The organism is Polaribacter staleyi (genome assembly GCF_038024045.1).
Lineage (GTDB): Bacteria > Bacteroidota > Bacteroidia > Flavobacteriales > Flavobacteriaceae > Polaribacter > Polaribacter butkevichii.
The window spans coordinates 3,740,515-3,855,857 of sequence record NZ_CP150665.1 but is presented as its reverse complement, the minus strand read 5'-3'; the positions used below and the strand labels follow the sequence as shown (position 1 = coordinate 3,855,857).

Annotated in this window: 88 protein-coding genes, 2 tRNA genes and 4 pseudogenes (2 of these 94 only partly in view); 36 read left to right on the top strand and 58 right to left on the bottom strand. The window is 30.5% G+C overall.

Going from position 1 to position 115,343, the window contains the following annotated elements:
- The 3 genes from WHD07_RS16050 to WHD07_RS16040 form a co-directional block, all read right to left on the bottom strand.
- On the bottom strand, positions 1-784 hold the start of the coding sequence (locus WHD07_RS16050; RefSeq protein WP_343329202.1) for a glycosyl hydrolase. It extends 1,355 nt beyond the left edge of the window; the window shows 784 of its 2,139 coding nt (coding positions 1-784); its start codon is at positions 782-784; its stop codon lies off the left edge, out of view.
- Between the two features lie 279 nt (positions 785-1,063).
- A complete protein-coding gene (locus tag WHD07_RS16045; RefSeq protein ID WP_343329201.1) occupies positions 1,064-4,006 on the bottom strand; it encodes an alpha/beta hydrolase fold domain-containing protein in 2,943 nt (980 codons plus the stop codon).
- Positions 4,007-4,128: 122 nt separating this feature from the next.
- Positions 4,129-5,664 carry an arylsulfatase gene (locus tag WHD07_RS16040; protein ID WP_343329200.1) on the bottom strand — a complete coding sequence of 512 codons (1,536 nt, stop codon included), beginning with the start codon at positions 5,662-5,664 and terminating at the stop codon, positions 4,129-4,131.
- A gap of 348 nt (positions 5,665-6,012) precedes the next feature.
- On the opposite strand from WHD07_RS16040, the gene WHD07_RS16035 reads away from it, so the two are divergent.
- From WHD07_RS16035 to WHD07_RS16005, 7 genes are all read left to right on the top strand, one after another.
- Complete coding sequence (locus WHD07_RS16035; RefSeq protein WP_343329199.1) at positions 6,013-9,036, top strand: glycoside hydrolase family 2 TIM barrel-domain containing protein; 3,024 nt, start codon at positions 6,013-6,015, stop codon at positions 9,034-9,036.
- A 211-nt stretch (positions 9,037-9,247) separates the two neighbouring features.
- Positions 9,248-12,328 carry a SusC/RagA family TonB-linked outer membrane protein gene (locus tag WHD07_RS16030; protein ID WP_343329198.1) on the top strand — a complete coding sequence of 1,027 codons (3,081 nt, stop codon included), beginning with the start codon at positions 9,248-9,250 and terminating at the stop codon, positions 12,326-12,328.
- 11 nt (positions 12,329-12,339) lie between these two features.
- Complete coding sequence (locus WHD07_RS16025; protein WP_343329197.1) at positions 12,340-14,259, top strand: RagB/SusD family nutrient uptake outer membrane protein; 1,920 nt, start codon at positions 12,340-12,342, stop codon at positions 14,257-14,259.
- A gap of 47 nt (positions 14,260-14,306) precedes the next feature.
- Positions 14,307-17,102: a SusC/RagA family TonB-linked outer membrane protein gene (locus tag WHD07_RS16020; protein WP_343329196.1), complete on the top strand. Its 2,796-nt coding sequence runs from the start codon at positions 14,307-14,309 to the stop codon at positions 17,100-17,102.
- An 18-nt stretch (positions 17,103-17,120) separates the two neighbouring features.
- Positions 17,121-18,860, top strand: coding sequence for a RagB/SusD family nutrient uptake outer membrane protein (locus tag WHD07_RS16015; RefSeq protein WP_343329195.1), 1,740 nt, complete (start codon positions 17,121-17,123; stop codon positions 18,858-18,860).
- Between the two features lie 17 nt (positions 18,861-18,877).
- Positions 18,878-19,777 carry a DUF1735 domain-containing protein gene (locus tag WHD07_RS16010; protein WP_343329194.1) on the top strand — a complete coding sequence of 300 codons (900 nt, stop codon included), beginning with the start codon at positions 18,878-18,880 and terminating at the stop codon, positions 19,775-19,777.
- A 103-nt stretch (positions 19,778-19,880) separates the two neighbouring features.
- The gene (locus tag WHD07_RS16005; RefSeq protein ID WP_343329193.1) at positions 19,881-21,218 is read left to right on the top strand and encodes a sulfatase family protein; all 1,338 of its coding nucleotides are present in this window, start codon (positions 19,881-19,883) and stop codon (positions 21,216-21,218) included.
- A gap of 513 nt (positions 21,219-21,731) precedes the next feature.
- Here WHD07_RS16005 and WHD07_RS16000 read toward each other — a convergent pair.
- The 5 genes from WHD07_RS16000 to WHD07_RS15980 all read right to left on the bottom strand — a co-directional run bounded on the left by WHD07_RS16000 (position 21,732) and on the right by WHD07_RS15980 (position 29,858).
- On the bottom strand, positions 21,732-24,929 hold the full coding sequence (locus WHD07_RS16000) for a glycoside hydrolase family 2 TIM barrel-domain containing protein (RefSeq protein ID WP_343329192.1): 3,198 nt from the start codon (positions 24,927-24,929) through the stop codon (positions 21,732-21,734).
- Between the two features lie 415 nt (positions 24,930-25,344).
- Positions 25,345-26,151, bottom strand: coding sequence for an aspartate/glutamate racemase family protein (locus tag WHD07_RS15995; protein WP_343329191.1), 807 nt, complete (start codon positions 26,149-26,151; stop codon positions 25,345-25,347).
- A 56-nt stretch (positions 26,152-26,207) separates the two neighbouring features.
- Positions 26,208-27,776: a sulfatase gene (locus WHD07_RS15990; protein ID WP_343329190.1), complete on the bottom strand. Its 1,569-nt coding sequence runs from the start codon at positions 27,774-27,776 to the stop codon at positions 26,208-26,210.
- 38 nt (positions 27,777-27,814) lie between these two features.
- On the bottom strand, positions 27,815-28,705 hold the full coding sequence (locus tag WHD07_RS15985; RefSeq protein WP_343329189.1) for a BPSS1187 family protein: 891 nt from the start codon (positions 28,703-28,705) through the stop codon (positions 27,815-27,817).
- Positions 28,706-28,970: 265 nt separating this feature from the next.
- Positions 28,971-29,858 (bottom strand): LysR family transcriptional regulator, encoded by an 888-nt coding sequence (locus tag WHD07_RS15980; RefSeq protein WP_343329188.1) that lies wholly within the window; start codon positions 29,856-29,858, stop codon positions 28,971-28,973.
- Between the two features lie 78 nt (positions 29,859-29,936).
- Between WHD07_RS15980 and hutH the strand changes: the two genes are divergently transcribed.
- The 4 genes from hutH to hutG are packed head-to-tail and all read left to right on the top strand — an operon-like array spanning position 29,937 to position 35,658.
- Entirely contained in the window at positions 29,937-31,427 is a 1,491-nt protein-coding gene (hutH, locus tag WHD07_RS15975; protein ID WP_343329187.1) for a histidine ammonia-lyase, read from the top strand.
- Positions 31,428-31,434: 7 nt separating this feature from the next.
- Entirely contained in the window at positions 31,435-33,432 is a 1,998-nt protein-coding gene (locus WHD07_RS15970; RefSeq protein WP_343329186.1) for a urocanate hydratase, read from the top strand.
- Entirely contained in the window at positions 33,432-34,673 is a 1,242-nt protein-coding gene (gene hutI, locus WHD07_RS15965) for an imidazolonepropionase (RefSeq protein WP_343329185.1), read from the top strand. The genes WHD07_RS15970 and hutI overlap by 1 nt, the downstream gene beginning before the upstream one ends.
- Positions 34,666-35,658, top strand: a complete 993-nt coding sequence (hutG, locus tag WHD07_RS15960; RefSeq protein ID WP_343329184.1) for a formimidoylglutamase — start codon at positions 34,666-34,668, stop codon at positions 35,656-35,658. Before hutI ends, hutG begins: the two co-directional genes overlap by 8 nt.
- Before the next feature lie 41 nt (positions 35,659-35,699).
- Here the strand turns inward: hutG and WHD07_RS15955 are convergent, their stop codons facing one another.
- Positions 35,700-36,788: a formylglycine-generating enzyme family protein gene (locus WHD07_RS15955; RefSeq protein WP_343329183.1), complete on the bottom strand. Its 1,089-nt coding sequence runs from the start codon at positions 36,786-36,788 to the stop codon at positions 35,700-35,702.
- A gap of 155 nt (positions 36,789-36,943) precedes the next feature.
- On the opposite strand from WHD07_RS15955, the gene WHD07_RS15950 reads away from it, so the two are divergent.
- The 20 genes and pseudogenes from WHD07_RS15950 (at position 36,944) to WHD07_RS15855 (ending at position 54,367) form a co-directional block, all read left to right on the top strand.
- Positions 36,944-37,600, top strand: a complete 657-nt coding sequence (locus WHD07_RS15950; protein WP_343329182.1) for a TetR family transcriptional regulator C-terminal domain-containing protein — start codon at positions 36,944-36,946, stop codon at positions 37,598-37,600.
- Positions 37,601-37,610: 10 nt separating this feature from the next.
- A complete protein-coding gene (locus WHD07_RS15945; protein ID WP_343329181.1) occupies positions 37,611-38,915 on the top strand; it encodes an ABC1 kinase family protein in 1,305 nt (434 codons plus the stop codon).
- Positions 38,915-39,529, top strand: a complete 615-nt coding sequence (locus WHD07_RS15940) for a flavin reductase family protein (RefSeq protein WP_343329180.1) — start codon at positions 38,915-38,917, stop codon at positions 39,527-39,529. The genes WHD07_RS15945 and WHD07_RS15940 overlap by 1 nt, the downstream gene beginning before the upstream one ends.
- A gap of 5 nt (positions 39,530-39,534) precedes the next feature.
- Positions 39,535-40,956, top strand: a complete 1,422-nt coding sequence (locus WHD07_RS15935; protein ID WP_343329179.1) for an SDR family oxidoreductase — start codon at positions 39,535-39,537, stop codon at positions 40,954-40,956.
- A gap of 452 nt (positions 40,957-41,408) precedes the next feature.
- Complete coding sequence (locus WHD07_RS15930; protein WP_105047775.1) at positions 41,409-41,633, top strand: hypothetical protein; 225 nt, start codon at positions 41,409-41,411, stop codon at positions 41,631-41,633.
- Positions 41,634-41,710: 77 nt separating this feature from the next.
- On the top strand, positions 41,711-41,926 hold the full coding sequence (locus WHD07_RS15925) for a hypothetical protein (RefSeq protein ID WP_105047774.1): 216 nt from the start codon (positions 41,711-41,713) through the stop codon (positions 41,924-41,926).
- A 6-nt stretch (positions 41,927-41,932) separates the two neighbouring features.
- On the top strand, positions 41,933-42,616 hold the full coding sequence (locus WHD07_RS15920; protein WP_343329178.1) for an SDR family oxidoreductase: 684 nt from the start codon (positions 41,933-41,935) through the stop codon (positions 42,614-42,616).
- A 15-nt stretch (positions 42,617-42,631) separates the two neighbouring features.
- Positions 42,632-43,105: a glutathione peroxidase gene (locus WHD07_RS15915; RefSeq protein WP_343329177.1), complete on the top strand. Its 474-nt coding sequence runs from the start codon at positions 42,632-42,634 to the stop codon at positions 43,103-43,105.
- A 91-nt stretch (positions 43,106-43,196) separates the two neighbouring features.
- Positions 43,197-43,658 (top strand): TspO/MBR family protein, encoded by a 462-nt coding sequence (locus WHD07_RS15910; protein WP_343329176.1) that lies wholly within the window; start codon positions 43,197-43,199, stop codon positions 43,656-43,658.
- Position 43,659: 1 nt separating this feature from the next.
- Positions 43,660-44,121 (top strand): annotated as a pseudogene (locus WHD07_RS15905) (SRPBCC family protein).
- A 4-nt stretch (positions 44,122-44,125) separates the two neighbouring features.
- On the top strand, positions 44,126-45,433 hold the full coding sequence (locus tag WHD07_RS15900) for a deoxyribodipyrimidine photo-lyase (RefSeq protein WP_343329175.1): 1,308 nt from the start codon (positions 44,126-44,128) through the stop codon (positions 45,431-45,433).
- Between the two features lie 299 nt (positions 45,434-45,732).
- Positions 45,733-45,806, top strand: a tRNA-Thr gene (locus WHD07_RS15895).
- A 216-nt stretch (positions 45,807-46,022) separates the two neighbouring features.
- Positions 46,023-46,628: a uridine kinase gene (udk, locus tag WHD07_RS15890; protein WP_105047768.1), complete on the top strand. Its 606-nt coding sequence runs from the start codon at positions 46,023-46,025 to the stop codon at positions 46,626-46,628.
- An 8-nt stretch (positions 46,629-46,636) separates the two neighbouring features.
- On the top strand, positions 46,637-46,954 hold the full coding sequence (locus tag WHD07_RS15885) for an FtsB family cell division protein (protein ID WP_105047767.1): 318 nt from the start codon (positions 46,637-46,639) through the stop codon (positions 46,952-46,954).
- Entirely contained in the window at positions 46,955-48,310 is a 1,356-nt protein-coding gene (locus WHD07_RS15880; protein ID WP_343329174.1) for a methylmalonyl-CoA mutase subunit beta, read from the top strand.
- A gap of 11 nt (positions 48,311-48,321) precedes the next feature.
- Positions 48,322-48,654, top strand: a complete 333-nt coding sequence (locus WHD07_RS15875) for a hypothetical protein (protein WP_343329173.1) — start codon at positions 48,322-48,324, stop codon at positions 48,652-48,654.
- Positions 48,647-50,164: pseudogene (locus tag WHD07_RS15870) on the top strand (methylmalonyl-CoA mutase family protein); the annotation flags it as partial. The gene WHD07_RS15875 and the pseudogene WHD07_RS15870, both read left to right, overlap by 8 nt.
- 188 nt (positions 50,165-50,352) lie before the next feature.
- The gene (locus tag WHD07_RS15865) at positions 50,353-51,363 is read left to right on the top strand and encodes an endonuclease/exonuclease/phosphatase family protein (protein WP_343329171.1); all 1,011 of its coding nucleotides are present in this window, start codon (positions 50,353-50,355) and stop codon (positions 51,361-51,363) included.
- Between the two features lie 103 nt (positions 51,364-51,466).
- Positions 51,467-52,990: a GH3 family domain-containing protein gene (locus tag WHD07_RS15860; RefSeq protein ID WP_343329170.1), complete on the top strand. Its 1,524-nt coding sequence runs from the start codon at positions 51,467-51,469 to the stop codon at positions 52,988-52,990.
- A gap of 12 nt (positions 52,991-53,002) precedes the next feature.
- Positions 53,003-54,367: an NAD-dependent succinate-semialdehyde dehydrogenase gene (locus tag WHD07_RS15855; RefSeq protein WP_422897643.1), complete on the top strand. Its 1,365-nt coding sequence runs from the start codon at positions 53,003-53,005 to the stop codon at positions 54,365-54,367.
- A gap of 87 nt (positions 54,368-54,454) precedes the next feature.
- Here the strand turns inward: WHD07_RS15855 and WHD07_RS15850 are convergent, their stop codons facing one another.
- A complete protein-coding gene (locus WHD07_RS15850; protein WP_343329169.1) occupies positions 54,455-55,015 on the bottom strand; it encodes a hypothetical protein in 561 nt (186 codons plus the stop codon).
- A 113-nt stretch (positions 55,016-55,128) separates the two neighbouring features.
- Between WHD07_RS15850 and ccsA the strand changes: the two genes are divergently transcribed.
- Together ccsA and WHD07_RS15840 are read left to right on the top strand one after the other, a co-directional pair.
- Entirely contained in the window at positions 55,129-58,275 is a 3,147-nt protein-coding gene (gene ccsA, locus WHD07_RS15845) for a cytochrome c biogenesis protein CcsA (RefSeq protein ID WP_343329168.1), read from the top strand.
- A gap of 61 nt (positions 58,276-58,336) precedes the next feature.
- Positions 58,337-58,852, top strand: a complete 516-nt coding sequence (locus WHD07_RS15840; protein ID WP_105047758.1) for a hypothetical protein — start codon at positions 58,337-58,339, stop codon at positions 58,850-58,852.
- A 243-nt stretch (positions 58,853-59,095) separates the two neighbouring features.
- On the opposite strand, the gene WHD07_RS15835 is transcribed toward WHD07_RS15840, so the two are convergent.
- The 7 genes from WHD07_RS15835 to porU form a co-directional block, all read right to left on the bottom strand.
- A complete protein-coding gene (locus tag WHD07_RS15835; protein WP_343329167.1) occupies positions 59,096-60,703 on the bottom strand; it encodes a LysM peptidoglycan-binding domain-containing protein in 1,608 nt (535 codons plus the stop codon).
- 5 nt (positions 60,704-60,708) lie between these two features.
- The gene (gene guaA / locus WHD07_RS15830) at positions 60,709-62,244 is read right to left on the bottom strand and encodes a glutamine-hydrolyzing GMP synthase (RefSeq protein ID WP_105047756.1); all 1,536 of its coding nucleotides are present in this window, start codon (positions 62,242-62,244) and stop codon (positions 60,709-60,711) included.
- A gap of 206 nt (positions 62,245-62,450) precedes the next feature.
- Positions 62,451-63,515, bottom strand: coding sequence for a 3-oxoacyl-ACP synthase III family protein (locus WHD07_RS15825; protein ID WP_105047755.1), 1,065 nt, complete (start codon positions 63,513-63,515; stop codon positions 62,451-62,453).
- Between the two features lie 144 nt (positions 63,516-63,659).
- The gene (locus tag WHD07_RS15820) at positions 63,660-64,040 is read right to left on the bottom strand and encodes a group III truncated hemoglobin (RefSeq protein ID WP_343329166.1); all 381 of its coding nucleotides are present in this window, start codon (positions 64,038-64,040) and stop codon (positions 63,660-63,662) included.
- 258 nt (positions 64,041-64,298) lie between these two features.
- Complete coding sequence (gene cdd, locus WHD07_RS15815; protein WP_105047753.1) at positions 64,299-64,781, bottom strand: cytidine deaminase; 483 nt, start codon at positions 64,779-64,781, stop codon at positions 64,299-64,301.
- 81 nt (positions 64,782-64,862) lie between these two features.
- Positions 64,863-66,017 carry a type IX secretion system outer membrane channel protein PorV gene (gene porV, locus WHD07_RS15810; protein WP_343329165.1) on the bottom strand — a complete coding sequence of 385 codons (1,155 nt, stop codon included), beginning with the start codon at positions 66,015-66,017 and terminating at the stop codon, positions 64,863-64,865.
- A gap of 43 nt (positions 66,018-66,060) precedes the next feature.
- Positions 66,061-69,453 (bottom strand): type IX secretion system sortase PorU, encoded by a 3,393-nt coding sequence (gene porU / locus WHD07_RS15805; protein WP_343329164.1) that lies wholly within the window; start codon positions 69,451-69,453, stop codon positions 66,061-66,063.
- Between the two features lie 201 nt (positions 69,454-69,654).
- Here porU and gldJ point away from each other — a divergent pair, with 201 nt between their 5' ends.
- Entirely contained in the window at positions 69,655-71,325 is a 1,671-nt protein-coding gene (gene gldJ / locus WHD07_RS15800; RefSeq protein ID WP_343329163.1) for a gliding motility lipoprotein GldJ, read from the top strand.
- Positions 71,326-71,391: 66 nt separating this feature from the next.
- Positions 71,392-72,648: a UDP-N-acetylmuramoyl-tripeptide--D-alanyl-D-alanine ligase gene (locus tag WHD07_RS15795; protein ID WP_343329162.1), complete on the top strand. Its 1,257-nt coding sequence runs from the start codon at positions 71,392-71,394 to the stop codon at positions 72,646-72,648.
- Here WHD07_RS15795 and WHD07_RS15790 read toward each other — a convergent pair.
- A complete protein-coding gene (locus WHD07_RS15790; protein WP_343329161.1) occupies positions 72,641-73,492 on the bottom strand; it encodes an N-acetylglucosamine kinase in 852 nt (283 codons plus the stop codon). The two genes, WHD07_RS15795 and WHD07_RS15790, sit on opposite strands and share 8 nt — an antisense overlap.
- A 155-nt stretch (positions 73,493-73,647) precedes the next feature.
- Between WHD07_RS15790 and WHD07_RS15785 the strand changes: the two genes are divergently transcribed.
- On the top strand, positions 73,648-74,385 hold the full coding sequence (locus WHD07_RS15785; RefSeq protein WP_343329160.1) for a tyrosine-protein phosphatase: 738 nt from the start codon (positions 73,648-73,650) through the stop codon (positions 74,383-74,385).
- A 28-nt stretch (positions 74,386-74,413) separates the two neighbouring features.
- Here WHD07_RS15785 and WHD07_RS15780 read toward each other — a convergent pair whose 3' ends face one another.
- From WHD07_RS15780 to WHD07_RS15585, 40 genes and pseudogenes are all read right to left on the bottom strand, one after another.
- Positions 74,414-76,801: a GumC family protein gene (locus WHD07_RS15780; RefSeq protein ID WP_343329159.1), complete on the bottom strand. Its 2,388-nt coding sequence runs from the start codon at positions 76,799-76,801 to the stop codon at positions 74,414-74,416.
- A 4-nt stretch (positions 76,802-76,805) separates the two neighbouring features.
- On the bottom strand, positions 76,806-77,573 hold the full coding sequence (locus tag WHD07_RS15775; RefSeq protein ID WP_343329158.1) for a polysaccharide biosynthesis/export family protein: 768 nt from the start codon (positions 77,571-77,573) through the stop codon (positions 76,806-76,808).
- Positions 77,574-77,613: 40 nt separating this feature from the next.
- The gene (locus WHD07_RS15770; protein ID WP_343329157.1) at positions 77,614-79,509 is read right to left on the bottom strand and encodes a nucleoside-diphosphate sugar epimerase/dehydratase; all 1,896 of its coding nucleotides are present in this window, start codon (positions 79,507-79,509) and stop codon (positions 77,614-77,616) included.
- A 30-nt stretch (positions 79,510-79,539) separates the two neighbouring features.
- A complete protein-coding gene (locus tag WHD07_RS15765; protein ID WP_343329156.1) occupies positions 79,540-80,667 on the bottom strand; it encodes a DegT/DnrJ/EryC1/StrS family aminotransferase in 1,128 nt (375 codons plus the stop codon).
- Positions 80,660-81,232, bottom strand: a complete 573-nt coding sequence (locus WHD07_RS15760) for a sugar transferase (protein WP_343329155.1) — start codon at positions 81,230-81,232, stop codon at positions 80,660-80,662. The genes WHD07_RS15765 and WHD07_RS15760 overlap by 8 nt, the downstream gene beginning before the upstream one ends.
- A gap of 1 nt (position 81,233) precedes the next feature.
- Positions 81,234-82,079, bottom strand: a complete 846-nt coding sequence (locus WHD07_RS15755; protein ID WP_343329154.1) for a formyltransferase family protein — start codon at positions 82,077-82,079, stop codon at positions 81,234-81,236.
- A 2-nt stretch (positions 82,080-82,081) separates the two neighbouring features.
- Complete coding sequence (locus tag WHD07_RS15750; protein ID WP_343329153.1) at positions 82,082-82,645, bottom strand: sugar transferase; 564 nt, start codon at positions 82,643-82,645, stop codon at positions 82,082-82,084.
- 9 nt (positions 82,646-82,654) lie between these two features.
- Positions 82,655-83,341, bottom strand: coding sequence for a PIG-L deacetylase family protein (locus tag WHD07_RS15745; RefSeq protein ID WP_343329152.1), 687 nt, complete (start codon positions 83,339-83,341; stop codon positions 82,655-82,657).
- 3 nt (positions 83,342-83,344) lie between these two features.
- A complete protein-coding gene (locus WHD07_RS15740) occupies positions 83,345-84,265 on the bottom strand; it encodes an NAD-dependent epimerase/dehydratase family protein (protein ID WP_343329151.1) in 921 nt (306 codons plus the stop codon).
- Between the two features lie 9 nt (positions 84,266-84,274).
- Entirely contained in the window at positions 84,275-85,018 is a 744-nt protein-coding gene (locus tag WHD07_RS15735; RefSeq protein ID WP_343329150.1) for a glycosyltransferase family 2 protein, read from the bottom strand.
- On the bottom strand, positions 85,015-85,785 hold the full coding sequence (locus tag WHD07_RS15730) for a 6-hydroxymethylpterin diphosphokinase MptE-like protein (RefSeq protein WP_343329149.1): 771 nt from the start codon (positions 85,783-85,785) through the stop codon (positions 85,015-85,017). Before WHD07_RS15730 ends, WHD07_RS15735 begins: the two co-directional genes overlap by 4 nt.
- Positions 85,775-87,052, bottom strand: a complete 1,278-nt coding sequence (locus WHD07_RS15725; RefSeq protein WP_343329148.1) for an O-antigen ligase family protein — start codon at positions 87,050-87,052, stop codon at positions 85,775-85,777. Before WHD07_RS15725 ends, WHD07_RS15730 begins: the two co-directional genes overlap by 11 nt.
- 51 nt (positions 87,053-87,103) lie before the next feature.
- Positions 87,104-87,910: a 6-hydroxymethylpterin diphosphokinase MptE-like protein gene (locus tag WHD07_RS15720; protein ID WP_343329147.1), complete on the bottom strand. Its 807-nt coding sequence runs from the start codon at positions 87,908-87,910 to the stop codon at positions 87,104-87,106.
- Positions 87,888-88,799 carry a glycosyltransferase family A protein gene (locus tag WHD07_RS15715; protein ID WP_343329146.1) on the bottom strand — a complete coding sequence of 304 codons (912 nt, stop codon included), beginning with the start codon at positions 88,797-88,799 and terminating at the stop codon, positions 87,888-87,890. Before WHD07_RS15715 ends, WHD07_RS15720 begins: the two co-directional genes overlap by 23 nt.
- Positions 88,796-90,217 carry a hypothetical protein gene (locus WHD07_RS15710; RefSeq protein ID WP_343329145.1) on the bottom strand — a complete coding sequence of 474 codons (1,422 nt, stop codon included), beginning with the start codon at positions 90,215-90,217 and terminating at the stop codon, positions 88,796-88,798. Before WHD07_RS15710 ends, WHD07_RS15715 begins: the two co-directional genes overlap by 4 nt.
- Positions 90,218-91,156, bottom strand: coding sequence for an NAD(P)-dependent oxidoreductase (locus WHD07_RS15705; protein WP_343329144.1), 939 nt, complete (start codon positions 91,154-91,156; stop codon positions 90,218-90,220).
- 5 nt (positions 91,157-91,161) lie between these two features.
- Positions 91,162-92,247, bottom strand: a complete 1,086-nt coding sequence (locus WHD07_RS15700; RefSeq protein ID WP_343329143.1) for a hypothetical protein — start codon at positions 92,245-92,247, stop codon at positions 91,162-91,164.
- Positions 92,240-92,890 (bottom strand): HAD-IA family hydrolase, encoded by a 651-nt coding sequence (locus WHD07_RS15695; RefSeq protein ID WP_343329142.1) that lies wholly within the window; start codon positions 92,888-92,890, stop codon positions 92,240-92,242. The genes WHD07_RS15700 and WHD07_RS15695 overlap by 8 nt, the downstream gene beginning before the upstream one ends.
- A 3-nt stretch (positions 92,891-92,893) precedes the next feature.
- Entirely contained in the window at positions 92,894-93,583 is a 690-nt protein-coding gene (gene pgl, locus WHD07_RS15690; protein ID WP_343329141.1) for a 6-phosphogluconolactonase, read from the bottom strand.
- Positions 93,564-94,463, bottom strand: a complete 900-nt coding sequence (locus tag WHD07_RS15685; RefSeq protein ID WP_343329140.1) for an NAD(P)-dependent oxidoreductase — start codon at positions 94,461-94,463, stop codon at positions 93,564-93,566. Before WHD07_RS15685 ends, pgl begins: the two co-directional genes overlap by 20 nt.
- Entirely contained in the window at positions 94,463-95,248 is a 786-nt protein-coding gene (locus tag WHD07_RS15680) for an HpcH/HpaI aldolase family protein (RefSeq protein ID WP_343329139.1), read from the bottom strand. Before WHD07_RS15680 ends, WHD07_RS15685 begins: the two co-directional genes overlap by 1 nt.
- Entirely contained in the window at positions 95,229-95,690 is a 462-nt protein-coding gene (locus WHD07_RS15675) for a YhcH/YjgK/YiaL family protein (RefSeq protein WP_343329138.1), read from the bottom strand. Before WHD07_RS15675 ends, WHD07_RS15680 begins: the two co-directional genes overlap by 20 nt.
- Positions 95,687-96,355 carry an acylneuraminate cytidylyltransferase family protein gene (locus WHD07_RS15670; protein WP_343329137.1) on the bottom strand — a complete coding sequence of 223 codons (669 nt, stop codon included), beginning with the start codon at positions 96,353-96,355 and terminating at the stop codon, positions 95,687-95,689. The genes WHD07_RS15675 and WHD07_RS15670 overlap by 4 nt, the downstream gene beginning before the upstream one ends.
- A 79-nt stretch (positions 96,356-96,434) precedes the next feature.
- On the bottom strand, positions 96,435-97,565 hold the full coding sequence (gmd, locus tag WHD07_RS15665) for a GDP-mannose 4,6-dehydratase (RefSeq protein WP_343329136.1): 1,131 nt from the start codon (positions 97,563-97,565) through the stop codon (positions 96,435-96,437).
- A 125-nt stretch (positions 97,566-97,690) separates the two neighbouring features.
- Positions 97,691-98,035 (bottom strand): four helix bundle protein, encoded by a 345-nt coding sequence (locus WHD07_RS15660; RefSeq protein WP_343329135.1) that lies wholly within the window; start codon positions 98,033-98,035, stop codon positions 97,691-97,693.
- Between the two features lie 85 nt (positions 98,036-98,120).
- Positions 98,121-99,071, bottom strand: coding sequence for a GDP-L-fucose synthase (locus WHD07_RS15655; RefSeq protein ID WP_343329134.1), 951 nt, complete (start codon positions 99,069-99,071; stop codon positions 98,121-98,123).
- 6 nt (positions 99,072-99,077) lie between these two features.
- Complete coding sequence (locus tag WHD07_RS15650; RefSeq protein ID WP_343329133.1) at positions 99,078-100,400, bottom strand: UDP-glucose/GDP-mannose dehydrogenase family protein; 1,323 nt, start codon at positions 100,398-100,400, stop codon at positions 99,078-99,080.
- 174 nt (positions 100,401-100,574) lie between these two features.
- Positions 100,575-100,997, bottom strand: a complete 423-nt coding sequence (locus WHD07_RS15645) for an adenylyltransferase/cytidyltransferase family protein (RefSeq protein WP_343329132.1) — start codon at positions 100,995-100,997, stop codon at positions 100,575-100,577.
- Between the two features lie 124 nt (positions 100,998-101,121).
- Entirely contained in the window at positions 101,122-101,553 is a 432-nt protein-coding gene (locus WHD07_RS15640; RefSeq protein ID WP_105047729.1) for an adenylyltransferase/cytidyltransferase family protein, read from the bottom strand.
- Positions 101,554-101,905: 352 nt separating this feature from the next.
- Positions 101,906-102,829 (bottom strand): annotated as a pseudogene (locus tag WHD07_RS15635) (nucleotide sugar dehydrogenase); the annotation flags it as partial.
- 45 nt (positions 102,830-102,874) lie between these two features.
- Positions 102,875-103,180, bottom strand: a pseudogene (locus WHD07_RS15630) (UDP-N-acetylglucosamine 2-epimerase); the annotation flags it as partial.
- Between the two features lie 116 nt (positions 103,181-103,296).
- Complete coding sequence (locus tag WHD07_RS15625) at positions 103,297-104,229, bottom strand: Gfo/Idh/MocA family oxidoreductase (RefSeq protein WP_343329131.1); 933 nt, start codon at positions 104,227-104,229, stop codon at positions 103,297-103,299.
- A 4-nt stretch (positions 104,230-104,233) separates the two neighbouring features.
- Positions 104,234-105,517 (bottom strand): nucleotide sugar dehydrogenase, encoded by a 1,284-nt coding sequence (locus tag WHD07_RS15620; RefSeq protein ID WP_343329130.1) that lies wholly within the window; start codon positions 105,515-105,517, stop codon positions 104,234-104,236.
- Positions 105,514-106,500 carry an SDR family oxidoreductase gene (locus WHD07_RS15615; protein ID WP_343329129.1) on the bottom strand — a complete coding sequence of 329 codons (987 nt, stop codon included), beginning with the start codon at positions 106,498-106,500 and terminating at the stop codon, positions 105,514-105,516. Before WHD07_RS15615 ends, WHD07_RS15620 begins: the two co-directional genes overlap by 4 nt.
- 115 nt (positions 106,501-106,615) lie before the next feature.
- A tRNA-Val gene (locus tag WHD07_RS15610) sits at positions 106,616-106,693 on the bottom strand.
- A gap of 344 nt (positions 106,694-107,037) precedes the next feature.
- Positions 107,038-108,615 carry a RagB/SusD family nutrient uptake outer membrane protein gene (locus tag WHD07_RS15605; protein WP_343329128.1) on the bottom strand — a complete coding sequence of 526 codons (1,578 nt, stop codon included), beginning with the start codon at positions 108,613-108,615 and terminating at the stop codon, positions 107,038-107,040.
- Between the two features lie 11 nt (positions 108,616-108,626).
- Positions 108,627-111,686, bottom strand: a complete 3,060-nt coding sequence (locus WHD07_RS15600; RefSeq protein ID WP_343329127.1) for a TonB-dependent receptor — start codon at positions 111,684-111,686, stop codon at positions 108,627-108,629.
- Positions 111,687-112,024: 338 nt separating this feature from the next.
- On the bottom strand, positions 112,025-113,566 hold the full coding sequence (locus WHD07_RS15595) for a glycoside hydrolase (protein ID WP_343329126.1): 1,542 nt from the start codon (positions 113,564-113,566) through the stop codon (positions 112,025-112,027).
- An 81-nt stretch (positions 113,567-113,647) separates the two neighbouring features.
- Positions 113,648-115,096, bottom strand: a complete 1,449-nt coding sequence (locus WHD07_RS15590) for an arylsulfatase (RefSeq protein WP_343329125.1) — start codon at positions 115,094-115,096, stop codon at positions 113,648-113,650.
- Positions 115,097-115,198: 102 nt separating this feature from the next.
- Positions 115,199-115,343, bottom strand: the 3' portion of a protein-coding gene (locus WHD07_RS15585) for an arylsulfatase (protein ID WP_343329124.1). Its footprint extends 1,463 nt past the window's final position; 145 of the gene's 1,608 nt are visible here — the last part of the coding sequence; the start codon falls outside the window, past its right edge; it ends in the stop codon at positions 115,199-115,201.

Sequence of the window (115,343 nt, the reverse complement as noted above, 5' to 3'; positions counted from 1 at the left end):
TAGCAAGTACTGTATTTGCGTTTGTGATTGCTAATTGAAAATCATTAACTGCAGATTGTGGATATTGATTGTATGTATCACCTACAATTGCAGAATTAATTGCCTTTTGAGATGCTTCAATAGCATTAGACAATGCTATTCTAGCTTCATTAGCTTCTACAACAGTTAAATTATCTAGCAAAACTGTTCCAGAATTACTGTACATATACAGTAGTTTTGTATCAACTTTAGCAAAATTAGTAGTTGGCTCTAAAAATGGAATATCCTCTAATGTTAACACTCCATCATTATAAAAATCTACTGTCTGGTTCTCAAAATCAACATACATCGATAGAGAATAATTCTTATTCTTAGCAAACTTAGCGGCTCCTATAACTCCAGCAATATAAGTACCCGGTATTGCACTTACCATTTCAGTTGCATATTTTATATCTGTTGTTGCCTTACCCAAGGCAATACTAGCAATATACTTTCCGTCAGAAGAGACTAAATCTAGCTGAAAATTCATAGTAGTACGACTTCCTTGAACATCAAAAGAACAAGAACTATTATTTGAAACTGCTGTAAAAGTTCGATATGCTGAAGGGGTGTCATTTTTTAGATTAAACTTTAACTGGCCATCCACAACGGTAACTTTTCCAGAAGTGTTGTATTCTGTCCAATCCCCTGATATAGCTCCCGGAGTATCAAATGTATCCTCTACTACTTTACCGCAAGTATTCCCTTGCGAAAAAGTATTCATGGTAAAAAATAGCACAATTATGAAAAGTAATTTAATTTTCATTTTTTTTAGTTTTAGGTTAATTGTTTGTCGTTTATAATCTTGATTAAATTTGATATCATTTTCTCCTTTTATCACATAGTACTTACAAGTAAGTTCTCCAATGCATAAACATTCCAAAACGATCATTTGTAAACCAAACAAGGCGCTTCGTTTTCACCTTTTCTATTTCGTCCCATATTTTATTTTGCTGTGTATTCGGACTTTAATAGGCTATACCTAATATGGATAGAATTAAACTGTTTATTGATGATAAACAGTTTAATAATGGTTGTTTCTTAACTATTGGATTACAAATTTTAACGTTTTAGGACGTTGTTGCTGTACTGTTTTTAAAATGTAAACTCCTTTTTTTAGATTCTTAGTACCAATTTTAATAGTGTTTGCATCTCGGTTTGGATACAGAGTTTTCTGGATAACTATTTGACCTAAATAATTGATGATTTGAGTTTCTAATTTATCTGCAGTAAATTTTGAATTTAATTGTAACGTAAGTGTATCTCCTTTTTTTACAGGGTTTGGATACACCATTATTTGATCATCAATATTAACCTCTGAAACACTTAAACTTTGTTTATTAAGTACGCCATTTATAAAGTTGACCATTTCAATTAAAACATCTTCATACGCAGGTTTTCCTGGATTAAAAAAGGCATGTACTTCTCCTGGGTATATTACTGCTTCTGCTTCTCCTCCCGCAGCATTTATAGCATCAGCAAAACGAGTACTTTGTGTATGTGATTTTGTGGTATCTGCATCACCATGCATCATAATAGTTGCTGGTGGTGGAGTTGCCAGATTAAAAATTGGAGAATTTGCAGTTTCACTAGGTACATTCTGCTTATACCAATTTCCGACACCAAAATCTCCTGCATCATTTACAAAATCATAAATTCCGTTGAAACCTATAAAACCAATTACTCCAGCATATTTTTGTGATGCTAAGGCTGCTAATGGAGTACCCGCAGAACCTCCACTAAAAAATACTTTGGTCATATCAAAATTGTAGGTATCTGCATTGTCTACAGCCCACTGATAAGCAGCAGCAAGATCTTCCATTGCTAACGAAAACGTTCCGCTAGAACCAGAACATCTATACCCAACTCCTAAAGTTGCTATTCCTAAATTTTCTGCTAAATACTCTCCATGAGGAGAATAAGATCCTGCAGATGCAGCTGCAGTTCCTCCAGACCAACCACCACCATGTATCCAAAAATGTACTGGCACTTTGTGTTCTCTATTGGTTGGTAAATTCATTTTTAAGCCTAAAGTATGTCCTACTTGAGGAAAATCTACCGTAGCAATTGATGTGAATTCGATGTTTTCTGAAGCTCCAAAATTTTCATCTGTTTCTACAATAAAATTGTATTTAGTTGCTTTAGACATATCCACAGAAACTTCATCTGTAGATTTTAAACCTTCATCTATTTCTACAGTTACCAATGCCTTATATGGCCAATTTGAACTTGGTGTAAACGTAAGTGTGTTAGCTGGTGATAAAACCCAATTACCATCTGCTGCTGTTTCGCTTTTATTGATGTAAATTTTTGGAAAAATAGATGTTGGTTCTATCGGTTGATCACATGTTACTGTAATACTAGATGTAACTGGTAAGTTTGTACGTACAGCAGGTAATACTTCTGTCACAGAAAATTCGCCTTTTACTAATTCTGGATATTCTGTAGTTAATCTTGTAAATTCATTTTGAAAATCAGTTGTACTAAGTGTTTCATCATACAAAGAGACTTCTACAACCTCTGTATGGTCGTATGTTTTTGGTCCATCAATATCATTAAAAAGATTTAATTGAAAATTTGAACTGTTTTGTAAGATTTTAACACTTAATGTGCCTTCTTTAACCTCTGGAGAACTACTATCAAAATATGTATAATTCCCTGATACATCCATAGAAAAACCAATAAAGAAATAATCATCACTAGGAATAGACCCTAATGTTACAATTTTTAATCCAGGAGTACCATATTGTAAATTGATAGTACCGTCTATTAACTTTACAATCCTTACTCCAGATATTTTATTCCAAGCACCATCAATCTCATAATTTCCTATTAAAGAAGATGCTCTGTTTACAGGGTTTGCTTTACCTACATAAGAAAAACTAAATGTATTGTCTGATACCGCTGTATTTGTACCTTCTAACTCTAGGAATGATCCGTCTTTATTAAAGCCAACAGTTACTTTTCCTGGATATGTTTCTTGTAATTGCTCACCTCCAAGAGCACTAATGCTTTGAGTTGCATCACCGAATCCTTCTACTTGGTTTTCCCAACGAATAACTGATCCTAAATTATCTTCTATAATACCTGTATCATTTCTTAACGCCAATACCAAACCGTTTACTCTTGCAGCAGTAAATGCTTCTTGAGCAGCTTGAAGGTTGGTAACAGCATCATCTATAATATTAGCTGCTGAATCACAATTATCAAGTACGCTATTTGCATTGTCAATTGCTTGTTGAAAAGCATCTACAGCTGCTTGTGGATATTGATCATAATTAGTACCAATAGAAGCAGTATTGATTAATGTGCTTGCAGCAACGGTATTATTTGTTAAAAGCAACCGATTTGCATCGCCACTTATCAATGAAAAATTATCAAAATAAAATTGACCATTATTGGCATACATATAAATTAATTGGATATCAATTTTAGCAATATCCTCTGCTGCTTCTAGAAAAGGAATATCAGCCGCCATTAATTCTCCATTACCATAAAAAGCAACTTTTTTTGTAGCAAAATCAACTTGAGCAGAAACAGTATACACCGTATTCGTCTTTAAACTTACCTTAGGTTCGCCATCAGTAAAATCAGTTGGAACACCTCCAGAAGATATTGAAGTTGCATATTTTATGGATGCTGTTTTTACACCTACTGCAATACTAGACAAATACTTGCCTGTAGATGACACCAAGTGTATTTGACAATTTACAGAACTTCGTGATGCAGAAACATCAAAAGAAAAATTAGAATTGCTTGTAACAGGACTAAACGTATGGTACACCGATGGTTTTGTTGTATTGTGATTAAACTTAAGTTTACCAGCTGCAACAGTTACTCTACCAGATGTATTATACTCTGTCCACCCTTCTGGTAAAGCTCCATCGGTATCAAATGTATTGTTTACTATCGTGCCACAAGGTGTGTCTTGTGCATAATTATGAATAGCAAAAAATAATGCTATTAGAAATAACAGTTTCGTTTTCATTAGTTCTGATTTTATATGTGTTCTTATTTCCTTTTTTGCCTTTTTAATGCAACTACTCTTCTTGTTAAGGGAAACTCTAAATGTATTGTTCTAGCTATTTTGTAACAGCTAGAACATTTTATCTATTTTTTTAATTTTTCAAAAACCTTAATCAGTTCTTTTAATTTCGCTGGATTTTCTTTTGCCAAATTAGTTTGTTGACCAACATCTTTTTTAATATTGTAAAGTTTATATTCTAAAGAAACGCCTGTTTCTGTACCTACTTTTTTATTCATAGCCCCACCTTTGTAAGGCGGAATCATAATCCACTCTCCGCTTCTTAATGCTGTATTAGATTTTGCTTCTAAAATTAAATGATCACGACCTGTTGCAGATTCGCCTAAAAAAGAAAGTAATAAATCTTTACTATCTGTTGTATTCTCTTCAATACCAACTAAGTTTCCTAAAGAAGCCATCAAATCTATTTGACACACAATAGCATCTGAAACACCTGGCTTTATATGGTTTTTCCAATAAGTAATAAAAGGCACACGAGTTCCAGCTTCAAACAGACTATACTTTCCTCCTCTTAATCCTCCTTTGGGGTCATGATTTCCTAATTTCTCTACAGCATCATCATAATAACCATCATTTAAAACAGGGCCATTATCACTAGAAAAAACAATTAATGTGTTTTCTAAAACCCCTTCTTCTTCTAACGTTTTTATAAACTCACCAATACACCAATCTGCTTCTAAAATAACATCTCCTCTTGGTCCCATACCAGATTTACCTGCAAATCTAGGATGTGGCGTTCTTGGTACATGAGGTTGCTGCATAGCATAGTAAAGAAAAAATGGATTTTCTTTATGTGTTTTGATATAATTTTGTGCTTTTCCTAAAAAATGATCTGCCATATCAATATCGCTCCATTTTGCAGCTTCACCACCTTTCATATATCCAATTCTTGGTATACCATTTACAATACTATTGTTATGCCCATGATGCCATTTCATTGTAGTCATCTCTGGATTTGATTTTGCGGTAGGCTCTCCTTTAAAATTCTTTTTATAATTAACTTCTATAGGATCGTTTTTATCTAGATTTACAACATTTCCATTTTCTATATATACGGTAGGCACTCTATCTTGTGTTGCTGCCAAAATATAAGACTCATCAAAACCAACTTCATTTGGACTTGGTTTTATGGTTTCATTCCAATTTACATTACCAGATCCCAAACCTAAATGCCATTTACCAATAATAGCCGTTTGATAACCAACTTTAGAAAGCATTTTTGGTAATGTTTGTTGTTTTGTGCTAATTAATAGAGGTGCATCTCCTGGTAAAATTTTAGCATCTTTATTTCTCCAAGGATAAACTCCCGTTAACAATGCATACCTACTAGGTGTACATGTTGCAGAAGTAGCATATCCATTTGTAAACTTTATACCTCCTTTTGCCAACGCATCTATATTTGGGGTTTTTAATTCTGTGGCACCGTAAGAACTTAAATCTCCATACCCTAAATCATCAAGATATATAATAACAATATTTGGTTTTTTGTTTTCTACAGCATTCTTTTTTAAAGAATTTTGGTTTTTACTTTTACAACTGACATTAAAAAACAACATGAATACAATTGCTAAAAGTGATACTGAATATTTTAATTTTATCATTTCCTTTTAATTGAAGATTATTTTACTTTTTATACATTATTACCCACAGAAACATTACAATTTTCTGCTTGACACAAACTTAAGTTGATTTTTTGTTACAAACTTCTCAATAAAGGGTATAGAATGTTACGATACACACTCTATTTTACTTAAAAAAATAAAAAAACTACATATATTACCATTTTTAGAAAATAATTGCTCTTTTGCAACATATGTGGGTAAATTTTGAAATGCAACAAACTTATGTAATGGGTATTTTTGTCTCTTTATAATAGAAACTACCTAAAAAGATAACAAACAATGAGCCTCAAAAATCTCACATCACTTTTTTTCCTCTGCTTCCTTACTTTGGGATATGCGAATAAAAACAACCCTAATAAAAATATCGTAGAAAGGCTTTCTTTTGATACTGATTGGAAATTTATACAACAAGATATTACCGGAGCAGAGCAAATTAATTTTAACGATGCTTCTTGGAGAACTTTAAACTTACCTCATGATTGGAGTATTGAGGGTGAGTACGATGAAAGCAACCCAATGGGTGCACAATGCGGATATTTACCTGCTGGTTTTGGATGGTATCGAAAAACCATTACTGTACCAAAAGATTGGAAAGGAAAGCAAGTAGAAATTGCTTTTGATGGTGTATTTATGAATAGTACTGTTTGGGCTAACGGTAAAAAACTAGGAACCAGACCTTACGGATGGGTTTCTTTTGCTTATGATATTACAGAAGCTGTTGCAACATCAAAAACCATTACGTTTGCAGTGCGTGTTGATAATGACAAGCAACCCTCTGCACGTTGGTATACAGGTAGCGGAATTTACGCACATACTTGGATTGACATCAAAAACAATACACAAATTGACAGAGATGGTATCTTTGTTAGAACCGAAGGTGGTAAAGTTTTGGTAGAAACAGCATTATCTAACAAAGACGATAGTTGTGAAAAGGTTAAAGTGATTACTTCTATTGTTGATAAAAATGGAAAGGTAGTTGCTACAACCAAAGACAAAGTTAAACTAGACAAGAAAGCACTTCTTAAAACCGATTTAGAAATTCAGAATCCAAACCTTTGGTCTACAGAATCGCCATATCTATATACTTTAAAAACAGAATTATTAATTGGTAAAAACACAGTAGATGTTGTAGAAACTAAATTTGGTGTACGAGATATTGTTTGGAAAACTGAAACAGGAATGTGGATTAACGGTAAAAACGTTAAACTACAAGGTGTTTGTAATCACCAAGATGCCGGAGCTTTAGGTGCCGCAGTGCCTTATAAAATTTTAAAATTTAGAATTCAGCAGTTAAAAAATATGGGCGTAAATGCTATTAGAACAGCGCACAACCCACAAACACCAGAATTTTATGACATCTGTGATGAATTAGGAATGCTAGTGATGGATGAAATTTTTGATGGATGGATGAAAAAAGCCAAAAACGATTATGGAGCGCATCATTTTGACAAATGGTGGAAAAAAGATTTAACCGATTGGATTAAAAGAGATAGAAACCACCCATCTATTGTTATTTATAGTGTTGGTAACGAAACTCGTGGAGCAATTGCTAAAGATTTGGTAGCAGAATGCAATCTTTTAGATCCTACTCGCCCTGTAACTTCTGGACATTCTGGTTCGGACGAAATGAATGTTTTAGGTGTAAATGGAGGAAGTGAAAAGAAAGGTTTCTTAGAGAACTTAGAAAAAAATCAGAAAGGAAAAGTTTTTATCGGTACAGAAAACACGCATACATGGCAAGTAAGAGGATATTATAGAACAAAAACGTGGTTTAGAGATGGTTTTCCTAACAAAAACCAAAGACCTTATGCCATTGCAGATTTAACAAAAGAAGAAGTGTTTACGCATGATTGGGTAGACCAAGCAGATAGAAAAAACAGAAAACAAATTTTTAACTCTAGTTACGACAATGCTACTGTAAGAGTATCGTCTCGTTTAAATATTGCTCAGTTAAGAGATATACCTGCGTATGCAGGTTCTTTCCGTTGGACGGGTCACGATTATATTGGAGAAGCAGGATACGTACACGGTGGTTGGCCATTTAGAGCTTTTATGGGAGGCGCCATTGATTTAGCCAATTTTGAAAAAGATTTGTATTACTTATACCAAAGTCAGTGGACTACCAAACCAATGGTACACATATTACCACATTGGACACATCCAAAAATTGCGTTAGGTACAGAAATTCCGGTTTGGGTATATTCTAATTGCGATGAAGTAGAGTTGTTTTTTGACGGAAAATCATTAGGAAAACAACAACCAGGTACTGAATGGGAAAAAATGCAAACGCAATGGTTGGTAAAATGGAAACCAGGAACTTTAAAAGCAGTTGGATATAAAAACGGAAAAGTAGTTTCTGAAGAAATTATAAAAACAGCAAATCAACCTTCTAAAATTGCACTTTCTGTAGATGGTGAAACATTAGATACTATTAAAGATGATATTGTTCAGGTTCGTGTAACTACAACAGATAACAACGGAGCTTTTTATCCATACGGAGAAAACAGAACCTTTTTTAATGTCTTTGGATCAGGTAGCATTAAAGCTTTAGACAACGGAAGTCCTGTTGATGTAGAGCAGCATGTAGGACCTAATCACAGAAAAGCATTTTACGGGTTAACACGTGCTTACATCACAAGCACAAATTCTTCAGGAAACATCAACTTATTAGCAAGTAGTATTTTAGGAGAAAAGAAACTAATTACTTCAAACAAAGTTAGTATAGATTCTAAAATCATCAATTTAAGAGGTGATAAAATCAACCCAAAAATAGCTATTTACTACACTACAGACGGAACAACACCTACAGAAAAATCTACCTTGTATAATAGTAGTTTTAACATTCAATTAGAAACTACGGTAAAAGCATTGGTAGTAGTTGATGGTAAACCAACGCAAATTTTAGAAGAAAAATTTGGAAAATCCGAAGGCTTTACTTGGAATGAAACAGCAAAGGATGATGGAAAAATAGGAGAACAAGCAGAAGAAGCTACATTAAACAAAGCAAGTATTTCATCAAAAGGAAAAGATTTTAAAGGAAAAGGCTTTGTTATTATGGCTAAAAAAGGCGCTTCTATTTCTTGGTATCAAGAAAATGATGGAGGTGCGGGTAATGCAGATTTACACATTAGATATAGCTCTAAAACAGACAACGCACCAGGTAATTTTATAAAAGTTACCGTAAACGGAAAAGTGGTAAAAAACAAACTTCTTTTACCAAATACAGGTGCTATTGATAGATCTTGGAAAAGCGTAAAAGTTTCTATTAAAATAGATCGTGGAGCTAATACTATCAAATTAGAAGCTCTAAATAACCATATAATTTCTATCGATGAGATTACAATTAACTAAATAATTATTAACCTCTAAAAATATCCCCCTAAAAAACACAAAAAACACAACTCACTTTAATACAACTAATTAAGGTAATCTGTTAACATTTCTGTAACATTTGACCCCCTTAATTGAGAAAAAAAGAACATATAAAGAGGTTAATTTTGTACACATGATATTTTATGCAAACATTATACTCAAAATGAATAAACTAAAAACTAATTAAATTATGAAATTAAAGATAATTACACTTTTACTGTGCTGTTTTAGTCTGGTTTCAATTTGGTCGCAATCCAAAATTTCAGGAACAGTGACAGATGAAACACAAATGCCACTCCCTGGTGTTAGTATTATGATTAAGGGCACAACCATTGGAGTTGTTACTGATTTTGATGGAAATTATAAAATTGCAGCAAAAAAAGGAGATGTACTTAGATTTTTATATTTAGGGTACAAGGAAGAAGATGTTGTTGTAGACTCTCAAAAAACCATAAATATAGTAATGAAAGAAAATGCAGCTCAATTAGACGAAATTGTGGTTGTAGGTTATGGCTCTCAAAAGAAAGAAAGTGTCTTAGGAGCAATTAGCCAAGTAAAAGGTACAGAAATAGTACAATCTGGTGCTGCAAACATTACCAACGCTTTAAGTGGTCTTTCTGCCGGTCTTAACATTGTACAAAGCTCAGGACAACCTGGTGAAGATGATGGTGAAATCTATATTCGTGGTAACGCAAATCCATTAATATTAGTAGATGGAGTTGAAGTAGTTGGGGGATTCTCTAATATAGACCCAAGAGATGTAGAAAGTATAAGTACACTAAAAGATGGTGCTGCAACTGCTGTTTATGGTATTAGAGGTGCTAATGGTGTTATTATTATTACCACTAAAAGAGGTAAAATAGGAAAACCTGTTGTAAGTATTACTAGTGAAGTTGCTGTAAAATTATATCCAGACTCTTATGATTCTTTAGATGCTTTTACTGCACAAAGCGCTCGTAATGTTGGTATTTATAATGATGCTGCTTTTGACAGTGGTTTTACTTCTCAATCAGATTTAAATCACTACAGAGATGGTGATTTACCATACATATTTCCAAACACAGATTGGGTAGATTATACTACAAAAGATTTTGTAACTAGTTTTAATCAATCCATTTCTGTAAGAGGTGGTACAGAATCTGTAAAATACTACGCTTCTGCAGGGTATTTACAAGAAGGAGATATTACAAGATCAGAGAAATTTTTTAATTTCGACCCTGAATATAAATTTGAAAGATATTCTTTTAGAGGTAACTTAGATTTTACTTTATCTAAAACTACTAGATTAAAAACTAGTGTAAGTAGCCGTATAGAAGACCAAAATAAAACAAAAGGTAACAACAGCTTCTTAGGATTATTTACAATTGCTCCTGGTAGTGGTGTACCTTACTATCCTGCAGAGGTTATGGAACAATACCCAGACCCAAATTATCCGGGATTAGCAGAGGTAAGATTTCCGATAAGTACTACAATAGGAACCAACACAGTTGGATCTACAAATAACTTAAAAACTATTTTCTCTATTGATTTTCAGTTAGAACAAGACTTAGATTTTATTACTGAAGGTTTAACATTTACAGGAAAATATAATTATATAAGTAATTACCAAACTTCTAGTAGTATTTCATTTGACTCTAGTTTAGAAACAAGATTCGATAAATATGATTTATTACCTGACGGAACTTGGGATTCTTTTGAGGGACCTGATTATGAACGTCCTTTTGACTATAATTTAGGAAACGAAAGTATTAGTAGTACTCAAGAAATTTCTTATAAAAAAGCACAATTAGATTATAAGCGTTCTTTTGGTAAGCATAGTGTAACTGGTTTAGCTGCTTTTAGCCGTAACAAAAGAATTAACAATACAACATTCCCTTATTTTGAAGAGGTTTGGGTTGGTATTGCTCGTTACAACTACGATTCTAAATATTTTATAGAATTTAACGGCTCTTATAATGGAGATGAAACGTTTTATACGGGGCAAAAATTTAAATTTTTCCCTTCGTATTCTGTAGGTATTAATCTTGCTAAAGAAAAATGGGTAAAAGAAACCATACCAGCTCTTAATAATTTTAAACTTAGATACTCTAATGGTAAAACAGGTAGTAAAGCAGGTTTAAAAATTGCTAATACAAATCCTACAGAATATCAACGTTGGCAATATTTAAGTTTTTACGACACCGCAAACCCAAGAGAAACTTATAGATATTACTTTGGTGAAGGTGATACTAGTCGTTTATCAGTAGTTAAAGAAACGCAACTAGGTAACGAATTGTTAACATGGTCTACAGTTACAACACAAAATTTAGGTCTTGAATTTGGATTATTCCAAAACAAAATATCAGGAGAAATCGAAGTCTTTAAACAAGAAAGAACAGACCTTATTAGCAGACCATCTGCAACAGTACCAGCATATCTCGGTTCTAGTGTAGCATTACCTTTTGCTAACTTAGGTGCTTCTGAAAGCCATGGTTTTGAAGCATCATTAACTTATAAAAATAAAACACAAGGTGGATTTAAATATTCTGCAACTGCTATTTATTCGTTTTATGAAAACCGTGTTTTAGTAAGTGCTGCAGATGGTCCAGGAACCCCAGAATATACTAAAATAGCTGGTAAACCATCTGGTGCCTCATCATTATTACAAACAGATGGATATTTTCAAAATATAGATGAATTAGTAAATTATCCTATTTACGCAGGAAACCCTGGTTTAGGAGATTATAGATATATCGATTATAACGCAAATGGTACAGTAGTAGGTACAAACTTAGAAGATCAAATAAGATTCGATTTACCTAAAGCACCGCAACATAGTTATAGTATAAAATTAAACGGATCTTACAAAAACTGGTCTCTTAGCGCCTTAATTAACGGTATTGAAGGACATAAAGGTCTTGAGAATGCTAGTTTAGCATATGCATTGCCTAGTGGAAATGCAGCAGGTCGTCTAGAACATTTAGATTATTGGACTCCTACAAATACAGATGCTAGATACCCTGCATTACATGCAAATTCTGTAGACCCTAATTTAGTTGCAGGTACAACTGCTAGAATTATTAGTTTAGACTATATTAAATTACGAAGTGTAAACCTTGGTTATAACTTTAATATGGACAACAATGAAAGCATAAAATCTTTTAAACTATACCTTAGTGGTACCAATCTTCTTACTTTTTCTGACATGAAATATGCAGATCCAGAAGGAAACTCTCCTGGTTCTTACCCATTATTAAAAAGAATTAACCTAGGTCTAAATATTAGCTTTTAAAAATAAAAAATATGAAAACAACAAAATATACATTTATTTTAATCTTAGCGACTCTTTTATTTAGCTGCGAGGATTATTTAGAAAAAGAACAAGATTTCGAAGGGTTAGACCAAAACGATGTTTTTAGTGATATTCGTTTGGCTAGAAATTTTTTGAATGGAGCTTACACAAACTTAATAACAGAAGTAAGTGCTAAATCTAATAACCCAGATATTCTTCCGGCAATGACAATGTCTGGAGAAGCATATCCTGCAAGACATAACAACAATGTACCTCAAAGATATTTTTCTTATGCAACATCAGATTATTTAAGTTTAATGAATCTTAATGGTGCAGTTGGTCAAGGTCAAACACCTAACTTTGTTTCTAGATATTATGAATCTTGGAAAGGAATTAATACTGTAAATAGCTTTTTAGCAAATAGCGCCAAAATAGCAAATTCTGATGAAGAAACCATTAATGGCTTAAAAGGAGAAGCTTATTTTTTAAGAGCTTATTTTTATCATTTATTAACTAAGCGTCATGGTGGGCTTATTTATTTAAAAGAAAACTTAAACCTTAATAACCCTTTTGATCAAGAAAGAGAAACGTATGAAAGTAATTTAGCAAATATGCTAGAAGACTTAGAAACAGCCATAAACTTACTTCCAATTCATAGAACATCAGAAGATTTAGGAAGACCTACACGAGGTGCTGCTATGGCATTAAAATCTAGAGTAACCTTATTTGCTGCAAGTCCGTTAATTAACACAACAAATGATCAGCAACCTTGGATAGATGCCGCTACTGCTGCTGCTGACTTAATTAATTTTGCTAACAATAATGGTTTATACACTCTTGCAAGTGCTCCTAATGCAAATAGCATAGATGTTAGTCATAATGGTACAGATCTTTTTAACCCAGAACCAGAAGAATTACAACCTTACAGAAGTCTGTTTGTAGGACCCGGAAAATCTAAAACACTTCCTCAAGAGGTAATATTTATGGAAGTAAATGACTTTACAGCTGGTGGTGGTGGTACTTTAGTTCCGTTACCTAGAACTTATTTAACAGTTGGTTTTGATATTGTAAAAGGTAATAATAGCCCGATGGGTATTGGAGCCTTAGCTAATTTTGCTGAAAAATTTGAAACTAAAAATGGTTTACCTATAAAAGACGATCCTTCTTACAATGAGCAAGAACCATTTATAAACAGAGATCCTAGATTTTACAATGCTATTTTATTTGATGGTGTGCCTTGGACGGTTACAACATCTGCACCAACAAACAAAACAGGTGTTACAGATTTAGCAATTATAAATGAAGAAGGTAAACTAGGTTTTGATTTTCGTGACCCAAACACTCCTACTAATAGAGAATGGCAAGTTAAAAACAAAACTGGTTTAAAAATTAGAAAGTGGCTTCCTAATGGATACTTTTTAACACAAGGTTGGAAAGGTTCTTTAGATTTTTATGTAAATAATAGTGTTTTTAGAATGGCAGAAATCTATTTAAACTATGCAGAAGCTGCCAATGAGGCTTATGGTCCGGGTGGTACCGCGCCAGGTGCAAGTTTAACAGCACTAGATGCCGTAAATAAAATTAGAAACAGAGTAGGAATGCCAAATGTAAATGCAGCATATTCTGGCTCTAAAGACGGTTTAAGAGATCGTATTAGAAATGAACGTGCTATAGAACTTTGTTTTGAAGGTTTTAGATACGATGATATGAGAAGATGGAAAACAGCTCACTTAGAAGAAAACTTAAAAGTTGAATTCTTAGAAATGCGTTGGCAAGGTGGAGCATCATCAATTTATCCTACCGGATTTAGTTTCGAAAATGTAGAACAAACTGATTTGAAAAAAACATTTACAGACAGAAACTACTGGTGGCCAATTCCTAGTTCAGAAATTGAGGCAGTACCTACATTTAGACAAACAGATGGTTGGTAATACGTACTTATTTAAATACAATACTTTAAAAAATTAAAATAAAACAAATGAAAATAACCATAAAAGAACTAAAATGTTTTGTTTTCTGCGTACTTAATGTTCTTGCTATAAATATTGGGGTAGCTCAAACTACAACGTTAAATAATTTAGCAACACAAGATTCGCTTCAAACAAAAAACAATGATGAAATGTTAAAAACACCATTTGGCGTTTTTAACATAAGCCAAACAACGGGTACTATATTTAGAGTTTCTGGTGATGAATTAAGAAAATCTGGTGGAGATAATTTAATAAACTCTTTAAAAGGAAGAGTACCTGGTTTAAGAATTGCTAGAACAAATAATACTCCTGGATCAGGTGGCTATTCTTACACATTAAATGGTGGAACACCCAATGTATTAATTGATGGACAACCAAGAGGATTGCAAGTAGACTTAAGGGATGTAGAAGAAGTTATTGTACTTAGTGATGCTACTTTTAATGCTTTATTAGGTAACTTAGGTGATAATGGTCTTATTTATGTTATTACTAAAGGTAATAAAATTTCTAAACCGGTCATAGAAGTAAACTATCAAACATCATATAATACACCTACAAATTTACCTAGTTTATTATCTGCCTCAGAGTATGCAACAGTAATAAACAAGGCTTCTAATAATGATGGTTTAGGTGATGTTTATAGCCCAGAAGCAATAGAAGCTTATAAAAACGGAACAGATCCTATTAACTTTCCAAACATAGACGCTCAGGATACATTTTTATCAAACTTAGCGGTTTCTAACTACATGTCTTTAAACTTATATGGAGCATCAGACAAAGTAAAATACAGTGCTTTTCTTGGATATTCAGATTATGAAGGTTTAGAAAAAGTTGGCTCTAAAATAGACGGTAGAGATATTACTTTTAGAACTAAAATTAGCACTAAAATTAATGATTTAATTAAAGCACATGCTAGTGTGTATGGTAAATTTGGCGAAATGGACAGACCTGTTTTAGGACCAGATGATACCTTTAGATGGATTACAAACACACCAGCAAATGCATTTCCTCTTATGGTTGGAGACTCTGCATATGTTGTTAATAACCAATTTCAAACTAATTTATTATCTGAGCTAGAAGCTGGTGGAACAAGAACCGATTATACAGCAAATATGATTTTTGATATCGGTTTCGATTTTGATCTAGACAAATTTGTACCAGGTCTTGCTTATGACACGTACATTATGATGAAAACCTATAATGCACACTCATTAATTACAAACAACACTCCTGGTTTGTATACATTAGAAAACTTACAAGATGTGAACGGCATAGATTCATTAGCTTTAAAAGTGAATAAAAATGAAGTCTTAGATCTTTCAGTTGGTAGATCTAACGCTGGTATTCAAAGAAACTTTGCTTATGGTAGTAATCTTAGTTATATTAAGGAAATGAACAGAGGAATTTTAAACTTAAATTTCAATCACCTTTTGTTCTACCAACCTAATATTACTGCAGCCCAAACAGACCAGCGTAACATAACATTAAATTTAAATGGATCTTATGCTTTAGATAACAAATACATCTTTTTTGCAAATGCAAACTCTAGCAGTAGTTCTCGATTTTTAGATGATCATAAAACTAAATTATACCCTACTGTAGGTGCTGCTTGGGTAGCATCAAACGAAAATTTCTTAAAAGACAGTAAAGTTATCGATCACCTAAAATTTAGAACTTCTTACGGAAAAGTGGGTACAGAATATGGTTTTACTACCCTTTTATATTTAGATACTTGGAGTGGTGGTAGAAACAATGGTACTACTTTCTTAGGTACTACAGGTAACCCTTCTCAAGATGAATTAGGATACCGTTTAAATACTACAGGTAACGAGGCAATAGACTGGGTAGAGTATAATCAATTCTTTGCAGGTGTAGAATTACAAATGTTTAAAAAATTAAGATTAGACTTTAATTACTTTAATATTTTAATTCAAAATCAAGTAATAAAAGCAAGTCAACTTTATGCTAGTGCCTTAGGTAACGATGTGTATTTACCTCAATTAAACTTTAAAGAAAGTAGAAATACAGGTTTTAACACAAACATTGCATTTAATGATAGTCACAATGATTTTAAATATCACATTAGTGCAAATGCAGGATACAATAAAATTATTGGAGAAAAAATAGCAGAAGTACAATATCCAGATGCATACAGATTGCAACAAGGACAACCACAAGATAATATTGTAGGTTATGTAACTGATGGTCTTTTTACAGCAGAAAACATTGGTAGCGCTTTACCACAATTTGGTGATGTACAAATTGGCGATGTAAAATATGTTGATTTAAACGGAGATAATGTAATAGACTCTAGAGATACAAAAACAATTGGTAACAGTAACCCTAGAATTAATTATGGTATTAATGTAGGTTTTGAATATAAAGGATTAAACTTAGATATTTTAGGTGTTGGTGTTACAGGTTATGATATTAACCTTAACTCTTATGCATATTACCAACACGATGGTTTAGGTTCTTATTACGGAAGTGTAAATAGCAATTTACCTAACGGAAATGCAAACCCAAGGTTAACTACAATAACAAGTATTAATAATAACAAAAACTCAGACTATTGGTTAGTAGATGGTAGTTATTTTAAAATAGCAAACGTAGAACTAGGTTTTTCTTTACCAGACAGCATAATTTCTGATAGCCCTTTTGCTGATGTAAAACTCTTTTTAAGAGGAAGTAATTTAGCTGTATTTAGTAAAATGAAAGATTTAGATCCAGAAAACATGAATGGAGGTTTTTCTGAATATGCTATGACGAAAACTTTCACTTTCGGGGCTTCTATTAATTTTTAATAAGTAAAAAATAAAAAGATGAAATTAACTAAAAACATAATAACAATTATTATCGTAATGTTTAGCATTACGGGATGTAGTAGTTTTTTAGAAGATACAATTCAATACACCTCAGAAGAAGAAGTTTTAACTTCCGGACAACGTTCTAGAGGTCTAATTGAAGATATTTATACAGATTACTCATTTAGATATTTTACAGACTTTTCTGCTGAATATTTAACAGATAATGGTGTATTAAACTCTTCTGCTACAGATTTTGCAAATAACAATTGGGGACCAGCAGAAAGTCATCCTTACAATTACATTTGGCAACAATCTTACCATAATATCAGACAAATTTATCAATACATAGAAGAGGTTCATAATACTGGGCTTCCATATTTACAATCAGAAGCAAGCGCACCTCTAAGTGATATTATAATTAGTAGGTATTACGGAGAAGCACATTTCTTAAAAGCTTGGGCAGAATGGGAATTGTTAAAAACGTATGGTGGTCCATCTGCAGACGGAACAATGCTTGGTTTTCCTATTGTAAATAAAGTTTTAGAAAATGAAGAATACGCATCATTAAGTAGAAATACATACGATGAATGTGTTGACCAAATTATGAAAGATTTAGAGGTGGCTATCGATAATTTACCACTAATTTATGAAGGAGCAGATAATGCAAACCCTGGTACTAGTGCTCTAGAAACAGGTAGAGCAAGTGGATTAGCTGCTTATGCTTTAAAAGCAAAGGTTGCTTTATTTGCAGCGAGTCCAGCTTTTAATCCAACAAACGATGTTACTAAATGGCAATTAGCCGCAGAATATGCACAAGAAGTTATTCAACTTAACGGTGGTTTAAAATCATTACAAGCCTTTGATAATGAAAGAGAAGACAACCCAGATCAAATCTGGAGAATGCGTAATTCTAGAAACAACAATTCATTAGAAACTCGTTTGTACCCTCCTACTCTATATGGTCAAGGAGAAGTAAATCCATCTCAAAATTTAGTAGATGCTTTTCCAGATTCTAAAGGATACCCAATTACAGATGCATCAAGTACTTATGATGCAACGACACCTTATGCTTCTAGAGATCGTAGATTTTATAAATTTATATTTTACAACGGAGATCAATGTTTTGAATCTGAAAGCTGTACAGACTTTAGTCCTTTACAAACGTATCAAGGAGGTTTAGATAATTTTGGAGGATTTATTGCTAACGAAGGAACAAGAACAGGATATTACTTAAAAAAATACTTAAACAACTTAAACTTTGACCCTTCTGCAATTAACGCACTTACTACATTACCAAAAGTATATGTACAATTAGGTCTTACAGAAGTATATTTAAATTACGCTGAAGCTGTAGTGGAAGGATATGGACAAGCAGAAACTGCACCTGCAGGTTTAAATTACTCTGCAAAAGAAGTATTAGCTAAAATAAGATTAAGAGCTGGTTTATCTTCTGACCCATATTTAAATACCGCTGCCGCTGACTTAAATCTTTTTAAAGATTTATTAAAATCAGAAAGACGTATAGAATTATGTTTTACAGGAGAAAGATTTCATGACCTAAGAAGATGGAAAGAAATCGATAAAATAGAAGATCTTAAAGGTGTTAAAATTATTAAAAATAACGACGACACTTTTTCTTTCCAAAACATAACGGTAGAAGAGAGAGGCTATCAAAACAAAAACTATTATTTACCTTTACCCTATGAAGAATTGTTATTAAATAGCAATTTGAAACAAAACCAAGGATGGGAATAAAATTAAACATAAACAATATGAAAAATAATAAATTAAGATCTATTACCAAAGTATTGGTATTGGCTATAATTACGTTAACTATCACATCATGTTATGATGATTTTGTAGAAAATGAATTTGAATTTACATCGGTATACTTACCTAAAGAAACAATTGACCGTACTTTTATTATGGGAGAAGGTATGCAAATTGGTGTAGGTGTTGTTTTAGGTGGTAGATTAAGTAATACAGAAGATGTAGAAGTAACTTTCTCTTTAGATGAGTCTCTTTTAGATCCAGGTACTAAATTACCAGACAACTACTACACACTTGTAGATGGTGAAGGAAACCCTGCCAACAACAAAATAATAATTCCTGCTGGTAAAACACAAGGTTTTGTATATGTAAAGGCAGATTCTATTAACTTTTTAAATGACCCTGTTTCTTTAGGAAACAATTATGCATTAGGTTTTACCTTAGAAGATGTGGTAAAAGCAGATTCTATTCTAGTTGATTATAAATCAACTAAAATTACTTTTACGTACATAAATCAATTATATGGTAACTATGTACAAAAAGGACAATTTATAAAAGATGATGGTACTACCGTAGAAACAATTGATTACCCAGGTGGTATTACAGACGCTCTAGAATTAACAATGGCAGGTCCTAATACTTTAGTGTATGATGGTCTTGCAGATTTAAGAGGAGCCGATAAAAAACTAAATATTACTGTTGCCGCAGATAATTCTATAGCAATTGATACTGCAACAGGTGGTGTTACTGTTGTTGATGAAGGAGGATCTAGCTACAACCCTACTACAAGAGAAATTATCCTAAACTATTCTTTCGATTTTAATGGATCTAACTACAAAGCTAGCGATGTCTTAGAATTTAGAAACAGAACTGTAGACGGTGTAAACCAATATGATTTATAAAAGATAAATTTTATAAGTAAAAAACCTCTCAAAAAAGTTAATCACTTTATGAGAGGTTTTCTTTTTTTAAGAATAGTTATCCCTCTAATTGAAAAAATATAAAATGAAAAAATTAATTTTAACATTACAACTAACCTTTTTATGTCTTTCTTGTAATGGACAGCATACAACAACACCACATCCTAACATCGTTATAATTATGGCAGATGATTTAGGTTATGGAGGTATTTCGTGCTTTGGAAACCCTACCGTAAAAACACCAAATTTAGACTTACTAGCAAGCAAAGGAATAAAATTTACAGACTTCCATTCTAACGGAGCTGTTTGTAGCCCTACCAGAGCCGCATTAATGACTGGTAAATACCAACAAAGAACTGGTATAAATGGCGTAATAACGGCCAAAAGCCATAGAGATGTTGGTTTAAGCTTAAAAGAAACAACAATTGCCGAAGAGTTTAAAAAACAAGGTTACAATACAGCTATGTTTGGTAAATGGCATCTTGGATATCCTACAGAATACAATCCTACATTACAGGGTTTTGATGAATTTAAAGGCTTTGTAAGCGGTAATGTAGATTATCACGGACATATAGACCAAGAAGGTTATTTAGACTGGTGGAACGGCAAAAAAATAGAGAATGAAGAAGGCTACTCTACCGACTTAATTACGGAATATGGAGTAAAGTATATCTATGAAAATAATTCTAAGAAAACAGGAAAACCATTTTTTCTATACTTACCACATGAAACACCTCATTACCCTTATCAAAAACGTATCGATAAAATTTTAAGAGAGGTTGGCAAAGCAGGAACAAAAAGCATTCCTAAAGATAGTATTGCTTCTATTTACAAAGAAATGATTGAGGTAATGGATGAAGGAGTAGGCAAAATTGTACAATCGTTAAAAGAAACGGGAGAGTATGACAACACCATTATATGGTTTCTTTCTGACAACGGAGCCAGTAAATCTGGTAATAACGGAGGTTTAAAAGGATATAAATCTGGCCCTTATGAAGGAGGAACTCGTGTACCTGCTATTTTTAGTTACCCAAATAAAATTTCTCAAAACAGCATCAATAAAGAAGTTATTTACACCATGGACATATTACCTACTTTGTTAGACTTTATAAACCAAAAACCAAGTGCAAAAACAATAGACGGTATAAGTGTTAAAAACAATTTATTACATCAAACGAAATTACCTAAAAGAGACGTATTCTTTAGCGCAGGTACTAAAAGTTATATTAGAAGTGGCTATTGGAAATTGATTACCAAAAAATCAAAAAAAGGAAAAAACATAGAGTTATACAACCTATTAGATGATGTAAATGAAAAAAACAACCTAAGTTCAAAACATCCAGCATTGGTAAAGACTTTATCTCAGAAACTGCAAGCATGGAAAAAAGAGGTTAAAAAAGGTGTTACTACAAAATCTGAATAAACTAAAAAAATAGGAGTAACATATAAACTCTATCCATAAAAAAAATCAGGACTAAATTTAATCCTGATTTTTTTTTGCGATCAATTTACGACTCCCCTAAACCTACCACAATTATATATAAAATTCATAAAAATACGTTTATAAGATAGCCCTTAAAAGACCTATAATAGTCGAATTAAACACCAAAAAGCCTTTATAAAATAGCACAATAGTATTTTATATTAATTATTCTAAAAGCAACTAAAAAGAGACATATCTACATAAAACATCAATTTCTAAATAAAAAATTATACAAGCCAGAGTTTTATTGAAACGAATGGCTTAAGTACTTATAAAAATGAATTTATTTAGCATGAAAAACCACCTTAAAACAATCAATAAAAAACACTAGCCAATACACTAAACCCACCTATACAAATCATTACAACGCGAAACTAAATAAAGTTTAGTATCCCAAAAAAAGCCAGTGAATATAAATTCACTGACTTTTATTATTACACAGATAATTAAAAATTATTTTAAAGGAATTATTTTATAAGAATATTTTAAGTCTCCTGCTTTTACCCTAAACTGTTCGTGTGCTAAACCTTTAACACTCCAACTATTGTCTCCTCCTACTCCTGTTTGTTTATAATCGATATTAACATTTACAAAATCTCTTTGTGGAACATCGATTGTGTGGCGTTGTTGCTTTTCTTTACCTGCATCAAAATCGTTGTTGTATTGATGATGTGTGCTAAAGCCTAATAACTGAAGTCCTTCTATTTTAATACCTTTTCCGGCATCATTTTTAAACGTAACCCAACGTACATCTGTTCTATACCCATTTTCTTGTGGACGGATATATGGAAAATACATGTCTGCTACTTTTGTTTTATAATCACCAACTAAAGCGGCAGTATTTCTATCATTATAGTTTTCATGAGGACCTCTACCAAAGTATTCCACATTTTGATACTCATTTTTAATGATAAAATTATTCCCAAATCTAGGTAAGTGCGGTAACTCTTTAGAAATATTGGTCAAAGTATTAGTAACGGTTACTTCTCCATTTGGTTGCACAACATACTCAATAGTAACCTGTCCTTTAACAGAAGGCAAATCAAAGATAGTTTGAATATTTACTGCTCCTTTTACTTCTGATGCATTTGCAACAGCAACTTCTTTAGAGTTGTTAAGAATCTTAATTGATTTTAAATTCTGAGTTGTAGATGCTTGTTTCCAAACTGCTAATTTTTCTGGTGATTTAGCTCCAAAATCATTATCTGTAGTAGCTCTCCAAAAATTAGGTATTAAGCTCTCAACCAAAACATTACCATTACCGTAATCTAAATCTGTAATCTTACCTGTTTTAACATCAACTTTTAATGTAAAATTAGCATTAGAAACCTTAGTTACATTTGCATCAGAAGAGATTGAAATAGCTTCATTAGACGTTTTAGAACCTACATTTAAGTTTTCTTTTACTAATTGAAATTGCTCAAAAGCAACCACATGATTCAACGGCATTAAATCTGTTTTAGTTTGATTTAAAGCATATACGTTTAAGTGGTATTCTGCAGCTGCATTTTTAAACTTAGGCAAATTAATTTTCACCTTTTTAGTTGCGTAGGGAGCAATATCTAAAGTTGGTAAATCTCCTTTTGCTACTTCTTTACCATTTTCTAGCAATACCCAATTAAATTTGTATTCATTTAAATTGGTAAAATCATAGATGTTTTTAATTTCAATTTCACCTTTCTTTAAATTTAAAGGCTTAAATTTAATATATTGATATACTTTTTTAACCTCATGCAATGCAGGATGCGCTGTTCTATCTGGATTTACAATACCGTTTAAACAAAAGTTTACATCACTTCTATACGCATCTGCACCTAAATCTCCACCATAAGCCCAATAAGGAGTTCCGTCTTCGCTTTTTGTTAAAATTCCTTGATCTACCCAGTCCCAAATAAAGCCACCTTGCATGGTATCATACTTTTCTATAACATCCCAATAGTCTTGCAAACCACCAACACTATTACCCATTGCATGTGCATATTCACACTGAATTAAAGGTCTTTTAGGGTTGTTTTCTGCATACTTAATCATTTTATCAATTGTCCAATACATTGGCGCTTGAATATCTGTATTTGCATAATTTAAAGCTCCTTCATACTGTGTTGGTCTTGTAGAATCTTGGTCTTTTAAATATTTATAAGTTGCAAAAAAGTTATCTCCATTCCCTGCTTCATTACCCAATGACCAAGTTACAATAGATGGATAGTTTTTATCTCTTTCAAACATTCTAATGGTTCTATCCATATGGGCAGCTTTCCATTCTGGTTGATACGCTGGATGTATTTTTTGTGCTTTTTTGTTTTTATCCAAACCTTGGTTTGTAGCACCTAAACCGTGAGATTCTATGTTTGCTTCATCAACAACATAAAAACCATACTTGTCGCACATTCTATAAAAATGAGGGTCTTTAGGATAATGACTACAACGAATAGCGTTTAAGTTATTTTGTTTCATCACTTCTAAATCTTTAAATGTTACCTTTTCTGTAACAGCATGCCCTTCTGTATCACTGTGGTCATGTAGATTTGCTCCTTTAATAAGTACTGGTTGCCCGTTTACTAAAAACTGACTATTCTCAATCTTAATATTTCTAAAACCAACTTTAATACTTGTTGCCTCTAAAGTGTTATTTTTATCGTCTTTTAAGTCGATCAATAAAGCATATAAATTAGGGTGCTCAGCATTCCAAGTTTTTACGTTCTTTAAAACTTTATTAAAATCAATTGTATTTCTACCTGCATTTAATTTGATAACTTTAGATTCTGAATATACTTCTTTATCTCCATCCAGTAATTTAACTTCAATAGCTCTTGTTTGTTCTTTTTGAGTATTGTTGTCTATTTTAAGAGCTGCTTTAAAAACACCGTCTTTATAATTGTTTTCTAAATCAGCAGTAATTCTAAAATCTCTAACAGTAACTTTATCTACAGCATACACATAAACGTCTCGTTCTATACCGCTTAATCTCCAAAAATCTTGATCTTCCATATAACTGGTATCAGACCAACGCAATACCTGAACAGATACATTGTTTTTACCAGGTTTTACAAAATTAGTAACATTAAATTCTGCAGCTGTTTTACTACCTTCATTATAACCAACTTTTTTTCCATTTACCCAAACATACATAGCACCACTAACACCTGCAAAGTGTAAGTACACATCTTTACCATCCCAATCTTTTGAAACTTCAAAATCTCTTTTATAGCTACCTACATTGTTAATATTATGAGGAATAAAAGGTGGATTGGTAGGAAATGCATAAATTCTATTTACATAAATAGGCACTCCAAAACCTTGCATTTCCCAGTTAGAAGGCACATTAATAGTATCCCAACCTTTTAAGCTAAAATCATTTTTGTAAAAATCTGTTGGACGACCAGAAACACTATCTGAAAAATAGAAATTCCATTGACCGTTTAACGAGTTATACATTGGTGAGTTTTTCCAACTCTCATTTTTTAACGCTTCACTTGCTTTAGAATATCTGTAAAACGAAGCTGTTGGTTGTTCTCTATTTATCTGAAAAATTTCTGGATTTTCCCATTCCGGATTCTCCCATTTTTCAGCCAAATATGTTGGCTTTTTAATAGAATTATTACACGATAAAACTAAAAAACAGATTGCTAAAAGGTAAAAATGTTTATTCATTTATAATTTATTTATTTTAACTATTTACTTTCTTTACTAAAATAAAGAAGAGCGTTCCCTATTTTCAAAATTAGAATAAAACAAAGAAACGGCTTTATCAAAAAGGGGGTTAAAATGTTGCATCAATTGTAAATTCACATGAAGAAACAAATATAAAATACCCGTAACACCCAACATATAAAACACTATTAAACAACTATTTAAAAACACATTATTTACACTAAACAAGATATTAAAGAATAAGATTGTAACATTAAAATACTTGCAGTAATTAGATAAAGATTATAAATCTTACTTTTTGTCTTGGCAACACTTTTTTATACCTCAAAGATAAAACACCTCAACTAAACCAAAAAAACCTTGATAAAATTCATCAAGGTTTTTTGGTTTTAATAATAAAATATTTTTGCAAGCTTTATTCACTTAAAATATAATCAACTGCCGCTTTTGAGTGAATTTCTGTAGTATCAAATACGGGTATTTTTAAATCTTCATCAAAAATCATTAAAGGAAATTCTGTACAACCTAAAACAACACCTTCTGCACCTCTATCTACCAAATTTTTAATAACGTTAAGTACGTACTTTTTAGAAGCCGGTTTTACCATACCATAGGTTAATTCTTCTTCTATAATTCTTTGTAATTCTACAAGTACTTCTTGTTTTTCTGGCACCAAAACATCAATACCATTATCAGCAATTCTTTTGGTGATAAAATCTCCTTCCATGGTATAAATTGTCCCTAAAAAGCCTACACTTTTAATTCCTTTTTTCAGAATTTCTTTGGCAGTTGCGTCGCCAATATGAATTACAGGAAAATTTAATTGAGCTTGCACTTTATCAAATACTTTATGAGGTGTATTGGCGCAAAACATAACCGCTGTTGCTCCTCCTTGTTGTAAACTCTCTGCTCCCTCCGTTAGCATGAGCGCAATAGAATCCCACTTATCTTCTTTCTGAAATTGATGTACAGCTGCCTGATTAATAGTATACACTGTTAAAGGCGGATTTGTATTATTACCATAATAATCATTAATAGACTGATTTATTGCCGCATAATATTCTACTGTAGAATGCCAAGAAGTACCACCTATTAACCCTAATTTTTTCATGTTTTGGTGAGGTAATTTTTTATGTTCCATTTCCGTTTTTATACTTAATATTGTTTTAGGTTTTACTTTTACTATCGTTTCTACTTTTTCTGCTTCTTTTTTACAAGACATCAAACAAATAAAACTACAAATACTCAATTTTAAACTTTATTTGCTATATAAATTGATTACAAGATACTTTTGGGTAATGCACCTTTCCAACCTTTAGCTAGTTTTTTTGATAAACCTTTAACAATTTCAACCATATCAGTATTATTTGCAACATTAACCGTTTCGTTAGCATCTACATAATGATCGTATAATTCTGTGGCTGCAAAATCTCCTTTTTGTTTTTTATCATTATCCCATAAATACCACTCTATATAATGATATTGTTTGGTTTGCATAGAATACCCCATGTATTCATTGCCGTCTTTAGAAATACGTTTACGTCTTCTAAATTGTGTAAAAACAGCATCTTTCCATTCTAAATCTGGGTTCTCAAAAACGGGTACTAAACTTGTGCCTTCTAAATAATTAGCTTTATCAACTCCTGTTAAATCACATAATGTAGGAAATATATCTACCAATTCAGAAAGTGCTTCAATACGTTTTCCTTCTTTTTGATATGCTCCTTTGATTATCAATGGCACGTGAGTATCAATATAAAAATTAGTCATTTTTCCCCAACCATTATGATCGCCTAATTTCCATCCATGATCTCCCCATAAAACAATTACGGTATTTTCATATAAGCCTCTTTCTTTTAAACCTTTTACCAATTTACCTACACAAGCATCAATAAAACTTACACTTGCATAATAACCTCTTTTTAAAGAATCTGCATACGCTTCTGGCAAAGGCTCGTCTTCTGGTCTGCCAATTTTATGTGGATTAGTATACGCTCTTAACTCATAATTTGCATTTGCAGACATTACAGGCGCATTCTTTGGCAACTTAGGGTTTGCTGCTGGAGACACAGAACCTACAGGATATAAATCCCAATATTTTTTTGGGGCAACAAAAGGAAGATGGGGTCTATACAAACCTAGTCCCAAAAAAAAAGGTGTTTTTTTATCCTTAATTCTATCTAAAGTTTTTAATGCCAATTGCGTTTGCATTGCATCATAATATAAAGAATCTGGAGCATCTGCACTTTCTAAGGCAGGCCCTCTGTTCCAGCCATCACCATATACTTTTTTCCCTTTTCTTTTCTCTAATAAAATAGCTCTTTTTATTTTCTGGTCTTTTAAGGCCTCTTCCGTATAATAATAAGTCTCAGCATCTCTTTTCTTATATTCTTTTGTATTGTATGGAAAAGGTTTTAAATCTGGTTCATCCCAAGAAATAGAATCTGGCATATAATTATGAAAAATTTTACCAATATTTACTGTGTAATATCCTGCTTTATGAAAATATTGCGGCATGGTAACAGCGCTAGGATTTATCTCTCTAAATTTATCTCCCAAATGCCAAACTCTTGTAGAATCTGGCCTATAGCCTAATAACACACTTGCTCTTGAAGGTGCACAAACAGCAGCTTGTGCATGTGTATTTAACATTACCATTGATTTGGCTGCCAAAGCATCTATGTTAGGCGTTTTTATTTCTTCATTTCCGTAAACACCAAGATCTGCTCTTAAATCATCTATTGATAAAAAAATGATATTAGGTTTTTGTATAGCAATCTCTTCCTTTTTTTTATCACAAGACGTATTTAAAAAAGATAGAGAAATTAACAATAGTAAAATTCTCATATATTTTATTGGTTTTTGTAAATTATTTTACGCTATTCTTAATTTCCTTTACCTAATAGTTCAATCCACTGAGTTCTATACCCTGTATTTCTAACACCATTAGAATGTCCTTTTTTTCCTTTGGGAACTGGTAAATTAAACTCATAAATTTGATTTTCTGGAATACCCAAAGCATAGTATGTTTCTTTAATTACTTTTGCATTCGGCTCTTTTGCATGATATGTTCCGTACCAAAGATTTGCAGGTGTTATACTTTTATTAGAATACCATTTTGCAATCTTTTTTCCTTCTGAATAATCCCAACCGCCAGAAAAATCTATAACTCTAGCAACCAAGTGTTCTTGCGCTATAAAAGCTGCCATTCCACCTCCTTGAGATTGACCTGAAACGGCTATTTCACTCCATTTTGGAACACCTTTTTCTAAATAAAAGTCCCAGTTTCCATCCTTATCATTCTCAGAAAGATAAAGTAACAACTTTGTTAATCTACGTACAATAGCATCTTGTGGCTCATCTTTAATTAATGAAAACTTAGTATCTCCATAAATACGTTTTGTTCTAAATTCTGCAGTACAATTAGTGTTTTCTAATAAATTATCTCCCCTACATATTTGAGCAACTGCAGGTCTATTTATATAAGATATATTAATAACACGATATCCTTGAGAAACAGCTGTAGCAAATAATGCACGAGGTCCTTTTAAAGCAACTCCTCCTGTTCCTGGCATAAAAAATAATAGTTTACCTTGTTTTGCTTCTGGGTTATAAACAATTAAGTGAGGCGAATTTGCTTCTTTAATTGTAGCATCTGTAGTAGACGGTTTTACATTTAGAACCTTATATTCTTTTGGAAACCCTTTAGAAGATTGAGCAAAAGTAAAATTGTAGCTAAAGAAAATAAAAGCAAGGGGAATTAAAAAAAACTTCATTATTTATTAATTTTGAATTGAATTTTAAAAATGGTTTAGCAATTTCCTTTTTCTTAAAGTAGTTGACAAACTAACAATAGTTGTCATCGATTTATAAATATGCGTTTTTATCAACAAAACACCACTTTAAACAAACTTTATTTAACAAAACATTTAATTTGTTAATTTTTCTTTAGTAATTTTTCGTAAATATAGATAAAAATTACATTATCACTAATCATTTTTATCTTTAGTTAAAGACAACTTTAAAATTGTTTCTTGTTGACTAATTTTCTTCAATAATATGTAACAAATGCTGTAAGGAAGGGTTTTTATTATTTTTATCCCAGATTACAGAAAGAGACGTTCTTTGTCGCATTTTATCTAATGCTATAAATTTCACTTTCTTATTATCCGTTAACGTTAAAGATGCTGGCACAATAGAAATACCCAAACCATTTTCTACTAAACTATATATAGAAGCTGCATGTATGGTACTATGAGAAACGATGGGAGAAAAACCACTATCATCAAAAAGCTGCATTACTTTTTCGTAATAAGAAGGACTATCAGAAGAATCGAACATAATAAAAGGTTCTTTTTCTAATTGAATTAAACTTTTAAAACTGTCACTATTCAGCGGATGATCTATGGGCAGCACCAAACAAAAAGGTTCTTTTAAAACTTCGCAAATTCCTAAACCTGCAGGAACTCTATCTAAACGCACAAAGCCAACATCAATTTCATTAGAAAGCAATTGTTCTATTTGTTGCTGGTTGTTCATTTCTTTTAAATTGAAAACAACATTTTCATATTCTTCCTTTAACCTCAACAGTAATTGAGGTATTATTTTTTTCATAGCAGAACCCACATATCCGAAATTCAAATTCCCTTCAATACCATTATTTACCAATTTTGCGAAATCTAAAATTTCGGTTAACTCATTTAAATTCCGAGTTAATTCTTTTCTTAAATACTCGCCAGTTTTTGTTAACTCAACTTTTCTATTATGACGATCAAACAGTTTTACCCCTAAATCATCTTCCATATTTTTAATCTGCCTTGTTAAACCAGGTTGAGAAATATACAATTTCTCTGCTGCTTTTCTAAAATGAAGTGTTTCTGCAACGGCTAAAAAATAACGAATGTGTCTATATTCTATTTGATTACTCATAGTTATCAATTGCTAGTGATTATAATATCAAAAGATATCAAATATAAAGATAACTTTGTATCAAAATACAAAATCACTATGTTTTTATACGGAATAGATAGACTTACAGTCGATAAAGTTATTGCCATTGCAAACGGAAGTTTAAAAGCTATTTTAAATAAGGAAGCCATCGATAAGATAAATAAATGTAGAGAAAAAGTTGAAATTATGGCGAATTCTAACAAAGCCATTTACGGAATTAACACCGGTTTCGGACCATTATGTGACACACAAATATCTCCAAAAGACACGAGTAAACTGCAAACAAACCTACTAATAACACACGCTGTTGGTGTAGGTGAACCGATACAGAAAGAACTTTCTAAAATAATGATGATTTGCAAAGTACATGCATTATCTCAAGGTTATTCTGGAGTTCGATTAACACTTATAGAGCGTATTATTTTCTTTATTGAAAACGATATTTTACCTGTTGTACCAGAAAAAGGTTCTGTAGGTGCTTCTGGAGATTTAGCGCCTCTATCTCACTTATTCTTACCAATAATTGGCGAAGGGGAATGTTGGGTTGGCAATACTATTATATCCACCAATAAAATATACAAAACACATCATTTAACACCATTAACACTGCAAGCAAAAGAAGGTTTAGGTTTAATAAATGGTACACAATTTATTTTAGCGCATGCCATTAAAGCATTGCAAAGAATGGAGTATTTACTCAATTTAGCAGATTTATCTGGAGCAATGGTTTTAGAAGGTTTTCAGGGAAGTGCCTCTCCTTTTAGAAAAGAATTGCATGAAATAAGACCATTTGCAGGAAGCATAAAAGTAGCAAAACGTATGAGAATGTTTTTAAAGGATTCTCAGAATGTAGAAAATCATTTCGAATGTGATAGAGTTCAAGATCCGTATTCTGTAAGATGTATACCACAAGTTCACGGAGCGTCTAGAAACGCATTTCAACACTTAAATGAATTGGCAGAAATAGAAATGAATTCTGTAACAGACAATCCTATTGTATTGAGTGATACAGAAGCTATTTCTGGAGGAAATTTTCATGGACAACCTTTAGCAATGGCGTTAGATTACACTTCTATTGCTGCATCAGAATTAGGAAACATTGCAGACAGAAGGTGTTTTTTACTTTTAGAAGGTAAATACGGTTTACCAAGATTACTTACAAAAAGTGGTGGTTTAAACTCTGGTTATATGATTCCGCAATACACAACCGCAGCCTTAGTTACAGAAAATAAATCGTTATGCTTCCCTCCTTCTGCAGACAGTATTCCAACTTCTTTAGGGCAAGAAGATCATGTTTCTATGGGAAGTATTTCTGGACGAAAACTAAATCAAATTCTTAGTAATGTAGAAATGATTTTAGCCATAGAATTAATGTACGCAGCACAAGCAATGGAATTTAGAAGACCTAATCGTTTTTCTACTATTATTGAAAAAAACTTTAAAATAATAAGACAAAAAGTAGCAAAACTAGAGGAAGACCGCATACTTAAAGACGACATTAATGAAATGATATTGTTAGTAAGAAATAAAGCATTCATTGTAAAATAATTTAAAGATGACATTTAAAGAACAACTACAAGAAGGAATTCCGGCTACTTTACCAAACAAGAAAGAATATCCTAAAAACGCAAATAGAGCACCAAAAAGGAAGGATATTTTATCTTTTGATGAAAAAAAATTAGCCATTAGAAATGCGTTGCGTTATTTCCCAAAAGAATGGCATCAAGAGCTTGCAATTGAATTTGCAGAAGAGTTAAAAAATTATGGACGTATTTATATGTACCGATTTAAACCCAATTACAAAATACACGCACGTTCCATAGAAGAATACCCAGCAAAATCGACTCAAGCAGCGGCAATTATGCTCATGATTCAAAATAACTTAGACCCTAAAGTTGCCCAACATCCAGAAGAATTAATTACTTATGGCGGCAATGGAGCAGTTTTTCAGAATTGGGCACAATATTTATTGGTAATGCATTATTTATCAGAAATGACAAATAAACAAACGTTGCATATTTATTCTGGGCATCCGATGGGATTATTTCCTTCTTCTAAAAAAGCCCCAAGGGTAATTGCTACCAACGGCATGATGATTCCTAATTACTCAAAACCTGATGATTGGGAAAAATACAATGCTTTGGGCGTTACACAATACGGACAAATGACCGCTGGTTCTTATATGTACATTGGCCCACAAGGAATTGTACACGGAACAACAATTACCTTAATGAATGCCTTTAGAAAAGTTTTATCAAAAGAAGAAACATCAAAAGGAAAAATATTTTTAACCGCTGGTTTAGGCGGCATGAGTGGCGCACAACCAAAAGCAGGAAACATTGCGGGTTGCATTACCATTGTAGCAGAAGTAAACCCAAAAGCAGCTACAAAAAGACATCAACAAGGTTGGGTAGATCTTTTAATTGATGATATCAATGATTTGATTAAAAGGGTGAAAATTGCACAACTAAAAAACGAAACGATTTCCATTGCTTATATTGGTAATGTGGTAGAAATATGGGAACGTTTTGATGAAGAAAACATTTTTATTCACTTAGGTTCAGATCAAACTTCTTTACATATTCCTTGGACAGGTGGTTATTATCCTGTAGGAATTTCTTACGAAGAATCTAACCGATTAATAAGTGAAGAACCTCAACTCTTTAAAGAGAAAGTACAAGAATCTTTAAGAAGACATGCAAAATCCATTAACAGCCACACAAAAAAAGGGACTTATTTCTTCGATTACGGAAATGCTTTTTTATTAGAATCTTCTAGAGCCGGAGCAGATGTAATGGCAGAAAATGGAATCGATTTTAAATACCCTTCTTATGTGCAAGACATATTAGGTCCTATGTGTTTCGATTATGGTTTTGGTCCGTTTAGATGGGTTTGCGCATCTGGAAAAGCAGAAGATTTAGATAAAACAGATGAAATTGCAGCCACGGTTTTACAAAAAATCATGGAAAATTCTCCCAAAGAAATTCAATTGCAAATGCAAGACAATATTACTTGGATTAAAGATGCAAAGAAAAATAAAATGGTGGTAGGCTCTCAGGCTCGTATCTTATATGCAGATGCAGAAGGACGCACTAAAATAGCCACCGCTTTTAATGATGCTATTAAAAATGGAGAAATTGGGCCGGTTGTTTTAGGTAGAGATCATCATGATGTGAGCGGTACAGATTCTCCGTTTAGAGAAACATCTAACATCTACGATGGCAGTAAATTTACTGCGGATATGGCAATCCACAATGTTATTGGCGATAGTTTTAGAGGAGCAACTTGGGTTTCTATTCACAATGGTGGCGGCGTTGGTTGGGGAGAAGTAATCAATGGAGGTTTCGGTATGTTATTAGACGGCTCTAAACAAGCAGAAAAACGTTTAAAAAGCATGTTGTTTTACGATGTAAATAACGGTATTGCGCGTAGAAGTTGGGCTAGAAATGATGAAGCTATTTTTGCCATTAAAAGAGAAATGGAAAGGTCGCCCAATTTAAAAGTAACTTTACCTAACTTAGTACAAGACAAACTATTAAACAACTTATTTTAATGGCCACATTATTTAAAAATATAAAAGAATTAATTCAAGTTAGAACAACACCAATTTCTTTTGTTTCTGGTGATGAAATGAATATTTTACCTACTATTAAAAATGCTTTTTTAATAGTAGATAATGGTTTGATTGCTAATTTTGGCGAAATGAAAGAGTGTCCTATTGATGATTTTACAAAAGTGATTGATGCTACCGGAAAAATGATATTACCTTCTTGGTGCGATTCTCATACACATCTCGTTTACGCAGGTAATAGAGAAGGCGAATTTGCCGATAGAATTAACGGTTTATCTTACGAAGAAATCGCAGAAAATGGAGGCGGAATTATAAACTCTGCTAAAAAATTACAACAGACTTCAGAGGATGAATTATACAAACAAAGTGAAGTTCGATTAAAAGAAGTTATTCAACTAGGCACAGGAGCCATAGAAATTAAATCTGGCTACGGATTAACAGCAGAAGCTGAGTTAAAAATGCTTCGTGTTATTAGAAAATTAAAAGAAAAGTATCCTATAGAAATAAAAGCAACCTTTTTAGGCGCACATGCAATTCCTTTAGAATACAAAGAAAATAAAGCAGGATATATCGATTTATTGGTAAACAACATCATTCCTAAAATAGCCCAAGAAAAATTGGCAGAATATATCGATGTTTTCTGTGAAACAGGATATTTCTCAGCCTCAGACACCAAAAAAATTCTAGAAGCAGGAAAAAAGCATGGACTAACTCCAAAGGTTCATGTCAATCAATTTACGGCTATTGATGGTATTCAGGTAGGTATACAATTCAATGCTTTATCTGTAGATCATTTAGAAGTTATGAGAGACATTGATATTGAAGCTTTAAAAAAGACCAACACAATGCCTGTTGCATTACCAGGTTGTTCTTATTTTTTAAGCATTCCGTACACACCAGCACGTAAAATGATTGATGCAGGTTTACCAATTGCACTAGCATCTGATTTTAACCCAGGTTCTTCGCCTTCTGGTAACATGAATTTTGTGATTGCTACAGCATGTATTAAAATGAAAATGACTCCGCAAGAAGCAATTAATGCCAGTACTATAAATGGCGCTTATGCAATGGGTTTAGAAACTAAAACCGGAACAATTACCAAAGGAAAATTAGCAAATTTAATTTTAACCAAACCCATAAATTCTTACGCTTTTATCCCTTATTCTTTTGGAAATAATCAGATTGAAAAAGTATATGTAAAAGGAATAGAAATCGATGGATAAATTAAATATGACATACCAACTTCCTGAAAAAAAATTCTGGACGGGTAGAAAATCAAACCCAGCATTAGAAAATCAATATTGGTATCAAGAAATTGAACTGCTTGATCTTAATGGGGTTGATCACAAACAAATTGACATCGCCCTAATTGGTTATGCTTGCGATGAAGGTGTAAAAAGAAATTTAGGTAGAATTGGCGCTAGTGAAAGTCCGAATGTAATAAGAGAGCGTTTGGCTAAATTCCCCATCCATTTTGAGGCTAAAAAAATTGTAGATGTTGGTACTATTGTTTGTATCAATCAAGATTTAGAAACGTGTCAATTAAGCTTTGCAAAGGCGATAAAAAAACTAATTTCTAATGGCATTTTTCCGATTGCAATTGGTGGCGGACATGATATTGCTTACGGTCATTTTAAAGGTATTTATGAAAGCGTAAAACACGAACAAAAAAAGAACATTGCTATTATAAATTTTGATGCTCATTTTGATTTGCGTCCGGTAGAAACCAAACCGAACTCCGGAACTCCATTTAATCAAATTTTAAATGAGTTTAAAAATGTAACTTATTTCCCTATTGGAATTCAACAACAATCTAATACTAAAGAACTTTTTAATATTGCAAAAAGTAAAAATGTAGATTTTGTTATTAATTATTATTGCGAAACTGATTCAGAAAATACAAATGCTATCAAGAAAAAGTTACAACCAATTATTGATAAAAACGATTACGTATATATTACCATAGATATGGATGGTTTTTCATCTGCCTATGCACCTGGCGTGAGTGCTCCATCACCTTTAGGTTTTACCCCTAATTTTGTTTTTAAAATACTTCACTATTTATTTGAAACAAAAAAAGTAATTTCTTGTGATATCGCAGAACTAAATCCATCTTTAGATATAGACAATACAACAGCCAATTTAGCTGCTAAACTTGTAGATTTCATTGTAATGGAACAAACAAAAAACTCCCTTTTATCAGATTGATAAAAAGGAGTTTCGTATTCATTTATAAATAATAGTCTTTATTATTTTACCAACATTTCTTTAGTTGCTACCGTTCTAAAACCAATATGATCAGAACCTGAATTAGGCTCCATTCCCATTCTTGCAGAAATTCTAAAACTAGCGCAATAAGAAGCATGACATAAAAAAGAACCACCTTTCATTACATATTCTATTTGATATGGATTACTAGGTGTATACGATTTATCTGCTCCAACAGGATTTTGTAAAACAACATTTGGGTCTATCGTTTGATAATAATTTACATTAAATAAATCTGTTGTCATTTCCCAAACATTACCCGCCATATCATACAAACCGATATTGTTTGCTGGATAGGATTTTATCGGTGAAATATATTCAAATCCGTCTTCAGAAATATTTTCTGTCGGAAATTTTCCTTGCCATGTATTTGCATTTGCATCTAAATCTTCAAATTTATTTCCCCAAGTAAAAATATTATCTTCAAATTTACCTTGCGCTGCAGATTCCCATTCAGCCTCCGTTGGCAATCTTCTATTAGACCACTTACAATACGCCAAAGCATCTTCTTGCGCAACATGTACAACAGGGAAATTATCTTTTCCTTCTATAGAACTACCAGGCCCTTCTGGATGCTTCCAATCTGCTCCTATTTTCCAAGCCCACCATTGCCCATAATTATCCATAGAAACCACACCTTTGGCATGTTTATTAAAAATTAAACTTCCAGGTTGTAAAATTGAATCTGCTGGTTTTGGTGTATTCGGAGGTAAATCTTTTTTAATTTCATCCCAATCAATTGGTCTTTCTGCAACCGTTATATATTTTGTGGCAGCAACAAACTCCTTAAATTGCTTGTTGGTAACCTCATGTGCATCAATAAAAAAACCATCAACAGCTACTTTATGCGCTGGCTTTTCACGTGGCATAGCATATTTATCCTCATTTTTTGCCCCCATTAAAAAAGTTTTAGAAGCCACCCAAACCATACCTTCTGGTGTTTCTACTTTATCGGTATTTATGGCAGTTTTTACAACTGTTTTTTCTTTTTCGGTTTTCTTATCACAACCTACAACAAAAACTGAAAGTGATAAAACGGTGACTAAAAAGGGTTTTAAATTAAAATTCATCTTTAAAATTTAGTGTTTTAAAACAAATATAGATATTCTTATTACTTATAAATTTAATTCTATTAAAATGATGTCAATTTTTAACAAAAAATTATTGTTTAACAAAATGATTGTTTTGTTAAACATTTTGTATCTTTACATAAATTCAAAGAATTATGGCTCGTAAAAAAAACATCAACAAAGACAATTTAATTTCCTGGTACATGGAATTTGTTTTAGAAAACAACCATCAACCAAAATCGGTATTTAGTTTTGCTAAAGAAAATAATTTTGAAGAAACTGATTTCTATAAATTTTATGGTTCTTTTGATGTTTTAGAAGAAGCTATTTTTTCTGAATTTTTTCATCATACTATAACCGTTTTAAGTAAAAGTGAAGACTACGAAACTTTTGATGCAAGAAATAAATTATTAAGTTTTTATTTTACTTTTTTCGAAATATTAACAGCTAACAGAAGTTACCTTGTATATGCTTTAGAAAATAGCAATAGCGATTTTAAAAAATTAAAAACACTAAAAGGATTACGAAAAGAATACATTAATTATGTACAAAATATTGGTATCGAAAAAATAGATTTAAAGCACGAAAAACTAGAAAAAATTCAAGATAAATCGATACAAGAATCCTCTTGGTTTCATTTGTTAGTAACTCTTAAGTTTTGGCTAGATGATGTTTCTCCTTCTTTTGAAAAAACAGATTTATTTATAGAAAAATCAATCAATGCTCGTTTTGATTTAATGGATATAAAACCATTACAGAGTATCATAGATTTTGGGAAATTCATCCTAAAAGAAAAAGTAAACTTTAACTAAAAAAGAAGTCATGAAAACCATTGATTCTATACCAACATCTAAAATTCAAAGAGCTTCTAAATTAGTTACAACGGGAGCTAAAATTGGGGTAAATTATCTTAAATATTACGGAGATAAAATCACCAAAACAGAAGAAGAAGCCAAAGCAAAATTAAATGAAAACAATGCCGAAGATATTTATGATGGCTTAAAAACGCTAAAAGGAAGTGCTTTAAAAGTAGCGCAAATGTTGAGTATGGAAAAAAGTATTCTACCGCAAGCCTATGTAGAAAAATTTTCACTATCTCAATTTTCTGTACCACCACTTTCTCCCGCTTTAGTGACAAAAACTTTTAAAAAGTATTTTGGTAAAAACCCGAATGAAATTTATGATAAATTTAATACCGTTTCTGTAAACGCAGCAAGTATTGGTCAGGTTCATAAAGCAGAGAAAAACGGAAAAGAATTGGCTGTAAAAATTCAATATCCGGGTGTTGCACAAAGTATAGCTTCAGATTTAGCATTGGTAAAACCTATTGCTATTAAAATGTTTAATATTAGAGGTAAAGATTCTGATAAATATTTTAAAGAAGTAGAAAATAAATTGGTAGAAGAAACAAATTACGTTTTAGAAGTTACACAAAGTAAAGAAATTGTAGCTGCTTGTAAACATATCCCTAATTTAAAATTCCCTGAATATTATGCTGATTTATCATCAGATAGAATTATTACTATGGATTGGATGCACGGTGTACATTTATCTGAATTTTACACAGACAAACAAGAAGTTGCCAATAAATTAGGGCAGGCATTATGGGATTTCTACATGTTTCAGATTCATAAATTACAAAAGGTACATGCAGATCCGCATCCTGGAAATTTTTTAATTTCTCCAGAAAACGAACTGATTGTAATTGATTTTGGATGCATGAAAACCATACCCAATGATTTCTATGTTCCTTATTTTGAATTGGCTAAAAAAGAAAACATTTCTAATCCAACTTTCTTTGAAGAAAAACTATTTCAATTAGAAATTTTAAGAGTAGATGATTCTAAAGAAGAATTAGATTTCTTTAGAGCAATGTTTCATGAAATGCTAAGTTTATTTACGCAACCTTTTCACCAAGAAGTATTCGATTTTTCTGATGAAGTTTTCTTTGGTAAACTCTCTGAATTAGGCGCTAAATACGCCAAAAGCACCGAACTAAAAGACATGAATGGAAATAGAGGTTCTAAACACTTTATTTATATCAACAGAACCTTTTTTGGTTTGTATAATTTAATGCACGATTTAAAAGCAAAGGATATAAAAATTAATAATTATAAAACACTTTAATGGCCTTTTTTAACTTTAAAAACATTCAAAATTTAGAACATCTTTATAAAATAAACCTTATAAATAGTTGCTCTGGTTTTAAATCGGCAAATTTAATTGCTACTATATCTAACAATGGAGTTAGCAATGTTGCTATATTTAGTTCTGTTACACATTTAGGCTCTACCCCACCAACCTTAGGTTTTATTTTAAGACCGACAACAGTACCTAGAAACACTTATAAAAACATAAAAGAAAGTGGCATTTTTACCATCAATCATATTTATGAAGACATTATTGAAGACGGACATCATACATCAGCAAAATACCCAGAAGAAATTTCTGAATTTGAAGTAACGAAATTAGAAGAGGAATTTAAGGGTAATTTTAAAGCTCCTTTTGTTAAAAATTCTCCCGTGCAAATGAGTATGAAATTTGTAGAAGAAATACATATTTCATCTAATAATGTATTAATGATTGTAGCTCAAATACAAGAATTATATGTTAAAGATGAATTGTTAGAAAATGATGGATTGATAAATTTATCTAAAGCAAATATTGTTACTATTAACGGCTTAGACACCTATGCTGTTCCTAAATTTAAGAAAAGATTAGCGTATCAAAGACCTAAATAAAACATATGAAAATTCTTGTAACAGGTGCAACTGGCTATATTGGCAAACGCTTAATTCCGTTATTATTAAATGATGGACATAGCGTTATTTGCCCTGTAAGAGACAAAGAAAGAGCAAAAAGTTATTATAAAAATCAGAAAAAAGTTCAATTAGTAGAAGCTGATTTTTTAGATAGTAATAGCTTAACAAACATTACAAAAGATATTGATGCTGCTTATTATTTAATTCATTCTATGACTAATTCTGCCAAAGAATTTCATGTTTTAGAAGAAAAATGCGCGTTTAACTTTAAAAATTTTATAGAAACAACTTCCACAAAACAAGTTATTTACTTAAGTGGAATAACCAACGACACTAAACTTTCTAAACATTTATTATCAAGAAAAAACGTAGAAAAAACATTAGCATCAAACAAGTATGCATTAACCACCTTTAAAGCAGGAATAATTGTGGGTTCTGGCAGTTCATCCTTTGAAATTATTAGAGATATCGTAGAGAAACTACCTGTAATGATAGCTCCCAAATGGTTAAACACAAAAACACAACCTTTAGCAATTAGAGATGTATTGGCTTTTTTACACAAATCTCTCGGCAAAAAAGAACTTTACAATACTTCTCATGATATTTTTGGGCCAGAAATACTTACATACAAAGAAATGCTATTACAGTTTGCTGATGTAAGAAAACTAAAAAGATCTATTATAACCGTACCTGTAATGACCCCAAAACTATCTTCTTATTGGTTGTATTTTGTTACCTCAACGTCATACAAACTAGCAAGTTCTTTAGTAAACTCTATGGGCGTAGAAGTTATAGGTAATAAAAGCAATATCAATACAATTTTAGACGTACAACCAATGTCTTACAAGGAAGCTGTAAAACTAGCTTTTAAAAAAATTGAACAAAATAGTATTATTTCTAGTTGGAAAGACTCATACATCAGTAGCGGGAAATTAAAAAATTATGTTCACGAATTTATAAATGTTCCAGAATATGGTTGTTTTAAAGATTTTAAAAAGAGAACCGTTATCGATAAAGAAAGAACACTAAACAGAATTTGGGCTATTGGAGGGGAAACAGGTTGGTATTACGGCACCTTTTTATGGAAAATTCGTGGCTTTTTAGATCAATTTTTTGGTGGCGCTGGTTTGCGTAGAGGAAGAAGGCATCCTACCGAATTAAATGTTGGTGATGCTCTAGATTTTTGGCGAGTAATATATGCTGATAAAGAAAAGGGAAAACTTTTATTGTATGCAGAAATGATACTACCTGGCGAAGCCTGGTTAGAGTTTAAAATTATAGACAACACACTGCACCAAACAGCCACTTTTAGACCCCATGGTTTGGCAGGTAGATTGTACTGGTACGCCGTAATGCCTTTTCACTGGTTTGTTTTTAACGGAATGATTAGCAACATCAATAAATAAACTAACATAAAACAACAGCTCATTCATCACCCTCTATTTTTTTTACCTCTACAGTAAACGACTGAAAAATAAATCTTTAAAATATTATAATATTTTGTTAATTTTTGTTTAACCATAATTGATATTTATTAAACATTTATTATATTTGAAAGAGAATTAGTAATTATTTAAATAAAAAGCAATTTAAAACATTACACTTATACAACTATAAGGTAAATCTATAGACAAGTTTATTAAATGGCATAAAAATTGGAAGTACAATTAGAAGACCTTAAAATACAAAACTACATTTGAAGTTCAATTTAATTGATTAATTGATTTAACACATAAAAAATGTTTAAATAACTTTAAAACGTAGTTAAAAGAAGAGAATTAAGGAAGCGAAACAGAACATTTAAAATTAAAAATTTTCAAAAAAGAAAACCTAAATGTTCAAGAAAAAAGATTAAAATATGGATTTAGTAAGTAAAGCATTAGAATTTGAAACAAGAAAAATGAGATTTCCAACTACCAGCGATCGTGTGCTGGCAGCAAGAGAAGCAAAATCTTTAATTTTAAGTTTAAATGAAATTTATAAAGAAAATAAAGATTCTGAAATTATGGACATCATGAAAAGATTAACCGTAATTAAGCAACGAATAGAAAGACGTTTAAAGGGAAAACCGTTAACAGCATAATTAATACATATTTCTATTGTTTTTCTAACTTTTATAATTATATTCACAAATTATAGAATAAAACAGAGAAACAAAGAATGAATTTATTAGAAAGAGCGGAAGAATTTGAACACAGAAAATTCTCATTCAAAACAACAAGTGACAGAATCGTAGCGTCTAGAGAAGTAAAAGCCTTAATTTTAGAACTAAACGAAGTATATAAAGAAACTAAAGATCTAGAAATTATGGATCAAATGAAGCGTTTAACAGCTGTAAAGCAAAAAATTGAAAAACGCTTGAAAGGAAGACCTTAAAAGCAAATGAATAAAATTTTAGTTATTGGAGGAAGTAAAGGAATTGGAAAAGCAATTATAGATGCTTTAATTGATGAAAATTCAATTATAAATTTAAGCAGAACAGCTCCTTTACTTTCTCACACTAATCTTACACATGTTCCCTGTGACATTCTTACCGATGACTTGCCTGATTTTAATGAAATAGACACCTTAATCTATTGCCCAGGAAGCATCAATTTAAAACCAATTTCACGATTAAACCTAAACGATTTCAGACAAGACTTTGAAATAAACGTTATTGGAGCGGTAAAAGCAATTCAGCACTATTTACCTTCTCTAAAAAAAGGAAATAAACCCTCTATTTTATTATTTAGTACAGTTGCCGCAAAATTAGGCATGCCTTTTCATGCAAGTGTAGCCGCTGCAAAATCTGCCGTAGAAGGACTAACCAAATCTTTAGGAGCAGAATTAGCACCACTAATTCGGGTAAATGCAATTGCGCCTACCGTTACAGATACAGACTTAGCCTCTAAACTATTACGCAATGAGCGAATGATAGAAAATATCAAAGAACGCCATCCACTAAAAAAATTTTTAGCCCCTAAAGAAGTTGCTGATTTAGCCTCTTTTTTAATTTCTGAAAAAGCGAGTTCTATTTCTGGTCAAATTTTCGAATTAGACTGCGGAATTGTCAGTTTTAAATTATAATTAAATCATAAAAACATGAATATTTACAACATAGAGATTAATAGTCTCCAGAATACTCCTATCCATTTGTCAGATTTTAAAGGCAAATACATCTTATTTGTAAACGTTGCTTCTAAATGTGGTTTTACTCCACAATACAAAGAGTTAGAAGAATTACACAACACTTATAAAAACAATCTCGTTGTAATTGGTATGCCTTGCAATCAATTCGGAAAACAAGAACCTGGTTCTTCTACTGAAATACAAGAGTTTTGCGAACTAAATTATGGAGTTACTTTTTTAATTACAGAAAAAGTAGACGTAAAAGGCATAAATCAACATCCTTTATACACTTGGTTAACAACTAAAAATTTTAACAATAAAAAAAGTAGTTCTGTAAAATGGAACTTTCAAAAATATTTAGTTTCTCCCGAAGGTAACTTAATTGATTATTATTTTTCAATTACAAAACCTCTGAGTTCTAAAATTACAAAACACTTAAAGTCTTAAAATTATATTTGGTATATTTAAAAAGAAAAGTAGCTTAAAAAGCTACAATATTTCTATAAAAACGAGTCTTTACAATCAAAACAATTAGTTTATGAAACAATTAAAACTCACCGTATTATTTTTAGTCATCAATTTTGGAGGTTTAGCTATTGGAAGTTGGTTAATGAATAATGGGCCATTAACAGAATGGTACACCAATTTAAATCAAGCTCCTTGGACGCCGCCCGGTATTGCTTTTGGTATTGCTTGGACAGCCATAATGATTTGCTTTTCTATTTATTTAGGCAAACTTTTCATTGTAGAAAATACACAAAAAAACAAGCTTCTATTTGCATTTCAATTTGTTTTAAACGTAAGTTGGAACTACATTTTTTTCAATCAACATTTTGTTTTATTTGGTCTTATAACACTCATTATGTTAACCTCACTCCTATTTTATTACTTTTTTAAAGTCAGTAATAAAACAGGTAATTATAAATTATTATTACTGCCTTATATAATTTGGCTTTGTATTGCTACCTCCTTAAACCTTTACGTTCTAATCTATAATTAAGATGAAAATTTACACGTTTCACAGAAAACAAAAACTACCAATTACTGTAGAAAAAGCTTGGGAATTTTTATCTAGCCCCAAAAATTTAAAAACAATTACGCCAGATTATATGAGTTTCGATATCCTTTCTGGAGCAGAAAAACCAATGTTTGCAGGTCAGATTATACAATATATTGTTACCCCAATTCTTGGGATATAAACAAAATGGGTTACCGAAATTACACACGTAAAAGAAAACGAATATTTTGTTGATGAACAACGTTTTGGGCCTTATGCATTATGGCATCACAAACATTTTATCAAAGAAATTGAAGGCGGCGTAGAAATGGAAGACATTATCGATTATAAAATTCCTATGGGTATTTTAGGACAACTAATACATCCGATATTAGTAAAACCTAAATTAGAAGAAATTTTTGCATACAGACAGAAGAAATTAATAGAACTTTTTGGAAAATATTAAATAAATGAGTGAGAAAATAACTATTTTTTGGTTTCGAAGAGATTTACGGATTAATGACAATTGTGGATTATTCCACGCTCTAAAATCAAGTAAAAAAGTACTTCCAATTTTTATTTTTGATAAAGAAATTTTAAGGAAACTAGACAAGGAAGATAGTCGTGTTTCTTTTATTCATCAAGAAATAAAAAACATAAACAAGCAATTACAAGAAATAGGCAGCTCTTTAGATGTTTATTATGGTAATCCTATTGATATTTACAAATCACTATTAGAAAAACACACCATTGAAACGGTTTATACAAACCACGATTACGAGCCTTATGCAATTAAAAGAGATTTAGAAATTAAAGATTTTCTAACATCAAAAAACATTCTTTTTAAAACTTACAAAGACCAAGTAATCTTTGAAAGAAATGAGATTGTAAAAAAAGACGGAACACCGTATAAAGTTTACACACCTTACTCTAAAAAATGGTTAGAAGCTTTTCATTTTAAGGGAATTCAATTTTATCCCTCAGAAGATTATTTAGAAAATTTTATAAAAAGTAAAAATAATCAATTTTTAACTTTAAAAGAACTTGACTTTAAAAAATCAGCAATAACCGTAGCTTCTTATACCGTTTCTCCAACATTAATAAATCAATATGAAGAAACTAGAAACTTTCCTGCAAAAGACAGCACCTCAAAGTTAGGTACACATTTACGTTTCGGAACCGTTAGTATTCGTAAAATGGCAGAAAAAGCATCAAAAAGTAATAACATTACTTTTTTAAAAGAATTGATTTGGCGCGAGTTTTTTATGCAGATTTTATGGTATTTTCCGCATACAATTAAAGCTAGTTTTAAACCAAAATACGATAGAATTCTATGGAGAAATAATGAAAAAGAATTTAATGCTTGGTGCAAAGGAGAAACAGGTTACCCGTTGGTTGATGCAGGCATGAGAGAATTGAACCAAACAGGTTTTATGCACAACAGAATAAGAATGTTGGTAGGAAGCTTTCTTTGCAAACACTTATTGATAGATTGGAGATGGGGAGAAGCTTATTTTGCAGAAAAATTACACGATTATGAGCAATCTAGCAATATTGGTAATTGGCAATGGGTTGCAGGTACAGGTGTTGATGCCGCTCCTTATTTTAGAATCTTTAATCCTACCACACAAATTCAAAAATTTGATAAAGATTTAAAATATATTAAAAAATGGGTTCCAGATTTTCAAGAGCTTACGTACCCTACACCAATTGTAGAACACAAATTTGCTAGAGAACGTTGTTTAGAAACGTATAAAAAAGCATTGGTAGATTTCTAATCTATTATAAAAATCACCTCTAATTTTGCACTATTTATAAAAAATAGGTCTATAAAATCTTGTTCACACAAAAAAACCAATAATATTTTTTTAAAAGATTTTATAAACAACAAAACAAAAAAATTAGCGTTTTGTACCTGTAGAATGCAAAGATTATGAATAAATATTTTTTCTATTCTATAGAAATTATTCTTGTTTTAAAAGCTTCAAATATTTTTTGAAGCTTTTTTATGAAAAAAAATGAAATTTTATTTGGCAGATACTAATAATTGCATTTAATTTGCGCTCTCAAAATAAAAGCCGATGTAGCTCAGCTGGCTAGAGCAGCTGATTTGTAATCAGCAGGTCGTGGGTTCGAGTCCCTCCATCGGCTCAAATTTTAAAAGTCTCAAAAAATATTTTTTGAGACTTTTTTTTTATGTAAAATACTAAATAAAACAGACTAATATTTTTAAGATTTTCTTTTTTTAAAGGTTTGCCAAATTTTAATTGTTCATTCTAAAAAAGAACCGATTTAAGATTAAAAAAACCACAAATAATTGTAAAATCTTTATTATTTTAGACAATTAATTATCCTAATCATAATTATATGCTCATTATCGGAATTGCAGGAGGTACAGGAAGTGGAAAAACAACTGTTGTAAATCAAATTATTAAACAACTACCAACTGATGAAGTTTGTGTAATTTCACAAGATTCTTACTACAACGAAACAGTAAACTTATCTTATGAAGAAAGGTCTAAAATTAATTTCGACCATCCAAGAGCTATCGATTTTGATTTAATTGTAAAACATTTAAAGAAATTAAGATCAGGAAAAACAATAGAACAGCCTGTGTATTCTTTTGTTACCCATAACAGAACAACAGATACGATAAAAACACATCCTAGAAAAGTGGTGATTGTAGAAGGTATTTTAATACTAAACAACGAAGCTTTAAGAGATTTGTTTGATATTAAAATATTTGTACACGCAGACACAGATGAGCGTTTAATTAGAAGAATTAGAAGAGATATTACAGAAAGAGGTAGAGATGTAGATGAAGTTTTAAACAGGTATCAAGATACGTTAAAACCAATGCACCTACAGTTTATAGAACCTACCAAAAATTTTGCTGATATTATTATACCGAACAACAAACACAATACAGTGGCAATTGACGTAGTAAGAACCGTTATTAATGATCGTTTATAATTAAAGTTATGTCTTTCAATCAATTTAAACAAAATAAAGTAGTAAAAGTTATGACAAATGCTTTTGTTATAATCTTAATTCCTTTTTTAATATGGATGTTTTTTATTGATGAAAACTCTTACCTCGTTCATAAAAAATTCGATAATGAAATTGAAAGCTTAGAAAGCACCATTTCTTTTTACGAAAAAAAAATAGCCGAAGATAAAGCTACAATTAAAAAACTAGAAGACTCGTTGCAGTTAGAACGTTTTGCGAGAGAAAAATATCTAATGAAAAAAGAAAATGAAGATATCTATCTAATAGAATTTGATACAATAAAAAAATAAATGAGTACTTCTCTTTTTGATGACTTTCTAAAAACGACACCTGCTGCCTGGAAAAATAAAATTCAAGTAGATTTAAGAGGTGCCGATTATAATGATACATTATTATGGAAAACTCAAGAAGGCATTGTTGTAAAACCTTTTTACACTGCAGAAGATAGCACCAATTATAGCGTTAAAACCCCTAAAAATGGTTTTAACATCTGTCAAACAATATTTGTTGATGATGAAAAAATAGCCAACTCTTTAGCTATAGATGCGCTTAATAGAGGCGCTAATTCCATTCAATTTACTGCAAACAAACCTTTCGATTACAAAAAACTACTGCTTAATATTGATGTAAAAACTGTTTTTATATATTTTCATTTTAAGTTTTTAAATGATTCCTTTCAACTAGAAATATCAGAATTTATAAATTCTGATAAAACCTATTTTCAAACAGATGTTATTGGAAACTTAGCAGAAACAGGCAATTGGTTTTATAATTTAAAAGAAGATTTTATAAAATTAGACCGAATATTAAATAACACTAAAAATTGTATTTCGGTTTCAGGAGATCTGTATCAAAACTGTGGAGCCACTATTACACAACAACTAGCCTACTCTTTAGCACACGCTAATGAATATTTAAATAAATATGGAAATTCCGTTGCAGAAAAATTAAGTTTTTCGTTTTCTGTTGGAAGTAATTATTTTTTCGAAATTGCAAAATTAAGAGCTTTTAGAATTTTATGGACCGCACTATTAGAAGTGTATAACGTTAACAATTTAGAAGCTCACTTTTTTGTACAACCAAGCTTAAGAAATAAAACCATTTATGATTATAATGTAAATTTATTAAGAACAACATCAGAATGTATGAGTGCCATTTTAGGTGGAGCAAATACTATTTCTAATGTTTCTTATGATGCTGTTTATCATAAATCAAATGAATTTGGCGAACGCATTTCTAGAAATCAATTACTAATACTACAACAAGAAAGTTATTTACAAGAAGGACAAAATTTTGTAGAAGGTTCTTATTATATAGAATCTATCACACAGCAATTAGCAGAAAATGCCTTAATCCTTTTTAAACAAATTGAAAAAAGTGGCGGCTTTTTAAAGCAATTAAAAGCAGGTACCATTCAGAAAAAAATTAAAGAAAATGCAAAAAAAGAAGAAAATGATTTCTTAAAAAAAGAAATCATACTTTTAGGAACAAATTTACAACCAAACAAAGATGATAAGATGCAACATGAGTTAACCTTGTATCCTTTTGTCAAACAAAGAAATATAAAAACATTACTTCCTCCTTTAACTAGAAACCGACTATCAGAATCAATAGAAAAAGAACGATTAAACTCTGAAAAGTCATAAAAAAATAAAGTATGGATAAAAACAATGAAATTCTTTTTAAACAAAAAAAACAAAACGAATTAAAGTTAGAAATACAACAAATAAAAAGTAAGCTTCCAAAATATATTATTGGATTTATTTTTATTATTGCTGTTAGTCTTTATTTTTTAGAAGATAAAATTTTTCATTTATTTAGCAACAGCGTAAACTTTGTTATTGGAGCGGTTTTAATTTTGTGCTCTTTTTTATTTTTATTTTTATTAAAAAGCTACATTACAATTACTAAAAAACAAAAAGAATCTAAAAATCTTGGTATTCAACTTTACAATCTCATGAAATTAGAAGCAGATCCCGTAGATGAATAGAAAAGAGGTACAACATATAAAACTTAAAAATTTAAAAAAAACAACTCCTATTTCCTTTCCTCAAGAAGGATTTGTTGCTGGTATTTCGCCATATTTACGAGGGGCTTATGCTACAATGTACATAAATAAACCTTGGGAGATTAAACAATACACAGGTCTCTCTACAGTAAAAGAGAGCAATACATTATATAGAAAAAATTTAGATACAGGTCTAAAAAAATTATTTGTTGATTTAGACTTATCAACTTGTACTTGTAACCATTCAGATACACAAAGAGCCCCAAATGATGTTGATATAACTAGTATTACCATCCAATCGGTAGAAGACATGAACATGTTGTTTGATCAAATTCCGTTAGACAATGTAGCGGTTTCTATAACAATAAATAGTACTATTTTACCGCTTCTTGCCTTTTATATTGTTACCGCAGAAGAACAAGGAATATCTTTAGACCAATTATCCGGCTCACTTAAAAGTGATATTTTAAAGGAGTTAAACACATACACTCCTACCCTTTCTTCTAAAATTTTTACTGATATTTTTGAATACACCAGCAAAAAAATGCCAGAATTTAATTCGATTTCTATTTCTGGCTACAAAATACAAGAAGCCGGTGCCACTGCAGAAATTGAACTAGCTTACACTTTATCTAACGGGTTAGAATTTCTTAAAAAAGGAATTGAAGCAGGTATAAAAATAGATTCTTTAGCCACACAATTATCTTTCTGTTGGGCAACAGGTATGGATCATTTTACAGAAATAGCAAAATTAAGAGCTGCAAGAGTTTTATGGGCAAAAATGGTAAAACAATTCAACCCTAAAAACCCTGAATCACTTGCTCTAAAAACCCATAGCCAAACAAGCTGTAATTCTTTAACAACCCAAGACCCTTTTAATAATGTAACCCGAGTAACTCTACAAGCTATGGCTGCTGCTTTTGGAGGCACACAAAGTTTACACATCAATACTTTAGATGAAGGTACAGCTGTATCTGCAAGAATTGCAAGAAACACGCAAACCTATTTACAGCAAGAAACACATATTACTAAAACAGTAGATCCTTGGGCAGGAAGCTACCATTTAGAAAAGTTAACCGAAGACATCGCTAACAAAACTTGGGAACTAATTAGTGAATTAGAACATCATGGAGGCATCTCTAAAGCGATTAAAAAAGGAATCCCAAAATTACATATTGAAAATGCAGCTGCCATTAAACAAGTAAAAATTGCAAATGGAGAGCAAGTAGTGGTTGGTGTAAACAAATATCAACTAAAAAAAGAGAAAACTTCAACTCCTTTAGAAATTGATAATAAAACGACAAGTAATATCCAACTAGAAAAACTACATCAACTAAAAACCACCAGAAACAATACCGAAGTTCAAAAATCACTAATAGCTTTAACGAATGCTGTAAAACACGAAAAAGAAAACCTTTTAGAAGCAACCATAAAAGCAGCAAGAAACAGAGCAACTTTAAGCGAAATTTCTGATGCTTTACAAACGGTTTTTAAATAATACAAGCCGTTTAACCCCATTTAAAGATCTAAAGTAAAAAACACTTCTTTTAAAGTTTAACAAATCATAAATAATAGTATACATATAATCAGTGTACTTTATTTTGGGTAAATTTGTATAAATGTTTTAACGTGGATCTTTTTTTTATCATTTTATCTTTACTTCTTATTCTTTTAAGCATATTGCCATTTGTTAAAAATCAGCATTGGTTTTTTCGTATTCCAGAATTTATTAAAACACAAATCTTCTTTTTACAAATAATAGCAACTATCGGATTAGTTATTTTTACTCAAAAAAGCCTACTTTTTTATCTTGTATTAATAATTCAAAGTATCTTATTATTCTATCACGCTTATATTTTATCAAGATTTACCAATTTTTATAAAAAGAAAAATAGTGCTACTAAGAGCATAAAAGACATCAAAATTATCTCTGCAAATATTTATCAATACAATAACAAGTTTCAAAAATTTAAAGATTTAATTAAAAAGGAAAAACCAGACATCTTTTTTACCATTGAAAGTAACAAGGATTGGGAAAACGCCATGCGTGATTTAGAAACAGACTATAAGTTTACCGAAAAAATAACGTTAGAAAATACGTATGGAATGCATTTATATTCTAAAATTCCTTTTGAAAAAATAACAACCCATTTTTTTGTTGCAAAAGACCTACCAAGTATCGAAGCACATTTTAAAGACAAAGAAGGAAATCGTTTTGTTGTTTTCTGTGCACATCCACCACCACCAAGTCCTACAGAAGAAAAAACCTCTAAAGAACGAGATGGAGATTTAATGTGTATTGCCAAACGGATAAAAGAGATGAAGCAACCTGTAATTGTGGTTGGTGATTTTAATACTGTTGCTTGGTCTAAAATAGCAAAACTGTTCCGCAAAAATTGTGGTTTAATTGATGGTAGAATTGGCCGTGGAATTCTAGCTTCTTATCATGCAAAATATTGGTTGTTTAGAGCTCCTTTAGATTTGGTTTTTCATTCTAAAGAAATTATTTTAAAACAATTAAATATTTTAGAATACATTGGGTCAGATCATTTTCCTATTCGCTGTGTTTTTAGTGTAACTCCATCTAATATTACAAAAGAAAAAAAAGTAGAGACACTTTCTAAAGAAGAAAAAAATAATGTGGAAACTTATATCAAAAAAGGCAAAGAGACAAATAGCCAAAACAGGTAAAAAATCATTTTAACTCCCCTATTTTCCTTTTGCATCAAGCAAAAAACCAAAAGAGTTAAGTTTTATTTTATGCTAACACCATCTTTGTATAAAAACACAACACATGGCAATTTTAGGAAACATCATTAAAGGGATTATCCATTTAACAGACACTTTATCATCAGAAACAAACCATATAGAGGCGCAAAAAAAAGTTTTAAAAGAATTGTTAGAAACAGCAAAAGAAACTCAATTTGGTACACATTACCACTTTAAAGATATTCTTCTTTCAAAAAATATTGAACAAACATTTTCTCAAAATATTCCTTATTTTGATTATCACTCTTTACATAAAAAATGGTGGCATAAAATTCATAAAGGAGAAGAAAATGTAACTTGGGTAGGTAGTCCTTCTTATTTTGCTCTAAGTTCTGGTACAACAGGTAAAACAAGTAAAAAAATTCCGGTTACAGACGCCATGATTAACGCCATAAAAAGCTCTGGAATTAAACAGGTTACTTCTTTAAATAATTTTGATTTACCAGTAAATTTTTTCGAAAAAGATATTATGATGCTTGGAAGTTCTACCGATCTATCGGAAGAAGAAAATCACTTAGAAGGTGAAATAAGCGGAATTAGCGCTAGTAATATTCCGTTTTGGTTTAAAGGTTATTACAAACCAGGAGAAGAAATAGCCAAAATTAAAGATTGGGACGAGCGCGTACAACACATTGCCGAAAATGCTAAAAATTGGGATATTGGTGCCCTAAGCGGAATTCCTGCTTGGATAGAGTTAATGATTCAGAAAGTTATAGAATTTCATAATTTAAAACATATTCATGAAATTTGGCCAAACCTAGAAGTATATACTTCTGGAGGTGTTGCATTTAAACCTTATGAAAAAAGTTTTAAAGCGCTTTTAGGAAAACCCGTTACAGTTATTGATACTTATTTGGCCTCTGAAGGTTACATTGCCACACAAGTAAGACCAGATACAGATGCCATGCAATTAAATACAGAAAATGGTATTTATTTTGAATTTGTACCTATGCATCCAGATTATATTAATGAAGATGGTTCTATAAAACAAAATGCACCTTCTTTAACTTTAGAACAAGTAGAAAAAAAAACCGATTATATTTTAATAATAAGTACTGTTAGTGGAGCGTGGAGATATTTAATTGGTGATACTATTGCTTTTACAGATGTTGCAAAAGCAGAAATTAAAATTACCGGTCGTACAAAATTCTTTTTAAACACTGTAGGTTCTCAATTATCAGTAAATAAAATGGACGATGCCATCAACCATTTAGAAGAAGAATTTTCAACCAAAATTAAAGAATATACCATTTGTGCCAAACGTTTTGAGGATGGTGAATTTTATCATTCTTGGTATTTAGGAGCCGAAATAAAAGAAAACAATAACCAAATTGCAGAAGCATTAGATGCTTTTCTTAAAAAAGCCAATAAAAACTACAAAGTTGCCAGAACCAAAGCTTTAAAAGGAGTAAAAGTAACTGTAATCCCTGTTCAAAAATTTCATGAATGGAATGCTTTCAATAAGAAAAAAGGCGGTCAGGTTAAAATGGAACGTGTTATGAATGAAAAGAAATTTTCTGATTGGGAAAATTTTGTAAACGAAATTTAAAAATAAAAAATTATGAAAACAACAAGTATAAATCCAGCCACAGAAGAAGAAATTGCAAGTTATAACAGAATTTCTGAAGAAACAGTAAAAAAGAAAATAGCAAAAGCAAACGAAGCCTATAAAATTTGGAAAAAAACAAGTTTTAATGATCGTTCTAAACTGATGCACAAACTTGCTGGTATTTTTGAAAGCAACAAAGAACAATATGCACAACTAGCTACTCAAGAAATGGGTAAGGTAATTGAGCAATCTCGCAAAGAAATACAAAAGTGTGCTTTAATTTGTAGATATTACGCTAATCATACAACAGAATTATTAGCAGATAAAGTAGTAGAAACAGAAGCTAAAAAAAGTTATGTTACCTTTCAGCCATTAGGCGTCACACTGGCGATAATGCCTTGGAATTTTCCTTTCTATCAGGTTATTCGTTTTGCTGCACCTGCATTAATGACAGGAAATACAGGGATCTTAAAACACGCATCAAACGTGCAAGGTTGTGCTTTTGCTATAGAAAAAGCTTTTACAGAGGCTGGTTTTCCCGAAGGTGTTTTTACTAACTTAAATGTAAATTCTGATGCAATAAAAACAATTATAGAAGATAAGAATATTGTAGCTGTAACTTTAACAGGTAGTGAACCTGCAGGACGTTCTGTTGCCAAAATTGCTGGCGAAAATTTAAAAAAAACAGTTTTAGAATTAGGAGGAAGTGATGCTTACATTATTCTAGAGGATGCCGATTTAGAAAAAGCTACAGATTTAGCTACTTTTGGAAGATTACAAAATAACGGACAAACGTGTATTGCTGCTAAACGTTTTATTGTTTTAGAAGAAATTTATGATGATTTCTTAGAGCTTTTTACAAAAAAAATGAAAGCTGCAAAAATGGGAGCGCCAACAGACAAAGATGTTTATTATGGCCCAATGGCACGTATAGATTTACGTAACGAAATTCATGAGCAAGTACAACAAACAATTAAGCAAGGCGGAAAGTTAATTTTAGGAGGAAAAATTCCGAATAGAAAAGGAGCTTATTACCCTGCAACCATTTTAACCGATTTAAAACCAGGTATGACTGCTTTTGATGAAGAACTCTTTGGCCCAGTTGCCTCTGTAATTAAAGCAAAAAACGAAAATGAAGCTATTGAACTAGCAAACAATTCTACATTTGGTTTAGGTTCTGGTGTATTAACAAGCAACTCTAAGAGAGGAGAAAAAGTAGCTTTACAACTAGAAGCAGGTAACAGTTTTGTAAACAAATTAGTTTCTTCAGACCCAAGGTTACCATTTGGAGGTATTAAAAATAGTGGTTACGGTAGAGAACTTTCTAGTTACGGAATTAAAGAATTTGTAAACACCAAATCTATTTGGATTGATTAATTTTAGAACACATAATACACAGTAAAACTTTTACTAAATCGTAATGGTTTTACTGTGTTTTTATAAAAAAACAAGTACTATTTGCTCTTACTTTTCTTCTAATTTATTTCTATTTTCTACCAAAACCATAATTTCTTCTGGAGATAAATAATATTTTTTAATTCGATTTTTATACGCTTGTGTAATAGCCGCATTATTTAAAATAAAATTCTTTGTTTTTAAAATATACAACTCCATTTTATGCTGAACAGCAAAACGGTCTGCTGCTCTTTCTGCCGTTACAATATGATTATCAGAAAACAAGTATTTAAGTCCAAACCAAATTAAGTTAAACCTACTTCTTTCTTTATAATCCATAATATGCCCTAGCTCATGTCCAATCCACCCTATAAAAACATCTTTAGGAATATCTCTTGTAGAAAACTCTTTGTCAGAAATTTTAAATTTTTCACTAATTAATATCACAAATTTTCTATTCTTTTTAGACCTAAAAAAACTATCAAAAGTGGGTCTTGCTTGCATTGTAGATTTCTTTATATTTTTTTTAAACTTAAATTCTATATAAATATTTTTTAGCTCCGGATAATAATTTAACCCAGTTTCTACTTTTTCTTTAATCGTAATAGGTATAATATGATGTTTAGACATAAACTTTATGATTTCTTTAAAACTTTTGACACATAAATATACCGGTATCTCGAAGTTCATTTGTGCTTTTATGCTTAAATTTGTAGCTCTTTTAAAAAAAGCACTTCAGAAGGATGAAAAAAATTCTTAGTATACTTTACTCAACACGTTTAATGGCTGTCTTATTTATCGTTTTTGCTGCGGCAATGGGAGTTGCCACATTTATAGAAAATGATTTTGGTACCCAAACCTCTAAAGCACTTGTTTATAACACTTGGTGGTTCGAAGCTATTATGATATTCTTTGTTATCAACTTCTTTGGAAACATATTTAGATATAGATTGTATAAAAAAGAAAAATGGGCTGTTTTAATGTTTCATTTGGCTTTTTTCTTTATCATAATTGGTGCTGGAGTTACACGTTATATTGGTTACGAGGGTATTATGATGATCGAAGAAGGACAATCTACCAATAAATTTTTATCTGAAACTACTTATTTAAATGTAATTGTTGATAATGGTAAGGTTCAAAAACCAGAAATAAATAAACCTTTATTATTATCTACTTGGGGTAAAAACTCTTGGTCGTATACAGATAGTTTTAAAAATGAAGACAGTACACAAGACTTTAGTTTCGAACTAGTTGATTATATTCCGAAAGCAGAAAAGAAATTAGTAGAAGACAAAAATGGTGTTGATCATTTATTTTTTGTAGAATCTTCAGAAGGAACGCGTCATGAACACTGGATTAAAAAAGGTACTATTCAAAATATCCACGGAGTTTTAGTTGGTTTTGAAGCCCCAGATAATAATGCATCTGTTAACTTTATAAATAAAGATGGTGGATTAAAAATAATATCTAAGAATGATGGTGATTGGTTTAGAATGGCCGATCAAAAAAGAGGAAATATTGTAAAAGATTCTGTACAAAATTTTCAATACTTAACCTTAAATAACATTGCTGGTTTACAATTTGTAATCCCTAAACCTGCTGAGAAAGGTGTTATGAAAACCATTAGCGGTGCTAAAGATAGTAACAATTTAGATGTAATTGTTGTAGATGTTAAAAGCAAAAACGAAACAAAAAGAATAGAATTAGCAGGTGGTAAATATAACGCTTCGGGTTCTAAAGAGCTTTCTGTTGGTGGTTTAAATTTTAGAATGTTATATGGTGCTAAAATACTTGAAACTCCTTTTTCTATAAAGCTAAACGACTTTCAATTAGAAAAATACCCTGGCTCAGAAAGTGCTGCATCTTATGCAAGTGAGGTAACGGTAATAGATACCGAAGAAACTTTTGATTATAGAATTTTTATGAATCATATTTTAGACCATAAAGGATACAAATTTTTTCAATCTAGTTACGATTTATCAGGTCCTAGAGAAGAAACACACTTGTCTGTAAACCACGATTTTTTAGGAACTTTTATTACGTATTTGGGGTATTCTTTATTATACACAGGTTTAATTAGTATGCTTTTTGATAAAAACACACGTTTTAACGACTTAAAAAAAGGGTTGCGAAAAATTAGAAAGAAAAAAATGACCATGTCTATCGTGGCAACATTATTAATTTCTAGTTTTAGTTTTGGGCAACACGAAGCACATCAAAAAAACAACATTACAAATCAACAAATAGACTCTGTTTTAAAAGCAAATTTAGTTGATATAAACCATGCCGAAAGTTTTAACAAACTAGTAATACAAGATGCAGGTGGACGAATGAAACCGGCGCACACTTTTGCCTCTGAACTGGTTAGAAAAGTTAGTCAGGCAGAAACTTTTAACGGCATGCAACCGAGTCAGGTTTTGCTATCTATTATAGAAAACCCTCGTTTTTGGTTTGAGGTTCCTGTAATTTATTTAGAAAAAGGAAACGACAAAATTAGAGAAGTATTAGACATACCTGTTACTGCAAAACATGCACGTTTATCTGATTTTATTACGCCAACTGGAGCCTATAAAATTAAAGATCAAGTAGCAGAAGCACAAAAAAAGAATGTAAAAAATAAGTTTGAAAAAGACCTTATTAAAATTGATAAAAGAGTAGGTTTACTATACAGTGCCATTGGTGGTGGTATTTTACGTATTTACCCAATACCTAATGACGATAACAACAAATGGGTTTCTCAACCAGAAACCTCAACGGCAGGTTTTAAAGCTACAGACTCTGTATTTGTTCGCCAATCTTTACCTGTATATATTCAGCTTTTACAAGAAGCAAAAAAGACCAAAGATTACTCTAAAGCAGATCAAATTTTAGACGGAATTAAAAAGTTTCAAAAGAAATTTGGAGCAGAAGTATATCCTTCTGAAAATAAAATAGATTTAGAAATTACCTATAACAAATGGAACATATTTACAAAAACTTCTATTTTTTATATGATTTTAGGCTTGTTATTAATCTTTATCGAGATTTTAAAAATATTTTTCTATAAGTCTAAAACACTTAGTTATATTGTAAAAGGCCTTATTGTATTAACCATTCTTAGTTTTATATTTCATACTTTCGGATTAGCCGCTAGATGGTATATTAGCGGAAATGCGCCTTGGAGTAACGCTTATGAATCTATTATTTATGTTGCCTGGGCAACCATGCTATTTGGTTTATATTTAGGAAAAAAATCTACACTAACTATTGGAGCTACTACCTTTTTAGCTGCCATTATTTTAATATTTGCACATCAAAACTGGTTAGATCCGGCCATTGCTAATTTACAACCGGTTTTAAACTCTTGGTGGTTAATGGTACACGTTTCTATTATTGTGGCAAGTTATGGTCCTTTTTCTTTAGGAATGATTTTGGGTATTGTTTCTTTACTACTTATTGCTTTTACTACAGAAAAGAATAAGAAGAGAATGGATCTTAATATTAAAGAATTAACCATTATTACAGAAATGGCCGTTACGGTTGGTTTGGTAATGCTAACGGTTGGTAATTTTCTTGGTGGTATGTGGGCTAATGAAAGTTGGGGACGTTATTGGGGTTGGGATCCAAAAGAAACCTGGGCATTAATTTCTATCATGATTTATGCTTTTGTTTTACACATGCGCTTAATACCTGGTTTACGTAGTAGACTTGCTTTTAATTTTGCAGCTGCCTTTGCGTATTTATCTATAATGATGACTTACTTTGGAGTAAACTTCTACTTATCTGGATTGCATTCTTATGCTAGTGGAGATAAAGCGATAACACCAAGAGAGGCTTATTATTATATTGCAGCGTTAGTAATACTAACCATTATAGCATCGTTTAAATACAAGAAATACTTTAAAAAGTAACGATAAAGTTTCGCAATAAAATGTATTTTTGCTTTCGATTTAATTAACATTAAAAAACAATATGTTTCATAAAAATATAAAATTAGCTATTGCAGGTTTACTTACTGCTTGGGCAGTGTATCAATTCAGTCAGGGAAATATAATGAACGGAATTTCTATCTTATTATTAGCCGGAATTTTTGTTTTGCTATACTTTAAAAACGAATTTATTTTAATGGCTTTTTTACAATTGCGTAAACAAAATTTTGAAGGTACTAAGAAATGGTTAGGATATATTAAAAACCCAGAAGCCGCTTTAATAGTAAAACAACAAGGGTATTATAACTATTTACACGGTATTATTTTAAGCCAAACAAACATTACACAAGCCGAAAAATTTTTACGTAAAGCCATAAAATTAGGTTTACCAATGGATCATGATTTAGCAATGGCAAAATTACAATTAGCTGGTATTGCAATGACAAAAAGACGTAAACGTGAAGCTATTAATTTAATGGCGGAGGCTAAAAAATTAGACAAACACGGTATGCTTAAAGAACAAATGGGAATGATGAAACAACAGATGAAAAAAATCTAATCTATTTTGTTTCAAATAATATAAAAAAAATCCGCTTTTCAGCGGATTTTTTTATGACTAATACTTTTCTTATTAAAACTTAAAATACTCTTTATACAATTGGCTTCTAAAAGAGCTTAGCCCTGATTGAACGGTTTGTTTGAGCTCTTTTTAGTACTGATTTTTATCAGTACTAAAAAAGCGAGTAGTGAAAGCAGGAAATAGCTTCTAAAAAAACTATTTCCCATTTACGCTAAGAGCTTTCTATTTTAATCTAGTTAAACTTAAATCTTTATTATATTGAACGATAAATAGTCCTTTATTTTCTGAAACTCCAAATGCTTTGCTTGAGTAATCAAATTTACTTTCTACTCTAAAAGAGGCACCGTCTTTAAAAGTATCTTTTAAATCATCTCCAGATGCTAAACGGATTAAAACATCATACGTAATATCAAAACCTTTGGTTGCCGAAAAAGAAGGCAACGCGTTGTTCTTTTTAGCGTATTGCTTATTAAATTGTTGTGTTGATGCTGAAGCTTCATTTACATACTCATCACTAACATAAGTTAGGTTAACTTTGGCTAATTTTAAATTGGCAATTTTATCGAAAGCTTTTCCTTTATTAAATGTAAAAACACGAACGCTTGTGTTTTCTGGTAAACTTATTAAACTATTAATAGCATCTGCTACCAAAATAGTATTACCAGATGTTAAAACCACCCAATTTTCTTGATTTGGTTTCAAAATTTTTAAGAAACGGTCTTTAGCGATATATCCTTTATTGGGTTTAAGAGTATGTACAACGCTAATAGAATCATGAGATTGTAAAGCTTGTTTTATAATGGCATTAGAAGCGTTAGATTCTGATTTTCCATCACCCACTAAAATTAAATTACCTTTTGTAAAATTATCTTTAATATAAGCAGTTAACTCTTCTCTAAAAACTTTTTTCTCAGGTGATGTTTTAATCAACTTTGATGCAGAAAATTTAGATTGATTTTTAGAATAAAAAGGAAAAATTACAGGTGCATTTACTTTATTTGCAACTATTTCTACTTCTTCTGAATACAAAGGCCCAATAACAACATCGTTTTTATTAAGATTGTTTTCTGCCAAAATGGTTTTAATTTTTGTACCATTTTTTTCTGTATCAAAAACATTAAGGTCTATGTTAATTCCTTGTTTTCTTAAAGAATCTATAGCTATTTCTGCTCCTAAATAAAAATCGGTTACCATGTTTGCCAATTTACTTCTCTGAAATATATCTTTAGATTCTGTACCACTGTGTTCTTTTGCACTAAACGGCAAAAGCAATGCTACTTTTAAAGAAATATTACGTTGTATAACATCTTCGTAAATATAGTTTTCTGAAGTATCGCCTGCTTCTATGGCTTTAATTTTTATATGCTGCCCTACTTTTAACCCCTCTGATAAAATGGGATTTAAAGCAATTAAATTTTCTTGAGAAACATTATAAAAACGCGTTAAACTATAGAAAGTATCTCCTTTTTTTACTTCATAAACAACAAAGTTCTTTTTAAGTTCATTTAGAAGTTCTTCCTCTTTATTTTTTAAAGCTGCTTCGTTTTTGGCTGCCTCTGTAATTTTATCATCTACCGTTTTTCCTTTTGTAATTGAATTTGATGCTTTTATTTTTTTGTTAGGAATTACAATTACAGAGTTTGCTTCTGGCTTTCTGCCCACATCTGGGTTTAAGCGAAGTAAATCACTGGTTTTCATATCCAATCTTTGGGCAATTTCCCTCATGGTTTCACCTTCTTTTACCTTATACTGAACGTATTTTTTTTGTTGACCGCAAGAAACAGTAAACGTTAAAATACATAGAAAAACAAAAAATTTTACATGTTTCATATACATTATTCCCATTCTATAGTTGCAGGTGGTTTAGAGCTAATATCATATACAACTCTGTTTACACCTTTTACTTGATTTATAATTTTATTAGATGTTTTTTGTAAAAACTCATAAGGTAAATTTACCCAATCTGCTGTCATACCGTCTGTACTTTCTACAGCTCTTAAAGCAACAACTTTTTCGTATGTTCTTTCATCTCCCATTACTCCAACAGAGTTTACAGGAAGTAACATAGCACCAGCTTGCCAAACTTTATCATACAAACCATCTTCTTTTAATCCGTTTACAAAAATAGCGTCTACTTCTTGTAAAATACGCACCTTTTCTGCTGTAATATCTCCTAAAATACGGATTCCTAAACCTGGACCAGGAAAAGGATGACGTCCTAATAATTCTGGATCTATCCCCATAGAAGCACCTACTCTTCTTACCTCATCTTTAAAAATCATTTTTAAAGGTTCTACAATTTTTAATTTCATAAAATCTGGTAAACCTCCTACATTATGATGACTTTTAATAGTTGCAGATGGACCTCCATTTACAGAAACAGACTCAATAACATCGGGATAAATAGTTCCTTGTGCTAACCAAGTTACATCTGTAATTTTATGAGCTTCATCATCAAAAACCTCTATAAAGGCATTCCCAATTGCTTTTCTTTTCTTTTCTGGATCGGTTAATCCTTCTAAGGCTTTCAAAAAACGTGCCGATGCATCTACACCTTTAACGTTTAATCCCATGCCTTCGTATCTTTTTAATACAGTTTCGAACTCATTTTTACGTAAAAGTCCGTTATTTACAAAAATACAGTATAGGTTTTTACCAATTGCTTTGTTTAACAAAACTGCTGCTACAGAAGAATCTACACCTCCAGAAAGCCCTAAAACTACTTTATCGTTGCCTACTTTTTCTCTTATAGAGGCTACAGTACTTTCTACAAAAGAATCTGGTGTCCACGTTTGTGCTACTCCTGCAATCTTTACTAAAAAGTTTTCTAAAATTTGTTTACCATCTTTAGAATGATATACTTCTGGGTGAAATTGAATGGCAAAAGTTTCTTCGCCTTTAATTTTATAAGCCGCATTTTCTACGTCTTTTGTGCTAGCTAACAATTCTCCATTAGTTGGCAATTCTTTAATTGTGTCTGAGTGACTCATCCAAACCTGACTTCCAGTAGAAATGTTTTCAAAGAAAGTTTCATCGCTTTTTATGTACGATAAATTTGCTCTACCATATTCTCTTGTATTAGAAGGAGCCACTTGTCCGCCAGCAAAATGGGCTAGGTATTGTGCACCATAGCAAACTGCTAAAACAGGTTTTTTTCCTCTAATTTCTGATAAATCTGGATGTAAAACATTTTCTCCTCTTACAGAATTTGGGCTTCCGGATAAGATAACCGCTTTAAACTCTGCTTGATTTTTTGGTGGATGGTTATAAGGATGAATTTCACAATAAATGTTTAATTCTCTTACTCTTCTCGCAATTAACTGTGTGTATTGCGACCCGAAATCTAAAATAAGTACGTTGTGTTGTTGCATGCGCAAAAATACTATTTCAGATTAAATTTTAACACTGAAATTCATATTTTTTATCACCAATTAGAAAACGTTACTATTTCTCTGTAATTTGATAGAAAAACACAAGAATATCACTTAACATTCTCCGTTAATTTCTAAACAAAATGTTTTTTTTTGTAAAATCCTCTAAAAAAATAAAAAATGTTATAAACCGCTAAAGGCTTCTACTAAAACCTATAAACAATTGCGTTGATATTCATTCCTGCTCCAACGGAAGCAAAAATAACAACATCACCTTTATTTACTTCTTGATTTTCAATTTCACCTTTTAAAACTAAGTCTAATAATGTAGGTACGGTTGCCACAGAACTATTTCCTAATTTACGAATACTTAAAGGCATTATTCCTTCTGGAACTTTCTTTTTAAACAATCTAAAGAAACGTTTCATAATAGCCTCATCCATTTTTTCATTGGCTTGGTGAATGAATATTTTTTTAACATCATCTATTTCTACACCTGCATTATCTAAAGCAAATTTCATTGCAGCTGGCACATGAACCAAGGCAAATTCATAAATTTTTCTACCTAACATTTTAATATATTGTACATCTTGGTTTTCTTCTTTATTAAAAGTACTTCCATAATGTAAATAAAAGGCTTCGTCTTTTGCAAAAGTTTGCGTTGCATGACTTAAAATACCAACATTAGCTTCTTCTGTTGCTTCTAAAATACAAGCTCCTGCCCCATCACTAAAAATCATAGAATCTCTATCATATCTATCTACTACTCTAGACAAAGTTTCAGAACCAATAACCAAACATTTTTTAGCCATTCCTGCTTTAATAAATGCATGGGCTTGTATGGTTGCTTCTATCCAACCAGGGCAACCAAAAAGAATATCATACGCAACACAGTTAGGGTTTTCTATACCCAATTTATGTTTAACTCTAGTTGCTAAACTTGGTAGCATATCACTTTGTACAGCACCTACTTTTACGTCTCCAAAATTATGAGCAATAATAATATAATCTAATTCTTCTTGATTAATATTAGCATCATCAATAGCTTTTTGAGCTGCAAAGTATGCCAAATCAGAAGAGTTATATTCTGGTTTTGCATACCGCCTTTCTTCAATACCAGTAATTGCTTTAAATTTTTCAATAATTACATCATTATCAGAATCAAAAGATGACCCATCTTCGTTTAAAAAGTGTTCATTTAAGAAATCTTTATTTTCTTTTTTTATAGAAGGAATAAATGTTCCTGTTCCTATTATTTTTGATGAAATCATAATTGATATTAAATATTATTTTATTGCAAATATAAGCCCTCTAAAATACAAAATTCGCTATAAACCACACTAAAATTTGTGTTTTTTTAATGATATTCAAAGCTATTATTTATTAAGAAAAACTTAAAAAATTAGTGTTTCTTTTTATTGATAGATACCCAGTTTTAGTTCCATAACAGTGGCAATAGACCTTGCTCTATTTTTCATGTTATGTACATTTTCTCCTTCAAAATTAGCATCAATAGTTTCAAATAAATACGATATCCAAATGGTAAAATGCTCTTTCTTAAAAGCTACAAAAACGTTTTTATCGAGATGCTTTTTCATCACATTATTAGCATAAGTATTTGTATCAAAAAGAATATCATTCCAGAAATCAGAAATCACATTTAAATGCTCTTCTAAATGATTTTGGGCAACAATATCCTCAAAAAAAGGAATCATTTTTTTGTCTTCCAATAATAAATCATAAAATTTTGTAATGATCAATTTGATGTCTTTTCTTGAAGAAATATCTGGTTTCATATACAATTTAGTTTTATTATTTTCCTAAGAACACACACATACAAGGTTCTTAAAACCTTGCAGGAAAAGACAAGGTAAGATTCTAAAAACAGTATCATTTACTGTTTGCGTTAGGGATTGAAACGGCATCCTTTTTATGCTTCCCTTTTATTCTTTATCTTTTTTTGTAATTAATTCATTTTTTTTTAGCAAAATAAGCTAACCTAAATGCTGCATAAAAAGATATAGTGGAAAGCCTGTTAAAACGCCCTAAAAAAACTACAAGTATTTACTATCAAACGAAAAAGGTAATAAAGAAAGTAGAGATTCTGTTACAACAACTTCACCTACTTCTCCCATAAAAAGTACTTTAAAGGGTTCTTTTTGATTGATTTCATACTCAGATAAGGTTTGCCTACAAGCTCCACAAGGACCTATTGGTTTGTTTACGTTGGTAATGGTAGAACTTGCTGTAATTGCTAATTTCTTAATTTTCATATCAGGATACGTTGAACCTGCTTTCCAAATAGCAACTCTTTCGGCACACATACCAGAAGGATATGCTGCACTTTCTTGGTTATTACCTAAAACTATTTCTCCATTATCTAACAACAAAGCAGCCCCTACATTAAATTTAGAATACGGTGCGTATGCTTTTTTTCTAGCTTCAATGGCTTTATGCATTAACATATTGTCTTCTTCAGAAAGTTCTGAAATATCGGTATAAATAGTTGCAGATGTTGAAACTTCAATTTTTCTCATAAAAATCTGTTCGTCAAAAAAAGCAGCCTTATTTGACTGCTTTTAAATATTGTTATAAACTTACTAAAAATAATTGACTTTTTAATAATCATCAAAAACTTCACCTAAATCAAATGATAATGAAAAACGTAAGGAGTTTTCTAGTGGATTATTTACATCAGAAGCATTAATTAAATAAGACAAATCTACATTTAATGCATTGGTTTTAAACCCACCACCTAATGTAAAATATTGTCTATTTCCTTTCTCTTGACTTTCATGAAAATAACCTCCTCTTAAAGCAAAGGCATTGTTATATAAATACTCAGCCCCTAAAGCATAAGTAAATTCTTTTATTTCTTCGCTAAATCCGCCTGGAGCGTCTCCAAAAGATTGAAAAATTCCGCTTACCCAACCAACGTTGTCGTCTTCACCTTCTACAATATTACCATCATTATCTCTAATTGGTGGTGTTGGCACTAATAATTTTGTAAATTCTAATGTTGTAGAAATGGTATTATAATCATCTAAAATAAAATCAAATCCACCCCCTAATTTTAAATTGGTAGGAATAAAATCTTCGCTTCCTGGATTATAAGAAACCTTTGGACCAATATTAGCAATATTAAACCCTAATCTATATCTACCATTAAAGTTACCGTAGTTTTCTTCTAAAGACTGGTAATATCCAGAAACATCAACTGCAAAAGAATTTATAGGTCTTAATGTACTATTTGTTCCATTAAAAGTTAAATTAGATCTAACATATTTTAAACCTACTCCCATAGAAAATGTTTCGCTTAACTTTAGTGCATATGCACCTGTAAATGCTAATTCATTTGGGTTAATTGTTCCATTATCACTACCATCTGAGTTCGTTAAATCTATCTGCCCTAAAGAAAAATATTTTAAATCTGCTCCCCAAGCCGCTCTATCACTAAAACGGTTCATGTAAGACGCACTTCCTGTAAAAATATCATCGGTTAAATTACGTAACCAAGGTGAGTAGGTAATACCCGCTTTAACTTGTCTGTTACTAAATGTCATTTTTGCCGCATTATGAAACAAAGAAAAAGCATCTGCAGAAGTTGCAACTCCTACATCTCCCATACCACCTGCTCTTGCATCTGGTGTTATTAATAAGAATGGTACAGCAGTAGTAATACCGCCAATATTATCGGTATTAATTGTTGTTTGTGCAGTTGTCTTTATAGTTACAAACGCACACAGTATAAAATAGACTCCTAATTTCTTCATTTGATTTCTTTATTCGGATTTTTATTTGACAAATATCTAATTTTTATTGAAGTATTACTAATTTTTCATATTTCTCTGCCACTAGATTACTTTCTGTTGATTTTACTTTTAATTTATAGACATAAACGCCTTTTCCTATTTTATTCCCAAAATCGTCTAAACCATTCCAGGTAATACTTCTTACCAACGTTTCTGCGTTTGGTATATTTTGATTGATTGTTTTTATTAATTTACCCGAAACCGTAAATATTTGAACTTGCACTTCTAGGTTTTCATTAGGCTTGTTGTGATTAAACCAAAACTCAGTGTAATTTACAAAAGGGTTTGGATAATTTAAAACATTTTCTAAATTTAAGATTGTATCACTTACAACCACGAAATTTAACGTTAATTCTGATGAATTATTGTATGTATCCCAAACTTTTATCTTTAAAGTATGTGGCCCAACCTCTAAATCTCTTAATGTATACGTTACTTTACCTTTAGTAAAATCGTTAAGTTCTGTTTTATAAAAATCATTTAATATAATTGGGTTGGTGGTGTCACCATCTAAAATACCAACAATATCATGGTCTACCGCTGTAATAGAAGTATTAATTCCGCTTGCATCAGATAAAACAGCAATTAAATTAGGAGAGCTGTTGGTGTTTCCTCCATCAATAAAAGACTCATCATTCATATAGAGTTTTATTTCTGGGCCAACCGTATCGTCTGGCGCATTCTCATCGATACCTCCCACAACAATATCTACATTATATCCTGCTTTATCAATAACTTCATTATTAACATAAAAACTTAGCTTTCCTTTTCCATAAGCTATTTTTATATCCTTCGGAACAATAAAATCAAATTCAAACTCACCATTTGCAACGGTAGCTTCTCCTCTAAAAATTTTACTGTTTTGAATATCAAAGGGCATCGTTATACCAAAACCATCATTATCTAACGTAGTTCTATCTATAGATTTATCAAAAACCGTAGTAGACAAGGTTCCGTTAAAATCTGGTAAAACCAGATTTTTATCGTCTAAAACTACTCCTTTAAAATGGACTTTAGACAACGCCTTTAAGGTATCTAATTGAGAAATATCTTTACCATTCATTTCGGTAATACGAACATTTGGTTTTGGAATTGCTAATTTCATTGCTGGATCTCCAAAATGAAAAATAAAGAATTTTTGTGTGCTCGAAAAACTATTTTTGGTTTTCATTAACCCCTCAGCTACAGATAAACTTTCATCTTCCGTTTCAAATTGTAATAAAACTTCAATTAAATCTTCATTAAACGCCTGTCCTGTTGATATATAAACTTCTCTTGTTGTTGTTATCATATTTGCAGCACCTCCTTTCTCGTTCAAAAAAGTAAGTTCTCCGGCTGTTATTCTATTTGGATTATCAAATCTCGAAAAATCGCAAGTAACAGTTATTAAAAGAGGTAAGGTATTAGGGTTGTTAAACCCCTGAATTTGTGGTTTTTCTAAAATTTTCTCAGAAGCAAATCCATCTTCCCCTCCATGACCAAAATAATCGAAAACCAACGTCCCTTTTTCTATTGCATTTGTTATCGCCTCATTAACTTCTGGATATCGTTCTCCACCAGAAGAATTCTCTTGAACATATGCATTTAAATAGATTTTATTAATATTAAAAATCTGTTTTTTATCTTTTATATCATCAGCAATAGACTCAACACCTGCCTGTAAAACTTCTTCACCTGCCGCATCTATATCATCAGCCAATAAGGTAATTGTATTTCGCCAATCGCCAAGAGCATCTTTATGGTAATAACTTAAAATTTTATCAACAGCTATTTTTGCTTCCGAAATGGTAGAAACCGGAATTCTACTTGAAGCCACATCAATGGTATGACTACCTGAATTCATAGTTCCCTCATTATCATCTAACATCACAAAAAAATCATCTGTAACCCAAGAACTAGCTAAATTAAAACTACTTTCAGATAATTTTACTGGGACTATATTGTTATTCCCAGAAATTCTATCTTTATAATCGTAAGAAGAATCTCCAAAGAAACAAACATATTTTAGTTTTTTATCATCTGATGAATTGGTGGTATATAATAGTTTTATAAAATCTCTAATTCCTGTAATATCTTTAGATCCCGAAGAAAATTCATTATAAATTTCATCTAACAAAACTACTTTTGTTGTTAAGCTGGAGTTCTCTTGATGATAATCTGCCATTCTTTGCGCTTCACTAGAAAGATCTGAACTTGTAATAACAAGATAATTGATATCTTTTAAACTATGTAGATTTTGATTAGCAATACGACTGTTTGGTATTGTTTTGGGAATGTAATAGTCATTCTTATTCAAAACAACATATTCCTTTAAATTACCTCCGTTAGTTTTAAAAAGAAAATTACTACCAGTATCTTCATTACTTATATTTTGAGGTTCTAAATGATTTGACACCTCCCAAACCTTAAAAATATTTGAATTATTTTGAATTTGATACTCTACAATTCCTGTTGAATTTGCTTGCTCAAAACTTCTAAATGAAAATTGATTTCCATTAGCAATTAATTCTTTTTTACCAACAATCTCTATATAATCTAAAAAAGCAGTAGCAGACGGATTTCCTTTATTATCATACGTTATAGACACATCAAAAAAGTCTGTAGCATTAGATGCATTCCCTTTATTTTCAGATGTTCTTGCATTATCTGCTCCACTTACAGGGAAAAAATTAAGATTATAAAGATCTACTCCATTAACTTTAACGGTCATTGTAGAAGAAATAATAGATGTAGAAACCCCTCTAACTCTAATAGAACTCACAGATCCAGAAACAGAATTGGGAAACGGAATTTTAAAACTCTGTGTATTTTCTATATTAAAATCAGTATTAAAAAACCATTGAGTCCCCGCCGCAATTAAATTCCTTTCATCTTTTTCATAAAATGTATAATCATCAAAAGTTGTAATTTGAGCTACAGCTGTACCAACTACAGAAGCTTTTTGTGTTATTCTTTTACCATCCTCATTAGAAACCGTAATAAAATAATAGGCATTATCGTCATAAATATTTTGTCTGTGACCTATTGTAGTGGCAGAGTTCCCAACCCAATCATGCGGACCTTTAGCATAAAATAAAATATAATCACCATTATCAAAAGTTCCATCATCTTCACCCTCTATATAAATAGCATTTTCTTGTAAGCCATCATACCTATCATCAGCATTTAGAACAGGCAATAGACTCCCTCCATTTCCATAAATACGAATTTTCTTTGGATTTAAATTGTTGGTAGAAATTCCTATTTGTTGCAATAGATTTTTGTCTATTTTAAAAACCCCAGTGGTATCTACCGAAAACTTAAACCAATCTCCAGAAGCAAGAACAGAAGCACTGCTCTGAGCGGAAATTACTTGAATTAAAAAACTAAAAAAAAGAGTTAAAAATGGTTTTCTCATAATTGTATTCAAATAACGCAAATAATTTGTAGATATTTTAGTAGTTGCAAAGATAAATTATACTAAATTTAAAAAGCAATCGTTTAATTAAAAGTGAGAAGAAAAATGCAGCGTTAAAATTACCATTTTACTTGTATGAATGTAGAATTATTGTAAATTGCATCGCTATAATAAAAACCCTAAACTAATTTTCAATTAGGAATGAGAAACGTATTTAAAATATCTTTAGTTGTACTATCTGCCTTAACTTTGGCTAGTTGTAGTAAATCAACTTCAGGAAATTCGACACTTACAGGATTACCTTTTAACAATCCAAAATATGGTAATTATATAAGAGGAAACGAAACAGCAGGACAAGAAATCCCTTTGGGAATGGTTGCTGTAGAAGGAGGTTCTTTTACAATGGGACAAGTGCAAGATGACGTTATGTTTGATTGGAATACAACTCCAAAAAAGATGCATATCCGCTCATTCTACATGGATGAATCGGAAGTTACCAACTCTGAATACTTTTTATATGTGCAAAACATTAAAGATGTTTTTCCTCCATCAGAAGAAAAATATAAGCACATTTATAATTCTGTTTTACCAGATACGTTAGTTTGGAGAAAAAGTTTGGGAAACACAGATATTTTATCTGAAAACTATTTTAGACATCCTGCATATTCAGATTATCCTGTTGTTGGTGTTAGTTGGTTACAAGCAAATCAATACTGTAAATGGCGTACAAATGCAGTAAACTTAAAAAAATTAATTGACAAAGGATACATAAAAAACATCTTTGAAAACGATAGTATTAGAAACTTTTTTGATACAGATGTTTTCTTAGCGGCTTCAGACAATCTTTTTGATGGTGATACCACTGTTTATAAAAGAGGAATTAGATCTAGAGGAACCGTTAAAAATAAAAAAGGCTCTTTTCAAGGTAGAAAAATTACACAAGCAGACGGTGTTTTAAGTCAGAAATACAGACTACCAACAGAAGCTGAATGGGAGTTTGCTGCAAAAGCAAATATTGAAAACAGAGAATATAACAATATTAGAGGTCGTAAAAAATATGCTTGGAATGGTAAATATTCTAGAGAGACTAAAAAAAGACATAGAGGTGATCAGTTAGCCAATTTTAAACAAGGTGAAGGAGATTATAGTGGATTATCTGGCTGGAGTTCTGATGGTTCAGACATTCCTATTCAAGTAAAATCATATCCACCAAATGCATTTGGATTATATGATATGTCTGGAAATGTTGCTGAATGGGTTGCTGATGTTTATAGACCAATTATAGACAATGACGCAAATGATTTTAATTATTTTAGAGGTAATATTTTTACTAAAAAAATGATTGATAAAGAAGGAAAAGTTGTAATTATTAATAGTTCTGATAACGCAGAAATAGAATATGACACCTTGCCTAACGGAAAAATAATTCCAAAAGAATTACCTGGAAGTATCAAATATATACCAATCACAAAAGATGATGCTGCATTAAGAAGAAATTTTTCTGTTTCTGACAATACAGATATTGGTGATGGAGATTTAAATTCTTCTAGATTCTATGAAGAAGAGCAAGACCAGTTTGGTTCTAAACCAAGCATGTACAACTCTCCAAGAAGTCCTACTAAAGAAATAGACCCAGAAACAGGTAGAGAAGTTTTAGTAAATGATGCTAAAAAAAGAACTACTTTAATAAGCAACAGTACAAGAGTGTATAAAGGTGGAGCTTGGTCTGATAGAGAATATTGGTTAGATCCAGCACAAAGAAGATATTTACCTGAATATATGGCTACAAACTTTATTGGTTTTAGATGTGTTACAGACAAAGTAGGACCGATGTCTTCTAAAAGAAAAAAAGCTAGAAACTCAGTTAGATAATAAAATATTTATTAAAAAACATAACCTCACTGTAATTTCTACAGTGAGGTTTTTTTATATTTAAAAATGGAAATTAAAGAGATTTATAAACTGTATAAAGAACATTATCTTGTAGATACAGACACAAGAAATATTAGAAAAAACTCTCTCTTTTTTGCTTTAAAGGGTGAAAATTTTAACGGAAATCTATTTGCTAAAGAAGCTCTAAAACAAGGTGCTCTTTATGCAATTGTTGATGAAGATTTGTATGAAAACCAACCGAATATTATATTGGTTGATGATGTTTTAAAAATACTACAACAATTAGCAAATTACCATAGAAAAGTATTAAAGACACCTATTATTGGGCTAACAGGAAGTAATGGAAAAACCACCACAAAAGAATTAATAAACGCTGTTTTAAGTACAACTTATAGAACCTCTGCAACCAAGGGGAATTTAAACAACCATATTGGTGTGCCGCTTACACTACTCTCAATGACACCTAAAACAGAAATAGGTATTGTAGAAATGGGAGCAAATCATAAAAAAGAAATTGAATTTTTATGCTCTATTTGCGAACCAGATTTTGGATATATTACCAATTTTGGTAAAGCACATTTAGAGGGGTTTGGTGGAATTGAAGGTGTAATTGAAGGTAAAAGTGAACTTTATACTTACCTAGAAAAGAATCATAAAACAGCCTTTATAAATCCTGATGATGCAATTCAAGTAGAAAATTCAAAGAAATTAAATACGATTCCTTTTCATCCTAATCTAAAATTTTTAGAAGTAAACCCTTTTGTAAAATTATCTTTAAATTCTACAAACATTCAAAGCCATCTTATCGGGCAATACAATTACACAAACATTGCCGTTGCCGGTACTATTGGTCATTATTTTAAGATTTCTGACAAGAAAATTAAAAAAGCCATAGAAAACTATACTCCTGATAATAATAGGTCTCAAATCATTCAAAAAGAAGCTAATAAAATTATTTTAGATGCCTATAACGCAAACCCAACAAGTATGAAAGCTGCTCTTGAAAATTTTGAAGCCATAAATGCGCCAAATAAAACAGTTATTTTAGGAGATATGTTTGAATTAGGCAAAACAAGCTTAGAAGAACATCAAACTATTGTAAACTTAGTTGAGAAGTTACATTTTGATGCTTGTTATTTAGTTGGAGAAATTTTTTATCAAACTAAAACAAAGAACAAGCAGTTTAAAACCTTTGAAGACTTGTTAGCGCATCTAAAAAACAATCCTCTTAATCTTCAATCTATTTTAATTAAAGGCTCAAGAGGAATGCGTTTAGAAAGATTATTAGAAATTATTAATTGATATTATTCTTATGAAATTCTAATAATTTATCAATAGGTCTTTGTATTACATCTGTTATTACTAAATTATTCTTTTTTGCTGTCTTCTCTAAAATATCTCTAAAGTAATATGCTATAGAGCCAATGAAGTAAATAGGTGTTTCTGCTGTTTTATTATAAGGTAGTATTCTATATTTAAAAAACTCTTGAAACCCTTTCTTAATAATTTTTTTGATGTATTTATCTTCCTTAAAATCAAACATAAATTTAGCAAAAGAAGCTAAATACATATTAGGATTAGGTTCTCTATATAAATTTTTCTTTATATAATCTGCATCTAAATCAAACTCTTCATGAAACTTTTTTGCAATTGCACTAGGCATGGTTTTATAGAAATAATCAATAATCAATTTCTTTCCAAAATAGTTACCACTAGCTTCGTCCATCAAAATATAACCAAGAGAAGGCACTAACATTTCCATTTTTACGCCGTCATAATAGCAACTATTGGATCCTGTACCTAAAATACACACCAAAGCTGGTTCTTTACCTGTAGCTGCATAAACTGCGGCTAACATGTCTTCAGAAATAAAGACTTTAGCATTAACAAAAATAGACTCCAAAATATTCTTTAAAATTTCAATTGGTTTTGGAGTACCACAACCCGCTCCATAAAAATGAATTTCTTCAACGTCATCTTTAATATTAATCAGTTGAAACATATTAATAATTCTATTGTGTAATTCTTCTTCAGGAACAATAGCTGGATTTAAACCTAAAGTTCTTACTCTAAATGCTTCTTCTTTATTTTTATCAATAGCAATCCAGTCTGCTTTTGTAGAACCTCCATCTGCAATTAAAATCATAATTATTTTGTTTTACTCAAAGATATTACAAGTAAGATTCATATACAATAGTAAATCAATTTTCAATCGTTTTCGTATGAAATTTTTTATTTTGAATAGGATTTACATTAAAAAAAAGCATTAAATTATTGTAAATTTGTACTAAATATAATGATATGATCTTTTTTAAAAAGAAAGAAATTGCTTTAACAGACTTTTTTCCAGAAGGCTTTGTAGACATTCACTCTCATCTACTTCCAGGAATTGATGATGGTGCCAAAGATTTAGATAATTCTATTGAATTAATTTCTAAAATGGCTTCATACGGAATAAAAAACATCATTACAACTCCTCACGTGTTAGGAGATGTTTATAAAAACTCATCAGCAACTATAAAAAGTAAGCTTGAAGAAGTAAGAGCTGAGCTAAAAAAAAGGAATATAACAGATATTTCTATTAGAGCTGCCGCAGAATATATGTTGGATGAACAATTTTCAGAAATTTTAGAAAAAAATGACATCCTTACTTTAAAGGAAAATTATGTTCTTGTTGAAATGTCCTATTTCAGTGCACCAATTAACCTTTACGATATCTTATTTGAGATTCAAGTTAAAGGTTATAAACCCGTATTAGCACACCCAGAACGTTATAATTTTCTTCACACTAATATTGATCACTACTATAAGCTTAAAAAAGCAGGTTGTGTCTTTCAACTAAATTTACTATCTCTAACAGAACAATATGGAAAAGGTGTGCAGAAAATATCTGAAAAGCTCTTAAAAGAAAACCTATATGATTTTGTTGGTTCAGATACACATCATCATAGACATTTACAACTTCTAAAGAAAATTGGAAACAAAAAAAACTTAGAAAAAATTAAACATCTCTTAAATAACAATAAAAAATTTATATAAAAAAAGCATCCAAATGGATGCTTTTTGTTTAACTTAAAATTCTTTTATACCAAGGTTTTTTAACATCCTCAACATATCCATTTCCGTAACCATAGCCATAACCATAGCCATAACCATAGCCTCTTGTCATGTCTGTATCATTTAAAACGATAGCCATATTTGGTAATTTCTTTTCATTGTATAATGTTTGTACTATATTAAGCATACGCTTGTCTAAATAGTTGGCTCTAGATACATATAAAAACATATCTGCATACTTAGAAACCAGTAAAGTATCCGTAACTAAGTTTACAGGAGCAGTATCTACGATAACATAATCGTATTCTTTTTTAACTTGGTCAAACAATTCTTTAACTTTACCCGTTAAAAGTAATTCCGCAGGGTTTGGAGGAATTACTCCAGAAGCAATAATATCTAATCCTTTAATTTCTGGAATAGAAAATTTAACATCTTTTAAAGACAGAGAATCATTCGTTATAAAATTAGTAACTCCTTTTCGTTCCGGAATCCCCAGGTACTCTGTAACTTTAGGCGCTCTAAGGTCCATTCCAACAAGTAAAACCTTTTTATTAGATAAAGAGAGTGCTGCCGCAAGGTTAATCGAAATGAAAGATTTCCCTTCACCACTTGTCGTAGACGTAACAAATATTGTCTTCCCTAAATCACTATCTTTATGATTAGACAGCATAAAGTCTAAGTTGGTTCTAATCAAACGAAAAGCTTCTGCTGTACTTGTTCTTGCATCATTCCCTATAACAATTTTTTCATTCGATTCAGAATGAGGTACATCTCCTAAAAAAGGAACAGTTGTTAAATCTTCTATATCTTTACGAGTATGAATCTTTGTATCTAATAGATTTTTAAGATATATAACAGTAAAGGGGATTAATAGCCCTAAAAAAAAACCAAAAATAACAATTACTCTTTTATTAGGAGAAATAGGAATATCCGAACTATAGGCTACATCAATTATTTTAGCATTAGGAACAGTAACAGCCAAAGAAATAGCAGTTTCTTCTTTTTTCTTTAATAAATAAGAATATAAACCAGAAATTATTTCTTGTTGACGAGCAATATCGATATACCCTCTTTCTAAAAAAGGTATGGCAGTTACTTTTGAATTTATTCTATTAGCCTCCTTGTTTATTTGATTAAATTGCGTTTTTAATGAAGAAATTAAATTTATAATACTATTTTTTAAATTTAATTTTAAAGACTTTATTTCTTTATCATATTGTAGAATTTGAGGATTCTTTTCACCAGCATTAACACTTAATCTATTTTTAAGTAGAACCAGATTATTATAATTCATAATAGCTTGAGAAATACTTGCATCTGAAAAACCTAAATTTTGAGGCAAAGTTTCTTCATCCTCAGAAGAACCTTTTATATTTAGAAGAACACCCTCTGCAATATTTAACTCGGTTTTAATTTTAATTAATTTTTCAGTATTTTTAGAAGCCATCTCTAAAGTTAGTGTTCCTTCACTTGAAAGCCCCGATATTTTATTATCTGTTTTAAATTTCTTTACTCTATCTTGAATTGAATTTAAATCCTTTCCAATAGTAAATAATCTTTCGTCTATAAAATTTTTAGTTTTTTGCGAAACCTCATTTTTATCTTTAATAGCATCATGATTATACTGATTTACCAATTCATTTAAAAAAGTTTCTGCTTTTTCTTTTATGGGATATCTAAAAGATAATGTTAAAACACTAGATTTTTTATCCACAGCACTAATACTCAATACTTTTTTATAATTATCAATTAACTCATCCCTATTTAAAATAGAAACATAGATTTCATGTTCTTCATTAAAATCAAACTCAATTGTTTTTTTTACTTTAAAATTACCTATATCTGAGACAATCAATTCATTAAAATTATTTTTAGAGATAAAATTATCCTCAATATCTTTAAGTTCAAATTCATTTGAAGATAAAACATTAATTGTAAAAGATGTGTCCTTTACTTGTTTTATCAAACGTTCTTTTTCAGATTCAAATTCTATTTTGATAGTTTTATTATTATATGATTCCGTTTTCTTTATTCTACCTTGAATAAAAAAAACAGTTGTTAAATTCAAAGTATCTACAACACGTCCAATAATTTTTCTAGACTTTAATATTTCTATTTCATTATCAGTATTATTGGATGACCCTCCAACAATACCTAAATCTTCAAATGCAGCAAGCTCCTTTGATATTCCAGAATTTTTATTATCTTTTATCATTATAGAAGTAGTTGCTCTATATTGAGGTGTGCTATACCTTAAATATAAAAAAGATAAAGTTAGTAAAACAATAACACCTAATAAAAACCATTTCCAATGAAAAAGGTATTTCTCCATTTCTTCTCTAATATTTAAGGTATTAGATTCATCATTAAAAATAGTATTTTCTTTATAATTTTGCATTTTTTTATCTTGTTAGGATAGAAACTATTGTTATAATAACTCCTGTTAATGAAATAAATAAGCTTGTGGAAGTATTAGATGATGCTGATTGAATTCTAGCTCTATTATGTTCAACATAAATCACATCATTCTGTTGTAAATAAAACACTGGTGAATTTAATGTTTTATTAGACAATAAATTAACATTATATTTTACTTTTTTATCTCCCTCTTCTCTTATTACCATCACATTATCTCTTTTTCCAGAAATATTTAAATCACCAGCTAACCCCAGTGCTTCCAGAATACTTATTTTCTCATTAGAAATTGTATAAGTCCCTGGTCTTCGAACATCTCCAGTAATTGTTATTCTAAAATTAGAAACTCTAATATTTATTGTGGGATCTATAACATAATCTGGAGACAATTTATTTTTTAAAAGAATTATTGCTTCCTCTCTATTTAACCCTGCAAGTTTCAACTTACCTATAACAGGAAAATCTATGTCCCCGTTACTATCAATTAAATAACTTTGTTGTTTAGGTGTACCTATTACTGAATTAGTGGTAGTAGTATATGCAACCGCAGGTAAATTAAATGGTCTAACCGCCTCTAAATCTAAAGCCGTTATTGTAATATCTAATAAATCATCAGGTTTAAAAATCAATTTAGAATCAGTTTTTATGTTTTCATTTGTAATCTCATCATATTGAAAATAAGTAATATCCCTGGAAGAAACACAAGAGTTTAATGTTAATACTAAAATTAACATAAGAAAAAAATTCCTCATCATTTTATTTTTTTTTTTGCAAAAGTACTATAAAATTAATGCATTAACTAACTTTATCTAATTTTTCAAATTCAGAATTATTAGAAACATATTCTGGCACCAATTCTTTCATTAATTTTACAAGGTCATTATTGTTTAAGGTGTTAAAGTTAAGTGCCAAATCATCTATTTTCATTTTAACAATAGAGTTGTCTAACTTTTGTGTTTTGGCAATCATTATTTTATCATGATAGGTCTTAGTGGTGTTTTCTCCATCAGCCAATAACTCCTCATATAATTTTTCACCAGGTCTTAACCCTGTAATTTTAATATCAATATCATCAGGGTAATTCAATCCTGATAAATAAATCATTCTCTTTGCTATTTCAAAAATCTTAACAGATTTCCCCATATCAAAAATATAAATCTCACCACCTTTACCCATCGTACCCGCTTCTAGTACTAAACTACAGGCTTCTGGAATCGTCATAAAGTATCTTGTAATTTTTTTATGGGTTACCGTTAACGGACCTCCATTTTCTATTTGTCTTTTAAACAACGGTATTACAGACCCATTAGACCCTAAAACATTACCAAACCTTGTAATGGTAAATTTGGTTTTTTTAGAGCTTTTACTAACGCTACTAATATATAATTCGGCTATTCTTTTAGAAGCCCCCATTACGTTTGTTGGGTTCACTGCTTTATCTGTAGAAATCATCACAAATCGATCTATTTTATACTCAATTGATAAATCTGCCAAATTTTTGGTTCCTAAAACATTTACTTTGATTGCTTCGTAAGGAGATTTTTCCATTAAAGGAACATGCTTGTAAGCTGCCGCATGAAAAACTCTTTTGGGTTTGTATTTTTTAAAGATACGTTCTACTTTAAATCGATCTCTTACATCTGATACAATGGCTACAAAATTGGTGATTCCTTTCTGAATTAGCTCTTGTTGTAAGTCATATAAAGGAGATTCTGCTTGATCAATTAAGACAATTAATTTACAGTTATACAAACTTAATTGTCTAGAAATTTCGCTACCTATAGATCCTGCTGCTCCCGAAACTAGTACTACTTGATTGTCTACCTCCCTTTGTACAATAGGATTGTCAATAATAATTGGTGCTCTATCTAATAAATCCTCTATCTTAATCTGTCTAATTTGGTTTGCATTTAAATCTCCATCAATCCATTTAGATAAAGGTGGCACAATTTTTACATCAATATCTAAATCTATAAATTTATCAGTAATGGCTAATAACCTATTGGGTTTAATATTTTGAATAGAAATAATTACCTCATCTACAGCATGTTTTTCGATGAATTTTTTAGTAATCACATCTGGATTAAAAATCTTAACTCTATCAATCTTTTTTCCAATTTTATTTTTATTGTCATCAATAAAACCAATTACATCATAATTATTTTTTTTATCCCTATTTAAAGCACTAAAAGCAATAATTCCTGAATCTCCCGCACCATAAATAAGCACATTATGTATAGCGTCTAACTCTGTAGACAACACCTCAATAAAAGCTTTAAAAATAAACCTACTTAAAATAAGCACCAAAGCAGTTACCAAATAATGAATGATGATTATTGATTTTGGAATGTAAAAAGAATCTATTACCTTAAAAAAAACATTAAAAGTTACTGCTAGCAAAAGTAATAAACACAATAATGTACTTGCTATAAATACATTAAAAGCATCTCTAACCCCAGTATGTCTAATAATTCCTTTATAAGACCCAACAGTTAAAAAACTAAAAACAGCAAAAACCAATACCAATGGTAATTGGTTTAAAACGTTAGACACATTAAAGTTAAAACTAACATTAAATCGAATAAAATAAGCAATAAAAAATGAAACAATAACTAAAGATAAGTCTATAAAAAAGACCAACCATTTAGAAGCATACTTATCTAATGTTCTTAACACAAAATTTCTAATCATTATTTCAAGGATTCTAGTTTGGTGGCAAATCTACAAAATTTTCTTTATTGAATTTGAAATTCTCTCTAAATCATTTCTAGTCAAATTAGACCCAGATGGTAAGCATAGTCCTTTTTTAAAAAGTTGTTCTGCTATATTTGTCCCAAAGTACTGGTATTTCTTAAATAAAGGTTGTAAATGCATCGGTTTCCACATATAACGAGATTCTATATTATCATTTAACAATGATAACCTTAAATCTTCTTTTAAAAAACCGGTTTTCTTATGATCAATTAAAATACAATTTAGCCAATGATTAGAAAAAGAAAAAGAACTTTCCTCTTTTACTATTTCAATACCAGCAATATTGTTAAAAAAACTTGTGTAAAAAGAATGATTATTTCTTCTTTGATTAATTCTTTCTTCTAAAACATGCATTTGACCTCTTCCTATCCCCGCAAGGATATTATTTATTCTATAATTATATCCTATCTCTTTATGTTGATAAAAATCATTCTTCTCCCTTGACTGTGTTGCTAAAAATAAAGCTTTTCTTTTAATCTTTTCTGATTTACAAATTAACCCACCTCCACCGCCAGTTGTTATTATTTTATTTCCATTAAATGAAAAAACACCAAAATCACCAAAAGTGCCACATTTTTGACCTTTATATTCAGCCCCCATTGCTGCTGCTGCGTCTTCTATAATTGGAATATTATATTTCTTTGCTATAAATATTATTTCTTGCATTTTTGCAGGCATACCATAAGAATGTACAATAACAATTGCTTTGGGTGTATTACCTTTATTAACCCTGTCTTTTACTGCTATTTCTAATTGTAAAGGACATAAATTCCAATTATCATAGCCACTATCAATAAAAATGGGTTTAGCACCAATATAAAGAATAGGATTTACCGTAGCAACATAAGTAAAAGATTGACAAATTACTTCATCTCCTTTCTTTACACCTGCAAGTATTAATGCTAAATGCAAAGCAGATGTTCCAGAATTAGTACATAGAACATTACAATTTACTCCTAAATATTTTTGAATATCATTTTCAAATCCATCAACATTATCTCCGTATATAGAAATATTATTTTCATTAAATGCATTTTTTACATACTTAATTTCTGAGGCACTTAAATGTGAAGTTGAAAGTTGAATTTTATTCATGAATAAAAAAAGTCATATACAAATATATAATATCCTTTTTAAAACTGTACTCTTCTACATATTTTATATTTATTAACACTTTTTTAGGCCAAATAACTTCTCGATTAAACTTTTCTTTATTTTTTTTTACTTCTAAAATTCCTTCCTCATTTCTAAAAATTATAGAAGCAGGACCAGTAATTCCTGGTTTTACTTTCAGTATTTTTCTTGCGTCTCCTTCTAGCAAATCAGCATATCCAGGTAAATCTGGCCTTGGACCAACAAAACTCATAGTACCTAACGCTACATTTATCAGTTGTGGCAATTCATCTAGTTTGTTTTTCCTTAAAAAACTTGAATATTTTATAAAAGCATTAGTTGCTTTTTTATCAAGTGTTCTAATTTTAAAGATATAAAATAAAACACCATTCTGACCAACTCTTTTTTGTTTAAAAATACCGTTTTTTCCAGTTAATAAAAAAGAAGCAAGAGCACATAACAAAATTAACCAACCAAAAAATATTAGACCCAAAATTGAAAAGAAGAGGTCAAAAAATCTTTTAAAAATTCTATCTGTACTTGTCAAATTACAAATTAATTATATCTGAAACCTCATAGTTAGTAGCATAATAAAAACCATCTGGCAATTCAATTTCAAGAGATACTTCATCATTAATTTTTTCTATAGACTTAAATCCTTTCCAAATTATAACTTTCCTCTTATTTATAATAATAAAAGCACCAGGATAGGGTTTTGTTGTGGCTCTAACTAACTTATCTACACTATCAATACTCATTTCTAAGCTTATTTCACCGTCTTTAGGTTTTCTCCCTTCCCAATAAGTCGCTTCCTCTTCATCTTGAACCACCCCTTTAACCTTATTCTCTTGTAAATCTAAGAATAATTTCTTAATCAAAATCTCATGAGCGTAATTGACTTTATTATAAAGCGTTAAAGCTGTTTCGTCAGTTTCAATTGTAACTTTCTCTTGTGCTAATATTAAACCGGTATCTACACCTTCATCCATTTTAAAGAAAGATACACCTGTTACATCCAATCCTTTAATAATTGCCCAAGGAATTGCAGCTCTACCTCTTCCTTTAGGTAATAATGTTGGATGAGCACCAATTGTACCCAAAGTAGATGCTTGAATCACTTCTTTTGATGCTATCTGCGACCAACCAATAATAAATAACCAATCTATTTGATGTTTCTTAATAGTATTAATAATTAAATCATCATTAACATGATTTGATTTTACAACAGGAATATTATGTTTGTTTGCAAAATCATCTACATAGATTCTTCCTGACTTTTTTTTTGCTTTTTCATCAGGAATAGATACTATTAAATCTAACTTACCATTTACTTCGTAAATAGCTTCCATACAACTCAATCCTATTTGAACACAGGTAACAAAGGCAAATTTCATAATTAATATGTTGGTGGTTTTTTAGTAAAATAAACAATCGTTTTAAAAAGAATTAATAAATCCATTTTTAGTGATACTCGTTCTGCATATTCACCATCAAATTTAGCTTTTACTTCTTCTGGCATATTATCATAAGAGTTAACTTGCGCCCATCCTGTTAATCCAGGTTTAAGAAATAATGATTTATTTTCTCTTCTCAAGGCAATTAAATTCCCTTGTGCAGGAATGGGAGGTCTTGGACCAATAAAACTCATATCTCCTTTTAACACATTGAAAAACTGAGGTAATTCATCTAAATTTGTTCTCCTAATAAATTTACCAAAAGGCGTAATTTTTAATTTGTCTTTTTCATGAGATTCTACATTCGGAGTTTTTAAGGGCATACTTCTAAATTTATAAAACAAAAACTCTTCTCCATCTTTACCTACACGCATTTGTTTAAAAATAGGTGTTCCAAAATCTTGAATAAAAATAATAAAAGATATCATCAAATAAAAAGGTAATAACCCAATAATTAACAATACAGCTAAAACAACATCAAATACTCTTTTAATAAATAAAAACATAGTTAAAGTTTAGGGTTCTATAATATTCATGGCAGTTTGAAAAGACTCACAGTAATTTCTACCTACTTGAGACCCTCTTAACGTAGCTAAAGCCTTAATAGACTCATCACTTCTTGGATGTGGGTACGGACGCATAACACCTTCATAAGCATACAATGCTTTCAGTTTTTGTTCTACTCCTTTTTCTCCTACTTCAATAAATGTATCTGGTGTAAATACTTGACCGTCTACCGGAAAAGCCCAATCTGTAGAAGAAGGAATTTCCATAAAATACAATCCTGTTAAAGGTTTACATTCTTTTCTTTGGTACAATCTAGCTGCCGCCTGACACGCTTTAGACGTATGATAATGATCATTATTTAAATCATAAGGGTGATGTGTAATAATAACATCTGGTTGCACCTTTTCAATAATACCTTCTATATATTGCACCAAATCTAAATGTGGCACAGTATTGAATTTAATATTTGGAAAATGACCTAAAATTACAGGTTCTGCTCCCATAAATTTTTGAGCATTATTGGTATGAGCCTTTAATTCATCTACATCTGGCCTATGTCTTCTTGCATCCACATTACCCGATAAAATACAATTATATATTTTATTTCCTTTTTGAGATAAAACATAAGAACTTGCACCAAATCCTAAAGCTTCATCATCTGGGTGTGCAGTAACTGTTAAATATACTTTTGACATTATTTATTTTTTGTTAAAACTATTAATTGTTATTCTTAAACCTTCTTCTGCCGAAATAGGTAATTTCTTAATTGAAAGAGCTTTCTTTATTTTTATATTAGATACCACATAATTCTCGGTTAACTTATCAACTCTTTCGGTATTTAATGGAAGCTTACATACATCTCCAATCCTAGACAAAAATGAAATTATTGATTTGGAAATATTCCAAATTTTAGCTTTTTTACCACATGTTTCTCCAATTAAAGCAACTACTTTATTTGTAGATAATGGATTATCGTCCGCAATGTTATAGATACCAGATTCAACTTTCTTTTCTAATAATTGATCAATTAAAAAACAAAAATTATCAATGGATACAAACGATCTTAAATTGGAATAACTTCCTAAAGGATATGGAATTCCTTTAGAAACAAATGTATATAATAAATTTAAATTCCCTTTATTGAATGGACCATGTATCATACAAGGTCTTAATATATATACTTTTTTACCAATTGGTAATTCTTTCGATAAAATATATTTTTCAGCCTCTAACTTAGATTTCCCATATACCGTTATAGGATCTGGAGTATGCTCTTCCGTTAAAACTTCATCAATAGAATCTTTAGATGCTTTTACAGAACTAATGTAAATAAATATTGGACATTTACTTTGTAAAAATTTATCAAACAATTTAATAGTTAAATCTCTATTAACATCATAATATTCTTTATCAGAAGCTACTTTTTTTAAATCATGTGCTTTTCCTGCTAAATGAATAAAACTTTTAGCTGCGTCTAATGCTGCTATAGTTAAATTGTTATATGAAATCTCATTTTGATTTGGATTTCTTGAAATACCCAACACCGATTTATTTCTATTTTTTAAAAATATAGTAAGATTAATACCAACAAACCCCTTATTACCTGTAATGATATTCAATTGTTATCTTTATTTAATTAATAAACCAATAATTTTCCATAGCCCCCTTAACTGAACTCTTAAATAACTAAATTTAATGTTATTTCTTGTTAACGCTCTTTTGATTTCTTTAGATATTAATTTATAACTACTAACTCCAGAACTACTTATACCCCCTATTAACATAGAAGTAGTAGTTATATTTAAATATTTCCAAGAGATATTGTTACTTAAAAAAAAACGAGTAATCAATTCATAATCAGCCCCAATTACAAAATCTAGTTGGTAATTACCAAATTTCTGAAATATTTCTTTTTTTATAAAAATACCTGCGTGTGGAGGCATAAAACCTATTCTAAGCTTTTCTGGCAGCCATTTTTTTGCGGAATATTTCCTTACAATTTTTCCGTTAACATCTGTATAAACTACATCACTAACAGAAGCATCTAAATTATTTCTTTTATGATATTTAACAACTTCTTCGATAACATTATCGTTATAAAAAATATCATCAGAGTTCAAAATACCAATGAGTTCACCGGTAGCCATTTTAACTCCTTTATTCATGGCATCATACAATCCCTTATCAGGTTCAGAAACAAATTTAGAAATTACATTATTATACTTATTTATAAGGCTTAAAGTACCATCTGTAGACCGTCCATCAACAACAATGTATTCTATATTTTTATATTTTTGATTTTTTACAGATTGGAAAGTTTTCTCTATAGTACTTTCACTATTGTAACAAACCGTTATTATTGAAATTTTCAAATCTTTGGTTTTTTATATAAATCTTCAATATTACCTTTAGGAAAAATTTGTAATTTACCGTCAATGGTAAAATCTTTTATAGTCACTCCTTTTTTATTAAAATATTTTTTTGCAAGCAAATATTGTTCTTCACTTCCATCTAGATCCGGAATGCCCCATAATTTATCTTTAAAATAATTTGGATCAAAATGATTTACATCGTCTCCTTTATGAACTTCTATATCATGCTCTTTATTATTATTTAAAGTAAAGCTATGGTCGACTCCTACAATATTAACAGACTTTACACCTAAAGCTGCAAATACCTGTAAACACGTATATGTTACTGTACTTCCTTTACCTATTGATTTTTTTAAATTATCATTAAAATTATACGAGTTTGAAATTCTAACAAAAATAATATTTGGTCGTTTTTTAACACCTAAATACCAAGCTTTTATTGGCAAAATTAGAGGAATATCTGTTGTATTAAAAAAATCTTTATTTTGCTGAATAACTAAGCCATTAACACAAACAATAGCATCTGGTCTCCATGTAGTTCTATAAAAAAGCATATTTATTTTATTCATACCTATTGAAGGTAAACTTATCTTTTCCAATTCCGTTTTATTTAAACTTGGTCCATTACCAACAATTAAAGAATCTTCTTGGATAAATTTATCAAGTATTGAATAATCGTTTTTAACAAATAATAATAAAACTTTGTCAAAGATCAACCTCGGGTAGTAAGTGATTGTTACTAAGGTTTTTATAATTTTACTTTTCATTTAATTTTATTTTTTTCTCATTATATATGAGCGCAAATATATTGATAATAAAGAATACATACATTATATTCTTATAATAAAAACCAAACATAGTCTCTCCTATTCCCACTAAATTAAAGTACAATAAATTTGCCAAAAGCAACATTGATAATTCTTTTTGATTTATCCAATTACTTTTAATAACTCGAATAATTTTGTATTGAAAAAAAACATAAATAAAAAGACCAAAATAACCATAATCAAACATTATAGATAAAAATGTATTATGTGGGTGAACAAAATCATTCACTTTTTGATTATCAAAGACAAATGACCAATGGGGAGAAAGACCAGAAGTATAATGTCCGAATTCACCATAGCCAAAAATATGCCTATCAGGTTTAAAGCTTAAAAAATCAGTAATTGCAATACTCCATATTGTAAGCCTAGAATTACCAGAAGCTAAATCTGCAGTAGACCTTGACAATGACTCACCATAATCAGTTGTAGCTAGAAAGGATAAAAAAGCCAAAAATAAAAAGGGCCCAAAAAAACCAATTAAGGGAATAAAATTTAAAAACCTTGGTTTTTTTATATTGAAAAAATATAATTTTATTATAAAAAATATTAATATCGAATATAGCATTGGACCTCTACTATCCGTAAGAAATAATGAAATCATAGATACAACTATACCTAATAAAAAATATTTTTTTTTAATTTTTACAACACTAAAACCTACTAAACTTAAGGTTAGTAAAATACCTAATAAGGCACCATATGCATTTACTCCAACAGATAAAAAGAATTTAACTCTTGTTCCATCAATACCAATATATGACATTAAGACAGCCTTAGAATCTATAGAGTCGTCACCAGACAACCCCATTAAAAAAGTCAACAAATTAAGTATAACATAAAACAACAAAGGCATATAAATAAATTTCAAGAAATTACTCAAAAAACCTTCGCGCCGATTATTGTATATACATTTAAATGAAGTAAAAACAAAAAGAGGTAAAGAAAATGCTTTAAAAATTTTATAATAAATATTTAATTCTGGCTTTGATGAAATTAATATTCCAATAACTATAATAAGTATAAAAAAAGGTAAAATAATTAAATCTTTTTTCAAAAAAACTATCTTTTCTTTTGCTAATAACGTTTCATTAATCAAAACTAACAATAACATAAAAAATGGAAATACCTGAAAAACAATAGAATCAGAAATATTTGCATAACTTATAAAAAGAAGAATAGAAGAAATTAAGTATAAAAAATATCTCATTTAAATATTATAGTTTTTAAAAATAAAATTAAATCCTAAAAATTAAAAAATTTAATTTAGAAAATCTTCCAATTTAACTCTATCAAAAATCTCCAACTTGCCACCTGTTGTACAATTGACAATTCTTCTACCATCGTGTTTGAACATTCTATCCGCTAAATCATAATGATATTCAGAACCCAATAAATCTGGCAACTCCCATTTATCCCCATCTGAAAAATATTTTGGATGAAAATGATTAGGATCTACATCACCTGCAACTACAGTTTTATTTGAAGGTCCACTCGTTTCAAAATGATGATCACAACCAATTAAAGCAACTTCTGCAAACCCCATATGGTATGCTAATTGCATTGCTGTATAAGTAACGGTATGACCTTGAAATAATGAAACAGAACAATCTTTAGCAAATTTCCTAGGTATACTTGAATAATTTACGAATACAACATTCTCTCTATTACTTATTAATGAACATTTCTCTGAATTCAAAAACAGCTGTATATCCGTATTATTATAAAAAGTTTTATTTTGTTCAATTACAAGTTTATTACTAGCAACTATGGCATTTGGTCTAAACTTTGTATCATCAAACATTAAATTTATTTTATTTAACCCAAAATAATATACACCAGAGTCCATCAATTTATCAAAATCAACATTTTTAAGAGATGGCCCATTACAAATAATTACAGCTTTTTTACCTTTATGAATATTCTTTAGTTTATTTATCTTCTTTCTTGAGTTCCAAGACTTAAAATTTAGATCCCATTTTAAACGCTTGTAAATAATTAAAATAGCATTAAAATATGGATTTACAACATCCCTTGGAACTTTATTAAATTGACTTTCTTTTTGCATTTCTACCGATTTTTGATTTAGTGAAAAAATAAATATATTTATAACCTTGTTTTAAAATACTTAGTGCTAATCTATATTTTTTAGCTTTAATTAATCTAAAAACTATGTGAAAAACAGGACTTCCAATAATTTCTAGTTTTTTAATATCGTACGTTTTAGTACCAGGATACTTTTTCATTTGATTAGCATAAACTAATTCTAATACCCCATAACCTATACCTTCTAAATTATGTATACTATTATTTTCATGATATCGATAATAGACAAGATAAGGTTCTTCTATAAATATAAATTTTAAATCTCCCAATTTTAATAATAAATCATGATCCTCCGCGTACCAAGTCTTTTCAGATCTCAATCTAAAACCATCCACTCTTAGAAAAGAATTTCTGGGAACAATTATATTACTGGCTCCAAATTTAAAATAAACTCTATTAGTAAAATAATTTTTAGAACGATTAACTATACAGGTTTCTAAATTAATATTATTATTAAGAACACTGGTATCTATAAAATTATTAAATTCAAACCGTTTTGTTGTTAATACAGTATTTAAATCATCATTCAAGGCCATATTATAAAACAATAACGCATCCTTATGAAGTAAATCATCACAATCTAAAAAAACTAAATAATCTGATTTAGATAAGTTTGAAGCATAATTTCTTGCAGCAGCAGCTCCACCGTTTTCTAATCTATGAAAAGAAAAAGGTATGTCATTTACATTCTTATTTAAAATTCTTTTAATTTCCTCTTCACTAGATTTCGGAGACCCATCATCTACTAAAAAAATATCAAAATCTGTAAAAGTTTGATTAAAACAAGATTCTAGACATTTGTCTAAATACCCTGTATATTTATAAAATGGTATTATAATTGAAAACTTCATAAAAAGAATAATATATATACTAATAAAATAAAAAATGGAATTATGAATGATTTCTTTTCAAATTCCCAAAAAGAGTTATCTAAACTCCTTAAGGAATGAAAAGCTGCATACCAAGCATAAAAACCTAAATAACCAGCTAACATACCAATAGGGATTGAATAAATACCAAATTTCTCAATTAATAAAAAACTAACGATACAAAATATAATACCTGAAACTCCATCCGCAATATGTGAAATCACATGGTTTGTACTTAAATACAACTGCATATGCATTGCTCCATATCGATGAATAAAAAAAGCAAATGAAAGTATTAACCAAAATTCATTTGAAACAAAATCTGCATTACTATCAATCAAATTTAATAAGAAATCAGAAAACAATGAAACAAAAATAACTCCAGATACAAAAACCATATGCCCTAAAAACATCCCTCTCTGTGCACCTCTCGTTAACTCTTCTAACTTTCCTTCAACTCTAAGACGAGAAAACAATGGTATTTTACTATAAAATGGAGCCATAGATACCTCTTTAATTTGAGTGATAATTTTTAAAGACAACAAATAGGCAGCAACTAATTCTACAGCCCCAATTTGTGCATATAAAATACCACTAATTTGAGTTAATCCATTTGACATTAAACCTGACAAACCAGCCCTCCAAGCGGGACTCCAAATTTGTATAAACAACAACTTGTCAAAAGACTGAGATTTGAACAACTTGTATCTTCCTTCCTCAACCATTCTAGCCAAGTACCAGTTTCGGATAACATTTAACACAACCCAAACCTGAAGCGCAATAACTAACTGTAACAAATTAGCTCCTAATAGCAAAACAGATATAGTAGTAACAATCGCTCCTAACGACATAAATGACTCAATTCTTCTGATTAAAGCTATTTTATTTAAACCTTCTAAATAGTTTTGATATATTGTTCCATAAAATTTAATAGCAGAAGTAAATATAATTATCCACCAAGCAATCCAAGCATCATTAGAATTTGAAACTAATGAAATTGGTTTTGATAAAGCTAAAGAACCCAACACTAAAAAAACCAAAATTAAGAATACCGTTAGAAACATATAAATGAAGTTCATATTAGAACAGATTCGTTCTATCAACTTCCAATTTGGTTCTTTTTTTACTGATAAAATATTTCCATTAAATACTCCAACGTTATCAGCTCCTCCTAGAGCAAAAGCTATAATCCTAGAAAAAGTAGCCTTAAACCCTAAATCTGCTAAACTTGTTAAGGTAATAATTGAACTAAATAAATACCAAAGACTTATTTCTTCTGTAGAAAAATTTTTCAAGATTAATGGAAGAACAATAAAAAGACTTAACGCTTTTGTTGAATAACTCATCCAAGTCATTATAGTGGGAGAATTCCAACCCCTTTTTATAATTCTTTTAAACATTTAATTTTTATCTATCAATTCAAATAAATTAGTAATTGACTTTGTACCTTGTTTTACAACACTTTGATACGTTCTAGAACCAACATGCGGAGTAATTATCACATTGTCTACACCCCTTAATTTTTCACCTACCTCCATAGGCTCTTGTGCTAAAACATCAGTTAGATAGCCACGGATAGCACCTGTATCTAGACCGTTAATTACAGCATCTACATCAATTAACATACCCCTTGAGGTATTTACAATAATTGGGTTCTTTTTTAATTTATTATTCACTACATCTGCGTTAATCATTTTCTCTGACTGCGGAGTGTGCGGTATGTGTAAACTAATAATGTCTGCATTTTCATAAATATCATTGATATTATCCGTAAACGTCATCTCTGGGTAAGCAGCATTAAACTCTTCGTTCTTAAATAAATCGAATCCAATTACTTCCATTCCTAAAGCTATTGATTTTTTAACTAATTCTTTTCCAACAGAACCTAAGCCTATAATACCAATGGTACGTCCTTGAATTTCATTACCTACCCAACGCTTCCAACTACCTTCTTTGGTAGAATTGTATTGTAAGTGTACGTTCTTCTCAAAAGTAAATAGCAAAGCTAATACATGCTCTGAAACAGATACTTGATTTACTCCAGGAACATTTCTTACTGGAATACCCAATTTCTCAGCCGCTTTTAAATCAATTCGATCTAAACCCACACCATATTTTGATAAAAATTTTAATTTACCTGCTTTCCCCTTTGTTAAAACAGCTTCTGTATATTCATCATCACCACAAATAACAGCATCGTATTCACCAATAATAGGTAATAATTCAACTTCCATTATAGGCCCTCGTAATCTATCTATAGTATAACCTCTGCTTGTTAATAAATCTTGATGTGAACCTGGTGTGTCTTGGAACGAAGTGGATGTTAATAATATCTTCATAATAATTAATTTTTTATAATTTCTTTTTTAATTTTTAAAATGCTATCAATTGGCATATAATATCTTTCTTCTCCAGAAATAAAAATATCCCAAGGGTATAATGATTCTCTATTATTCTTAGCATTGTATTCTAACAACTTCTTTTGAACGGAATCATTAGAACTGGCTATTGAGAATAATTGACTCTTATTTAAACTATCTGAAACGTGATAGATACTATCTAAATCATTTTTATTAATATACTTTGCGTTTAATTCTGCTATCCCTCCATCAAAAACGCTATAAATTGAATTCCAACTTCCATTATAGTTATTTGTTAAAAACTTCATTTTCGGATAATGTATTTTGACTTCTTTTTTCCAATTTTCTAAAAAAGAAATAACAGATTCTTCTTGAAAATCCTCGTATTTTGTGATAAAATCCTTAAGTAATAAAGACATCTTTACTTTATTTACTTTCCCTTTTTTAAACTCTTTTTTTAAAGTTCTTCTTTTTTCTTCAAAAAAAGAAAAATCATTATACTTTTTCTTAAAAGCAAGAACACAATATTCACAAAAACAACCTACTTTATCATCTCTTTTCAATCTAACATTAAAAAGAGCATCATCTACAAATATTGCATATGGTTTTAAAGAGGACAAATATAGTGATCTCGATAAAAACAATTTATTGAATTTCGGATTATTTACACACCCCCAATGCGGGTTTTTTATCTTCCATTTTTTCATCCATGGCGCTACATATAGCCCCCCAGTATATTCAACAATCCTATGAGATTTAGTGGTATAACCAATAGAATCTGGAATTTGAGGATTGATAGCTAAACTATAAGGTAAATTGTAGTCCTGATATATTTCAAGCACTTTTTTAGAGCTATGATAAACCCAATCTATTCTTTTAGGTTTTAATTTAATTATTGTGTTAATAGTACTTTGTGGATCGTTGCTATCTCTAGGATGAAAAAAACGAGAGGAAAGCACATAATTATTTGTTTTTTTAGAATATATTTTTCTTTGTTCACCACTCTTACAAGCTAAAAAAAATGAAACCAATAAAAAGAAATATAAATATTTTAAAAAAAAATTATCCATTCATTTTGTTTAATATCTCATGCATACCTGTCATGTCTTTAAGAGAATATCCCTTATAATCCTTAAAAAGATTTGCCGCCAATTCTGTTTCTCTTAAAATAAAATCAATATCATTATCAATGGCTGCTTTATAATCTGCCATAGCATCTCCTATAAAGACACATGATTCTGCACTAATATTTTCTGTTTTTAAAATATGTTTTACCCAATGTCCTTTTTTTTCTGGAGAACCAAAAGATTCTTTGAAAAAATGAGTCATTTTCCTTTGTTCCAAAATAGGTTTAATTTCAATAGTTGGTGTCCCTGTAATAATAAACTTGGTATATTCTTTAGAAGATTCTAAAAAATCATTTGCCCCAGTCACTTCCGGCGCATTTACGACTCCATCCACCACTAGGTTACTAAAAACATTAGCCAATTCATTTATCTTTTCATCTGTAATTCTTTCTCCTAACCATTCACCATTAAATACCTTAAATTTTTCATATCTAGATACCCCTCCATTGGCTTCATGAAAATCTACAACTTTTTGTGCAAATTCATCTCCGTGAGAAAGATACATCTCTCTAAAGGCTTCAGTTTTTATATTAACAGACTCTGCCAAAACTCCATCAAAATCAAAAAGCAAATATTTTTTTTTCATCTTTTATCCAATTAACCATTTAATATTAGAATGTTCTTTCGCTATCTTATTTATAGGGTAAGAATTCCCTTTATTTGTATATATATTTTCAACAATCTCCTCTTTTTTTTCACCTTTACATAATACAATTGCACATTTAGCAGCTAAAATAACGGGGTAAGTAAGTGTTATTCTTTGCGTTGCTAATTGTGGCACATCATTTAAAACAACAAAATTATCTTGTTCTTCTAATGCTTCTGTATTTGGAAACAAAGACGCCGTATGACCATCTTCTCCCATTCCTAAAAGGATTAAATCAAATTCGGGTACTCCGTTAGGTGTTTTCGCCAAATTCTCATTTAATAAATATTGATAGTTCTCTGAAGATTTTTTGAAAGAAACACCATCTGTAATTATAGAATATGAATTTGAAGATATATTACTAAAAAATACTATATTAATGTTGTTATAATTACATTGAGAATCTTCCAAAGATACACACCTTTCATCTACAATATAAAATGAAACTCTATTCCAATCAATATTTTCATTCTTTAAAATATTTAAAATTGGAATAGGTGTACTACCTCCTGAAAGTGCTATAGAAATAATTCCTAATTTTTCAATTAACAATTTCTGTATTGTATCTCTTAGAAAGTTTGCCGAAAAAATATCGAAATCTTTTTTACCTGACTTATAAATAATTTTCTGCATTATTTTCTTTATTATGGATAGAACGTACACATTCTAATAAGCCTTGTCCCATATCAATGTGAGGATTGGCTACTAACTTTTTGCTTACCGAAGGATCAAAAGAGTACGGCGTAAACTTATAATGATTACCGTAACCAGATTCATGATATTTAATTTCAACTTTATTATTTAAAATCTCATTTATCATTTGAAACAACTCTGTTCTTTGCATCCTTTCAGTTCCAGTTAAAATCACATGAATATTATCATATATTTTAGACTCTAGCACATCTACCGATAACTTGGCGGCATCTGCAGCATGGATGTATTCTCTTATTTCTTTACCATCTCCTTTATGATCAATCCTATTATTTACAACAGCTTCTTTAACTAGGTTATAAATATAATTATTATCATAATCTCTTTGAGAATAAACAGAACCATATCGAAGAACAACAAAATTTAAATCATGCTTTTTGTGATACTCTTCTATGATTTTTTCTGAAGCTAACTTACTTATACCGTAAAAAGATCCTTTATTACTTACAGCATAAGCACTACTAGCATAAATAAACTTGTCGACTTTATATTTTAAACACTCATCGATAATATGAATATTACCTATAACATTTAATTCGAAAGTTTTTAAAGGATTTTCTATAGCTCTATCAAGATTAGCAAAACCTGCTAAATTGTATACAAAATTATATTTTGAATTTTTAAAAACAGTTTCAACATTTTCTTTTATAGAAATATCACAGTGAATAAAATCAACTAAATCTATTAATTCATCATTTTTATTAATATCGGCAACAGTGACAAGATAATTTCTTGATAATAATTCTTTAACTAGATAATACCCCAAAAACCCAAAACCGCCAAAAACTAATGCTTTTTTCATTATAATCTATTTTTTAATTTAGCCATTTCTGTTCTAGCTTTATCTCCTAGAAAAAAGAAATCTAAACTAAAAGCAAGAAAAGAATATCCTTTATTAATCTTTTCTAAAGTTTTTTCATACCCAGAATCAATCACATGAAACCCTAAAGGTTTTCCAAGTTTTTTTGTTACATCATCAACTTTTAACAGAGCAGCTTTCACATCTTCTCTATCATATTCTCCAGGATATCCCATTGAAGCTGATAAATCATAAGGTCCAACTATTATACCATCTATTCCTGGTACTGAAAAAATTTCTTCTAAATTATTAACAGCATCAATATGTTCAATTTGTGCAATTACAACAACTTCATTTTTAACCCATTCTTGATAAGTATCAAACGCAGTTCCATATTTTTGAGCTCTATTTAAGCCAACTCCTCTTTTTCCTAATGGAGGGTACTTTACGTAACTAACAGCCTCTATTGCTTCTTCTTTATTACGAATCATAGGAACAATTACACCATCAGCACCAGCATCTAAAACACGTTTTATAGGCACTTCTTCATTCTTACTAACTCTAACTAAAGCTTGCATACCATTTCCTTGAATATGCCCTATTAGATTCATAATAGTTTCAATACTAATTGGAGAATGCTCCATATCAATTGTTAACCAATCGAATCCAGCAGATCCTAATATTTCAATTACAGCTTGGTGTGGTATTGTTAGCCAAGACCCTATTGATAATTCGTTGTTTTTTAATTTTTCCTTTAAAGGACTATGTTTATGAGAAAAGTTTTTCATCTATTTTAATAACTATTTTTTTTAATTTTTCGACGTTATTGTCAATTGTATATTGAGGTCCATGAATATCATCCGGAAAAAAGACAGCCATGTATCCAGGACGTAAAAAAATTTCTGAAATAGGTAACTGTAAAGCTTTATAAAATTGGCAATCTGTTTCTGAACTATATTTTTCAGTTATTTCTACATCTTTAGAATCATAAATCTTTATTTTCTCACTTCCAGAAAGTAAAATTTGAACATCAACCTCTTTAATATGGGATTCAATAACAGTTGGTTCTAATTTAGTTTCATAACTCATCACTTTAAAATAAAAATCTTTATGATTTTTATATACCCCGTTTGGAGTATCTACCGTATATGTCTTTAATTGCTTAAATAACTCTTTAAATGAAGGATTATTAAAATACAGTTTTGCGTTTTCTATTTTATCTAATATCATCTTAATAATTTATGTAACGTTTCTGCAATAACAAAATCTTGTGGTTCATCAATATCTGTAGATTCAATCTTATCAATTTCAAACATAAATGGAGTACTTCCGATCCTACTTTCGTTATTAATAAAAGACTCTTTTGTAAAAATATAGAAACAGGAGTTTTCCTCATACATTGGAACTAAATGCTGCGTTACCAACATTTTAGGATCATGATTCATAGGAGTTGCATCTTCATTATAAAACCTTTTCTGAGTTTTAGATACAGAAAAAATAGATGCATTTTTATCTTTTTCTAATAGAGAAATCATTTTCTCTAAGGCCTTATCTATAGTTTCCACTTCTAACAAGGGGTTGGTACTATGTGTTTGAATAAAAATATCTGCATCTAACATATTTATATCATGTTCAATTATTTTATTCATTGACACATAATTACCGCAAATTTCTTCATCTCTATCAATTACGTAGACATTATCCTTAAAATTAGTAATAATATCAGTTTTTAATTGCTCCCCATCTGTATTGATATAGATTTCGTTTATATACTTTGATTTCAAAAGAGTATTCGTAATAATATGATACAATGGTCTTCCGTTAAAAAGCTTAAGGTTTTTACTGGGCACCCTCTCAGAAATACCTTTCATGGGTAATAATGCTATTATTTTCATCTTTTATTTAAAATGTTTAATTACTTTTTCGAAGTAGTAATCTATTAATTCTACTTATATAATTCAGCTATCTAAAAAATTATTCAGCTTGCTTTAAAATCTCATGCCCCGCTTTCAACAAATCAACATCTTTTTTCATTAACAAAACATCCCCTTTCATCATGTCTTTTACTAAAGATGCTAAATCATGCTCAGGCACCCATCCTAATTTTTCTTTTGCTTTAGTTGGATCTCCAATTAACAAATCTACTTCTGTTGGACGGAAATAAGAAGGGTCTACAGATAAAACTTCTTTACCAATTTCTATTTGAAAGTCTTTATGATTACAAGCAACTACATAGGCTTTTTCATCAACTCCCACTCCTTTAAATTCTACTTCTATCCCAACTTCTTCAAAAGCCAAACGTACAAAATCCCTTACTGTTGTTGTAACTCCGGTTGCAATTACCCAATCTTCTGGTTTGTCCGCCTGTAAAATCATCCACATCATGCGAACATAATCTTTAGCATGTCCCCAATCACGTTTCGCTTCTAAATTCCCTAAAAACACTTTTTCTTGCAATCCTAATGCTATTTTAGCAACTGCACGTGTAATTTTTCTTGTTACAAAAGTTTCTCCTCTTCTTGGAGATTCATGGTTAAATAAAATACCATTACAAGCAAACATATCATAAGCTTCACGATAATTTTTTGTAATCCAAAAACCGTAAATTTTTGCTACTCCATAAGGAGAACGAGGATAAAAAGGAGAAGATTCATCATAAAAACCTCTTTCATTTTTATTTTCTGGCATTCCACCGTATAACTCTGAAGTTGAAGCTTGGTAAATTCTAGTTTTCTTTTCTAAACCTAAAATTCTTACTGCTTCTAAAATTCTTAAAGTTCCTAATCCATCTACATTCCCTACATATTCTGGGGTATCAAAAGAAACAGCTACATGAGACATTGCTCCAAGGTTATAAATTTCATCTGGTTGACATTCTTGTATAATACGTGTCAAATTCATAGAGTCCGTTAAATCTCCATAATGCAATTTTAATCTTTGATTTGGGTCGTGTGGGTCTTGATATAAATGATCTATTCTATCAGTATTAAAAAGAGATGATCTTCTTTTAATACCATGTACTATGTATCCTTTTTCTAATAATAACTCGGCTAAGTATGAGCCGTCTTGACCTGTAATTCCCGTAATTAATGCTACTTTACTCATAGTTTTTTTATTCGTTGTTCGGTTTTCGTTGTTCGTTGTTCGTTGTTCGGTTTTCGGTTTTCGGTTTTCGTTGTTCGATTCTCGTTGGACGATGGACGATGGACGGTTAACGAAAGACCAAAAAACTACTTTAAAGAACTTATTAATTTATATAACATCATTTTAATTCTTGTGCAAAAGTCAAACAATTTCATATATTGTTCATTAGAAATATACTCTAAATCTTTTGCCAAAAACAATTGATAATTTGCTTCTTCCAAAGAGCCTTTAGCAATATATAAAAACTGAATAAATTCCTTTTTATATTGCCTCCCTTGCCCTTCTATTATATTTGTTGGAACACTACTAGAACTTCTTCTTAGTTGATTGGTTAACCCAAATTTTTCTGAAGAAGGAAAGTTTTTTGAAACTTCGTATACATCAAGAGTTAACTGATGCGCTAATTTCCAAACCTCTAGTTTACATTCCATATTTTTTTTCGTTGTTCGGTTTTCGTTACTCGTTATTCGATTTTCGTTGGACGATTAACGGTCAACGAAACACGAAAAACGGATTTTATAATTTAACTTCTTTAAAATTTTCTATATTTTCTAAAAACCAAGTATAAGTTTTTTTAATTCCTTCTTCTAATTCTGTAGAATATTGCCAACCAATATCTTTCATCTTAGAAACATCCATCAATTTTCTTGGTGTACCATCTGGTTTTTCTGCATCCCAAACAATAGCACCTTGATGTCCAGTTACTTTTTGAATGGTTTCTGCCAATTCTTTTATGGTAATATCTTTACCAGAACCTACATTATACAAATATTCTGGTAATTCATTTTCTAAAGCATATACAACAGCTTCTGCCATATCATCTACAAATAAAAACTCACGCATGGGAGTTCCACTACCCCACAAAGTTACGTCCGAATTATTGTTATTTTTAGCTTCATGAAATTTACGAATCATTGCAGGTAATACATGAGATGATTTTAAATCGAAATTATCATGTGTCCCATATAAATTCGTAGGCATTAAGCTTACATAATCTTTTTGAAACTGATTTCTAATAGCTTGACAAGCTTTTACTCCAGTAATTTTCGCAAGGGCATACCATTCATTGGTAGGCTCTAAAGAGTCCGTTAATAAATACTCTTCTTTTAATGGCTGTGGAGCAAATTTTGGATAAATACAAGAACTCCCTAAAAATATAAATTTCTCTATACCAGATTTTAAAGCACTGTCTATTAGATTGTTTTGAATTTGCATATTTTCCATCAGAAACTGATATGGAAAATTATTATTTGCTAAAATACCTCCTACTTTTGCTGCAGCATCTATAACAACTACTGGTTTTTCTGTTTGATAAAAATTTAACACTGCTTCTTGATCCTTTAAATCAAGTTCTTTACTAGATCTCCCTAATAAGTTTGTGTAGCCTTTTTTCTCTAAAGTTCTCCATACTGCAGAACCTACCATACCTCTATGACCTGCTATATAAATTTTAGTATTTTTTTTCATCTTTTTTTATTTCCCTATTTGAAAATATTCAAATCCTTTATCTTCTAAATTAAAGGCATTGTATTGATTTCTACCATCAAAAATGATAGGTTTTTTTAGTTGTTGTTTTATTTCTACAAAATCGGGGGATCTAAACTCTTTCCATTCTGTTAATAAAATTAAAGCATCTGCTCCTTTTAAGACTTCATACTTAGAAGCAGAATACGTTAAATTTTTGACTCCTTTTAAATAAAGCAATTTTGCTTCTTCTACCGCTTTAGGATCATAAGCTTTTACTTTTGCCCCTCTTTTTACCAATTCTTTTATAGTATAGATTGATGGTGCTTCTCTCATATCATCTGTACCTGGTTTAAAAGCTAGTCCCCATAAACCAAAAGTCATACCTGATAAATCCTCTCCAAAACGTTTCACAATTTTATTTGAAATCACTAATTTCTGAGCATCATTAACATTCTCTACAGATTCTATTAAGTTTGCTTTGTATCCATTTTCTTCTGCAATTTTCTTTAAAGCTTTTACATCTTTAGGAAAACAAGAACCTCCGTAACCGACACCTGGGTAAATAAAACTATACCCAATTCTTTTATCTGAACCTATACCTATTCTAACCATGTTGGCATCAGCGCCTACTCTTTCACAAATATTTGCAATCTCATTCATAAATGAAATTTTTGTTGCTAACATCGTATTCGCTGCATATTTAGTCATTTCAGCAGAACGAATATCCATTGTTATAAAACGGTCATGAGTTCTAAAGAAAGGTGAATATAATTGTTTCATTAACTCAAAGGCATACTCAGAATCTGCCCCAATCACCACTCTGTCTGGCTTCATAAAATCATCTATAGCAGCTCCTTCTTTTAAGAACTCAGGATTTGAAACCACATTAAACTCTATATTTTCATTCCTTTTATCAAGCTCTGCTTGAATAGTTACTTTTACCTTATCTGCTGTACCAATAGGAACAGTAGATTTATCAACAACTATTAATCTTTTATTCATTGTTTCTCCAATAGACTTTGCTACAGCTAAAACATATTGTAAATCTGCAGAACCATTATCTCCCATTGGTGTACCAACAGCAATAAAAACAATTTCCGCGTCACTAATAGCATTTCCTAAATTGGTTGTAAAAAACAAATTTTTATTTTTTACATTCTTTAAAACCATCTGTTCTAAACCTGGCTCAAAAATAGGAATGATTCCTTGCTCTAATTTTTGAATTTTTTGCTGATCGACATCTACACAAATCACTTTATTTCCCATTTCAGAAAAACAAGCTCCAGAAACCAACCCAACATAACCAGAGCCGATAACAGTAATATTCATATTATTTAAATTTTAATCTTTCTTTACATTTTGTAAAGAATTAAATCCTATTTTATTTACTAAAAAAATAACAATCATAAACTCCCTTAATAATGTAAAAATGATTTTCTTTTAGAAATTATTTATATTTTAAGTAACTACTTCATATTTCAATAAAACTAAGAGAGTTTGAACCTATTTATTATTCAACAACCAAGACGAAGATTGAATTTTATCTCCTAAACCATCAATTAAGTCTACATTTAATTCTTTACAAACAGGTGCTTCAGGAATTGAATTATTATCTTGATCTCCTCCATTTGCAAAACCTATCTGATATTCTTTTCCGTACTTCTCATGAATAAAACGTATAGAGGCACAAACAGTTCTATCATTATCTACAGAAATCATTGCTTTATCTACCGATTTAATATTTTCTACAATAAATAAACGCTCTTCTTCTTTTTGAAATTCTTTAGATCCTTTTAAACCTCGCTGTAAGTCACTATTTACAATTACGAACAACTCATCTGCTAAAGCTTTTGCATTATTAAAATATTCTAAATGTCCTTTATGAATTGGGTTAAAATACCCGGATACGATAATTAGTTTTTTCATTTTTTTCTGCAAATATATGTTTAATTTCTAGTAGCAAAAAAGGTTTTTCCCCCTATCTTTCCTAAACAAAATAAGTAAATTATTTTAGCTAATATTAAAAAAAATATCTTTAATAAATAACAACCTACTTATCTTTTTTTTTTAGATTTTCTTTTTCTTGAACCTCTTTACGCAGTCCACTACTAGAAAAACGGTGTTCTCTTTTATTAAAAAATAGGTCTATCCCTTTTTCTTCACAATATTTCCTTCCTGTAAATTGCTTGCTAGCGTACTCATCTCCTATAATACGCACATCCACTTTAAAAGACCTTAAAATATCTTCTAAATCTTGCTCTGTTGCGTAAGGAACAATTTCATCTACAAATCTACATCCTTTTAACTGAATGTATCTCTCGACTACAGATTGAACTGGCATATTTTTTTCTGGACGATCTAAAGTTGGGTTTGTCTGTAATCCACAAATTAAATAATCACATTCCATTTTTGCTTCTTCTAACATTTTTACATGTCCAGCATGAAATAAATCAAAAGCACTAAAGGTAATACCTACTTTCATAAATTTATTTTTTATGCAAATATATGTTAATTATTTAATAAACAAAGGACCACCTACACTGCGGTCATTTCAATTAAAAATACAATCAGAAATAAAAACAAAAAAAACACACACTTAAACCACTAATAATCAAAAAAATAAACTCAACCTAAACACAAAACCTTATTCATATTGAGATACAAAAAGCGAAACTTTCATATTGTTAAAAAAACAGCAGTTTTATACATCAAATTTTAAAAAATATCTAGCACTAACGCCTTCATTGCTATATTTACATTCTATTGTACTTATTTTTAAGAATGACTCGATAAAAGAAACTAATTTTTAATAAATTTTTTAATTCAAAATTTAATCATTTGATAACACCACAAAAATCTAAAACCACCTTTTCTGAATCTACAGGCAATGTTTTAAATTCATTATGAGCAACAAGATACACTACAATATCTGCTTTTTTAAAGGCTTCTTTATAATTTGTAATTTTATAAACATTATGTTCTGTAATATTTGGTTCAACAATAAAGTATTCTTCATTATTGGTGTTTTGTAAAACTTTCTGAGCAATGTATTTTGCTGGAGATTCACGCAAATCATCAATATTGGGTTTAAAAGCCAATCCCATTAAGGCAATACTTGGTTTTCTACCATGCCTTAATTCAAATTTCAACTTCTCTGTCTGAATTTTTTCTGCACACCAAAAAGACTTATAATTATTCACCTCACGAGCAGTACCTATAATCTTAGATTCCATTGGGTAATCTGACACAATAAAATAAGGATCCACAGCAATACAATGCCCTCCAACACCACAACCAGGTTGCAGTATATTAACTCTTGGATGCTTGTTTGCTAAATTAATTAACTCCCAAACATTTATAGCTGCTTTATCGCAAATTAATGAAAGCTCATTGGCAAATGCAATCTGCACATCTCTAGAGGAATTCTCTGTTAACTTACACATTTCTGCTGTTCTTGCATTTGTAGCATGCAATGCTCCTTTTACAAATTGCTTGTAAAAATCAATTGCTTTTTGGGTAGATTTTTCATCTACCCCACCAATTACTCTATCATTATATACCAACTCATGCATTACATTTCCCGGCAAAACTCTTTCCGGACAATAGGCAATGTTTAATTTATCTTTTAGCTCTGGTCTTACATCATAAATAAGTTTTCTCATTTTTTCTGTAGTACCAATCGGCGAAGTAGATTCTATAATATATAAATCGTCTTCTTTTAAAAACGGAATAATATTCTTTGTTGCCAATTCTACATAAGGACAAGGACGCCTACAACATTCTAATTAACACATAGCAACTCCACTTGCTGCCATGGTATCTCCATGAACAAATACATAATCAGGTTTAAATGATTCTAAAATAGGTTTTAACCCAGAAATTACTTCTCCTGTTAAGTTGTATAAATTCTGATTTGGTTTCATTAAACACAAATCGAAATCTGGAGTAATATCAAAAAAACTTAAAACCTGATCTAACATTTCTCTATGTTGACCTGTAACACAAACCTTAGTTTCAAACCTCTTATCGGCTAAAAATTGATTAACTAAAGGTGCCATTTTAATAGCTTCTGGCCTTGTGCCGAAAATGAATAGATTCTTTTTTTTCATTATTTTTATTCAAAATAATACAATCTTATGACGCTCCCTTTTTAAGGCAACATCCTTACCTTAAGTAAAAACTACATGTTTTATAAATAAGTTGATTTTAACTTAGAAAATCTTTTTTACTTAATAAACGGGTGTTTTTCTCCAATTGTACTGATGGATGTGTTTCGTATATTATGAACAATTTTTATGGATGCTTCCGACTCTTTTAACCCAAAACCGTTTCCTTTTAATATTTGTTCGTAACTCTTGGTGTGTAAATCTGTAAAACCAGCACTAAACTCTAATTCTTGATCATCTATAGTAATGGATCTAAAAGTTCTTTGTCCTTTTTCTTTAATTTCTTGCGGTAAATCTTCTTCATTGATTGATAAAAACCAACGTACTCTAGCATTTTTGAATTCTAAATACCCTGCCGATTTATCTTTCTCTCTAAGATGCACTATATTTTCTTGAACTTCTCCAAAAATCCATGAAAGCATGTCATAAAAATGAACCCCAATGTTTGTTGCAATTCCTCCTGATTTACTTTCATCTCCTTTCCAAGAAATATCATACCATTTACCTCTAGAAGTAATATAAGTTAAATCTACATCGTATTTACCTGCTTTGTTCTCTAGCGCTACTTTGTTTTTTAAAGCAATAATACTGGGATGCAATCTTAATTGTAAAATTGTATTTATTTTTTGCCCAGATTCTTTTTCGATATCTTTTAAAGCATCAACATTCCAAGGGTTTAAAACTAAAGGTTTTTCACAAATAGCATCTGCACCTCTCCTTAAAGCCATTCTAATATGAGAATCGTGCAAATAATTAGGTGTACAAATACTTACATAATCTAAATGCGTACCACCTCTTTTTAATTTTTCTATATGGCGATCAAATCTTTCAAATTCTACAAAAAAATCTGCTTTCGGAAAAAAACTATCCATGACACCAACACTATCAAACTTATCTAAAGCCGCTATTAATTGGTTATTCGTTTCCTTAATCGCTTTTAAATGTCTTGGCGCAATATATCCTGCAGCACCTATTAATGCAAAATTTTTCATTTCTTTATAGTGACTTATCTACATGCTTAGAATCTAAAAAATTCTTAACATCGTATACAATTGATTTTTCTTTTTTTAGATCAGCAAAATCCAAACTTAGAAACTCTTTGTGTGCCACTACTAAAATGACAGCATCAAATTTCTTTTTTGGTAAAACAACGCTAGACGCTAACTGATATTCTTTTTCAACCTCCTTTGAATTTGCATGAGGATCAAAAATAGTTACGTTTGCTCCGTAATCTTTTAATTCATAGATAAGATCAACTGCCTTTGTGTTTCTAACATCCGGACAGTTCTCTTTAAAAGTGATTCCTAAAACTAAAACCTCAGCTCCTTTTACTTCAATATCTCTCTGAATCATCAATTTAGCAACTTCCGATGCTACATATCTACCCATACCATCATTGACTCTTCTACCTGCCAAAATAATTTCTGGATGATAGCCATATTCTTGTGCCTTTTGAGCTAAATAATAAGGATCTACACCAATACAATGCCCACCAACTAAACCTGGTTTAAATGGCAAAAAATTCCATTTTGTTCCTGCTGCTTCTAAAACATCTTGTGTATTGATATCCATCAACCCAAAAATCTTAGCCAACTCATTTACAAAGGCAATATTAATATCTCTCTGAGAATTCTCTATAACTTTTGCTGCTTCTGCAACTTTAATTGAAGGCGCTAAATGTGTACCTGCTGTAATTACAGACGCATATAAATCATTTACTTTTTCACCTACTTCTTTCGTAGATCCAGAAGTAACTTTTAATATTTTTTCTACAGTATGTTTTTTATCACCCGGATTTATTCTTTCCGGAGAATATCCTACATAAAAATCTTCATTAAAAACCAAACCAGAAACTCGTTCTAAAATTGGCACACAATCTTCTTCTGTTGCCCCTGGATAAACTGTAGATTCATAAATTACAATATCTCCTTTTTTAATAACACTACCTACCGTTTCACTCGCTTTTATTAAAGGCGTTAAAACAGGTCTGTTATTTTTATCTACTGGAGTAGGAACCGTAACTACAAAATAATTACAATCTTTTAAATCTTCTAATTTTGATGTAAAAAATAATCCTAAATCGTTGTTATTTTCTTTAAGAATTACTTTATTTAAAAGTTCTTTAGAAATTTCTCTTGTAACATCTTTTCCTTGTCCAAGTTCTTCTATTCTAGTTTGATTGATATCAAAACCAACAACAGAAAATTTTGTTGCAAAAAGTCTTGCTAATGGTAAGCCAACATAGCCTAAACCAATAACACCTATTTTAATTTTACTCATTTATTTAAGTTTTCCCAATACCAATCTATAGACTCTTTTAAACCTTCTTTTAAAGAGAATTTTGGGTTGTAATTTAATAATTTCTTAGCTTTTGATATATCTGCGTGAGAATGTGGAATATCTCCAATTCTATTAGGTCCAAAAACCACTTCTACATCCTTTATTTTTGGATTATAATTAGATAAAAACTCTTTTAAAGAATCACATAAATCGATTAAAGTGTTTCTATCTCCAAATGCAACATTATAAATTTCATTTGCAGCTTCTTTATCTGCAATTAAACTTAGTAAGTTTGCCTGAATAACGTTGTCTATATATGTAAAATCTCTAGAAAAAGATCCATCACCATTTACAACTGGAGACTCTAAACCCATAAACTGATTTACAAACTTAGGTATTACCGCAGCATACGCTCCATTAGCATCTTGCTTTCTTCCAAAAACATTAAAATATCTTAAACCGATTGTTTCTAAGCCATACGTTTTACCAAAAACATCTGCATACAACTCATTTACATATTTGGTAACTGCGTAAGGTGATAACGGCTTCCCAATAACACCTTCTACTTTTGGTAACGATTCTGAATCTCCGTAGGTAGATGAACTCGCCGCAAAAACAAATCTTTTTACATTGTTATCTCTTGCTGCTACTAACATATTTAGAAAACCAGAAACATTCACATCATTTGTAGTAATAGGATCTTTTATAGACCTAGGAACAGAACCTAATGCTGCTTGATGTAAAACATAATCTACACCAGAAGCAGCTAACATACAATCTTCTAGATTTCTTATATCTCCTTCAATTAATGTAAAGTTTAAGTTTTCTTTAAGAGAAGCGATGTTTTCTCTTTTTCCTGTAGAAAAATTATCTAAACAGATTACTGTATTATTTTTTTCAAGTAAAGCCTCGCACAGATTAGAACCTATAAAACCAGCACCTCCTGTTACAAGTATTTTTTTTCTTGACAACTTTATATCCATTAAGAAATCTTTTAGCTTTTTTTTAAAGAAACAAATATAATAAAGAATCATTGGACTCTTTATCAAAAACTATTAAAAACAAAAAATCCTTCACAAAATGTGAAGGATTTTACTTTGGTGGGCAATGAGGGATTCGAACCCCCGACCCTCTCGGTGTAAACGAGATGCTCTGAACCAACTGAGCTAATTGCCCTAAGCGGCTGCAAATATAACACACATTTTAGATATACCAAACAAAAAGTGAAATATTTTTATTTTTATTTATTCTTTTGTTTTTTTTGATAAAAATTCACCTCTTTAAAAAAAATTAAGTTTCTAATTATCTACAAACAATAAAACCTAATCTGAATATCCAACATTTGTAATTAAAAAAAAATAACAACTCATAAGGCATCACCTCTTTTAATATTAAATAAAAAGATAACCTAATAAATTATGTTCCCTTTTTTAATTATATAGTATTTATACTGACTACTAAAAAAAAAGAGTGTAAATAACTCCATTTACACTCTTTTCTTTTTAAAAAACTATATAATTCTAACGATAGCCATTATTTGAGGGATCTGATAATAATAAATTGGGATTCAGCAATAATTGCGCTTGTGGTACAGGAAGCAAAACGTGATAAGGCTGAATATTTGCCGCAGGATTGTTCCAATTTCTATGAACGGTACTTTTAACCACGTCTAATAATATTCCCCATCTAATTAAATCCATTTTTCTATGTCCTTCTGCAGAAAGTTCAAACTTTCTCTCAGAATACATTGCCTCTCTAAATGATGTTTGAGACATCCCACTCCAAGGTTGATCTGGTTCAAAAGCTCTTTCTCTAACTTTATTCACATAAGGATATGCATTTCCAGGGCCATTTAATTCATTTTCTGCCTCTGCAGCCATTAAATAAACATCTGCTAAACGAAAAACAATATAATTTTCATGATGATTTCCTCTTAAAGAATTTACTTGATCTAAGTTCCAGTTTTTTCTAAAATATGGAAAACTAAGCTCAAAACCTAAGTATTCTGAAACGATGGTTGCATCATAACGTAAATCTCCTGCTTGCCAATTATTTCTATCTGCTAATTCTGGTAACGGTATAGACCAACCATACCCTTGCATGTCTTCTTCTTGCTCTAACATTAGACTTTGAAAGTATTCCCAACGTTTCATTTGTGTTCCGTTAGCTTTTAATACAGGGTTCCCCAATGCATCTACAGCATTGTCATTTCTGTTTGAAGGCTCATCTCTAATACGAGGATTGTAATCATCCGTTCTTGTTGTATTTAGTTCATCTGCTTTAAAATCGATAATAAAAATATGCTCGTTATTAATAGAGTTTTCTGGATCTAATTGATTAAAAACATCTGCATAATTATCTAATAATGTATGTGGAGAATTATTGATAACCTCATCACAAGCATTTTTAGCTAACAACCATTCTTTATCAAATAAATGAAACTTTGCTTTTAAAGTATAGGCAGCCCATTTTGTTGCTCTACCCAAATCAGATCCAGAATAAGATGATGGCAATAAAGTTACCGCTCTTTCTAAATCTGCTTTCATATCTGTTCTTATCAAGTCCTTGTCATAACGACCTAATTCACCTGCTTCAATTGGGTTTAGCATTTCTCTAAAATAAGGAACATCTCCCCACAAATTTGTTAAATGATAAAAAGCCAAAGCTCTTAAAAACAATAATTCACCAACAGCTTGGTTTCTGTTTGCTTCGGTAAGTTTTTCATTACCATCAATATTTGCTAAAAACTCTGTAGTACCGTTTACCACCTCGTATAATTGAGACCAAACACCGTTACCATCAGCAACTCCTTCTGCTATTAAGTAATTATGAATTGTACCGTTTACATTTCTACTTGGTCCTACAACATCTGCACCGTGTGTATAATAATCATCTAAACCTCTTTGTCTATATAAATTATTATTATGATATAATGTATAAATTCCGTTTACAGCTAATTCTGCCTCTTTATCATTATTGAAAAAGTTTTCTGGCGTAATTGAACTCCTTAAGTCTTCCTCTAGAAAACTATCACAGGAAACCAATGTAAATAGCCCTAACAAAACTAAGACAACTTTATTTTTTAATATATTTTTCATTTTGTTATTTTTTAAAATTCCATTTTTAATCCTAATGTAATAGACTTTGCATACGGATAAGTACCAGCAGCAAAACCCTGAGACACTGAACCTAACCCACTACCTGCACTAAAATTACTTACTTCTGGATCTCCTAATTTAAATTTAGATAATAAAAACAAATTGGTTCCTGTTGCATAAACACTAAATCCACTAAATGTATTTTCCCATCCAATTTTCTCTAAAGGTAAATTGTAATTTAACGTAGCTGTTTTTAATCTTAAAAAAGAACCATCTTCTATATTAACAGTACTATTAGGGTTAAATAAACTTGTAGAAGCACCTGCTCTTGGGATATCTGAAGTTTCATTTACTCCTTCTTTCCAACGATCTAAAACTCTTGAATCTAAGTTTTGTTCTCCTCTACCGTAATAAGATGTCTGCGTTCTAATATTAAAAATATCATTTCCGTATTGTCCTTGAAAAAAGACATCTAAAGAAAGGTTTTTATAGGTAAATGTATTTCTAAAACCTCCATAAAAATCTGGTTCTGGACTCCCTATTATTTTTGCATCTTCATCATTCCAAGTTGGGTTATCATCTAAGTTTTCAAATCTTGGTCCCCCAATAAAAGACATTCCTTCTCTACCATCTGCAGTAATTTCTTCGGCAGTTTTATAAGTCCCTAAATAATTAAGGCCAATAAATACAGGCATAGACTTACCAACAATCAGTCTTGCAGAAGTACCTCCTTGATTTCCTGTAGATTGTAAATCGATATAATCTCTACCATCTAATTCTAAAACTTTACTTCTATTTGTAGAAATTGTTAATGTTGAGTTCCAAGAAAAATCTTTTTTATCAATATTAATAGTGTTTAAAGAAAACTCAAAACCTTTATTTTCTACAGAACCTACATTTTGTAACTGAGTACCTCCACCTGCTTGTGCAGATAAAGCTTTCGCTAATAATAAATCTTCAGTAGTTTTTTTATAATAATCTGCTTCAAATGAAATTTTATTATCTAAAAGACTAATTTCAAAACCAAGATCTAATTGTTTGGTTGTTTCCCATTTTAAGCCATCACTTGGCACAGAACCTAATTGAACACCGTTTACAACATTATCGTTAAAAACATTTGTGGTGTTATTGTAGGTTGCAATAGAATTATAAGCACTTACACCTTGCTCTCCTACAACACCATAACTACCTCTAACTTTTAACTTATCAATAACATCAATGTTTTCCATAAAACTTTCATCACTTGCATTCCAAGCAAGACCTACAGAAGGAAAAAATGCATATTTATTACCTTCTTCAAAAACAGAAGAACCATCGTATCTACCAACTAATGTTAAAAGATATTTACTTTTATAACCATAATCTACTCTACTTAAAAAAGAAGACAATGTTCTTTGACTAAACCCTGAGTTTGCAAAATAAAGTGTTGCATCACCCAAAGCAAGATTATTAAATAATACAGCATCATTAGGAAAACCATCCGCTTGCGAAACAGTACTCTCATTATTATCTTTTTGCCATGTAAACCCTCCTAATACTTTAATTGAATGATCTTCCAAACCAAAGTCATACGTAAACGTATTTTCATTTAAAATACTTTTAGAATAGTTGGTTGCAATATTTGCATAACCTGTTCCAGAATTTGAAATTTGTCTGTCTGGTAAAGCTCCAGGAAGGTAATCGTTATATTTTGTATGTGTTAACTCTGCTCCAATGGTAGATTTCAATTTAAAGTTTTCAAATAACTCATATTCTACATATCCATTCGTAATTAACTTGGTCACTAAATCATGATCTACTCTTAACGCTGCATCTGCAACAGGGTTTCTTTCTGTAGCAGAACTAATTGGATTTATACCTGTGTAATTCCCTTCATCATCATAAATTGTTCTAATTGGTAAAACACTTGAAACAATACTCGAGTAATTAATTTTATTATTTTCTTTTTTATAATGAGTTGCATTTAAACGGACTCCTGTTTTAAACTTATCAGAAAGTCTTACATCAATATTGGTTCTAAAAGTGACTCTTTCTAAACCAGATCCTTTTAAAATACCTTCTTGATCAAAATGATTTAAAGAAATATAGTAATTAGAGTTTTCTGAATTCCCCATAATAGAGAAATCTGTATTCATAATATGTCCTGTTTGAGAAACTACGTCTAACCAATCGGTAGTTTCTATCTCTCCTGGTTCATTAAATAACAAAGGTAAAGTTGGATCTGTTCCTCCGAAACCGTTATTTAAATTCGGATTAAATTGACCTGCTTCATTAATATAAGCTACATAATCTTGTCCATTTAAAAGATCAACTTCATTAGCTACTTCTTGAATACTGTAATAACTATTAACACTAATTTTTGGTTTTCCTTTAGAAATTTCTGTACCATTTTTAGTAGTTACTAAAATTACCCCAGAAGCACCTCTTGTTCCGTAAATAGACAATGCAGTAGCATCTTTTAAAACCTCTACAGATTTAATATCATTTACGTTTAAAGTATTTAAGTTAAAACCGGTACCCACAATAAAGCCATCTACAACATACAATGGGTTATTATTACCATTTATAGAACTATTACCTCTAATTCTAATTGTAGACCCAGAACCAGGATCTCCACTATTAGAGGTTACAGAAACTCCGGTAGCTCTACCTTGTAACGCTTGATCTAACCTTGCTACTGGTTGGTTTTGTAACACTTCTGCCTTTACAGAAGAAACAGAAGAAACTAAATCTTTTTTAGCAGTAGATCCATAACCTATTATGACAATTTCATTTAATTGTTGTGAGTCTTCTTTTAAGACTGCTTCTAATACTTTTTGATTTTCAATTAAAATTTCTTGAGAGACAAAGCCTAAAAATGAAAATTGTAAAATATCTCCTTTAGAAACTTTAATCGTAAACTTTCCGTCAAAATCAGAATTTGCACCCCGATTGGTTCCTTTTACCATAATATTAACTCCCGGCAAAGGTTCTTTTGTTTCGTCTGTAACTGTTCCTGAAATGGTGGTTTGCGCCTTTAAGGACATAAAACCACAACAAAACAGTAATAAAATACTTAGTTTTAATTTCATACTAATTCATAATTTATTTTATAGTTTGATTTCATCATTACAACAAATGATTGAAACAAATCTATAAGATAAGGCACAAGCACGATTCTCTAAAAAGGGGCATTAATGTTGCAAACTAAAATTACCTACTCAAGATTAACGTATTTAAACCACTTATTTACAACTAATTAAACCCAAACAAAACCACAATATCTGAAAATTAATAAGAATACATGTTTTTAACATTTTTTTTACACAAAACAAAAAATAACAACATCTAAAATGTATTTAACTCAAAAAAGAAAGGAATTAACTACATTTTTACATTTCAATAAGAGCAATTATAAAACACCTCTAACCTATTTCATATAAACCAATGTATTTACAGATTTACCCGAAATATGTAGTGTTTTAGTATTTCTTTCTAATGGTACCTTTTGCAGATTTAAAGTTCCATTTGTAGTGTAGAAATTAAGTGATTTAAATGTTGATATAGCGTCTAGTAAAACATTTAAGTTTGCAGCTTCTTCTTGCTGATTAACAATAACCACTACAATACTCTTATCTATATTTTTATATGCTGAAATGAGTACTCCTTCTTTTAAATTATCAATAGAATTTAAACTAGCATAATCAACTTTTATTCTTTTGGCTTCTGGCCTAATAAATCTGGAGTAATTACCTAATACCCACAGTAGTTTAGAATCTGAATACGCACCATCATTCTTATTTTTATCAACATAAACCAACCCGTCTTTATAATTATACGCACTTAAAGCCGTCCACCAATGCCAAGCGCTTGCATTTGCAATTGTTAAATCCGCATGAATTACTCTTGACACATATAATGCGGTTTTCATTCCTAAATCTTTGCCCTTGCCTCTTATTTCCTTATTGTTTTCTAAAACGCAATATTCTGTCATCCAATACTCAAGGTTTTCATACCCCTTTAACTTCTGAGCTATTTTTTCTCTTTCTAATTTTAATTTAGAAATATCCCAAGTAGTAAAGTAACTATGCCCTGCAAATTTTAAAGCTAAAGAACTTAAATCTGCTAGATAATAGCTACTTTCTGTATTAAAAAATTCATTTATTTGATTGCTTCTATTTTTAAATTTATTCTTTTCTGAGGTTAAATAATCAATTGCTCCTGCTTCTGATATCTCTAACTTTGTTTTTATATTTTGCTTGTTAAAAACAGCATCAATAACTCTTGTAGCCATTGCCAATTCATCATTGTTCCAAGGAGAACCTTCTTGATTTCCTTTTACCCAATCCCACTGCGGCTCGTTAAAAGGACTTATATAGTTTAAGTCGACATTTAAACGGCTTTTTAAATTCTTAACAATTTCAGCTAAAAAAATAGCATAATACTCATAATTTTCTTTTGATAGATTCGAGAAATTTGGGTTTGATGGATATGCTTTCTTGCTTTTAGTTAATTGTACCGGAGGACTGTTTACAAAACCTATAAAATCTTTTACACCTCTTTGTTTCGCTGCTTTTAAAAACCATTGTTGTCCCGATTGGTTATTCCAGTTATAACTAAAATCATTTTGTAGAAAACCTTCTGCTCTTCTCCAAGAATCTTTTATACCACTTAAGTGCCCTTGCTCAGAACTTCCTGCTCCAATATTAAATCTCCAAGCAGATAAACCGATTCCTTTTGGCGAATTTGTTGCATCAAGATCTAAACTAAACAACAAATCTGCTATTGCATTTTTTTTCTTTGAAGGCCAATGACCAACAAATTGAGCAGCCCAAGCATCTGATGCTCCAAAATTATGAATGGTTTGAAATTCAATTTCAGGAGAAATAGTCACTTTTAAAACCTCTTTATCTTGACCAAAAGAAAATTGAAAAATGAACCCTATAAAAATATATTTCAGTGTGGTTTTCATCAGTTTATTCTATTTATAACAATAGGTTTACACGCTAAATTCATTTACTAATAGAGCATCACCTTAAAAACATTAAAACGATTATTTTTTAGCAGATTTTTTTTTGCTCATTTTTTTCAACACTCTTTCATGATATTCTAACGGAAAATTAACATTCTCGGTTCTTGCCTCCTTCATTAAACGAAGCATCTCTGTAGCTATTTTAGGATTTGTTTTTGCAATATTATGTTCCTCTCCAATATCATTCGGTAAATTATAAAGCTCTAATGGTTTTTCTAGATATTTCACTGCTTTCCAATCTCCTTTTCTAATGGCTTGTATAGGTCCTTTCCCTTCATTAAATTCCCAATATAAATAATCGTGTTTCTTTTGCTCTTTTCCTAACAATGTTGGTAAATATGAAATACCGTCTATAGCATTATCACTTGGCTTTATACCTGCAAGGTCACAAACAGTTGGTAAAAAATCCCAAAACGCAGAAATATGTGTTGATTGCGAATTTGGCTGAATTGTTCCAGGCCAACGTACCATAAATGGGATTCTAATTCCACCTTCGTATAAATCACGTTTTTTACCTTTAAAATCACCATTACTATTAAAAAAGTTTTTATCAAATTCGTGGCCGTTATCACTTGTAAACACCACCATTGTGTTCTCTTCTAAGTTTAATGATTTTAACAACGCAAGTAAATCCCCCACATCTCCATCCATTCTAGAAACCATACCTGCATACGTAGCGTGCCCATCTTTATCATGCTGATATCCTTTATTTGGTTTCACTTTTAGTTCTCGTTCTTCCCAATGCAGTTTTTTATACTGCTCTTTTGAATCTTTTGGCACAGTAAGTTCATAATGAGGCAGCGTAAAAGCTAAATATAAAAAGAAAGGTTCCTTTTTGTTTTCAATAATAAAATCCTTGGCTTTTTCTACAAATGAATCGTGCGAAAAAGTTCCTTTCTTTTCCATTACAATATTCCCCGTATCAAAAGGTTTGTTATTTTCCCATAAAACTTTAGGATAATAATGATGAGCATCTCCATGATCTCTATACCCATAAAAATAATCAAAGCCTTGGTTTAGTGGTAAATTTGCATCATCACCACCTTCAGATAATCCCCATTTACCAATAATTCCTGTTTTATAACCTGCTCTTTTTAACTCTTCAGCAACCGTAACATCTTCTACTAATAAATTAACAGCTTTTCCCGTAGCAGTCCAATTAGGATTTTCTCTAACGGAGTTATGCCCCATGTGTTTTCCTGTTAATAAAGCAGCTCTAGACGGCATACAAACTGTAGAACCAGCATAATGCTGTTTAAACTGCATTCCTTCAGAAGCCATTTTATCTATGTTTGGCGTCTTAATTTTTTTCTGACCGTTTACACCTAAATCTCCATACCCCAAATCATCTGCCATAATATAAATGATATTAGGCTTTTTTGAACTATTTATATTTGAATTCTGGGCGGTAATTTTTACACCACTAGAAACAACCAACAAAGCTGTTATAATACTTATTTTGAATTTCATATTCTTTAGTTTATATATATAAAATGGATATTCGTTGTGTTTTAAAGAGTGTCTAATTCTTTTACAATTGAATTACTATCCTTAAATAGTGTTTTTATTTTTTTAAGGTAGCTTAATTCTAATTTCTTTATTTTTTGAAGAATAAAGTCCATTATTAAAATCTCCTTCACAAGCTGTTAATAATTTTTGTTTCAGTTCTTCTAATTTTTCTGGGTTTTGCTGAGAAAGATTCTTTTCTTCTTTAAAA

What these genes read in the sequence shown, in the direction of transcription:
- WHD07_RS16045 (WP_343329201.1), bottom strand. Translation starts at nt 4,006, where the DNA reads ATGAAAACGAAACTGTTATTTCTAATAGCATTATTTTTTGCTATTCAT.
- WHD07_RS16040 (WP_343329200.1), bottom strand. Translation starts at nt 5,664, where the DNA reads ATGATAAAATTAAAATATTCAGTATCACTTTTAGCAATTGTATTCATG.
- WHD07_RS16030 (WP_343329198.1), top strand. Translation starts at nt 9,248, where the DNA reads ATGAAATTAAAGATAATTACACTTTTACTGTGCTGTTTTAGTCTGGTT.
- WHD07_RS16025 (WP_343329197.1), top strand. Translation starts at nt 12,340, where the DNA reads ATGAAAACAACAAAATATACATTTATTTTAATCTTAGCGACTCTTTTA.
- WHD07_RS16020 (WP_343329196.1), top strand. Translation starts at nt 14,307, where the DNA reads ATGAAAATAACCATAAAAGAACTAAAATGTTTTGTTTTCTGCGTACTT.
- WHD07_RS16015 (WP_343329195.1), top strand. Translation starts at nt 17,121, where the DNA reads ATGAAATTAACTAAAAACATAATAACAATTATTATCGTAATGTTTAGC.
- WHD07_RS16010 (WP_343329194.1), top strand. Translation starts at nt 18,878, where the DNA reads ATGAAAAATAATAAATTAAGATCTATTACCAAAGTATTGGTATTGGCT.
- WHD07_RS16005 (WP_343329193.1), top strand. Translation starts at nt 19,881, where the DNA reads ATGAAAAAATTAATTTTAACATTACAACTAACCTTTTTATGTCTTTCT.
- WHD07_RS16000 (WP_343329192.1), bottom strand. Translation starts at nt 24,929, where the DNA reads ATGAATAAACATTTTTACCTTTTAGCAATCTGTTTTTTAGTTTTATCG.
- WHD07_RS15995 (WP_343329191.1), bottom strand. Translation starts at nt 26,151, where the DNA reads ATGTCTTGTAAAAAAGAAGCAGAAAAAGTAGAAACGATAGTAAAAGTA.
- WHD07_RS15990 (WP_343329190.1), bottom strand. Translation starts at nt 27,776, where the DNA reads ATGAGAATTTTACTATTGTTAATTTCTCTATCTTTTTTAAATACGTCT.
- WHD07_RS15985 (WP_343329189.1), bottom strand. Translation starts at nt 28,705, where the DNA reads ATGAAGTTTTTTTTAATTCCCCTTGCTTTTATTTTCTTTAGCTACAAT.
- WHD07_RS15980 (WP_343329188.1), bottom strand. Translation starts at nt 29,858, where the DNA reads ATGAGTAATCAAATAGAATATAGACACATTCGTTATTTTTTAGCCGTT.
- hutH (WP_343329187.1), top strand. Translation starts at nt 29,937, where the DNA reads ATGTTTTTATACGGAATAGATAGACTTACAGTCGATAAAGTTATTGCC.
- WHD07_RS15970 (WP_343329186.1), top strand. Translation starts at nt 31,435, where the DNA reads ATGACATTTAAAGAACAACTACAAGAAGGAATTCCGGCTACTTTACCA.
- hutI (WP_343329185.1), top strand. Translation starts at nt 33,432, where the DNA reads ATGGCCACATTATTTAAAAATATAAAAGAATTAATTCAAGTTAGAACA.
- hutG (WP_343329184.1), top strand. Translation starts at nt 34,666, where the DNA reads ATGGATAAATTAAATATGACATACCAACTTCCTGAAAAAAAATTCTGG.
- WHD07_RS15955 (WP_343329183.1), bottom strand. Translation starts at nt 36,788, where the DNA reads ATGAATTTTAATTTAAAACCCTTTTTAGTCACCGTTTTATCACTTTCA.
- WHD07_RS15950 (WP_343329182.1), top strand. Translation starts at nt 36,944, where the DNA reads ATGGCTCGTAAAAAAAACATCAACAAAGACAATTTAATTTCCTGGTAC.
- WHD07_RS15945 (WP_343329181.1), top strand. Translation starts at nt 37,611, where the DNA reads ATGAAAACCATTGATTCTATACCAACATCTAAAATTCAAAGAGCTTCT.
- WHD07_RS15940 (WP_343329180.1), top strand. Translation starts at nt 38,915, where the DNA reads ATGGCCTTTTTTAACTTTAAAAACATTCAAAATTTAGAACATCTTTAT.
- WHD07_RS15935 (WP_343329179.1), top strand. Translation starts at nt 39,535, where the DNA reads ATGAAAATTCTTGTAACAGGTGCAACTGGCTATATTGGCAAACGCTTA.
- WHD07_RS15930 (WP_105047775.1), top strand. Translation starts at nt 41,409, where the DNA reads ATGGATTTAGTAAGTAAAGCATTAGAATTTGAAACAAGAAAAATGAGA.
- WHD07_RS15925 (WP_105047774.1), top strand. Translation starts at nt 41,711, where the DNA reads ATGAATTTATTAGAAAGAGCGGAAGAATTTGAACACAGAAAATTCTCA.
- WHD07_RS15920 (WP_343329178.1), top strand. Translation starts at nt 41,933, where the DNA reads ATGAATAAAATTTTAGTTATTGGAGGAAGTAAAGGAATTGGAAAAGCA.
- WHD07_RS15915 (WP_343329177.1), top strand. Translation starts at nt 42,632, where the DNA reads ATGAATATTTACAACATAGAGATTAATAGTCTCCAGAATACTCCTATC.
- WHD07_RS15910 (WP_343329176.1), top strand. Translation starts at nt 43,197, where the DNA reads ATGAAACAATTAAAACTCACCGTATTATTTTTAGTCATCAATTTTGGA.
- WHD07_RS15900 (WP_343329175.1), top strand. Translation starts at nt 44,126, where the DNA reads ATGAGTGAGAAAATAACTATTTTTTGGTTTCGAAGAGATTTACGGATT.
- udk (WP_105047768.1), top strand. Translation starts at nt 46,023, where the DNA reads ATGCTCATTATCGGAATTGCAGGAGGTACAGGAAGTGGAAAAACAACT.
- WHD07_RS15885 (WP_105047767.1), top strand. Translation starts at nt 46,637, where the DNA reads ATGTCTTTCAATCAATTTAAACAAAATAAAGTAGTAAAAGTTATGACA.
- WHD07_RS15880 (WP_343329174.1), top strand. Translation starts at nt 46,955, where the DNA reads ATGAGTACTTCTCTTTTTGATGACTTTCTAAAAACGACACCTGCTGCC.
- WHD07_RS15875 (WP_343329173.1), top strand. Translation starts at nt 48,322, where the DNA reads ATGGATAAAAACAATGAAATTCTTTTTAAACAAAAAAAACAAAACGAA.
- WHD07_RS15860 (WP_343329170.1), top strand. Translation starts at nt 51,467, where the DNA reads ATGGCAATTTTAGGAAACATCATTAAAGGGATTATCCATTTAACAGAC.
- WHD07_RS15855 (WP_422897643.1), top strand. Translation starts at nt 53,003, where the DNA reads ATGAAAACAACAAGTATAAATCCAGCCACAGAAGAAGAAATTGCAAGT.
- WHD07_RS15850 (WP_343329169.1), bottom strand. Translation starts at nt 55,015, where the DNA reads ATGTCTAAACATCATATTATACCTATTACGATTAAAGAAAAAGTAGAA.
- ccsA (WP_343329168.1), top strand. Translation starts at nt 55,129, where the DNA reads ATGAAAAAAATTCTTAGTATACTTTACTCAACACGTTTAATGGCTGTC.
- WHD07_RS15840 (WP_105047758.1), top strand. Translation starts at nt 58,337, where the DNA reads ATGTTTCATAAAAATATAAAATTAGCTATTGCAGGTTTACTTACTGCT.
- WHD07_RS15835 (WP_343329167.1), bottom strand. Translation starts at nt 60,703, where the DNA reads ATGAAACATGTAAAATTTTTTGTTTTTCTATGTATTTTAACGTTTACT.
- guaA (WP_105047756.1), bottom strand. Translation starts at nt 62,244, where the DNA reads ATGCAACAACACAACGTACTTATTTTAGATTTCGGGTCGCAATACACA.
- WHD07_RS15825 (WP_105047755.1), bottom strand. Translation starts at nt 63,515, where the DNA reads ATGATTTCATCAAAAATAATAGGAACAGGAACATTTATTCCTTCTATA.
- WHD07_RS15820 (WP_343329166.1), bottom strand. Translation starts at nt 64,040, where the DNA reads ATGAAACCAGATATTTCTTCAAGAAAAGACATCAAATTGATCATTACA.
- cdd (WP_105047753.1), bottom strand. Translation starts at nt 64,781, where the DNA reads ATGAGAAAAATTGAAGTTTCAACATCTGCAACTATTTATACCGATATT.
- porV (WP_343329165.1), bottom strand. Translation starts at nt 66,017, where the DNA reads ATGAAGAAATTAGGAGTCTATTTTATACTGTGTGCGTTTGTAACTATA.
- porU (WP_343329164.1), bottom strand. Translation starts at nt 69,453, where the DNA reads ATGAGAAAACCATTTTTAACTCTTTTTTTTAGTTTTTTAATTCAAGTA.
- gldJ (WP_343329163.1), top strand. Translation starts at nt 69,655, where the DNA reads ATGAGAAACGTATTTAAAATATCTTTAGTTGTACTATCTGCCTTAACT.
- WHD07_RS15795 (WP_343329162.1), top strand. Translation starts at nt 71,392, where the DNA reads ATGGAAATTAAAGAGATTTATAAACTGTATAAAGAACATTATCTTGTA.
- WHD07_RS15790 (WP_343329161.1), bottom strand. Translation starts at nt 73,492, where the DNA reads ATGATTTTAATTGCAGATGGAGGTTCTACAAAAGCAGACTGGATTGCT.
- WHD07_RS15785 (WP_343329160.1), top strand. Translation starts at nt 73,648, where the DNA reads ATGATCTTTTTTAAAAAGAAAGAAATTGCTTTAACAGACTTTTTTCCA.
- WHD07_RS15780 (WP_343329159.1), bottom strand. Translation starts at nt 76,801, where the DNA reads ATGCAAAATTATAAAGAAAATACTATTTTTAATGATGAATCTAATACC.
- WHD07_RS15775 (WP_343329158.1), bottom strand. Translation starts at nt 77,573, where the DNA reads ATGATGAGGAATTTTTTTCTTATGTTAATTTTAGTATTAACATTAAAC.
- WHD07_RS15770 (WP_343329157.1), bottom strand. Translation starts at nt 79,509, where the DNA reads ATGATTAGAAATTTTGTGTTAAGAACATTAGATAAGTATGCTTCTAAA.
- WHD07_RS15765 (WP_343329156.1), bottom strand. Translation starts at nt 80,667, where the DNA reads ATGAATAAAATTCAACTTTCAACTTCACATTTAAGTGCCTCAGAAATT.
- WHD07_RS15755 (WP_343329154.1), bottom strand. Translation starts at nt 82,079, where the DNA reads ATGAAATTTGCCTTTGTTACCTGTGTTCAAATAGGATTGAGTTGTATG.
- WHD07_RS15750 (WP_343329153.1), bottom strand. Translation starts at nt 82,645, where the DNA reads ATGTTTTTATTTATTAAAAGAGTATTTGATGTTGTTTTAGCTGTATTG.
- WHD07_RS15745 (WP_343329152.1), bottom strand. Translation starts at nt 83,341, where the DNA reads ATGTCAAAAGTATATTTAACAGTTACTGCACACCCAGATGATGAAGCT.
- WHD07_RS15730 (WP_343329149.1), bottom strand. Translation starts at nt 85,785, where the DNA reads ATGAAAAGTAAAATTATAAAAACCTTAGTAACAATCACTTACTACCCG.
- WHD07_RS15725 (WP_343329148.1), bottom strand. Translation starts at nt 87,052, where the DNA reads ATGAGATATTTTTTATACTTAATTTCTTCTATTCTTCTTTTTATAAGT.
- WHD07_RS15720 (WP_343329147.1), bottom strand. Translation starts at nt 87,910, where the DNA reads ATGCAAAAAGAAAGTCAATTTAATAAAGTTCCAAGGGATGTTGTAAAT.
- WHD07_RS15715 (WP_343329146.1), bottom strand. Translation starts at nt 88,799, where the DNA reads ATGAAGTTTTCAATTATAATACCATTTTATAAATATACAGGGTATTTA.
- WHD07_RS15710 (WP_343329145.1), bottom strand. Translation starts at nt 90,217, where the DNA reads ATGTTTAAAAGAATTATAAAAAGGGGTTGGAATTCTCCCACTATAATG.
- WHD07_RS15705 (WP_343329144.1), bottom strand. Translation starts at nt 91,156, where the DNA reads ATGAAGATATTATTAACATCCACTTCGTTCCAAGACACACCAGGTTCA.
- WHD07_RS15700 (WP_343329143.1), bottom strand. Translation starts at nt 92,247, where the DNA reads ATGGATAATTTTTTTTTAAAATATTTATATTTCTTTTTATTGGTTTCA.
- WHD07_RS15695 (WP_343329142.1), bottom strand. Translation starts at nt 92,890, where the DNA reads ATGAAAAAAAAATATTTGCTTTTTGATTTTGATGGAGTTTTGGCAGAG.
- pgl (WP_343329141.1), bottom strand. Translation starts at nt 93,583, where the DNA reads ATGCAGAAAATTATTTATAAGTCAGGTAAAAAAGATTTCGATATTTTT.
- WHD07_RS15685 (WP_343329140.1), bottom strand. Translation starts at nt 94,463, where the DNA reads ATGAAAAAAGCATTAGTTTTTGGCGGTTTTGGGTTTTTGGGGTATTAT.
- WHD07_RS15680 (WP_343329139.1), bottom strand. Translation starts at nt 95,248, where the DNA reads ATGAAAAACTTTTCTCATAAACATAGTCCTTTAAAGGAAAAATTAAAA.
- WHD07_RS15675 (WP_343329138.1), bottom strand. Translation starts at nt 95,690, where the DNA reads ATGATATTAGATAAAATAGAAAACGCAAAACTGTATTTTAATAATCCT.
- WHD07_RS15670 (WP_343329137.1), bottom strand. Translation starts at nt 96,355, where the DNA reads ATGAAAATAATAGCATTATTACCCATGAAAGGTATTTCTGAGAGGGTG.
- gmd (WP_343329136.1), bottom strand. Translation starts at nt 97,565, where the DNA reads ATGAGTAAAGTAGCATTAATTACGGGAATTACAGGTCAAGACGGCTCA.
- WHD07_RS15660 (WP_343329135.1), bottom strand. Translation starts at nt 98,035, where the DNA reads ATGGAATGTAAACTAGAGGTTTGGAAATTAGCGCATCAGTTAACTCTT.
- WHD07_RS15655 (WP_343329134.1), bottom strand. Translation starts at nt 99,071, where the DNA reads ATGAAAAAAAATACTAAAATTTATATAGCAGGTCATAGAGGTATGGTA.
- WHD07_RS15650 (WP_343329133.1), bottom strand. Translation starts at nt 100,400, where the DNA reads ATGAATATTACTGTTATCGGCTCTGGTTATGTTGGGTTGGTTTCTGGA.
- WHD07_RS15645 (WP_343329132.1), bottom strand. Translation starts at nt 100,997, where the DNA reads ATGAAAAAACTAATTATCGTATCCGGGTATTTTAACCCAATTCATAAA.
- WHD07_RS15640 (WP_105047729.1), bottom strand. Translation starts at nt 101,553, where the DNA reads ATGAAAGTAGGTATTACCTTTAGTGCTTTTGATTTATTTCATGCTGGA.
- WHD07_RS15625 (WP_343329131.1), bottom strand. Translation starts at nt 104,229, where the DNA reads ATGAAAAATTTTGCATTAATAGGTGCTGCAGGATATATTGCGCCAAGA.
- WHD07_RS15620 (WP_343329130.1), bottom strand. Translation starts at nt 105,517, where the DNA reads ATGAGTAAAATTAAAATAGGTGTTATTGGTTTAGGCTATGTTGGCTTA.
- WHD07_RS15615 (WP_343329129.1), bottom strand. Translation starts at nt 106,500, where the DNA reads ATGGATATAAAGTTGTCAAGAAAAAAAATACTTGTAACAGGAGGTGCT.
- WHD07_RS15605 (WP_343329128.1), bottom strand. Translation starts at nt 108,615, where the DNA reads ATGAAAAATATATTAAAAAATAAAGTTGTCTTAGTTTTGTTAGGGCTA.
- WHD07_RS15600 (WP_343329127.1), bottom strand. Translation starts at nt 111,686, where the DNA reads ATGAAATTAAAACTAAGTATTTTATTACTGTTTTGTTGTGGTTTTATG.
- WHD07_RS15595 (WP_343329126.1), bottom strand. Translation starts at nt 113,566, where the DNA reads ATGAAAACCACACTGAAATATATTTTTATAGGGTTCATTTTTCAATTT.
- WHD07_RS15590 (WP_343329125.1), bottom strand. Translation starts at nt 115,096, where the DNA reads ATGAAATTCAAAATAAGTATTATAACAGCTTTGTTGGTTGTTTCTAGT.